This is a genomic window from Nocardia sp. IBHARD005, assembly GCF_052814245.1.
Genome location: NZ_CP199935.1, coordinates 1,378,070 through 1,491,577, shown reverse-complemented (window position 1 = coordinate 1,491,577; position 113,508 = coordinate 1,378,070). Strand labels below are relative to the sequence as shown.

The following is a 113,508-nucleotide window of genomic DNA, read 5'->3' as shown; positions in this document are numbered from 1 at the left end:
CACCGGATGGGTGATGACGGTCCCGACCACCGCCGCGTGTGCCTCGTACATCGTGCTCGTCCCCCGCTCGAATCCACCGTTGTTGCTCTGACCACCCAAGGATGACGTGGCGGACGGGGACGTGGGAGGCGCCGAGTGAATCTGTGGATGAATCGGGCGGTTGTGGATATCTGCCGTGTCAGAGCACGGGAAGCTCGGTGTTCGCCCCGCACAGGACCACAATCGGGCGTACGCCGGGCTCGGGCGTGTACACACCGCTCTGCACGGCGGCCAGCGCGGCGGCACCTTCGAGCTCGACCACCACGCGGAACTCACGCCAGAGGTATTCGCGGGCGGCGGCGACCGCGTCGTCGGCGACCGCGAGCGCGGGCATCTGGTGCCGCTGCGCGATATCGAACGCGATATCGCCCACCCGGGTCGCGCACAGCAGCTCGGTAGCGCGCGACGGCACGTCGATATCGACCGGCATGCCCGCCGCGAGCGCCGCGGAGAGCACCGGGATGTGCTCGGATTCGATTCCGACGATCTCCCTGCGCTTGCCCAGTGCCGCGCCGAGGCCCGCGATCAGCCCTCCACCACCGACCGCGGCCAGCACCGGTGGCCTGCCACGCACCTGTTCCTCCAGCTCGAGCCCGATGACACCCGCACCTGCCACCACGGCAGGCATGTCGTAGGCGTGCAGATGATCGGCCCCGCGCTCGGCGGCCAGGGTGGTGGCCCGACGTTGTGCCTCGGCGTAACTCGTTCCGTGCCACAGCACTTCGGCACCGTGCGCCCACATCGCGGCCACCTTGGTGTGCGGCGCGGATTCCGGCACGACGATCGTGCATTCCTTGCCCAGCTGGGCGGCGGCCAACGCGACCGCGATGCCCGCATTGCCCGCCGAGGCGACAACCACATGGTCGGCACCGCTGTCGGTGGTCAGCAGCGCGTTGAGGGCGCCACGCACCGTGAATGTGCCGCCGTGCTGCAGGAATTCCATTTTCAGCGATACCGGCACCGGCCCGTCCGGCCCGTCCACACTCGTATGGAACACCGGCGTCTTGCGCACCCGCCCGGCCAGCCGTCGCCGCGCCGCCCGCACATCGGTGCGCAGCACCCGCTCCGGTTCGGCTCGCTCGGTCGAATCGCTCGACGGCACACCGAATCCGCTCACCGGCGGACCTCGCCGTCACGACGCGCCAGCTCGGCGTACATCGCGTTGTAGGCGGTCAGGTCGGCGTCGTTGTCGCGATCGGCGGCCCGGTCGGTGCGCTTGGCCAGCTTGGTGTCACTGCGAGACCACTGGATCAGCAGGGCCAGCATCACCACTACCAGCGGAACCTCGCCGCTGGCCCAGGCGAAACTGCCGCCGTTGCGCTGATCGGCGAGCAGGTCGATGTTCCAGCCGAGGTCGAGGGTGCGATAGAACCAGTCACCGAGCACGGTCGTCATGCTCATCAGCGCGATACCGAAGAACGCGTGGAACGGCAGCGTGCCGAACACCATGCCGAGCTTGGTCAGCGGCGCCACCTCGCGCGGCTTGGGATCGATGCCGATCACCACCCAGTAGAACAGGTAGCCGCTGAGCAGGAAGTGCGTGTTCATCATCAGGTGGGCGGCGTGCGAGTCGACATAGGTGTCGAAGATGCCGCCCAGATACAGCGCGTAGAACCCGGCGACGAAGATCAGCGACGCCACCACGGGCTGGGTGAGGAACCGCGAGACCGGGTTGTGCACGGCCGCCAGAATCCACTCGCGCGGGCCCGGTACACCGCCGCGTCCGGCGGGCGTTAGCGCGCGCAACGCCAAGGTCACCGCGCCACCGAGGGCGAGCAGGATCGGTGCAAGCATCGACAACGCCATGTGTGCGCCCATGTGCACGCTGAACATCGCCGGTGCGTAGCGCCCGACCCCCGACGACGTGGCGAGCAACAGCACCAGGCAACCACTGCACCAGGCGATGGTGCGCCCGAGCGGCCAGGCATCGCCACGCTTGCGCAGCCGGCGGACACCGAGCAGGTAGAGCGCGGCGAGCACGATCGCCAAGGTTCCGAAGATCAGATCGAAGCGCCAGTCGAACAGCAGGCGGCTCACCGTCGGCGGGCCCGCGAGGTTGTAGCCCAGTTCCACTTCGACCGGCGTCGGCACCGCGGTCGGCGGCGGTGGCGGCGTGCGGCCGAGGCCGACGGCCAGCCCGATGGTCGCCGCGAAGATCAGCATCTCCACCCCGGCGAAGCGGATGAGCGCACCGCGGTCGCGCGGGTCGGTAGCCAGCGCGGGCAGCGAGGCCCGTCGCTGCAAGTAGCCGATGGCGCCCAGCACCAGCAGCGCGGCCGCTTTCGCGAGCACCAGCCTGCCGTACGTGGTGGTGAAGAGGTCCGAGACGGGCACCCGCACCCAGGCATTGACCACGCCGCTGAGGCCGATCACCACGATCGAGATGGTCGCGGCCACCGAGAACCGCCGGGCGGCGATATCGGTATTCGCCCCGCCGCGCATCGCGTGCGCCAGCACCGCGACCAGCCCGCCCACCCAGACCGAGGCCGACACCATGTGCAGGATCAGCGAATTGGTCGCCACGTCATGGGAGCCGCCGGAGGACGAATGCCCGGTCAGTGCCAGCGGCATCATGGTCACCAACGCGCCGACCAGCAGCACCGGCGTCCAGCCCCAGCGCAGCGCGCACCGGCAGCCGATCGCCACGATCAGCGCGAACAACACCGTTGTCCGCCAGGCGCCCGCCACCTCGACCTGTGTGATCACCGGCCACAACACCTCGGGTCGCCAAATGGCGCTCACCGGCTGACCGGTCGTATCCGACACCGTCAAGGGCACCAACAGGGCCGCACTCGCAGCCCACACCAGTGCGGCGTCCGAGGCCCGCCGCACCGCCCGGTACCCACCGACATCGAGCAGACCACCGTCACGCGGGGGCAGCAGAAACGCCGCGAACAACAGGGACCCGACAGTCACGGCCGCGGCCAGATCGGCCACCGCGCGCAGCGCGGGCAATCCATATGTTGTCAACGCCCCCGGATCGGGTATACCGAGCAAACTGAGCGCGTGCGCCGCCGACAATCCGACCACAATGGCCGCGACTACCGCGGCGATACACCCGGCCACGACGCTGAGCACACCGAACGACGCCGCCGGACCCGTTTCCGCCGGAGGTCCGCCGTCGACGGCGGGTCCACCGGAGGGGTCCTGCGATAACGACATGACAACGAGGGTAGTTCGACGTGCCCGGCCACGACCCGATGGGGCGCCACACCCGAGCCCCCGCTCGACGATCCGGTCAGTCGCTATACTTTTCGAGCTGGACAGCGTGGCCGACTTCGGCCAAGGTGGATGCGACTGCCTCCGTAGCTCAGTTGGATAGAGCAAGGGCCTTCTAATCCCTAGGTCGCAGGTTCGATTCCTGCCGGGGGCGCAAAAGGCCCCTGATCTGCACAAACAGCAGATCAGGGGCCTTCTTCATTCTCGGCACAATGCTCCAACAGATAGAAACTTTGCAGGTAGACTGCCTGCATGGGGCAGGATCTGGACGACATCGACGAGCTACTCGAGGACTTCACGAGCGAGCTGCGGCAGCAGAACAAGGCCAAAGGAACGATCGCCCTCTACGCCAGGGACGTCGGATACTTCCGTCAGTACCTGATCAGCGAGAACCTGCCGACGACGCTCGAATCCCTGACACGTCAGATAATCGGCGGGTACATCGACAACACGCTCAATCGCCTGAACAAGCGCACACAGAAGCCCCTGACGCCGGAATACGCGCACCGCCAGTACCGCAGCTTGCAGCAGTTCTGCAAGTACCTGACTCGCGAGGAGCTCCTCGAGGCCGACCCGTTCGCGAAGATGTCGCCTCCGATCGTTCCGGAGAAGAAGGTCCCGGTTCCGCCTCTTGACGCGTTGCGCAAGATGCTCGCTGATTGCGATGGCACGAGCTTCGACGATCGACGCGACTCGGCCATCATTCGGCTGATGGTCGACGCAGGCCCCCGCATCGGCGAGATCGCGCACCTCCACCTCGACGCGCTCGACTTCGCCGAAAACACCGTGATGGTGCTCGGCAAGGGACGCCGACCGCGCACCCTGCCTTTCAGCGACAAGACGCGCACCGCCCTTCGCCGGTACCTGCGGGTGCGGTCAAAGCACCCGTTCGCGGCAAACGACAATCCCGCCCTTTGGCTCGGACGCGCTGGACCGATGACCGCCTCCGGCATCCAACAGATGATCGAGCGGCGAGCCGCAGCTGCGGGCATCGACCACATCCACCCCCACCAGCTCCGCCACTTCTTCGCACACAACTGGCTCGCGAACGGCGGCCAGGAGCAAGACCTGATGATGCTCGCCGGTTGGCGGTCACGCCAGATGATCAGCCGGTACGGCGCGTCAGTGGCTGACGAACGAGCCCGGGACGCGCACCGTCGTGCCCGACTGGGCGACCAGCTCTAGATTGAGCTGGCCTCACGTGCGCGGCAGTACGCCAGCGTGGATAATCGAACGTATGTGCGAGTCTATTCGGCCTTATCTCCGGAATGGGCGCTGGACGGAACCTGCTCCCCGCTCCTGCCCGAACGGGCACCGACTCGGAGCAGGTCGGTCGCTCGTCAGTGTGATGCCGTGCCTCCGGATCGGCGGACACCATCGATCCCACACGTGCCTCGCTTGTAGCGCGACGATCTACAGTCCCCCAATTCACTCCGACTGCGAGCACGTCGGTTAGATCTGCGCAGTACAGATCGAACCAGTCGACTACCAGCAGTTTGAGCCATCGACAGTGGCGAGATATTCGCCGCGAATTGGTAGCCTTTTGCGCATCAGATTCGCACTGGCGAGTAGCCGTGGGTCAGATATTCGCTCACAAGTAGCGGCGTAAGTGCTGAAAAGTTGCGGAAGACCTGGCGGTCACCGATGTACGTTGACCCTTTTGGGCGGCCTGCCCCCGCGGCGAGCGGATGCCCTTTCGCGGCCCTGGCCGCGATCTCGATTCGTAGCGACGGCCGGTCTGTGTGGTGTTTGTCCCTCTCGGTGTGGCCTGATGGCGACTCGATCACTACGGCGGCGGGCGTCAAGGGTGGCCGTGGCCATCGGCGTAGCCGACGCCGTAGGCGCCCTTGATGCTCGTTGTCGTAGTGATAGCCATCAAGCAGGCCGCACCGCGAGGGACGGACACCACGCCCCCGCGAAGGACCGCGCGACCGACAGGTCGCGATACCCGCTCCCCGATCGAGCAGCGCGCCTGCCTGACCAAACCACTACGCGACCGCGCCACCACGTACCTACCGGCACACGCGCTACCGCACTCACACCAACCACGACAGCCGCGGCACTAGACCGCAGCCACGCCCACCTGACTTGACCACCGTCACCGACTCCCAAAGCAACCCACTCGCTAACCCTCCGATGCCCACCCAACCCAACCACTTCTTTTTCTCTCAACCACCACCTCACCCATCCCTACATATTCTTTTGATTTCTGATTGCTCCCCACCCCCACCCAGTTCGACATCTGATTGGACACGAAGTGGGTGATCAGATGTCGAACTGGGTGGGGGTGGGGAGTGAGCAGAAATCCCGCCCTTAAGCCCAGCTCACGGGATGGGTGAGGTGGTGGTTGACCTCGCGAAAAACCCGCACCCGTTTGTATGCTTGATTCGCTAGAAAGTCGCGCAGGATTCGCGTCGCGGATCTCCACCAAGATCGACTATCGATTGGCCGAGACCACGAGAGACTCGCCCTTCCTCGGCGTTTCAGCGTGAGTGCCGACGGCGGGCAGTTCAAGGGCGCTCCTGCGTCGCGTCGCCTGCGGCGATGGCCTACGGCCACCCTTGAGCAACCCACCGCCTGCACTCGTTTTGCCTTCGGAGGAAGGGCCAAGGGAACAGTTGGGGAAACAACCGAACTGCGGCAGATAGATCCTCGGAGGCAAGCGAGCGAAGCTCGTGCGGCAGCACCTCCCAAGCCGCACCGGCTGGAACGCGACGAAGCCCCCGACCCGAATCACGGGCCAGGGGCTCCTGGTGGTGCTGTGTGCCAGTCTACGCGGGCGCGGTGTAGCCGCCCATGTCGTAGACGCGGCCGTTGCCGCCCTCGGCGGGGCCGACGAACAGCAAGCCGTCGATGCGGCCACCGATCGCGACGCCGTTGGCGCGGGCTCGACGCAGGCCGGTCCGGATCGCGCGCTGGACGTCGCGGTCCATCGTGACCGCGCGCAGGCCGTCGTCCTGGTCGTCGTCGTGGGCGTCGGTCTCGATGATGAGCTGCGTGTCGATCACCGGGTCGCCGGACTGCGCGACCGTCGGCCGACGGTTGACCCAGTAGAGCGGCTGGCCCTGGCTGTTGTGGCGGTGGCGCCGGATCACGGCGATGATTTCGCCGCTGACGCCGTCGCCGGGCTTGACCTCGCGGCCGAACGGGTTACGTGCGCTGCCGGTCATCAGCTCGGCGTTGATCTGGTCCAGGTCGGTCAGTGCGTTCGTCATGATTTTCATCCTTCGGTTCGTGTGGTGTTGCGGGAAGCGAGAGGCAAGGCGGGGCAGGCTCCTCACCTGCCCCGCAGCGATCGGTCAGCGAACCAAGCTCAGTACCTCCCCGTTGTCGTCGTCGGCCTCGGCGGTGGCGATGATTTGCGCGACACGGGAGTGCGACAGACCAACCGCGGCGCCGATCGTGCGGGTGGATTCACCGGCTGCGCGGCGGCGCAGGATCTCGGTGTCGCGGTCGATCACCGGATCGGTTTCCGGTGCTGTGGCAACCGGTATCGCCGGGCTGTCCAGTGCTGTCTGGTCGGTGTCCAGGGCTGTCCACTCCGCGTCTACCGGTGTCGGATCGCTGTCCAGTCGGGGCGGGCCGAAGAATGCGGCAGCCTGCGGCGGTTCCGGTGCTCGTGGGACCTCGATCAGCGCGGTCAGGCCGTGCGTGGCGGCCAAACCGGCCAGCGGGGCGGCACCGGCGACTCCTGCCGCGACGGCAGCGGGCAGCAGCCGCCCGCCTGATTCCGCAGCATGGAGGCCATTTCCGACCACGGAGACCAGCTCGGCGGCGAACAGCTGGGCCCAGAAGAACACCTTGGTCCCGGTCGGGATCGCGATGCCCTGTTGCGCGCGGCGCTGCAGCGAAACCAGCGCCACAGCCGACTGGACAATGGCCCCGTCGACGAAAATCGGGCCGACCCACGCTAGACGCGGGTCGATTCCGGCCATGACGGCCAGATCCGACAGAGCTGCGAAGCTCCACGCGAACGCGCCCAGCGCGATCACGACTGTCATCGCCAGTGCGGTGCCCTCGGCCCAGTCGATCCCGCCGGTAGACGGGCGCTTGACGGCCCGTACAGCAGTAGACACGTTCATCGTTGGTGTCCTTCCTGATTCATCGACGCGGCCCACGGGCTCCACATCGGGGTGTGCACGAGTCGTTCCTGCTCCGAATGCAGGGCGTGTCCGGCGAGCTGGTCGAGGGCGTTGTCCAGGTCGCTGGCAAGCTCTCGGTTACGGTCTTCCAGATCGGCGCACCGCTGCTCGGCGGCAGCCAGCAGCGATTCCAGCTCCGCGGCACTGCGGCCCTGTCCGGGCTCGGCCTGCCGCTCCGGACGGCGCGGCAGCCGGATCACCTTGGCCAACGTCACCGCCTGGACTGGTTCGGCCGTCGCGGTTGCCGGCATCGTCTGTTCGACAGCCGCGGCGTTCACCGGTCGGCTCCTGCCCGCTCGTCCTGACGCTCCATCGCGGTGGCCAGCGCGTTGCCTTGGGCGGTGTAGCCCGCCAGGGCGCTGGTTCGTGCGGCGACACTCGCGCCGAAAGATGGCACCGGGATTGCCGGGGTATAGCGGGCGTAGTCGGCGGATAGAACCGGGACGCGTTCAATGGCCGGAGACTGCGACTCCGGCTCGGTATCGGCTGCGCGGTCCTGTCCGGAACGCTCGGCGGCCTGCTCACGCCGCACATCGGCGAGCGTGCGCTGTTGGGCACGGATTTCGTCGGCCCGCTCGTAGGGCAGCCGGGTCACGTAGTCAGAGGTGAGCAGGCCCCAGTCGTTTCGGCTGATGCCGTTGACGCCCAGCTCACGGGCCTGGTCCCAACTGCGGGCCTCCACCGGACCGAGCGTGTCGCCCAGCTGGGACCGCTTCGACTCTGCGGCCCCCGGATCGTCGCGGTAGTCCAGGTAGGTGCCCTGCAAGGTCACCCACTCGTCGAGCCAGCGATCCTCGGCATGATTGAGCCAGGTCCGTGACCATTCGTCCTGGTCCACGCTGTCGGCGGGGTCGTAGTCGTCCTCTGCGCGGCCGTGGCGTACCGCGGCCCAGTGGGTGAAGTCGTGGCGCATCAACTGCTCGGCGTCGGACTCGGTGGTGAACTTGTCGGCCTGGTCGTGGGCGGTAGTGTCAGTCATTGGTTCGTGCCTTTCGGAAACGTCTGTGGAATAGGTGGGTTCGTGGCCGGGCCAGGCGCCGTGGCCGGTCATCTCTCGTGCTTGCATGTGCGATGACCACCGGGTGTCGCTCATGCCGGGCGGCTGCAATCCGCCCGGCATGAACACCTCGTGCGCCTGCTTCATCGCGTCGGGAGCGTGGATCCAGGCGTCGTGGATCTCGGTGAGCTCGCGCCACTGCGGCCCGACTGCCGGATCGGTGCTCCACTGGGCCTCGATCGCGCGGGCCTGTGGCAGCAAGCTCGCGTCTTCGTCGAATCCGCGGTCGTAGTGGTCCATCGCGCGGGCGAAGTCGGCCCGCCACAACACCTCGGACTCGTCGGCCACCCGGTCGGCGTAGCGGGCGATGAACGGGTCGTCCACATCGTTGGCGATGTCCGCCGTTGTGCTGGCGCTCTCCGATTCCGGAGCCAGCCACGGGCCGTGTCCGGTCATTGCGCGGGCCTGTAGGAGGCTGCGCCACAGCTCATCCCGCATTCCGGACGGCTGGCGGCCGTTGGGCATCAAATACTCGTCGGCCGCGCGCTGCATTTGTTCGGGCTCGTAGATCCATGACTCCCGGATCTCGGCAAGATCGAACCAATGGCGCGCGACGTCCGGATCCGCTTCCCAACGCTCCTGCAGCGTGCGGGCCTGATCGCGCAGCACAGCGGAGTGACCAGGTTCGCTCGCCTCGTTTGCCAGCGCGTACAACTCCCAGGCGCGGTGAAAGTCAGCCCGCCACAACACTTCTGACTCGTCCGGAACACGCAACGCGTAGAAGTCGATCAGCGACTCCTCAAGGTCGTCGGCATTCATCGCGCCGCCTCGTCCCGCTCGGCGCTACGCGCAACCGCCGCAGCGACGGCGTTGCCCGGGGCGTGGTCGGCCAGTGCGCTGCGCCCCGCCGCATCGGCCTGACGCTCCGGACTACCGAAACGATCCTTGGTCGGGGTTCGCGCAGCCAGCGTCCGCACTGCCTCGTCGCGCTCACCACGGAACTTGTCCCGATCAGCGACGGCCTGATCCCGCTCGGCGGTCAACACCGAAAGCTGCCTGGTCAGCTCCGCATTGCGGTCGGTCAGCTCGCCGTTGTGCTCGATCGACAGGCTGTGGCGCTGCCGCAAGCTGTCGCGGTCGGCAGCCACCCGCGCGGCGGCGGTACGGGCTTCCTGGGCCGCCTGGTGTTGCACGCTCACCTGCTCGTTGAGCGCCCGGTTCTGGACGCTCGCGGGTGATCCGCTCATGCGGTACAGGCTGGTGCTGCCGGGGTATTCCCAGTCGACCTCGGCATCGTCGATATCGAGCTCGACCCTCTCGCCAGCACGCCACTCGGCGCATTCGATGGTGCGGTCCGCGTACTGGAGTGCACCCAGCTCATCGGTGCGCACGATGACGTTCTCTCTCCGCACCTCGCGGCCGGTGACCGGGTCGGTTCCGGCAATCGAGATCGCGGTGCGGTGACCGGCTCGCGCCGTACCCGACTCCATCTCGAATTCGTGCTCGCCACGCCACCACGAGACAGCCTGAGAAGTGAACATGTGGTCACCGTGAACCGACCGGACATTGCCGCCAGGGTCTTGCCCGTACCGCGGGGCGACGTGCACGCTCATCGAGTCAGTGGTTTCAGGCACTCGCGCCACCGCGGTCCCGGCGTGGACAAGCGCTGCGGTCTCGCTGGGGTGCCAGCTCACCGATGACGCCGCACCGGCGTACACATTGACCTCGTACTTCGAGTTCGCGACGACGTTGTCGCATTCGTAGGCGACCTGCCGCAGCGGCAGACCAGCCGCTCTGACCTCGCGGGCAGCCGCACGCACCTCACGGTCGAGACCGGCAGTCTTCACCGGATCAGTGGTGCCGACTCGGCGCAACTCCAGTTCCGCACCACGCAGCTGCTGGACCGCGTCCTGCTGTTCGGGGTTCATGTCCTCCCACGCCAACGGCGGGCGGGCATTGAGCCGGGCCTGCTCGCGATTGCGCTGAGCGGCCATCACGCGTTCGTTGGCCTCGCGGCGCTCCTGCACCCAGGTCTCCGACTGCACCGCAGCGACCCTGGCGTTGCGTGCCTGGTCGGCGTCCATAGGCTTGAACACCTCACCCACCGGGCGGTCCGGGCGCCGATCGACCTGCGACAACGCGATCGCGACCTGACCTCGCTGCTCGAACGGCAACGGCGAAGCGTGCGTGGCCGACTCGATCGCGTACCGGATACGGGTCAACCGCTCGTCATCGGCGCGAACCGCGGCGACCGGGTACGCCCGGTCACGGCGCCGATCGTTGGCCGCGACCACCTCGGCGTGGTAGTCGCCGACGCGTTTGGTGCTCCACGCCTGCGCCATGCGCTGTTCACCGACCTGCGTGCGCAGGGTGTCGACGAGCTCGCGGCGCTCCTTACGCGACAGCTTCGGCATCTTGGTCTTGCCCGGACGGCTGCGACGAGAAGCAATGAAAGCCCGTGCTGCGGCCATGATCTGGCCCATCGCGCGGCCGGTGTCACGGGTGATCTCGTCTTCGGTGGCCGGGCCGCCGTTGGCGTGGCCGCTGTTGTTGTCCGATGTCATGAACATTGCGAATCTCCTTGTGTGAGTGGGTAAACCAGGGATCAGAGGTCGGCAGAGATGTGGATGTCAGGCATCGGCGGCCACTCGCTGCGGTCGTGGATCATCTCGGTTGCCGCTGCCAGGCGTTTGCGGTCCAGCCGCGAGAGTTGCTTGTTGTTGGGCCACCAAGCTCGCTCTTGGTACTCGCTGGTGAGCGCGGTGAGCTGGTCGTTGTTGACCTGCACCGGCGCGTAGTCGGCCCGTCCGGAGTTGTACGACAGTTCCCGGGCCAACCGCAGCAGCCGTTTGCACTCGGTGATCTCGGCGAGCAGCTCCGAAACGGTGAAATCGGACAGGTCGGTGACTTCGCGATCGGTCACGGTGACCACCAGATCGGGGCGGAACTTCGCACGGTCTGCAGCTTTTGCTGACTTGGCGCGGGCTTTCTGCTCGGTTGCCTGGCGATCGAGTTCGGCCTGCAGCGCGTCGTACTCGACGCGGTCAGCCGGGCTCAACCGCAGCCGATGAACGTGGTCCTCGGCGCGAAGCACGGCGTCGGATTCCAGTACGGCGACGACAAGGGCAAGTACGCCGATTGAGGCGAGCACGGCGACGACGGCGGCCTCGGTGTTGGCTGTCATGGTCAGTTCTCCTTCTTGATGGGGTTGCGGTTGGTACGGCGGGTCTCGTAGCGGGCGCGACGCTGCGCCAGCGCCTCGATATGCCGGCGGATCCAGCTGCCTGTATCGGCGACGGCGTAGAACGCCATCTGGATCGACTCGTTGACGCCGGGGCGTCCTGCGCAGTGCCACCAGCCGAACGCGGCAATGGCCAGCACGTACAGCGACAGCGGACCGGGCAGCGGCAACACCGCCACCGCGGTGCCAGCAACGGCTGTGGCCGCTACTGCTGGTCCCCAAATACGCACTCCGTCACGGGCTTTGGTGGCGCGTGAGACGTGCGGGGCGATGGTGCGGCCGACGTGTCCGCCATCCGGAACGACCGGCACGAGCTGAGCGGCGAGCTTGTGCGCCGCGGTGCCCTGCATGTCGGCGGCAAGGCTGTCGAGCACGGACTGCTCGTGAGCCTTCGCGGCGGCGCTACGCCCGCCCAGCTCCTCGCCGTGCTCCTCGGGATCAGGTAGTGGATTCGGGATAGCCATGATGAATCTCCTTGCGGTCAGTGCTGTTTCAGGCCGGGCGGCGCTTGGACATGTCGATCACCGGTGCCAGATCAGCGGTGTCCGCTTCGGCGGTGTCGGTGAACCGGTCGAGCCCAGCCAGCGGACGCATCCGCTTCAGCTCGCCGTCATCGAGGGGCGACACGCGCCCCCAGCGGGCACGTCCACCGGAGACCTGGACGACGTCGCCCTTCTGCATGGCGCGCAACCTGTTCGGCGGGACAAGGAACTGGTCGGAGGACTGCACGTTGCCCTCGTCGCCCGCGGCGTTGCCGCCGATCAACTTGCGGCTGAGCTCGAATTTCGGGCGGGTGCCGTAGATCTTGGCCAGGGTCTCCGGGTCGGTTGACCGGCCCAGCAACGAACCACCCGATGCCGCGGAGACCAGTGCGGTGCGGTTGTCGTCGTCGTGGCCCAGGCCTTGCCAGGACTGCGCGATCCACCACGAGCCGATACCGGCCTTGCGCAGGCGTTCGACCCACTTGACTGCGCGGGTCTTGCCGTCAGATACCGCGGAGAACTCGTCGACGACGAGCAGGCTGGTGCGGCCGTGCTGCTTGTCGGCCAGCTGCTCGAACATCGTTCCCAGCGCACCGAACTGGCTACGCGCCCGGTCGGGGGTCTTCACACCTTCGAGCACGATGTAGATCAGGTCGAAGTCGGTCAGTTCCTTGTCACCGTCGAACGCGGTGCCCAGCGACCGGTACAGGTTCGCGAACTCGGCGCGAGCGGAGTTCATGACCGGCTGCTTGCCGTCGATGGTCGAGGCGATCTCCATGTCGATGCCCTGCACACCCGACCACGGAGTAACGCCGGCCTGTCCGCCCCACAGGGCCGAGAGCTTGTCGACGTCGAAGCGCGACAGGAATTCCAGCCACGACCGCGGTGGGTTCTCCCCCAGCGGCGTCGGCACGCCGTTGATCAGGTCGACCCGTGCCGGGGCGTCCACGATCAGGTGGATCAGGGTCTCGCGGATCTCGTGGAAGTACCGTTCGGTGTCGGTCGTCGGCGTCGAGCCGCCCGAGATCATCGCCGACAGGATCGACCGCAGGTCCTCCACGGTGGCGTTCCACATGCCCAGCGACACGTCGTCGGGGAAGATCCCGATCCGGTCGGCACGCACTCCCAACGCGGAGAACCACTTACGCATCCGCGCCGCGACCTTGCGCGACTCCGGACCACCGTTGCAGTCGACAACGACCACCAGCGGGCGACCGGGCCGATCGGCACGCCACCACTGCCGGTGACGGGTCCAGGTCGTCACAAACCAGGACACCAGCACACGCAGCATCAGCGTGGTCTTGCCCGATCCGGACGACGCGACCGAGGTCATGTGCTCAGCGACGTTGATCCACGGCAGGATCAGCCGGGTCTCGGTGCGCCCGAACAGCGTCCGGAGCAGGTTCTGCGGCGGCGCCTGGTCGGTCTGGGTCGACAACCGGCCGATGACCAGCTGCGGGCTCGCCCACCCCGATGTGAACGGCAGACGCCGGCGTGACAACCTCGCCGCGGCACGCTGCTCGCGCTGCGCTTGGGCCCACAACGCCCGCTCGGTGCGTGCCGGGGACTTCAACCCCACCGTGGCGAGCTGCACGCGGCGGTTGGCGTGTGCGACGGTCGCGGTGAACCACGCCATCGGCACCAACACCACAGCCATCCCGAGCAGACCGGCCGTGTACTGGCCGTCCATGAACTGCCGCGATGCCTCGGTCGCCATCGTGCCCGGCGCCAGCACATCCCACGCCCACAGCGCGGTTGCGCCCGGCATCGCGATCAGGCTGCCGATCAGCCAGTTCCGCAGCCGGGTCGGCTGCCATCCGAACATGGTCGCGGGAACCAGGATCATGATCGTCATCACCAGGATCGCCACCACGCACGCCGCCATCAGCAGCGCGCCATCGGCGACGCCGTCGAGCGAGATCTCACTGAGTTTGGGAATCCACCCGATCGGGTCGGAGTCCAGCCCGATCGGCGGCATCGTCGGGTCGACATTGATCTGCGGGGAGTTGGTCGGTGTCGCGGTCAGGACCGGCGTCGGCGCGTACGGCCCGCAGTCTGCCGGGGTGATCATCGGGGTGCAGCTCATTGCGACACCGCCTTTCCGTTCTCGGTTCGGTCTGTGACCTGGGGGCTTTTGTGATCAGCGGCTCCGCCCGCGATCACCCGGAGCCCGGGTCGCAGGTCGGGAGAGGACGTCTCGGCCTTCTGCTTGGCCAGGAATTCGTCCAGATCGAACAGCCGCATCAGCGGCCCGTTCGTGGTGTCCAGACCCTCCGCAGCTGTCCGGATCACCTTCTTGACTGGCTCGTCGCGACAGAAGTAGGCCAAGCCGACGCATTCGGCCGACTTCGCTACCCGGTGGGCCTGGAACACCGCACTACGCGCCGCGACAATGCTTTTCGCTGTCAGCTCGACTTCGACTGCCCACAAATCACCAGAAGCGGTGTAGTAGCGGCCGTCGTGAATGTGCTGCCGCGACTCGCCCTGCTTGGTCGGGCCGACCTCCCCACGCAGCAGACGCTCTGCGACCCAGCGGTCGAGGTCGGTGCCAGTGAGCGCCAACCGCAGCTGAAGGACAGCCTTCGTGTGCGCGGCCATCTTCGGCGTAGGCACCCAATAGCGCACCTGCCTGCCCAGCAGCGCCTCCGCCGACGATTTCGTGGGGAAGATCCAGGACGGTCCCGGCACCGGGCGCAGGCGCCGATCGCTGACCATTCCGGCGGCCGTCCACTTCGCCGTGATCCGGTAGGCACGGTTGACGCTCACGTCCAGCATGTCCGCGACTACATCCATTGGTGCGCCGTACATTTCGGCCAGGATCGTGAGGCCGGACATGTCCCGCGGTGAGAGTCGAAAGCTCATCGGTCCATCCCTTCTCGTTCGGCATTCCGGGCGAGCGCGTCGGCCAGTGCGCTGCCCGATGACGTGTAGTTGGCGAGCGCACTCGGCGGCGCACCCCATGCCGGACCGGGATCTCCGGTCGGCTCGTCGAACTCGGCGCGGTCTATCCCCCGGCGCTCTGCGGCGCGCAGCTGGCGCTCGCGGGTGGCCTTCGCCAGCGCGGCTCGCTGTGCCTCGGTCGGCTGACGCTTCGGCGCCGCTTTCGCCACGTCGAAAAGGTGCGCCACCAGCGGTTCTCTCCGGCTGCCACGTGATCGGGTGATCCGGCCCGCAATGTCTTGGCCGTTGGGGCGCAAACCCTCAGCAGCCAACTGGCGGCGGGTCCGCAAATGCTCTGGCGCGGTCCGCCATTCGTAGGTCGGGATTCCCTCGCTCATCGCGTCACCTGTGTGGGCTGAACACGCTGCACGTGCACGCAATCGGTGCGTTCCACCTCGTGGGCCCGGCAGATGTTCGGGGACTCGACGTAGGACTGCTGGTCAACCCAGGCAATCGAGCAGCCGACCATCCCGATCAGGACACATACGGCCAGCACGATCAGACGCAGAGCAGGCGGCAGGTGGTTCACCGGGGCGTAAACCGCACCGACACCGGCGAACTCCGGGCGAGACATCGACCCGAGCGCGCTACGGCCAACCGCGTTGTGGTCTTCACGCGGCGACCGGAACAGTCCGGCGCTCATCGCTCGACGCCGTCGCGCTCGGAGGTGCGTGCGACCGCATCGGCGATCGCATTGCCCGATCCGTGGCCGACCTGCTCGCTCACAGGCTGCGGGTACTCGCGAATCCTCATCGCGATGTCCCGAGCCGACGTCAACCAACTGGTCACACCCGGGGCGTAGTGGGCGGCGGCGTCAAGACGGTTCGTCGCGCCCTCGACGTTCACGCTCCCGTACTCGAGCGAGAGGTAGTCGACCTCAGGGTTCGGCTTGTTGTATCGCTCCGCGTACGGTTCCAACGCCCCATAGCGGGCATGCAATGCGACTATGCGGCGCTGCAGGATCTCCTGCGCGGCAATGACCGAGTCCAATTCGTCCAGCAGATCCTCGGGGTCGAAAGCCGGTTCGTCGATGCTCATCGCCGCACCCCCGCCCGCTTCGACGAACGCCAGAGCCACACAGCACCGACGACCATCAGGACGAATCCCAGGACGTCCGGCGCGATCAGGACCATGCACCCGACCGACAGCAGCGCTACGGCGGTCATGAACGTCTTTGCGCGCATTACCGCTCACCACCCTTGGCGTTCCTTGCCCGACGACGCCGCGACTGCGCCGATTTCAGTGCGAGCCGCGTGTAATGCGCCTTGCGGGCCTGATCGGCCCGGTAGGCGCGCTCCTCCGCGCTCAGCAACCCGTCAGGGTCGACCAGACGGTCAAACTTGCTCAGCATCGCCGCGCGTGCCTTCGCGGTTCGCTCGGCGCGATCGCCGGTTCGCGCCCACGACTCGTGCGCCGCGATCCGCGCCTGCAGGGTGCGCTCGGTCGGGGTGCTCATGCGACACCGCCAGTGGTCAGCTCTGCCGGACGAACCAGCGCCAGCAGTTCGGAACGCTCGACGCGGAGCAAACGACCGTTGATCCGGTACCCAGCGATATCGCCGGACGCGATCCAGTTCCGGATCGTCTTCGAGTCGACGTCGATCAGCCCGGCAGCCGTCTTCAGGCTGATCAGATTTCGCGACTCCGATACGGATTTATCCACGTTCCATCTCCTTGCAAAGTGGGAAAGTTCCTGTCTTTCACCACTTTTCGGGAATTTGGAAAACTACTTCACCGCATAGGTAGACGAACGTAGACGTCTGACGTAGATTTAAGACGTCCCTAGACGTCCCTTGGAGGAATCATGGCGAACGAACGACTTCGCGAGGCGCTCCTGCGCAACGGCCTCGACATTTCCGACGTCGCCGATCGTGTTGGCGTGGACTCGAAGACCGTCGAGCGCTGGATCACCAAGGGGCGCGCGCCGTATCCGCGCCATCGGCACGCTATCGCGGCGCTCGTTCGGGAGACCGAGAACTACCTGTGGCCGGACGCCGTGTCGTCAGAACGACGAGCGGAAGTCAGCAAGTCCGAGGTGATCACGGTATTTCCCCACCGCAACGACATCCCTTCGGACCTGTGGCGGCGGCTGCTGGCCTCCGCGACGGAGCGGCTGGACATCCTCGTGCTCGCAGGACTGTTCCTCGCGGAGGAGCCCGAGTTCACCAAGGCCGTCCGGAAACACACCCGCGAAGGATTGAAAGTGCGGATGATCTTCGGTCGGCCGACCGCACCCGAAGCCGACAAGCGCAGCGCCGAGGAACGCCTGGCGACAGGAACCGTTGGCGCACGAATCAACAACGCGCTGGCGTTGGTACGGCCCCTCGGCGATATCGACGGCGTCGAACTGCGCTATCACGACACAACCCTGTACAACTCGATCTTTCGATTCGACGACGAGATGATCGTCAACATGCACACCTACGGCCTCCCCGGCGCGCACAACCCGGCGATGCATATCCGCCAACTGCCCGCCGGCGACCTCTTCGATACGTACATGACTAGTTTTGAGCATGTGTGGGCCACGGCGACGGAGGACGACGGCAATGGGACGAACCGACTACTTCCATGACCCGGCAGCACCGCAGCCGAACGCCATCAAGGTGGCGGTCAGCGCGGTGGTGCTAGACGACTCGGGCCGAATATTGATGATCCGGCGAACAGACAACGATCGGTACGCGATTCCTGGTGGAGGCCTCGAAGCGGGCGAGACCGTCAGCGAGGCCGTTGCCCGTGAAGTCCTCGAGGAGACCGGAATCGAGGTGAGTGTCACCGACCTCGTTGGGGTCTTCTCCAACCCCGGGCACGTCATCGCATACGACGACGGCGAGGTCCGGCAGGAGTTCTCGATCTGCTTTCGTGCCAATCCGGTCGGGGGTTCGCTCCGCACCAGCTCGGAGTCGAAGGAAGTCCTATGGGTCACCCCGCAAGACATCTCGTCTCTGAACGTCCACCCGTCAATCGCTCTCCGAATCGAGCGTGGGCTCGAACAGACCGACGGCCCGTTCTTTACGTAGTGACCGGTCGCAACGACTCGGTTCGCGCTACCGCCCCCAGCAGTTCCGGCGCGGCCTCGGTCACAGACTTTGTGACGACATGGTCGGGTCCGTACCGCTCGCATACCTCCTCCAGCCGTCGACGAGCGTCCGTCGTTCCGCCTGTTGGCGTCGTGGTCATATCCGCCCACCACAGGGCGTCTCGCAGCGCGGTGCGCTCGTCCGGCCACTCCAGACGAACGTGGCGGTATCGAGCCTCTACGTGTGCGCAGGAGTGGTTAGCGACCAGCGCACACAACCGCGGCGGCGCGCCTTGCGCCGTGAGGAACTCCGCACCATCGACCGGATGGAACCCGGTAGCGGCAATCTGCGGCCCATATCCGACGTCGTGCAACCACGCCGCCGCGATAAGTAGTTCCGGGTCGTCAACCGCATCAGCGATCCGCTCCGCTTGGCGTGCGACGCCCTCGACGTGCTTCAGTCGCCGGGGCAACTCACAAAGCTGTTCGCGGGCGACCCGCTCGGCCCACGTGACCAGATCGTCAGTCATGCTTGTCACGGTATCGCCCCAGGAAGTCGTGTGCACAGGGCTCGAAATCGGGGTACCGCTGGCCACAGCGAGACAACAAAATGTGCACCTAGAAACTTTGCCCATTCGCTCCCCCATAGCCAGCCTTTACGCAGGTCAGCACAGCGTCAACGCCTCAGAAACTTCTAATACTGCAACGGCACTCGTGGGTCAATCGAGAGGGTGGCCTCGGCGGCGATAGTGAGACAGCCGGGCTTGATACTGGCGGCGGCGCCGCCATCTCGACCACAACCAGATGTGATCGGCCCTATGTTGCGGGGTCAGTACGAACGCGACCAACAGACGGCGGATCTCGGGTACCGTGAGAGCGATCATGTCCGCGTCGAGATCGCTGGTTCCCCCTTTGCAGCAAGGGTTTTCGACGCGGCCAACCACGCAAGGGCGAGCATCGACAAAGTGATGTGCGCATACCAGGCCCGCCAGCTGCGGACCTGGTAGTGATCGAGTCCTGCCTCACCCTTGGCCTGCTGGAATGCCTCTTCCACGTGCCAGCGTGATCCCGCGGTCCAGGCCAGATCGACCAACCTGGCGGTAGCGGGGCCGTAGCAGAGGTAGTAGGCGATCTCGTGCTCGCCTTTGCTGTTGGGCGTCAACGCCCGCCGTGCCAGCAGCCAGTGCCCGCGCCCGGTCTTCCAGGTGCCCTCGATCTGGCGTCGCGCCCAGTGGTATTCACGCGGCCCGTGCGCGCCGGCGCCGACCGAGAACCGCTGCCAGGTGCGGTCACCGAACTCCGCTACGAGGTCCTCGGCGCGCGCGAGCCGGTCGGCGCGGGTGCTCACCTGCTGGTCACGGCGGGTGGCCAGCACATAGAACACGTCGTGGTCCTCGCACCAGTCCCGCAAGTAGCCGGCTTGGCCGTAGGCTTCGTCGGCGGTGAACCAGGAGAACGGCACCTTCGCGGCCAGCGCGCGTTCGAGCATGAGGATCATCTGCCGGGGCTTGGTCGCGAACTCGACCTCGTCGGGAATCGCAGCGCCGCGACAGCGCTCCCGATCGGTGGTCCAGGACTCGGGCAGATACAGCTCCCGATCGATCAGGGCATGCCCGTGCCGCGACGCGTACGCCAAGAACACCCCGATCTGGCAGTTCTCCGTCCGACCGGCCGTGCCGGAGTACTGGCGTTGCACCCCGGCGGATTTGGTGCCCTTCTTCAGGAAACCGGTCTCGTCACCGGCGAGCACAGCATCGGGGTCGCCGAGGTGTTCGACCACATAGTCGCGCACGTCATCACGCACGGCCTCGACGTCCCAGTCGGCCTTGCGTAACAGCCGCTGCATCCCGTCCGGACAGCCCTCACCAGCACGTTCGGCCAACGTCCAGCCATTCTTGCGCTCCAGCCCGGCCAGCAGCCCCGACACGTATTCCCGCGCCCGCTCCCGCGGCTCCGACCGCGCGAACCGGCCACCGATCCGCGACATCAACGAATCCAACTCGGCCACAACACGATCCAACACCACGCACCAGATCTACCAGCAACGACTCACACAGATGCCGTTGCAGTACTAATCCCTAGGTCGCAGGTTCGATTCCTGCCGGGGGCGCAACCCTCCACCTGCATTTTCGCAGGTGGAGGGTTAGTTTTAGCGTCGCAGGTTCGATCCCTATTGGAACCGTGACTTCGTTCAACCCTTTCGCCGCAAACGCGCAGGTTGAACTACTTCCGGCCACGAACCGTCAGCACACACGAACCGGGAAACCGGGTCGACACGGGATTTCAGCACGGCTCTATATCGCCACGATCCTGCAGCCAACTCAACAGCGCGGCCACCGCCTTGGCCTGCGCAGCAGCGATACGTTCACCTTCCGCACCACCGACGTACCGAACATCGAAGGACGCCGTGATTCCGCCGCACACCGCGTCTATCGCCTGCACCACGCGATCCGATCCGACAACCGCCTGTTCATGGTCTCCACCCGCAGCGCCAGCCGAGCTCCGGCATGCCAGTACGTCCGACTCCGAAGTCACCGGCTCGGTGGGATCGACCTGTTTGTCGCCAGCCACGCCCCACATTCTCGACCCGTTCACACTCCAGCTCAGGCAGCCACGCGGGTGGAGGCCGTCCATGGACTCAGTCAGCGTCGGACTGGGCGGCAACCGAACGGTACCGGCGACAGCCCGCCATAAACGGTGCGCGTGGCAGATACGCAGGAGTACGCAGGCATCGTCTGCGGCACGCGGTGACGCAACCCACATAGTGGCAGACCATTGCCTCCCGTAGCCTCCCTGGCTATGAGCACTCCTGGGGGGAGCGGCGGAGCGTCGCTATCTGTTGTACCCACTGAAGTCCAAGCCGTCGGCCGCTACGTCTACGGCATCGCTGAAGCGCTGCGTACTGCCCTCGCTTCCGCCAACACTGAGGTCGACACCCTATTGGCTGGCGGCTGGCGCGGCGACCTAGCCACCTTGTTCAGCACCGGCTGGACCGAAACACACGACGGCGGCACCTCCATCATCACCGCGCTCACCGACATGGCCAACAAACTCGGCATTACCGCAGAGAACTATCAACAGCAAGACACCAACAACGCATACTCACTGAACATGTCCAGCCTCGATCTCCCGGGCCTGTGATGTCGGAATTCTCGGTCAACATGGACCAACTCGACCAGATCGTGGCCCGAATCGCCGGTCTCGCAGGCTACGTGGCCGACCACCTCGACGACATCGACGATCAGGTCGCGACCCTCAAAGGTGGCAGCTGGGAAGGCATCGCGGCCGACGCGTACCACATAGCCCACGCCCAATGGGTTACCGGCGCAAGAGAATTCGCCGATGGTCTGCGCGATATGAGCACTGCCGCCAAATCAGCCCATACCCGCTATGGCAATGCCGCCGACATCAACAAGAAGATGCTGGGAAGCGCCTAGTGACGTGGATCATCGACACCGGCATGTACTACGACGCCGGCAACAAATGCCACGCCCTGGCCAACGACCTCAGCCTTGCGCTAGGTCCACTCAACGCCGCGCTGCAACACCAGTGCGGCGGCATGGCCGGAAACCACGAATCATGCAATAACTGGATCACCACCTACGACAACCACGCCAACGAAATCGTTACTCTTGCCGCGACATTGGCGAACGCACTGCTTCGTTATGGCGACGTCTTGCAAGCGAATGGCTACAACTGGTGGCACTCCAACCGCACCGCAGCGAGCGGTTCGGAACCCACCAAACCCACCGCGTCCGAACCGCTCTACGACTCCGGCATGGCATTGCCGGTTAGCTCGCGCGGCGACAATGGTCCAGGGTTGGACGAGGGCGTAGTAGTCGGACTCCTGGAGCGAGTCGGACGAATCCCCAACGGTGACAAGGACAAACTCGGCATAGCCCGCGACGCGTGGAAAACCTTCGCCGAACACGCCACGGTCACCGGAGCCGCGACCAGAATCAGCGGGATCAAAGCCAAGTTCGATGACAACACCGACCCCAACATCATCGCTATCGACGAAAAGCTTGCCACCCTTGAACAGGCGGCGAAACTACTCGCAGATGCCGCCAAGGGCATGGTCACGCCGCTGACCGAACACAATGACGCGCTCTCGACCATGCGCGAGGACATCGGCAAGCAAGTCGCTGCCGCTGCGGTCGAGATCGGCGCAGCCATCGTGTTAACCGCGGTGATCGTCGGCGTCGCGGCTTTCCTGACCGCCGGCGTCGGTGCCGCAGCCGCCGGTGCGGGCGGGGCCGCTGTCACAATCGAGATCGTGGAATCCACGGCGGTGATCATCAAGAACACCGTCACAGTGAGCCGTATGGTTACGGCCGTCGGCGCGGTCATCGCCATCGGAGTGGCTGGCGGCGGCTTCACCGCCATCCCTGATCTCACCCAGGCTGGACTAAGTGCGGCGGTGGGTGCGATCGCAGGCATGGCGGTGTACATCGCAGCCGACGAGGCAGCCGACGACGAGCCGGTCTGGGACAGCACGGAGGAACGGGCACGGAACCCCGCGCAGGATAAAATCCTGACCGACAAAGATATTAGGGAACTAAAATCTCGCGGTCACGACCCACATGACGTAAAACCGGAGCCGCCGTCGCGATACGATCTTTACAAAGATGGAAAGGGAAACGTGTACATTAAGCCAAAAGGCGGAAAAGGACCAGGCGACCCGACGGGGATCAGATTGCAATGACATTTGAGAAGCTCGCCGGAGTAACAGTTTCTCTACGATTGACCGGTACTTTCGAGCCAGATGAGGTGACTGCAGCGCTGGGTCTTACGCCGTCCGATCAATGGCGGACCGGGCAACAGGGAGCCGCCCCCAAACTACGTAGAAGTTCCGATGGTTGGGTTCTTCGGCTACCGACCGGCGTCGGATCGGTTGGCGAGCAGATAGACCGGGCTGTACGACAGCTTGCGCAGGTCAGTCCGCAGTTGCGGAATATTCTCTCAGAGCAGGGGATGTCCGGCTGTCTGACCGTTGCGGTGGACGCCCCCGCGGGCTGTTGGCCTGAAATCACCTTGTCGGCTGCGACACTCGCGTTTCTAGCGCCTTCAGGACTTTCGCTGGATATCGATGTCATTTAGGAGCAATTAATGATCGATGAGCAAAATGACCAAACTCCGGTTATTCGTACTGAAGTAGTCGGAATTGGCGAACATGATGTCGATGAAACCAATTTCCGTCGGATCGACGTGAATTGGAGTCTGGAGGACGCGGTCGACGCGTTCCTCGACGAATTGAGTACTGCCAGGTCGGTGACGACGTCCTACGACTCCGGCGGTGAAATTTTGGTAGATGCCGCGTTAGCAGGCAGAAGCTTTCCTTCGATGTACTTCGATCGTCGGCTCCTGAACCGCCTTGCCTCAACCGGAATGTCGCTGCAGATCAAAACCGGGCCGCGCACAACAACATAGGCCATCGTGCGAATCCCCCTTACCTTGTCCGCGGGTCTGAGACCAGGCCCACGCTCGCCGGTCCCGGTATGACTACTTCCCCCAGTCGAACGCACGAACCGGGGTGGTGTCGTCGGGTATCGGTGGCGTCGACGGACCGCTAATGGGGACAGGGCCGCAATCGAGGTCCCTTCGTAACGTGGGGGGCCGGGCGTTGACGCCAGATCCGGCGACCGTTTCGACCAGCGTTTTCGAACCTGACGAGGAAACAGCAAGTGACACAGGCATACGCCGTGCTCTGCGGCATCGATGTCGGCAAAGGCGAGCACCACGCAGTCGGTCTCGATCCGAACGGCAAACGACTCTTCGACCAGGCGTTTCCCAACGACGAAGCCCGGTGATGTACCTCGGCGTCGGCGACCTTGTCGGCGAGCAGCCGCCGCGGCCACCGGATCGGTGGGATCGGCCTGTTTGTCGCCAGCCACGACCGACATCTGGACCAGTTCATGTTCCAGCCCAGGGCCGCCACGCGGGTGGAGGCCGTCCAATGCCCCAGTCAGAGTCGGGCCGAAAACATGGATCCAGACGAGCACCGTTCGGAACTCCTCGACGAGAGTGAGGGGCTCCAGGTCATGCCTTTGCAGGCGTATGCCATCCGCGCGGTCGTCCACCCTCATTTGTGGCCAACATTCGATCGACTACCTGGCAGCTGTGGAGAACCTCTGCGTGCACCTCGGAGGAGCGCCGTGGGAACATCGCCACCGAGTACGTGATCATGACTACCGTTGCCCGAGTTCACATCACATCTGTTATCCAGGCCGAATGCCACCGAATGTGTCGGATCGAGCCGGAACCCGTGTAAGTCTTGAGTATGGCGCACACCGACCCGATCTCGACTGTCCAGATGGAGGTTCTCACTTGGGTCGCCGCAGGGTGCTCTGACGGCGCGATGGTCGGCCACAGCTACAAGCACAGCGCGAGGGCCTTGGAGTGGCGTCGCCTACTTCGGGTGTCGACGAAGGGCGGCATCTGGCACGCAGAACTCACCGATGCGGGTCGCCACTATCTCGAACACGGTCAGTACCCGCAGGGACACTGGGACAGCAAACGCAAGGCGCGCGTACGTCGACCACCGGTCGTGCGCCAGGATCGCCCGCACAGGCGTCTGCGCGCCGATACCGACACTCCGGATCAGCGCAATGCCGGAAGCGTCGAGCACGATCCCGTGCCCGATACGAAGAACACCAATAGTTTCCGCTCACTTTCCACCACGCCCGCGACGAACGGACCCCGAGCAGCCGAAGAAAAGCGAAAGCCTCGACCACGACCACGACCAGTCGACAACTTCATCGCCGAAATTATCGAAGCCGGTGGAACACTGCTGGTCCAGCAAACGGCCGATAGCCCCAACTACCACAACCTGATCCGCTCTGCGCTGCGGTTCGGGAAGGTACCCCAGGGCAAGCTCCTCGTCACTGGGCAGGTTCACGAAACCAGAGAACAGGTCATCAAACTGATCGATGAGCCTGACCCGATCATCGTGCCAGCACGTCGCTCGTTGACCCATCCGGCGGCAATTCGCCTGCGCGATGACGAAAAGAGCCTGCTGATCACACCGTCGGTCCGTGTCTGGGCGCTCGGCCTACTCGACGTTCTCGCCACTGCACTCACGGCAAGAGGTGGCGTTGTCTCGGCGGTGCCCGGACACGATCCCCGTGGCAATTACCAGCGACGAAACACCGCACCGGAAGTGTTGAGGGTCAAGATCGGCCGACACGCTTTCGGAATCCAATTGGTCGAGCCGACCGAGAAGGTATCCCACGACGCGACGCCCACTGAACTTGCCCGCGCGGCAAGGGATTCCACGTACGCACTCGCCAAATACGATGTCGTTCCCAGTGGCCGGGTCACTCTGACGATCCTTCACGGCATTTCCTGCCTCGAATCCTCGTGGACCTACAGCGACGACGAGGACGTGGTCGACCTAGCCCGGATGGTATTGGAGTTGGAACTACGTGCCGCCGACGCCGAGGCGAAGCAGCTTGCTGACGAGAGCGCAGCGGCCGAACGCCGCCGCAGGTGGGAAACCGCTAGGGCAACAGCCGAATCAGCGTTCGCTGACGCCTATCGCGGCAAAGTCTTTCGGGAACAGGCCAAGCGTTGGCGCGGGCTCAACGAGCTTGACGAATACCTGGCAGCGATGCGATCCCACGTCGCCGCCATCGAGGATGACCACCACAGGCAAGACGCGGCACGCTGGCTCGAGTGGGCGTCGAACTACAGCAAGGAATTGAACCCACTACACAGCGAGCTTGGCATGCCGACCATTCCCAAGCCGAGTGCCGATGATCTGAAGCCCTATCTCAATGGTTGGAGCTACTACGGCCCAGACCACTCATCGCGGTGGTGATGGCCACGTCACCACCACCGCGGGGCACGAACCTTTACGTACCTGACCGGCATCTCCCATGGGGACTTCGGACGTTCGATCTCGGGCCGCACATTGGTCGGTGTGATCCGCTCAGTCTCATGCTCCCGCTCGATTACCTCGGCCAGGCTGTGGTTGTGGTCCTGCAATGCCTCAATCAGCCGCCGCACGATGCGCTCGAGCCGAAGCACCTCGGCTTCTGCGGCAGTGACCCGCTCGTAGACGCTCACCGCTCGGTGGCCGCACAACTGTCGTAATAGCTCGTGCAGTGGCCGCTCACGTTCGACGTACCACTTGTACTCCCACTCCGGACTCGATGTCCGCTCGCCCGACCCGTCATAGGCCTGAAACCGTCGCCCACTGATACACAGGTCACGCGCTTTCTCCTCAGCCTCCATCACCCAATCCAGAATCACTGCGGGGTGACGTAGACATGCCAACTCGGCGACTAGGAGCGAGCCTGCCGGTGACAGCACCCACGTGCCGTCGAGGTCGAATGCCGCTATGGAAGACGTGATTTCCTCGAGCGAGGTGCCAACTACCTTCTCGAAGCCGCCCCGGTCATAGACCTCGGTCACCTCCTTGACCTGGCGCCCGCAGCATATTGCGATCTCTTCCGGTATCAGGAGTTCGAAAACCAAGTCGATCGCCGACTCCTCAACCTCGCTGATATCGCCCTCGGCCGCGAGTCGACTCCAATTCCTCATGAATTCGTCGTACTGGCCCACAGTGCGCCAGTGGCCGTGGAGCCGACCCGAGGGTGTGTTCTCCCGCTGCCCGGACTTCTCGCCGTCGAGGAACTCGACCTCGACCCGAACGCTGCGCGGACGCTTGTCAATGGCCATGACCCGCACACGTTCCGACGATGCGAAGTCGTGCCGACGGTAGATCCATTCCTGACCTACGTCGGCCTGCATCGGCACGGCACGGCGGTCGTCGCTGGCTGACTGAGACGTCATGGCCGAAGGGTGACACACCGTTCGGGATCAGGTTGCCGGATTGATTAATCCACCAATCTGTCGCCGGTGGGGCCATCTTCACGCGGAGGGACATACGCCTCGCGCAGCCGCTAATCGGCATGTGCCACTACGAGACCCGCTCAGCCGCAGCGGTCAGAGACAAGAACTTCGCAGGTCTCGCGGTGGGTAGCCAGCCGTTCTCGGCGGTATCGGCGGACGGGAACCGGGGGGAACCAGACTATGGTCAATCCGCGCCAACACCTGTACACGCGGGGCCAACGACGCCGCTTGATTTTCTACGTTCCGCCTGCGGTGTCGTGGTCAGATGTCTGCTTCGGCGATGAATTGGGCAACTCGCTGTGAGAGTCGGATCTCGGTGTGGACACCCATGACCTGCGATTCGCGCGTTGCGTGCTCGACTACTTGCTTCATGGCCGCAGCAATGGTGTGGTCGTCAGTGTCGGCGAATAGCGCGCGCCGCATCGGTTCGGACCGGACAAACTCATCCAAAATCGGTTCAGTGCGGTCGCCGAAGAATCCGGCGAAGCTGGCGTAGTACTCGTAGCCGAGATGATCCGACGGCTGTGTGGCGATGATCAGGCACCACAGCATGTCGAACTGGCACAGTGAGTCCAACAGCTCGTCGGCCCGACCGACCTCGATTGAGGCGTCAGGACAGTCCGTTCGAAGTTCAGGGTGGTCGAGCATGTGGCTGCGGCACAACGCCAGCAGATTGCCTCCGGTACCGGGGCGGCCGTGGTCGTCAGCGCGCATCAGGCCGTTGCGGCTGGCTTGGACCTGGCCGTGGCGCAACCAGGTCAGGTACTTGTAGGACGTTTCCTGAAGTATCGGTCGTCGGACCAGCGAAGGTATCCACTCCCAGTGGGATTCGCGTACCAGGTTGCTGCCGATGATAAAGACGCGCACGAGCACCGCGAGTAGGTAGCGGTTCTTAACGTCGGGAGCCAGGTAGGCGTCACGCCCGCCCAATCCGCCGACGTTCGTGTATAGGCTAGCGAGGATGCCAATCGCCTGCTCGTAGACCTCGTCGTGACGAAAATCGTCCGCACTCAAAGCGATCAGACACAATTGGTCCAGGGCCTTCTCGCCTGAGGAACTGGGTGTAGGCCTCGCAGATCTCTGCACGACGGTGAGGAATCGACGGATGCAGGTCACTCCGGCTGCGCCGGCCTCGAAGTTCTGCCCAACCGCGGTCGACAGCGTCGCGAGGTCCATCTCCGGCTGCAGCGGGACGGTAACAGGTCCGCCGGAGCCCTGATTCCGGACGGCGTCGAGAATCTGCTGCAGCAGGCCGTTGGTGTACGCGGAGGCCTCCCGGGTTATGCGCTCGCGGTAGCGAACGAGCGCATCCTCCCACTGCGAATACGACATCGGTGTGTTCATCGAGCCCTGGCGGGTCAGGATCTGTCCCTCGTAGAACACCGGGTTCCGGTTCTGCCCATCCCGTTTGGGAAGCACGCCGTGCTTGCCCATCACCACCGGCAGGCCTGCGGTGTCGTCGGGGCGGATATGGATCACCGCGACGAGCCAGCCACTCACCTCGTGGACCGCACTGGTGATGTGGATCGGACCGTCGATATAGTCGCGCACCTTCTGTGTCAGCGTCGCTGAGTCGAACTGTCCCCGTGTGATCGGGTCGGCATCAGTGGCCAGGTCACCGTTGTCCTTGGCTCCGACGACGATGTAGCCCCCGCGTGGCAGATTCGCCATGGCTGCACAGTCTTTGGCCAGTTCGATCGAGTGCTTGCTGCCTCTCGACAGGTCCAGGTAGGACTTGTAATCGAGCTCGCGGTCCTCGGTGCCGTTCTGGAGTAGCTCTACTACCTTCTCGTAGTCGGTACGGCCATCCACCGTGATCAACGTTCCAAGCTCCTCGGTCGTTGTTGTCGTCTTGCGCGGCGATGCTGTCGTCACCACGGAATGCATCGGTGGATAGTCCCGCCGCGCTACGTCGCCGGAACGCAGAAGCCCCGGCCGGTGCCCCAACTGCGCCCAACACCGCCAGTAGGCGCTTCTCCCAGATCGGAGACTCTCGTTCCCTCCCACGTGTTCCAACATCGCCCAAGCTGAGAAGCACGGCATGGCGAGAATGCCGGCGAGTCCTAGTGCCAGGGCGGGCTGACCTCCCTGCCTTGGTGACTCAGTTCTTCAGCTGGATAAGGTCCATGTAACCGCTGCCACCGGGGTTCGATCGAGGCAGGGTGCGAGCAGGTTTCGGTCGCATCACAGCAGGTAAGCACGCCCACGCCCCGACAACTTGCGCCCCGTCAAGCGCCGTCTCATGTCAGGATCGCCTCGAGGCCGCTGGTCCTTCACCGCCACCGTGCGTGACACCGCCAGCCCGAAGGAGAGCAGAATGGAACCCCGCAGCGCAGCTGCCGTCGGCCGGGACTTCCCATATACCGCGAAGACGCTGTGCTATATCGAAGTAGCCAAGGACGGAGTGGTGTCCCACGGCGTTGATGCCGGCACTTACGAGCGGGCTCGCGGCGGAGAGTCCCGGCTATTCGCCGTATGGCCGGGCTCCTGGCGAAGCGACCTGTTCGTCATCGACGACCTAGCCGAGTATGCCCGCGCACATGGAACCTTTCACGACCAACAACGCACGGGGCTCGCTGACCACGAGCATGCCGTCCGCTGGACGCTGGACCCGAGCGAGAAGAAGCCAATGGGCAACTACATCACTGTCCGGGTCTATCTGGACTGCGGATGTGCGCTCAATGACCTCGACGCGTTCGCCAAGCAGATGCGCGCCCAGCAAGGATGGGACATCGCTACAACTGGCGGTTGGGGCGGGAGTACCACGTCAGGAACCTACATGCGCGTGCGCCGCAAGAGTTTGGGCTCCTGACCGGCCCTGTGCGCCGAGCATGAGCAGACGGTCCGGTACATGACATGACGTGACGTGACGAGTCGGTTCTGGTCGACGCCACAGGGCACTGATCAGGCAGAACAGCGCCATGCGGCAGGGTTAGGGCACGCCCGGCAAAGAGCCGATCCCGCCCCAAAGCGGGTTCGAATCCTGCCGTAGGCGCATCAAGGATGGGAATAGGCCCCTAGTCCGACAGACTGACCACCATCGTCAGATCCGATACGAACCCGCGATGACCAGGCGCTTTCCGGTTGCCCATGTTTTGCGTGCCCTGCCGGGGGCGCAAAGCGGCCCTGACCTGCATGAACATAGGTCAGGGCCGCCACGGTTTCCGAGCACAGCGAGCTACCGGCCAGGAACTCTCGCATCAGCTGGGACGACGTCACGGAAGTGTCCAGAACACTCTCGTCACCAGGTAGAAGAACATCGCGGCGAACGTCAGAAAACCCACCGACCAGGCGAGTCCGACCACGTCGGTGCGGGGATCGCGGCGTGGGCCCGGTCGCATCCAGAATCCCAGCGCACGGGTGACGACCGGCATCACCACCCAGGTCAGCAGGCTGACCGACAGGATGTTCCCGACCAGCAAACTGATCCACAGCTGCGCGCCCGGCCAGATCTCGGCGATGGCCACGGTGAGAATCACCACCGTCGGATACAGCCCTACCAGGACCGACAGTGCCGTCTTCCACGACGCGGGACCACCTTCCACGCCGGTTTCGCTCGGCGGAAACCACGACCCGTAGGGGTTGGCGATTCGGTGAACCTCGAAGTCCCTGAAGTCCGGCGCTTCGGCGAGCAGCGCCTTGCGCTGGGGCGATTCGAGCCAGCGGTCGAGATGCTCGGCCGAGGCGAAGGAATAGATGATCGTCCAGTCGTTCTGAACACCGGGAATCGGCCGATGCAGCCCGGACCCACGAAAGCCCCGAAATGTCCGCTCGGCCTCGGTCATGCGGTCCTGCCAGGCGATGAATTCCGTCTCACGTTCGGCCGCAACGGGGTGCGAAACGACGACGGTCACTACCTCGTCGTCCGGCTCATCGACCAGAACATGCTGCGTCGCAGGCCGCTCGAAGAGCCCGGTGCCGCTCGCGAGGAGTTCGTCTCGCGTCTCGCTGGCGAGCCAGCGCTTCAGGTCGACGATGTCGTCGAACCGATAAACGACCGACCAGTCGGATCGAGCGTCACCCGGTGGTGTCACCTCGGCGCCGAGGAACCCCGGGAACGTCGCCGCAGCGTCGTTCACCTGCGCCTGCCACCGCCGGAACTCGACCTCGCGGCCGACTAGAGGCTGTTGAGTGATGACCACCGTCGCCGGGGCGGGTCTCGGCGGCACAGCTTTCGAAGCCGACATGTCAGTACGGGTGCTTATCGGGTTTTTCGGCCCAGGTCTTGTACGCTTCGGCGCCAAGATCCCTGCGGAACTGTTCGATTCTCACGGACCGCTCGGGCAGCGGTCTTGTGAAGTCCTCGTATTGATACGCGTCGTCGAAGCCGATTTCGCTGGTGTCCGCCAGATCGCTCGCGAAATGCACGGCATCCAGTCGCGCCCAATAGATTGCGCTCATACACATGGGACAGGGAGCGCCGCTGATGAATATTTCCATCCCCATCAACATTTTCGCGCGTTCCGGCACCTTGTCGGCAGAACCCTCTGGTCGCGGGACCAATTCGAGCGTTGCCTCGTTCTGGTGCTCTTTGGAAATGCTCGGAGCCGCACCGTTGAGGACCTGGGTCGCCTTGCGGATGGTCTCTATCTCGGCGTGCGCGGTGGCGTCACCGGTGAGTAGCACCCGATTCTGTCCCCGCGCGACGATCACCCCGTCCTTCGCGATGACCGCGCCGAACGGTCCGCCCCAATCGTTGTCGACAGACTCTTTCGCCAGTCTGCATGCCTCTTCCATGAGTTGATCCGGTGTCATCGGAAATACACCTCGCAGTGTGGGTCGGACGTGCTTCATGGACACACGGAGTGTTCTCCCTGTGCCGCACCTGACAGCTTTTCGATGCCGTCGCGGCCACGACCACACGCGCAATTCGGCCTCCGCCGCCCATTGAATCTACCTCCGGCCCGACCCGTGCGGAATAGCGTGCGGAGTGGCCGCGACATTCCGATGACTCACCCTTGCCGGATGAGCCGCGCCCACTGCCGGCCTGTGAATCTGAGCATCATTCACAGACCAGGAGAATCCGATGAAACTCAGAACATCTGTGGAATCGCATCGATCGCGGTGGTGGGGCTGATGACCGCGGCGCGGGGTGCCGTCGCGACCCTCGAAGCGGTAGCGGTTCCGTTGCAGGGCAACGACACCGAGATCCAGATCACAACCTGCGCCGAGGATTCGAATGTCGTCACGGCCGAACCCCGCCGAGCCCTCGGTGACACCATCGCGGCCGCGCTCGAGGGTGAGGGCATCGACAAGTCGCGGATCACGGTGACGTCCGACGCGAATCCCGCCGACCCGGCGGTCGATGCCGACGAGGCCACGATCACGGTGGTCAACCAAGAGCGGGTTGCCCGCACCGTCGCACATACCCTGTGACCTGCGCTGATGTCGGTCACAGCGGTGCGATGCCGGGATGGTGGACGGAGCCGGGTAATCTTTCGCCCCATGTGGATCATCCTTGCCATCTCCGTGGTCAGCTCGGTCGCCATCGCGATCTTGTTCGCGACGGGCTTCCCCAAGGACTGAGCATGGCCCGATAGCCCCGCGTGCGGCGAGCATCAGCGATCCGAGCCGTTCTCGTCCTGATTCGTGGCGATCGGCCTAGAGTTGACTGATTGTGCGGGGCGATGTGGCGGGGGATGGAGGGCTTGCTTTCGCGGTGCGGCGTCGTCGCAAGCCTGGGGCTATCCGGGTGTACTGGACGCTGGCGCGGGCGGGATTCAAGCGGCAGGCGCAATACAAGCTGGCGATGTTCGCCGGGCTGTTCACCAACTGTGTGTTCGGGTTCGTTCGCGCGGCCGTGATGGTCGCGGCGGTGCGTTCCGCCGGTGATTTCGGCGGGTATGACGAGGGAACCATCGGCGCCTATGTGTGGTTGTCGCAGGCACTGCTGGGCGCCACCCAGTTCATGGGACCGCAGATCGACCTCGTCGACCGGATCAAGTCCGGTGACGTGGCGATCGATTTCCTGCGCCCGATCGACGTGCAACTCGGCTACCTGGCTACCGATATGGGTCGCGCCGCCTGCACGATCCTGCCGCGCGGAGTACCGAGCATCGCCATCGGCGCCGCCACCTTCGGCTTGTCGATGCCGAGCTCACCGGTGTCCTATCTGCTCGGTCTGATCAGTGTGCTGCTCGCGGTGGCGTTGTCGTTTCTGTGTCTGTTCGCGGTGGCGCTGATCGGGTTCTGGGTGGTCGAGATCCGCGGCATTCGGGTGCTGTATCAGATCGTCGGAACTTTTCTGGCCGGTCTCTTCGTCCCGGTGCACATGTTCCCCGACTGGCTGCGTGTCGTCGCCATGTCTACGCCGTTTCCCTCCATCCTGCAGGCCCCGATCGATACGCTGTCAGGGCGGGCCGCTGGGTCGGACGCCCTGATCATCGTTGCGGTACAAGGCTTCTGGGTGCTGGTGATCGGACTGCTCGGCAGGGTGTTGCTGCGAGCGGGACAACGCAGGCTGGAGGTACAGGGTGGCTGAACCGGATTCCGCGCGCATCCTGGCCGGGACCTGGTTCACTCCCTATCTCGCAGTATTGCGTTCGCGTGTGAAAGCACAGCAGGTGTACCGGCTTTCGTTCGCCACCGAGGTGTTCAGCGCCTTCCTGATCGGCCTGGTCGAGTTCGGCGAGGTGTGGGTGATCTTCCACAATGTCGGCACACTCGGCGGTCTCGATGTCGACGCGGCGCTGCTGCTGTTCGGGTTGTCCAACACCTCGTTCGCGCTGGCCCAGGTCGCGGTCGGACATCTGGATTCGCTGCCGTCGATGATCCGCATGGGCACCCTCGACGCCTATCACCTTCGCCCACAGCCGTTGCTGTCGCAGCTGGTGACCAGTGACATCTCGTTACGCCGACTCGCGCGGGCCGCGGTCGCGGTGATCGTGCTAGGGATCGGGCTGTGGCGCAACGATATCGACTGGGGCATCGCCGGAGTTACCTTGATCGTGATCACCCTGATCAGTGGAATCGCGCTGTTCTGTGGCCTTTTCGTATGCGCGGCCGGACTACAGTTCTTCCTGATCGACGGTGCCGAGCTCACCAACAGCTTCACCTACGGCGGTTCGTTCGCCGCGATGCAGCCGGCCTCGGTGTTCCCGACACCGCTGAAACTGTTGTTCGGGTTCGCGATTCCCGTCGCGTTCACGGCGTACGTGCCGACCATCGCACTACTCGGACTGCCGGGGCCAGCTCTGCTGCCCGCGTGGTCGGCGTGGCTCACACCACTCGCGGCGGCGTGGGTGTGGCTGCTCGCATCGGCGGCATGGCGGATCGGTACGAGGCACTATCAGGGAGGAGGGGGATAGATGTTGGACGAGCACGAGAACTCCGAACCGATCATCGACATCGATGACCTCACCCGGCAATTCACCGTCTACCGCAAGAACGGCAGCCGCTGGCGCCGACATCGCGACACCATCACCGCCGTCGACCGGATGAGTTTCCGGGTCGAACGCGGCGCTGCGGTCGGCTATATCGGTGCCAACGGCGCGGGCAAGTCGACGACCATCAAGATGCTCACCGGCATCCTGGTACCGACCACCGGCACTGTGCGCACCTGCGGCCTGGAGCCGGTGCGCCAGCGAAAGGAACTCGCCTCGCGCATCGGCGTCGTGTTCGGGCAGCGTTCGCAACTGTGGTGGGATCTGCCGCTGCACGAATCGTTTTCGATCCTGGCGGCGATCCATCGCCTCGACCCCGATATCGCCGACAAGCGGACGCACGAACTGGTGGAGCAGCTGGAAATGGCCGACACCCTCGACACCCCGGTGCGCCAGCTCTCGCTCGGTCAGCGTATGCGCGCGGAAGTTGCGGCCGCACTGTTGCATTCGCCCGAGCTGGTGATCCTGGACGAGCCGACGATCGGCCTCGACGTGCTGTCGAAGCAGCGATTACGTGAGTTCCTGCGCGCCGAACGCATCGAGCGGGGCACCACTCTGCTGCTCACCACCCACGATATGGGCGATATCGAACGGCTCTGCGATCGGGTGCTCGTCGTCGATTACGGCCGGCTGGTGTACGACGGTTCACTGACCGGGCTCGGCGCCACCGTCGGCGCGCGCCGGGTGCTGGTGGTCGACCTGGCCGCTCCCACCCCGGATCTCGACGATCTGCCGTGCGGAGCGCAATTGCTGTCCAGCGAGGCGGGCGGCATGCGCCAGCGCCTGGCCTTCGACGCCGAGAAGACCACCGCGGCGGCGTTACTCGCGGCGGTGTCGGACCGGGCGCAGGTGCGCGATCTGTCGATCGAGGAACCCGATATCGAGGACGTGGTCCGCCGGATCTACGAGTCGACCCGCTGAATTCAGCTCGACCCGTCCGGGGCTCCCGCGTACATGCTCACCTCGCCGCCCTCCCCGAGGAAGGCGTTGACCAGCATGATCCGCTGCGCGCGCAGTTCCTCGTCGTCGGGAGCTCCGGTGGTGATCGATATCTGCGGGATGGCGGCCCAGTTCACGACGTAGCGCTCGGGTGGGCCGTCGTCATCGGACAGGCGCGCGAGCCGGAACACCGACACCGCGCGACGTTCCATGAGTCCGCGCACGACATCGGCGATGCGCTCTGGCGATTCCAGTGCGAACAGGAACCCGAAGGTCAGCTCTGGGGAGGACACGTAGGCGGGCACAATTGTCGAGGTTAGTGCATTCGGCGCCGAAATGATTGCCAGAAATGTGCCACCGCGGTGACCGGGGAGTGCTCACGGGGAGACCTGGCCGTAATGGTGGATAACAATTTCCGCCGACCGCTGGGTTTGCACACCATACTATTGCGCGCCGCGGCCGGATCGCGCTTTCCTGAAAGGGTCCCGATTTTCCCCGGGCCGTCTTCTCCACCCGCAGCGTCGCGGACATTTGTCGACGTCCGGGCGGGGCTACGCCGGTGCCGGGGAGTGCACGCCCAAACCTCCTCCTCGGCTCTGGCGTATCCATGCACGCATGCGTTATCAGGGGCAGCCACCATGCCGATCGATCACGGCCATCGTCTGGATGCCGCACAACTGCCGACTCCCTCGGCACTGTTGCGGGCTTTTCTGGAAACCGACCACTCCGACCCGACGCGACACCGGGTGCTCGACGCCGCCAGCGGGCTCGCGAGCTGCCACGACCGTCGGCGCAGAGTCCTCGAGCAAGCACGCGACCCCGCCGCGTCGAGCAGCACAGGCGCGGCGTGCGGGCGCCTCGTCGACGACATCGACAACGACCGCAACACGCTGATCGCCCGCATCGACGACTGGGTCGCTACCCACGTCGCACACCGCGACGGCGCCTCGCTGCACACCGAGACCCTCGGCGCGGTGATCGACCGGATGGCCGCGAAATGGATTGCCGCCCAGCAGGCCATGGCCGGACCGGCACCAACGACGACGACACCACGGCAGCGGGAGGCTCGCACCCATCTGCAGTGGTGTCGTCTTGCCGAATTGACCGACGGCTACCGGGATCTGATCACCGATGTCACCGAACACCGCAGGCGGTTGCCGGTGTGGTGAACCTTCAGGCCTTGTCGCCCGGCTCGGCGAACACGCGCGCCGCACCGAGATCGTCATCGGCCGCAGCGTCGAGGTCGACCGTCTCGGTCTCGACGACCCGCTCCTTCGCGAACTCGGCCTCGGCCCGGTCCTGCGCCGCATCGCGACGAGCAGCAGCCGCGGCTTCTCTCATCTCGATCGCATCGGTGACGAACTCACCGATCTCCCGGGCAACCTCGGCGACGGTTCCGGTGATCAGGGTGGCGATCTTGCCGACCCGCTGGGCACCGGAGAACGTCAGTTCCTGGACCAGATCTTTATTGCTTTCGAATTTGCCGACCATTACACGCCCACTTCGGTTGCCTTCCGATTACGCATAACGATAACACCGGGCCCGGTCGCCCTCTTCACGAAACGATCGGGCACCGAGAGCAGGAAGATCTTGGCCCAGACCGAACCGATCTGCTTGGAGAAACGACCGGTGTTGTAGGGCAGGCCGTACTTCTCGGCCAGCGCCTTCACCTCGGGCGCGATCTCCGGGTACCGGTTCGCCGGGATATCGGGGAACAGGTGGTGCTCGATCTGGTGGGACAGGTTGCCCGACATGATGTGGAACAGTCGCGAGCCCTTGATGTTGGCCGAGCCGAGCATCTGACGCACGTACCACTCACCGCGCGTCTCGACCTCGGTCTCGTCCTTGGAGAACGTCTGTACACCCGACGGGAAGTGACCGCAGAAGATGATCGAGTAGGTCCACACGTTGCGCACCAGGTTGGCCGCGACGTTGCCTGCCAGGGTGTGCAGGAACAGCGGACCGGTCAGCGCCGGGAACATCACGTAGTCCTTGAGGACCTGCTTGCCCGCCTTCTTACCCTGCCCCTTGAGCAACGGCTTGAGGTCGGACCACTTGCGCTTGCCCTTGACGATGTTCTCGATCTCGAGGTCGTGGAGCATCACGCCCCACTCGAAGAACGTCATCAGCAGGAAGGCGTAGATCGGGTTGCCCAGGTAGTAGGGGTTCCACTTCTGCGCGGGGTCGATCCGCAGGATGCCGTAACCGATGTCGCGGTCCATGTCGACGATGTTGGTGTAGGTGTGGTGCATGTAGTTGTGCGAGTGCTTCCACTGGTCGGCCGGGCAGACCGTGTCCCAGTCGAATTCGCGGGAGTTGATGCCGCGCTCACGCATCCAGTCGTACTGGCCGTGCATGACGTTGTGGCCGATCTCCATGTTGTCGAGGATCTTCGACACCCCGAGCGCGGCGACACCGGCCAGCCAGAACGGCGGCAGGAAGCCCAGGTACATCAGACCGCGGCCGGCGATCTCGAAGCCACGCTGGGTCTTGATGATGTTGTAGATGTAGTCACGGTCGCGTTCGCCGAGGTCGTCGACGACGCGGGCGCGGATCGCGTCGAGCGCGGCGCCCAGCTCTTCGACCTGCTCCGGACTCAGGATGACCGGGCCGTCTTTGCCTTCGGTGAGGATCGTCATGGCTGTATCTCCCCTTGCAGTGGTCGGTGTGATCTAGAGGGCGATGTCGACGTCGCCGACAGGAGCGTTGATGCAGATCTGGATCTGCTTGTCGGGATCGGCGTTGAGCTCACCGGTACGGAGGTCGCGAGTGCAGCCGGAAAGCTTGGTCGCGGTGCAGGTGAAGCAGATCCCCATCCGGCAGCCGTGCAGCGGCGTCAGGCCCGCGGCTTCGGCCTGTTCTAGCAGCGATGCTCCGGTGTTGTCGGCGGCGACGTCGCTGTCGGAGAAGGTGATGGTGCCGGTGGCCTCGGACGGATCGGCCGGGATCGTGGTGAGCGTGAATTCCTCGCTGAGCACCCGATCTTCGAGGCCCTCAGCCGCGAAGATCGTCTGCACGGCCCGCATCAGCGGCGGCGGCCCGCAGACGAAGGTCTGCGCGTCGGCGAACCAGGGCGCGACCCGCTCGAGCTCGTCGTAGTCGAAGAATCCACTGCCGGTAGAGGTTTCACCGTCGATCACGGTGCCCGGCTCGACCGGGTAGCGGTATTCGACGCGGAAGTTGGCGCGGCGCTGCGCGATCGAGGACAGTTCGGCCCGATGCGGCACCATCTCGGGCTGACGGGCGTAGTGCAGGAAAGTGACCTGCCCGGTGTAACCCTCGGCGTCGAGGGTCCGCAGCATCGACAGTACCGGCGTGATGCCGCTGCCGCCGCTGACCAGCAGTACCTTGCCGGGCCGCTGCTCGGGTAGGTGGAACACACCGGAGGCGGGCGCCAGGTCGACGACCATGCCGGGCTTGGCGTTGGCGTGCAGGTAGTTCGACACCAGCCCGCCCGGGTGAGCCTTGACGGTGAGCTGCAGGAACCGGTCGCCTCGGCTCTCCGGGTCGATCGGCGAGTAGCAGCGGGTGTGGCGCACACCGTTGATCGAGACACCGATCTGCACGTACTGACCGGCGGCGTGGCCGCGCCACTGACGTGAGGCGCGCAGGGTGAGCGTCACCGAGCCGGGCACCGCGTGCGAGACGTGGGTGACCTCGGCGCGCAGCTCCCGCGCGGTGAGCCCAGGGCGGACGAGCTCCAGGTACCGGTCCAGCGGGTGCGGCGTGGTCAACGTCTGCACCAGATCGATCAGTCCCACCATGTCGTGTTGCCCCTTTTGCGCGGTACGGAGAAGTCGTCGACGTTCGCCCCGAATTTCAGTGCACGTCTGTACACTCACCAGTGTGCCCGATGACCCCGGGCCGCTGTCAACCGGCAATAATGTGAGGCGGACAACATAATGACGAAGGCCGCTATGGTGAACGGATGTATGCTCACCGATGTGACTGAGCAGGCGGGAACCCGCAACGAGCGCAAAGCGCATACCCGCGCGGCCCTCCTCGACGGCACCCTGACCTTGGCCTCGGAGCGCGGATTCGCGGCGTTGAGCCTGCGTGAGATCGCCCGTTCGGCCGGCATCGTGCCAACCGCCTTCTACCGCCACTTCGCCTCGCTCGACGACCTCGGCGCGACGATCGTCGACGAGGGCGTCACCGCACTGCGCTTGGCGTTGCGCGAGGTCAGGCGCAAGCCGGACGCCCATCTGGCCGATACGGTCCGCTTCGTCTTCGAGCAGGTGCGCCTCAGACGCGCACTGTTCGGTTTCCTCATTCGCGAGCGTCACGGTGGGCCTGCCCCGCTGCGTCAGGCGATCGCGATGGAGATGCAGCTGATCGTGCGCGAGATCGTCGCCGATCTGTCCCGCCTGCGTGCACTGGATTCATGGAGCACCACCGAGCTGGAGATCGCCGCGGATCTGCTCGTCACCACCGTTACCGACGGTATTGCCGCGTTCGTCGCGTCCACTCCCCGTGAGGAATCGGCGATCGTGGAACGCACCGTGATGCAGATGCGGCTGATCGCTTTGGGTATCGCGGGCTGGGCGCCGCCCGCCTCTCCGCGACTTTGAGCCAGACCTGGGCGCGGGGAGAGTTGCCGTGGGCGGCCAGACCATGGTTTCGGCTCGGTTAGCCCGTACCCGGTGAGTTACCCATGTACTTCCGAGATCAGTCGGCGACAGAAATCCAGAGTACAAGTGTTCACGATCAACGAACGCGCACTCTTCAGTGACACCTCATCACGCGAATTCACGCTGTGCGCGAGGGCGAACGCACCGGGAGTAGTACCAGCAGACCCACGGCCAGGACGACCAGCAGCCCGGCGATTCCGGCGCGATCACTGCCGAAGACCCACACGAACAGGCCGAACAGGGCGGGTGCGAGGAACGACACCGCCCGCCCAGTAGTGGTGTAGAGCCCGAAGAGCTGACCCTCCCGTCCCGGCGGTGCGAGCCGCGCCAGGAACGATCGCGCCGAGGCCTGTGCGGGACCGACGAACACGGTGAGCGCCAGCCCGAAGATCCAGAACATCGCCGAGCCCGACACCAACAGCAGCGCAACACCACAGGCGAGCATCCCGGCCAGCGACACCACGATCACCCGCTTGGGCCCGATCCGGTCGTCGAACCGTCCGGCCACCACCGCGGCTGCCCCCGCCACGACATTCGCGGCGATCCCGAACAGCAGCACATCGGCGTCGGCGAACCCGTACACCGTCACCGCGAGCACGCCGCCGAAGGTGAACACCCCCGCCAGACCGTCCCGGAACACCGCGCTGGCCAGCAGGAAATAGACCGTGTGCCGATCCTGACCCCACAGCACCCGCACATCGCGCCACAACACCCGGTAGGAACCGAGGAAGCCGACCTTCGCCGCGCCGGGGTCGGCACCGGTGCGTGGCATCTCCGGCACCGCGAACAGCACCGGCAGCGCGAACACGGTGAACCACAGCGCCGCGAGCACGATGACGAGCCGGACATTGAGGCCCTGATCGGTGGGCATCCCGAGCAGACCGCGGGTGTCACCGTCACCGGCGAGGAATCCCGCGTAGCAGATCAGCAGCAGCACGATGCCACCGAAATAGCCCATCGCCCAACCGAATCCGGAGACCCGGCCGACCGTGGCCGGGGTCGACACCTGCCGCATCATCGCGTTGTAGGGCACGCCGGCGAGCTCGAAGGTGGCCGAGGCGAACGCGAGCAGCGCCAGGCCGAGCCAGAGATCGTGGTAGTCGTCGCGGACGAAGAACATCAGCGACATCGCGCCGACCGTCAGCGCCGTCAAGGTTGCCAATGCCCGTTTCCGTGAGCCGACCGCGTCGAAGTACTGCCCGCAGACCGGCGCCGTCAGCGCGACGACCAGCCCTGCCCCCGCCAGCGCCCAACCCAGCCACGCACTCGCCGGCGTCGAGCCCGGCAGATCGTCGCCCACCTTGTCGGTGAGATACACCGAGAACACGAAGGTCAGCGTCACGGCCTGGAACGCCGACGACCCCCAGTCCCACAGCCCCCACGCCAGCACCTGCCCGCGCCCGGCCGCCTCGCCAACGGTTTCGGCCGCGTTCACCTCGGTCATAGGCCGAAGAGTAACGGCGATCAAACACTCCTGCCGCCCATAACGCGCACCCGTGTTTCCGCCGAAGAGTAGCGGCGATCAACCACCCCCGCCGCCCATAACGCGCGCACCGTCCAATGGCCCACGCTGTCTATGGACATCCGCGCCACAAATTCATATGAACCTGGTTGCATAGTACCCGGCGTTCTGGCTATCCTCGTGCCATGGCACTGGAGCACGCGCTACTGGTCTCGCTCACCGAGCGGGCCGGGTCGGGTTATGAGCTCGCACGCCGATTCGACAAGTCGATCGGCTACTTCTGGAGTGCCACCCACCAGCAGATATACCGGGTGCTCAAGCGGATGGAGACCTCTGGCTGGGTCACCGTGGAATCGGTGAACCAGCAGGGCAAGCCCGATAAGAAGGTGTACTCGGTAGCTCCGGCCGGTCGGACCGAGATCGCCCGCTGGCTCGCCGAGCCCACCGACGCCACCCCCGCCCGCGACGAACTGGGCGTGAAGATCCGCGCCGCCGCGTACGGCGACATCGATGCCATCTGCGCCGAGGTGGCGCGCCATCGCGCGCAGCACGCCCAGCGCCTCGACGAGTACCGCCTCAGCGAAAAGAAATTCTTCCCGGCGCCGGACCAGCTCTCCGGCACCGCCCTGCACCAGTATCTGGTGCTTCGCGCGGGCATCCGCGCGGAGTCCGGCTACCTCGAATGGTGCGACGAAGTACTGCAGGCCCTGCGACCGCGAAAAGGTGAAGACCGCCCATGACCGCTTATCCCCGTCTGTTCGAGCCACTCGACCTCGGCCACACCACTCTGCGCAACCGCGTGGTCATGGGCTCCATGCACACCGGTCTGGAAGACCGCGCCTGGGACACCAACAAGCTGGCCACCTACTTCGCCGAACGTGCCCGCGGCGGTGTCGGCCTGATCATCACCGGCGGCTACGCCCCCAACCGCACCGGTTGGCTGGCCCCGCTCGGCGGCAAGCTCACCACCAAGACCGAGGCGTACCGGCATCGCACGATCACCAAGGCGGTGCACGCCGAGGGCGGCAAGATCGCCATCCAGATCCTGCACGCAGGGCGCTATTCCTATATGCCGACCAGTGTTTCGGCGTCGGCGATCAAGTCGGCGATCAACCCGTTCAAGCCGCGGGCGCTGTCGTCGAAGGGCGTCGAGCGCACCATCGAAGATTACGCGCGCTGCGCGGGCCTGGCCGAGTTCGCCGGGTACGACGGCTGCGAGATCATGGGCGGCGAGGGCTATTTCCTCAACCAGTTCCTCGCCCCGCGGGTGAACAAGCGCACCGACAAGTGGGGTGGCACACCGGAGAACCGGCGTCGGCTCCCCGTCGAGATCGCCCGGCGCATCCGTGCCGAAGTGGGCCCCGATTTCATCATCGTGTTCCGGTTGTCGATGGCCGAACTGGTGGAGAAGGGGCAGACCTTCGACGAGATCGTCGCCCTGGCACAGGAATTGGAGGCCGTCGGCGTCGATATCCTCAATACCGATATCGGCTGGCACGAGGCACGGGTGCCCACCATCGTCACCTCGGTGCCGCGGGCGGCGTTCGTGGAGTTCACCGCGAAGATCGCGCGCAAGGTGAACATCCCGGTCTGCGCGTCGAACCGCATCAACATGCCCGAGATAGCCGAGGAGATCCTGACTCGCGGCGACGCGGCGCTGATCTCGCTGGCCCGCCCGCTGCTCGCCGACCCCGAATGGGCCAACAAGGCCATGGGCGACCGCGCCGACGAGATCAATACCTGCATCGCCTGCAACCAGGCCTGCCTCGACCACGCCTTCGGCAACAAGAAGGTGTCGTGCCTGGTCAACCCGCGGGCGGGCAGCGAAACCACCCTCAACCTGCTGCCGACTCGCCGTGCCAAGCGGGTTGCCGTCGTCGGTGCGGGTCCGGCCGGTCTGTCGGCCGCAGTGAGCCTGGCCGAGCGTGGCCATCACGTCGACCTGTTCGAGTCCGACGACAAGATCGGCGGCCAGTTCGACATCGCCCGCCGCATTCCCGGCAAGGAGGAGTTCGACGAGTCGATCCGCTACTTCCGCCGCAAGATCGACCTCACCGGCGTCACCCTGCACCTCGAAAAGCGGGTCAGCGCTGAGGAATTGATCGCGGGCAAGTACGACTCGGTGATCCTGGCGACCGGTGTGCGCCCGCGCATCCCCAACATCCCCGGTATCGACCACCCGATGGTGCTGTCCTACGCCGAACTGGTGAAGCAGGAGAAGCCGGTCGGCAAGAAGGTCGCGGTGATCGGCGCGGGCGGTATCGGTTACGACGTGAGCGAATACCTCACTGTCGAAGGACATCCCACGCTCAAGCTCGACGAGTGGAAAGAGGAATGGGGCGTCGATTCCGAGAACGAGCAGGTGCCCGGCCAACTCCGCAAGCCCAAGCCCTCCCCCGCCGCCCGCGATGTCGTGCTGCTGCAACGCAAGTCGACCCCGTTCGGCAAGGACCTCGGCAAGACCTCCGGCTGGGTGCACCGCGCGGCCCTCAAGGCCAAGGGTGTCGAGCAGGTCGGCGGCGTGAACTACGACCGCATCGACGACGCCGGGCTGCACATCAGCTTCGGTGAGAAGCACGAGAACCCGCGGGTGATCGAGGTCGACAATGTGATCGTCTGTGCCGGACAGGAATCCGTGCGCGAACTCGAAGAACCCCTGCGCGTCGCGGGCGTCGACCTGCACCTCATCGGCGGCGCCGACCTGGCCGCCGAGCTCGACGCCAAGCGCGCGATCGACCAGGGCACCCGCCTGGCCGCGCGCCTGTAGCCCCACCCGGGACCCGGTCGTCCGACGCGACGGACGACCGTCACACCGCCCCGCCCGCCGAACTCGCATCCGGCGCGCGGGGCGGTGTTCTTTACGGGTTCCGACTGAGCTCATCGGGCATGCCGGTGGTCCGCGCTCGACTGCGCACGGCTGTGCGGGACAAGCGCCCACCTGGAGCGAACAGGCAGGGGTGCGGTCAGGTGGCGGACACGTCGCGGAGCAGGTCGCACAGGTCGCGGCCGTCGGCGGTTTCGTACCAGCGTAGGTGGCCGAGAAGCCAGTCCTGATAGGCGATTTCGGCGTTGCGTTGGTCGTTGGCGATAGTGAGGAAATAGTCGATTTCGGAGAGTTCGTAGCCGATGTGGACCAGTGGGAGCAGGTCGGGAAGCAGGTTCTGCTCGGCGGTCGAGGGTGGTCGCACGGATCGATACCCCTGGATCAGTGCGGTGATCTGGTCCTCGCGAATATTCGCGGGACCGCCGTCACGCAGCGAAACCCAGTCGATCGCCGTGCGTTCGACGGCGGTGGCGAGGTCGAAGACAGCGGTCGTGCGGTCGGCCAGCCCGAAATCGATCACCGAGGTCACCGCGTGGTCTTTCCACAGCAGGTTGGTCCCGTGCCAGTCCCCGTGCGTCCACTGCGGTGCGACGCCGGTGAGGTCGGCCGTCAGCTCGGGAACCTCAGCGCGCCAGTCCCTTTCACCGAGAAGCCGGGCGACCGAGGGGCGGTGGGCGATATGCCATTCGAAGGCGGTGACCACGTCGCTGTGCATGGTCGCGAGCAATGGGCGGGCCGGGCGGGCCGGTGCATCGAAATCTGCTGCGGCGCGGTGCAATCGGGCCAGCATCGCGCCTGCCGCTCGCGCGTCGCCGATGTCGCGATAGGGCGTCCAGGAGAAGTCGGCGCGGTAGCGGTCGTGTCCGGAACCGACACGATGGACCTCGTAGATGAACCCGTCCGGTGCACCGTCGCCCACGGTGGCTCGCACTTCGGGCACCGGAATCCCGCGCTCGCGCAGATGCACCATGAACCGGTGCTCCTCGGCCAGCGCCACGCCATCGCGCAATCGCAGGGGCATTCGCTTCACGACGAGCCGCTCGCCATCGTCGGACCGCACACCCACCGTCGACGACAGCGGTCGCGCACCACGCCATTCGATCGAGGAGGGCGCCGACCCACTCCACGTCGCGGCAACAGCGCGAGCGATCTCGTCCTCGGTCAGCGCGGGCCATGTCGGTTCGGTCAGCGGTGCGTCACCCATCCCGAACACCTGCTCGTCAGCCACAGCACCACCCGGCCAGGATTCGCCGATCGACCCGCGGCGGCAGGTTCAGCGGCACTTGTTGCCCGGTGCGAGGCTGCGTCGAGTCAGTTGTCATTGCCTCACTCATGCTATTGCCGGGCTGTCGGTTTCCGGCGATTCACCGACGCAGCGCCCCGCCACCCCGTCGACGCGGGCATGGCCTGAGCCGATCCCCTAAGCTCCCCTCGTGAGCTTGCCCTCCCCCACTGCAGACAATCGTGCCGTCGTCACCGGCGCATCCTCCGGCATCGGCACCGCGCTGGCCGCCGAACTGGCCGGGCGCGGCTATTCGCTGATCCTGGTCGCACGCCGCGGTGAGATCCTCACCGAGCTGGCCCAGCGGCTGACCCTGGCCCATGGCATCACCGCCGAGGTCCGTGCGGTCGACCTGGCCGATCGCACCCAGCGGGCCAGCCTCGTCGACGAGCTCGCGGTCCGCGATATCGCTGTTCTCTGCAACAACGCCGGCATCGCGACCTTCGGCCCGGTCGCCGAGCTCGACTTCGCCTATGAGCGCATGCAGATGGAGCTCAACGCCACCGCCGTGCACGACCTGACCCTGGCCGTGCTGCCCGGCATGATCGAGCGCAAAGCGGGCGGAATCCTGATCAGCGGTTCGGCCGCGGGCAATATGCCGATCCCGAACAACGCGACCTATGCGGCGTCGAAGGCGTTCGCGAACACCTTCTCGGAGTCGCTGCGCGGCGAGCTCAAGGACAGCGGCGTGAATGTCACCCTGCTGGCCCCCGGCCCGGTCCGCACCGAAACCCCGGCCCCCGAGGACCAGTCGATCGTCGACAAGATGGTCCCGGATTTCCTCTGGGTGTCCTCCGAATACACCGCCAAGGTCTCCATCGACGCACTGGCCCGCAACAAGATGCGCATCGTCCCCGGCCTTATCAGCAAGGGCATGAGCGTTGCCGGGAACTACGGCCCCCGCGCGTTGACCGCCCCGGTCGCGGGCGCGTTCTACAAGAAGCTCGGCAGCTGAGCGCCGCCTGACGGGTTGGCATGTCAGCAACCCGTCAGGAACGACTCCCCGGATGTCACCCTGTATCGGGTGCTGGCCGTCACCGAGACCACCGAATCCGGGCAGCTCCTCGCCACCGACGGTGCGCCTGCCCACCGATCTGCGGCCGGGCGAGCCGTGCCGTGCACCGGCGCCTACCACCACGGGCTGGCCTCGACCTACGACACCGTCGGCAGGCCGCCGATCGTCGCCGTCGCCGACGGCCGCGCCACCCAGCTGTTGCGCCGCGAGACAACCGCCGAACTGCTGATGCGCGAAATTCTGGAATAAGCCGGGCTACCGGCGCCACCGGTCTGGTGGCGGCACCCGTCACGCGCCTAGTATCAGATGGGTCGGGGAAAATCAACCAACTCGACGACGGTGCGTTGTCCAGTGACGAGCGCACCGGAAGAGGTAGCCATGAAGACCAACAGAACACGCGAGGTCGGCCTGCGCCGACTGCTCATGAGCTTGGCGGTGGCCGGTATGGCGGTCACCTTTCCGGTGACAGTGGCGGCGCCCGCGACCGCCCTGCCCGCAGCCGCCCCAGACCAGGTACAGACCAGCCGCCCACGGTGCGACGACTGGAACTACCGGGACTACAACTACTGCGACCGCGACCGCGGGTATCGATGTGACAACGACTGGTACGGCCGCAACCAATGGAACGACCGTGACTGGAACCGCTGCGACCGCGGCCGCGGCGGGCAGAACTGGTTCCCCTGGGGCTGGTTCGGTAGCAGCTGACGCGAACCGACCTCCCGCTAGCGCCGCCGGGTGCCGAAGATGCTGCGACTGATCTCGCGGCCGGCGGCACTCGCCGCTGATCGCAGGAAGCTCTTCACCGCCGGATTCCTCATCATCCGCTCGGCCGCCGAGTCCTCTTCCCGCTGCGCCTGCGATCGGCCAGGCGCCTGCGTGGCTTCGGGCGCCGGCTCGGCGGCGGCCACCCTGGCCAGCAGCATCTCGTAGGCCGATTCCCGGTCGATGCTCTGCCCGTATTTGCCCTGCAGCGCACTCGACAGCGCCTTGGACTTGATCGCCTCGTCGCCGATGGTGTCCATCAGCGAGCGCGGTGGCGCGATCTTGGTCCAGGCGACCGGTGTGGGTGCGCCGGTTTCGGAGAGCACGGTGACGATCGCCTCGCCGGTACCGAGCGAGGTGAGCGCCTCTTCCAGGTCGTACACCGACGACTTCGGGTACGTGCGCACCGTCTTGGACAGCGCCTTCTGATCGTCGGGGGTGAAGGCGCGCAAGGCGTGCTGGACCCGGGCGCCGAGCTGGGAGAGCACCGGGTTGGGGATGTCGGTGGGCAGCTGGGTGCAGAAGAACACGCCGACGCCCTTGGACCGGATCAGCTTCACCGTCTGCTCGACCTGCTGCAGAAACGCCTTGGACGCCTCGGCGAACAGCAGATGCGCCTCGTCGAAGATGAACACGAGCTTGGGCTTGTCGACGTCACCCACCTCGGGCAACGTCTGGAACAGATCGGCCAGCACCCACATCAAGAACGTCGAGAACAGTGCGGGCCGCGCCGCCTGCTGACCGAGCTCGAACAGGGTGATCACACCCTGCCCGCCTGCCGTGCGGAGCAGATCGGCCGGGTCGAGTTCGGGTTCGCCGAAGAAGGTATCGCCGCCCTCGGCTTCCAGATTCACCAGTGACCGCAGGATCACCCCCGCTGTCTGCGAGGACACGCCACCGATGCCCTTGAGGTCTTGCTTGCCTTCGGGGCTGGTCAGGTGGGTGATAACCGCGCGCAGGTCCTTCAGATCCAGCAGGGCGAGGCCGCGCTGATCGGCCCAGTGGAAGATCAGGCCGAGCGTCGATTCCTGGGTGTCGTTGAGACCGAGCACCTTGCTGAGCAGGATCGGACCGAACGAGGTGATCGTCGCCCGGATCGGCACCCCGATACCGCCGGTGCCGAGCGAGACGAACTCGGTGGGGAACGAACTCGGCGCCCAGTCGGTCGCGCCGGTCTCCACCGCGCGCGCCCTGATCTTCTCGTTGTCTGCCCCCTGCTCGCTCAGGCCCGACAGGTCGCCCTTGACGTCGGCCATCACCACGGGAACGCCTGCGCGGGAAAGGTGTTCGGCGATGCCCTGCAGGGTCTTGGTCTTGCCGGTACCGGTCGCACCGGCGACGAGTCCGTGCCGGTTCATCATCGGCAGCGGAATACGCACGCGCGCACCGGGATCGGTCACACCGTCGACCATCACCGTGCCGAGTTCCAACGCAGGTCCGCTGAAGGCGTAGCCCTCGGCGATCTCCGCGGCCGCGCCGGAGGCCGCCGGCTTCGCGGCGGATGCTGTGCTCGCGGAATCGGATTCGCTGCCCGCGGCCGCCGGTTCCGTGCTCGCCGCCGCGGCCGCCTGCTCGGCGGCCTCCGCGGCCGCCATTGCCTCTGCGGCGACCCTGGCCGCGTCTTCGGCCGCCTTGCGTGCCGCTGCCGCCTTCTCCTGTGGGGTGGTCATTCGCGCGTCCTCCGTCTGCTCACTGGCACGTACGCAAGAAATGCTCGAAACGTCTGCGGTCAACTCCAGGCAAACTGTATCCGGGCACGTCACCTGGGCGGCAAACATCCGGGGATGTCGTCGGCAAACCCTGCCCGCCTCGCCCACGCGACACACCTGCCGACCGGGTTCGCGGCCCCACCGTTAGGGTGACTCCCGTGTCAGACAAACTCCTGGTCTGGATGGATTGCGAAATGACGGGGCTCCGTCTCGACAGCGACAAGCTGATCGAGATCGCCGCGCTCGTAACCGACAGCGACCTCAACATTCTCGGTGACGGTGTCGACATCGTCATCCACGCCGACGACGCCGCCCTGGCCTGCATGCCACCGGTCGTCGCCACCATGCACGCGAAATCCGGTCTGACCGAAGAGGTTCGGCGTTCCACCGTCACCCTCGAGCAGGCCCAGCAGCAGGTACTCGACTACATCCGCGAGTACGCGCCCACCGCGCGCACGGTGCCGCTGTGCGGCAACTCCATCGGCACCGATCGCGGCTTCATCGCCCGCGACATGCCCGAACTCGACGCGCACCTGCACTACCGGATGGTCGACGTGAGCTCGATCAAGGAACTGTGCCGCCGCTGGTACCCGCGCATCTACTTCGGTCAGCCGGAGAAGGGCCTTGCCCACCGCGCGCTGGCCGACATCAAGGAATCCATCCGCGAACTCGAGTACTACCGTCGCACCGCGTTCGTGCCGCTGCCCGGACCGACCACCACGGAGATCGCCGCCGCCGCGCAGGCCGCCACCGAGGCCGTGGATGTCACCGGTTCAAGCCCTCTACCAGCGGATTAGGGCCTGACACCAAAGTCACGCTAGTATCGACGGCGCCGGTGATTCACCGGTGATGGTGACCGTAGTTCAGTTGGTAGAGCACCAGGTTGTGATCCTGGATGTCGCGGGTTCGAGTCCCGTCGGTCACCCCGAAGAGAAGGCCCGGTCCCCAGGACCGGGCCTTCTCTGCTCTCCGCACCCGCGAAACGTCTTGCGCGCCAACTTCCCCGTCCAGGGCTGACCACCAACCGCGGCTAGCGGCCGACCTCGGCCGGACCTCCGTCGGCGACCGCGCGGCTCGCTCGATGCCTTCGGACGGCCGACCGGTTCGCGCAGGTCGGGCTGCAGAAGCGTTGTCTGCCGTTGCGCGAGGTGTCGGCGTACACCTGCGAGCACCCCGCTGCCGCGCAGGCACCGAGGCGGTCCATCCCCACCCCGGTCAAGTGCAACGCGGTGCCGACAGTGATCAGTGCGGCGATCTGACGGTCCGTTGCCACCCCGGGGTCACGGAAATGCAGATGCCAGCCGTCGCCGACATGGTCGGTCAAGCGGGGTGCCGACGCGTATTCGCCCAGCAACACGTTGAGCCGCGCCGCGCGCTCGGTACGGTCCGCGCATTCCACCACGCCCCGCCAGCGCTCCAGAAAGGCCGTCACCGACGCAAGATCCCCGTCGGACACCGGCGCGGCCAGTACCAAGCCCGCCGCCGCACAGCGCCGCGCCAACTCCGCGGCACTCGAACACGGATCGTTGAGCAGGCCGACGCCGAGCTGCACCGGCTCCCGTCCGTAATGGTTGTAATGCACAATGCCATTACATCAGACTCGAATCATGACCAGCCACCCCGCACACACCTGGCAGATCGAGTCGCGCCACCGGACCAGCGAAGGTCTCGTGGCCTATCAGCGCTGCCATTGCGGCGCCCGCAGAGTGCTCGTCGACCACCTGAGCGTCGCGTCCGAGATCCACCGCGACGAACCCGGCCTCGCCGCCACCGGATAACTCGCACCACCATGACGAACATCACGTTTGACCGCTACACTTTGGACCGCTGCCCAGATGTGGGGCAGATCTCGCCATAGCGTCAGCGCTCGACCGGAAAGACCCCTTGATGAAGCGTTCCACCGTTGTCGCCATCCTCGCGGCCGCCGCCGTGCTCGGCCCCGTCGCGGGCACCGCGGCAGCCTCGCCCGGCCTGCCTCTCACCGACTTCACGGCGCAGACCCCCCTCAGCGACTTCGGCCTGCCGAGCGATCAGCCCGAATCCGGTTCGGCGCAGAGCGGCTCCACCACCGGCCTGGAGACCACCGGCTCCTCCGGCACCGGCTCGGCCGGTCTGCCCAACCTCGACCGCCTGCTGTTCGGTGGACGCATCCTGTGCGGCGCCTTCGGCAGCGCGCTCGCTGTCGCGGGCGAGGCCATGATGGACTGCAGCCAGCTCCCCACACCGCTCTGAGACAGCCACAGACACCACGAACGGGCACCGGAAACTTCCGGTGCCCGTTCGTTGTTCGTGCGTTGCGCGACTACGGAGCGTCGGCGTTGCCCGCCTTCCATTCCGGCCACGCGATATTCCAGTCACCCAGCCCGTCGACACCGGACAGGGTGCCGCCGACCGTGTTCTTGATGACGGTGATGTCACCGCGCTTGGCGTTCTCGTACACCCAGCGCGCGTTCGCGGGACTCAGATTCAGGCAGCCGTGACTCGCGTTGGAGTAACCCTGCTGCCCGACCGACCACGGCGCCGAGTGGAAGAAGATGCCGCTGTAGGAGATTCGCGTCGCGTAGTCGACCGGCGTGCGGTACCCGTCGGCCGAGTTCACCGCCACACCGTAGGTCGAGGAATCCATCACGATCTTCTCGTGCCGGTCACTGACGATGTAGATGCCGTTGTCGGTGGGCGTGCTGTCCTTACCCATCGAGGTCGGCATGGTCATGATCACCTGACCGTTCTTCTCCACCGTCACCTGGTGGGTGTTGTCGTCGGCGGTGAAGATCACCGCGTCGCCGATGGTGAAGAACGAATGGAGGTTGTCCTGGCCGAACAGACCCTTGCCCAGGTCCTTGCCGTAGACGTTCACATCGACGGTCACCTTGGTGCCCGGTGCCCAGTAATGCTCTGGGCGCCACCGCACTTCGCGATTGTTCACCCAGTAGAAGGCACCCTCGACAGCAGGCTCGGTGGTGATCTTGATGGCCTCCTGCGCGGCCCGGCGGTCGGGGATGTTCTCATCGAACTGGATCGCCACCGGCTGACCGATGCCGACCACATCACCCTCGCCGGGCAGCAGGTACGGCTTGGTCTGGCTCTTCGGCGAGCTGGTGGTGAAACTCAGCGTCGAGGAGTTCGCGCCACCGAGCCCGATGGCCGAGGCCGTGAGCTGGTAGGTCTTGCCGTAGCCGAGCACCTCGGCGGTCGACCAGGAGCGGCCGTCCGCGGCCAGCTGGCCTGCCACCGTGGTGCCCTGCTGATTGGTCAGCTTGACGTCGGTGAACTTGCCGTCCTCGACCTGGAAGGCCATCGGCATGCCGGGCGAGACACCGACCTGCCCGTCCTTGATCGTCGAGACCAGCTTCGGCTTGATGAGCTCGGCGAGAGGGTTGCGATCGATCGCCACCTCCACGCCGGCACCCTCCGCCGCCGAACACGCCGACGCCCCGAGGGCGAACACCGCCAGCAGCACCACCGGAACGATCGTCCGTAGCGACCGAGGTCGCCCCCGCTTCTTACCCATGTCAACCCCGTTTCCGTACCGACGCGATTACAGTGCGCCGCAGATCCCACCGACCCGAATCGCTAGAGCCATCCGTGTAAACGGGGGGCGTTACGAACTCGACGTCTCGCCCATTCTGCCAGCTGGCCCAGCCGGTTCCAACGGGAAAGACCCCGCGACACGACCAAGTCACAATCGTTAGATACGCGCGAAGGCCGTTGACGTTAACAACGCCTAGTGTGCGGCATTGTTGCTGGTCAGCGCCCGATTTCACTTTCCGGCCCACCGCCTGCTAATGTTTGTTCCGCACCGGAGACGGGGCAAAGAACGAAAACACGCGCCATTAGCTCAATTGGCAGAGCAGCTGACTCTTAATCAGCGGGTTCGGGGTTCAAGTCCCTGATGGCGCACAACAGGAAGCCCCTGACCAGGTCAAACGGTCGGGGGCTTCTTTCGTTCCACCCGTCGAATCCGGCCGCCACCAAGAATTTCGATCGAAACCTGCTCACCCACAACCACTCTCGACTGGTAGCTCAGCCGGACTCCGCGAGCCGGGTGGCGTCGCATCGGGCGCGCATCATCACATCGGCGCGGGGTTGCGACAGGGCGTGCGGGTGATGCGCGCGGTTGACATCCATGAGGCCGTCGAGGGCGTCGCGGGCACGGGTGAGTTCGGCGATGTGCTCGGTCAGCCGGTCACGTTCCTGCGCCATCCGCTCGAAGGCGAGCTCCGAATTCTGCTCGCTGGGGGCATCCACACAGCGCAGCAGCTGGGAGATCGTGCGGCTGGACACCCCGGCCGCGTACAGCCGGCGCAGCAGCAGCACCCGGTCGACGTGGTCGAGGGTGTAATGCCGTTGGCCGCTGGGACTTCGAGTGCTGGTCAGCAGACCCTGTTCCTCGTAGTAGCGCAGCGACCGGACGCTGACTCCCGTGTGCGTGGACAATTCCCCGATCCGCACAGCTTCCTCCTCGTGATCTGCGACACAGACCATTGCCTCTCACATCCGTGTCAGCTTTTAGCGTAGGTCTATCGCCGGTAACCCGGCGAGTCGGACTACTTGGAGAAGCGACATGGCATCCCTATTCGAAAGCTCTCGGCTCGGTGACCTGGTACTGCCCAACCGCGTGGTGATGGCCCCGATGAGCAGGGTCCGCGCCGCCGCGGGCGGCCTGGCCACCCCATCGATGGCCAGTTACTACGCCCAGCGGGCGACCGCCGGCTTGATCGTGAGCGAGGGAACGCACCCGAACCCGGTGGGGCAATCCAATCCGGGCACCCCCGGACTGCACACCGACGAACAGGTCGCGGCGTGGCGGCAGGTGACCGATGCGGTGCACGTCAACGGTGGCCGCATCTTCGCCCAGCTCATGCACGGCGGACGGGTTTCCCACCCGGACACCACCGGACTGCAGCCGGTCGGCCCGTCCGCCGTGCCCGCTACCGGCGAAGTGTTCACCCCCACCGGACCACAGCCCGTGCCCGTTCCGCGCGCGCTGGACATCGCCGAGATCCCCGAACATGTCGAGGCCTACGCCGAGGCGGCGTGCCGGGCAATCGACGCCGGTTTCGACGGCGTCGAACTGCACGGTGCGAACGGGTATCTGATCTCGCAGTTCCTGTCCTCGAACGCGAACCTGCGCACCGACCGCTTCGGCGGTTCGATCCGCAACCGCATTCGGTTCGCCGTCGAGGCGGTCGCCGCCACCGTCGACGCGGTCGGTGCGGCCAGGACCGGCATCCGTCTGTCCCCGGGCGGGGAGTTCTGGGGTGTAGCGGAAACCGATGTCCCCGCGCTGTACAGCGAGTTGCTGACCGAACTCGCTCGCCTCGAACCGGCCTATATCCACCTGGAAGCGACCACCGACCACGAGGTGCTGCGGAAGTTGCGGCGGACCTGGCCGGGCACTCTCGTTATGAACCCGGTGCTGCCGATGGGACCGAAGCAGACCGGACTCGCCGAGGCCGAGCACTGGCTGGAACTGGGTGCCGACCTCATCAGTTTCGGTCGCGCCTTCCTCGCCAATCCGGATCTCGTCGAACGATTGCGCAACCACCTGCCACTGGCCCAGGTGGACGAATCGACCTACTACCAGGGCGGAGACAACGGCTACCTGACCTACCCCGCGCATCAGTACGCCGCATGAGCCAGTTCGAGTGACGGCGCACCACCGACCGCATCCCGGCAGTTGTCACAACTGCCGGGATGCGGTCTTTCTGCTGAGGGCCGCCTGCCAGGTAACGGTCACGGTCTCGTTATCGAACCGCCATGGAAATCCCGCGCTCGAGCGCTCAGGCCCCGATTCGGACTCCCTCGAGCTGCGCAAACCCCCGCAAAACCCGATTCGGGCAAACTTTTTTTGTGACGGCCAGCACGGTGATCGGAGTTCTAAACCTCCTGCATACATAACGATTCTGCAACTGCCCGGAAGGGAAACAAGATCGGCAGCGTTTTCCGTTCAAGTTTCGTTCACCTTGCGTTAACCCGTCGTGACCATTCTGTCATCAGGTCACAAACGGACCTGCGGTTTGGTTAGCCCGGAAGTATCCAACCTCCGATAGCACCGAACAGCGCGTGGTCTCCCCGCAGCCAGCTGTGGAGCACCGTGCGACGCCAGCGATGAACTGCCACTCCAGCGTTCGTCCCCCGACAGTGTCGCACCTTCCCCATACAGACAGAAACAACGCATCGCCTGACCGGCGTGTACTCCCGTGCGCGCTGCGCGATCCATCGCGCCCTCTCCAGGGCCTGCGTCGCCAGACAGAGATGAAGGAACAGAAAAGCCATGCTCATCAAAGACAAGCTCAGCACCGTTATCGGCCGTCGCTCGCGCCGTGAGGCGTTCACCGTGGCAGTCGCCGCGGTCGGTCTGGTCGCCGTAGCCGCGTCCTCCGCCGTCTCGTTCGCCGACGACAGCGTCCCCGAGCGTGCCGCCATCGTCGAGCAGGTGGAGAGCATCCCCGCTGCCGCCGCGCCTGCCATCCAGGCCATCCCTGCCCCGGCGCCCGCGCCGGAAGCCGCCCCCGCACCGGCTCCCGAGGCCGCTCCGGCCCCGATGCCCGAGCCCGCACCGGCTCCCCGCGCCTACGAGAACAACCTCGACGGCTGGATCCGTGAGGCGCTCGACATCATGGCCGCCAAGGGCATCCCCGGCAGCTACGAGGGCATCCACCGCAACATCATGCGTGAGTCGACCGGTAACCCCCAGGCGATCAACCTGTGGGACATCAACGCGATCAACGGCATCCCCTCCAAGGGCCTGCTCCAGGTGATCGACCCCACCTTCGCGGCCTACCACGTCGAGGGCACTCCCTTCGACGTGTGGAACCCGGTGTCCAACATCGTCGCGGCCTGCAACTACGCGGCCAACCGCTACGGCTCGATGGACAACGTCAACAGCGCGTACTGATACAACCGTCAGCAGACGGGTAACGCCCCCGCTCCGGTCATCGCCGACCGGAGCGGGGGCGTTTCGTCGTAGAATCGCCGTCGTGCCAGACAGCGCCGATCAGGCACCCGATCACGCGCATTCCGACGCGGCCACCGCCAGCCGCGTCGCCAAAGCCCGCCGCATGGCCGCCTACGCCTGGTCGCGCGAGATCCGCAGCGCCGAACTCCGCGCGCTGCCCGCGGCCACCCTGCGCAAGCTGGCCCGGGCCGCAGGCACCAACCCGCCGAGCACCGGCGAGACCTGGCAGGTGGTCGCCGACCTCCTCGACCAGAAGGACGCCTGGGCGGCCCGCAACCCCGAGCACGCCGCCGCGGTGCGCACACACGCCGACGAGAAACTGCTGTGGGTGAAGCCCCCGGTGAAGCCTTGGGCAGCGGAGTCCTAGCGATACCGGCTCAGCCGAGCAGCAGCCCGACGGCCAGCGCGAGCATGACCACCGCGATCAGCCAATCGAGGACACGCCACGCGATCGGGCGCGCGAAGAGCGGACCGAGCCGGCGAGCACCGTAGCCGAGGGCAATGAACCAGATGACGCTGGCGAGCATGGCGCCCGCGGCCAGGAACCAGCGATCCGGCCAGGCGTAGGTGCTGGCGAAGGAGCCGAGCAGGACCAGCGTGTCGAGATACACGTGCGGATTGAGCCAGGTCAGCGCCAGGCAGGTGAGCACGGACGCGCCGACGGCCACCGAGGCGCCCGCCGCTTCGGCGATCAAGGCCGACGAACCGAGGGCGCGCCGAGCCGCCAGCAACGCGTAGCCGACCAGGAAGGCCGCCCCCGCGTACCGGGCGACGGTCAGCACCGCCGGAAACGACTCGACGACCGTCCCGAACCCGGCCACTCCCGCGCCGATCAACACGATGTCGGATAACGCGCACACCGCGATCACCGGCAACACGTGCTGGCCACGCACCCCTTGGCGCAGCACGAACGCGTTCTGCGCGCCGATCGCCACGATGAGCGAGAGACCGAAGCCCAATCCGGAGAGGGCGGCCAGCGCCGCCGATGATGCCGTCACCCCTTCGACGGTAAGAGCGCGTCAATTTTCAGTCCAGCTAATGATTCTTCACAACCATTAGAGTTACTTATGTGGATCTCCAGCTGGACCAGTTGCGCGCACTCAACGCCGTGCTCACCGAGGGCACCTTCGACGCGGCCGCGCGCCGGCTCAACCTCACTCCGTCGGCGATCAGCCAGCGCATCAAGGCACTGGAGGAATCAGCCGGACGCGTGCTGGTGCAACGCTCGAAACCGGTGCGCCCCACCGAATCCGGGCTCGCGGTGCTGCGTTTGGCCAGGCAGGTGGAATTGCTCGCCGGCGACGCCGCGCGCGAACTCGGCGATGCCGACCGCCCCGCCGACCGGCCGATCCGCATCCCGATCGCCGTCAACGCCGACTCCCTCGAATCGTGGGTGATGCCCGCGCTCGCGAGCGTGCCCGCCGGGATCTCCTTCGACCTGCACCGCGAAGACGAGGAACACACCACCCGGTTGCTGCGCGACGGCACAGTGACGGCCGCGATCACCGCGACCGCGACGCCGGTACAGGGCTGCACCGTGACCCCGCTCGGCGCGATGCGCTATCGCCCGACGGCGACACCCCGATTCGTCCGCGCCTGGTTCCCCGACGGACCGACCCCGGCCGCCTATACCCACGCGCCCGTCGTGCACTTCGACCGCAAGGACGATCTGCAGTTGCGCCAGCTACGCCGCCGCACCCGTCGCCAGGTCGATCCGCCGGGTCATTACGTGCCGTCGTCGAGCGCGTTCGCCGATGCGGTGCGGCTCGGACTCGGCTGGGGCATGCTGCCCGACCTGCAAACCGGGAAAGACCGCACCGCAGGCACTTTGGTGAATATCGACGGCGACTCCCACATCGATGTCCCGCTGCACTGGCAGCAGTGGAAACTGCACTCCCCCGCCCTCACCGCCGTCGCCACCGCGATCGCCGCGGCCGCGGCCTCCGCGCTGACGACGCCGGACTAGCTACCGAACCGTCTCGTCGAGATCCGGAACCACGCTCAGCCCCCACTGATTGGCGCAGCCGGTACAAACCCACGTTCCGTTCATCTCCTTGTAGGTGTACTCGTAGTCGCAGGCGGGGCAGTTCGACGAATCGCGCATGAGGAGTTCCTTGTGAGTGGTGAATTATCGAGCAGCGGAGAGGAATTCGATCAGGATGCGATTGACCTCATCGGGCCGCTCCAGATACCCGTAGTGCCCACACCGCTCGATCTCGGTATAGGTGGCCGTCGGGATCGCCTCGGCGACCTCCCGGCAGAACTGGGGCGGCACCATTTGATCATCGGCGAACCCGACAACCAAGCTGGGCACCGAGATCCCGCGATAGGCCGCTCGCCGATCCTGCGACCGATCCATCCCCGCTTGCGCCCGAGTACCGGGAGTTCCCTTCCCCGAAGTGAATTCGAAGATATCGAGCCACTCCTGCGCCTTGGCCGGATCGGCCAGGGTGTGCGGCGACAGATTGATCATCGCCTTGACCGCGGCCGCGTACTCCGGCGGCAACTGGATCCCCTTGTCGAACAACGCCTGCTCCCCCTTGCTGAGGGTGCTCGTCACCGGATACGGACGCGCGGTGGCGGCGAACATCACGGCCTTGCCCAGCAGCTCCGGCCGAACCAGCGCGAGCTCGGCGACGATCCGCGACCCCATCGAGGTACCGACGACATGCGCAGGGGCACCGAGGTGCTCGATCAGCGCGGCGGTGTCACCGACCAGTTGCGCCATGGTGATCCCGGCGGCCGACTCCGACGACGGCGCGATCCCCCGATTGTCGACAGTCGCGACGGTGAACCCCGCCTTGATCAGAGCAGGCACCTGATAGGTGCGCCAGATACGTCCAGGACTCCCACTACCCATCACGAGCAGGACAAGCGGTCCCGAACCGGTGACGTCGTAGCTGAGCTGAATGCCGTTGAGCGAGGCGATGGGCATATCTCAACTTACCGCCACCACGGGGCCGAGTCGGCAGCGACGACAGCCACGCAACCGACTCAGCCCTTCGCGGCGAAATAGGCGGTGCGAACAGCGACCGTCGCGGGGGCTGGGAAGTCGGGTGCGCCGGAGCCGAGCGGACCGACCTTGACCAGCCAAGTGCTGGTGGAGGTGTCGATGGCCGTGCGGGCGGTGGACGACGCAAGGACGACATCACTGCCGCCATCGCAGGAATAAGCACCGACCAGACCGTCGGAGCGACCGCCCCAGGCACCGCCGACGCGGATGCGGCAGTGGCGGCCGTCGGCGAGTTCGAGTGCCCACGGTTCGGGCGATGCGGCCTTGCCGATGTCGGCGACCGGAGGGTTGACGGTATACAGGCGCAGCCCGCGCTGCCACGGGTCATTCGCACACAGCAGCGACGCCCTGTCGGGCGCCGCCCAGCACACATTGGCCGAGTCGGCCGAAGCACCGCATTCGTAGATGCCCGTCGTGGTGGCCGAGCGACTCGGCGACATGTGCGAGCAATCGAGGGTGCCGACCGGAGTCGGGCTGGTCACGGTGAAGCCGTTGGCCGGTTGACCTGCGGCGTCGACGGCGACCAGGGAGACGACCTCGGTCGCGACCGGTGGCCGGGGCGCGGTGGTGCCGGGCATACTGCTCGGAGCGCCCGCACCGGTCGGGCGAGGGCCGGGCGTCGTCGGAGCGATGATGACCGGCGGCGACCGATCCGGCACGATCGTCGGACCGCCTGCGCCGGGCTGTTCGGTGTCGGGTACCCCAGAACCCCACGAGCCACCGCGAGCGGTCGACGTCACCGGTTGCGCGGAGCCGTCTTCCGTCGAGCATCCCACGACCGGCATCGCGCACAGCATGCCCACTGAAACGATGAACCCGGCTGCCTTCATGCCACCACCCCTGCGTGCGAAGTTCGAGCTCTGTCTACTGCGCATCGGGCCGTGTGCCTGAATCGTTAACCGGCCGAATCGCTTCGGGCCTCGCCTGCCGCTGTCACCTTCGCCGCCAGTGAGCGGATCGCCGCGCTTTCCGCATCGGTCATCCGGTCGATGAACAACTCCCGCACCAATTCGACGTGCTCTGGCGCGGCCTCGCGCAGCACCTGGTGTCCGGCTTCGGTCAGCGAGACGACGATTCCGCGCGCGTCGTCCTCGGCGGGCACTCGGGCGACGAGTCCGCGCGTGGCCATCCGGGCCAGGTGCTTGGACAACCGGGACTTGTCCCAGCAGACCTTGGCGGCGAGCTCCTTGGCCCGCAGGCATCCTTCGGGTGCCGCCGACAGCGGAACCAACAGCTCGTAGTCGGCCATCGACAGTCCGTGTTCGGCCAGGCCCGCGGCCAGCACGGCGTCTAGTCGCTGGCGCATCAGGATGTAGGACTGCCAGGTCTGCTGCTCTTCTTCGGACAACCATCGGGGCACGGGAATGATCCTAGGGCGTAGTTGGTTGACATGGAAACCAACTACGTAGCACCCAGGAGGCAACCCCATGCCAGCTATCACCGTCGACGACATCATGGTGCTGCCCCGGCTGCCCCGCCCCGATGTCACCGAGACCCAGCGTCCGGTGCGCCAGATCGTCACCGCCGCGCGCCAGCGGGAAGGCGCCGGATTCGAGGTGACCCGGCCGTTCCCCAGCGTCGACCTGCGCTCGGCCGACCCGTTCATCCTGCTCGACCAGATGGGCCCGGTGGCCTACGAGCCGTATGCGGCCAAGGGCGCGCCATGGCATCCACACCGCGGCTTCGAAACCGTCACGTACATGCTCGACGGCACCATGGTCCACCACGATTCCCAAGGTGGTGGCGGTGTGATCGGCGAGGGCGACACACAGTGGATGACCGCGGGCTCGGGCATGCTGCACGACGAACTGCCCGAGGAGCAGCTCGTGATCTCCGGCGGCACGTTCCACGGAATCCAGCTGTGGGTGAACCTGCCGCGATCCAACAAGTTCGCCACCCCGCGCTACCAGGACCTGCGCGCGAGTGAACTGACCCTGGTCAGCTCGCACGACGGCGGCGCGCTCGTGCGCGTCATCGCCGGTGAGATCGCCGGATTCGCGGGCCCCGGTTCCACCTACACCCCGATCGCCTACGCCCACGCCTCGCTCGTGCCCGGCGCTCAGCTGGAAACACCATGGCCGAAGGACTTCACCGCGATGGCCTATGTGCTGTCGGGCAGCGGCACGGCCGGCGTCGATCGCAGGCCGATCAGCGCCGGGCAGCTGGTGGTCTTCGGCAAGGGCGACGCCATCACCCTGACCGCCGACCTCACCCAGCGCAGCACCACCGGCGATCTCGAGGTACTGCTGCTCGGCGGAACCCCGTTGCGCGAACCGGTGATTCAATACGGGCCGTTCGTGATGAACACTCGCCAGGAAATCATCGACGCGATGGAGGATTTCAATGCGGGCCGAATGGGCACCATCCCGGCCGAACACCTGACCGGACGCAGGCTGGGCGAATAACCGACCATGATTCGCGGCGAATCCCCCTCCTCGTGCGGTTGACAATCGGTCGCCCCGTCATCAAGGTGGACGGGGCCTACCGGCCAACATCGTGGCCGTGACCACACCCGAACCGCAGCAGACATAGAGGAATTCATGAACGTTCGCCGGCTCACCGTCAGCCTTGCCGCCGTAGGGCTCGCCCTGATCGCCGCACCCGTCGCCCACGCCAACCCGTTCGCGGGCTCGGCGGGCACCGGTTCGTCGAGCTTCGACTCCATTCTCGGAGCCACCGGCTCGGCCAATCTGGTCCAGTCCGGTTCCGCCGGTGGGGCTTTCCGCAGCTGCGACGATGCGATGGCCGCGGGCCGCGCGCCGCTGTTCCGTGGTGAGGCGGGCTACTCGCCGCACCTCGATCCCGATGGCGACGGCCTGGCCTGCCCCACGCAGTAAAAGCACAAAAAACACCCGATGTGGCTCGTTGGCACATCGGGTGTTTTTGTTGTCCGGCCGGCTGATTCAGCGGCGGAAGATCTTGATCAGGAACAGGCCCGCCACGAGGGCGCCCGCTCCGATCAGCGTGTATTTGACCTTCGGCTCGTTCAGCTTGGCGACCACCATATTTTTGGTGTCGTCCGCGATCCGTTGCGGATCGGCGCGCACCGCCAGTTCGTCGAGCGTGGTCGCCAACCGGGTACGCGCGATCTCGATCTCGCGTTCGATCCGGTCGGTGTCGTCCTTGGCCACCGTCACCTCCAGGTAAATGTCTGCTGCTCGGCACCGAGTCTATCCATGCCCTCGACCGGCCCGGTCGGTTACCGTGCGGTGGTGACCGACAACCATCGCCTCTCCCCCGGAGACACCGCCCCCGAATTCACGCTGCCCGACGCCGACGGCAACGACGTGTCGCTGTCGGACTACCGCGGCCGCAAGGTGATCGTCTATTTCTACCCGGCCGCCAGCACCCCCGGCTGCACCAAGCAGGCATGCGATTTCCGCGACAACCTGGCCGAGCTCGGTGGCGCCGGCCTCGAGGTCATCGGCATCTCGCCCGACAAGCCGGCCAAGCTGGCCAAGTTCCGCGACAACGAGGGCCTGACCTTCCCGTTGCTCGCCGACCCCGAGCGCGAGGTGCTCAAAGAATGGGGCGCGTTCGGCGAGAAGATGATGTACGGCAAGACCGTGACGGGCGTGATCCGCTCGACCTTCGTGGTCGACGAGAAGGGCAAGATCGAGGTTGCCCAGTACAACGTCCGAGCCACCGGCCACGTCGCTAAGTTGCGCCGCGATCTGGCGGTGTAGTCAGTCGCCGAACGTGGCGATGAACACCTCGTAACCGTCGAGCAGTCGGGCCAGGCCGAATGCGAAATCGGCCTGCTCCCACTCGATATCGCTGTCGTCGAACGCGGCGGAGGAGAGCGCGGCCGACACCGAGGGGAAGCGCTGTGGGTCGAGCACCCTGGCCATCACCGAGGGGAAGTCGGCGCCCTCTTCCTCCTGCAGGTCCCGCAGGAACCGATGTTTGCCCACCACGAACATCGACATGTTCATGACCAGCTGGAGCTTGACCGGCTCCGGCACCGCCGCCTCGGCGAGCACGCCCAACGCCGTCTCGAGCCACGCCATATTGTTCGGTCCCATCGGCGGCCGGCTCAGCGGGATGTCCATCCACCAGGGATGACGACCCAGCCGCGCGAACTCGGCTCGCGCCCACTGCTCCAGCCCGGACCGCCATGGCGTCTGCGGCGCGATGACGGGTGGCGCGCCGACAACCCGGTCCATCAGCAGGTCGACCAGCGTGTTCTTGCTGTCGACATAGCGATACAGCGTCATCGCGGTGAAGCCGAGCTGCTTGGCGACCCGGTTCATCGACAGCGCCGCGAAGCCCTCCGCATCGGCCACTTCGGTGGCGGCGTCGAGGATCTGATCGAGGGTGAGCGCCCGCTTCGGGCCGCGGCAGCTCGATCCGGCACCTTCGCAAAACCTTCGGCTCCCACGTCGTCCTGGACGACCTCGACCTCGACATCAGCGCGGGCACCGTCTTCGCCCTCCTCGGCCCCAACGGCGCGGGCAAGACCACGCTGGTCCGCATCTTGGCGACCCTGAGCCGACCCGACCGCGGCGATGTCACGGTTTTCGAGCACGATCTGCTGCAAGCCCCCGATACGATCCGGCGGCTGATCGGCGTCACCGGCCAGAACGCCTCCGTCGACGGCGTGCTCACCGGCACCGAGAACCTGCGGCTCACCGGCAGGTTGCTGCACCTCGGCAAGGCCGAAACCGTGCGTCGCGGCGCCGAACTCCTGAGGCGCTTCGATCTGGTCGACGCCGCCGACAAGCCGGTCGGCTCCTACTCCGGCGGCATGCGCCGCAGACTCGACCTCGCGATGAGCCTGATGGGCAAGCCGCGCATCGTCTTCCTCGACGAGCCGACCACCGGCCTCGACCCGCGCAGCCGGCGCGACCTGTGGGCCGCCATCAGGGAACTGTCCGCCGAGGGGACAACCATCCTGCTCACCACGCAGTACATGGAGGAGGCCGACCAGCTCGCCGACCGGATCGCCGTGCTCGATGACGGACGCGTCGTCGCCGACGGCACACCGGAAGAACTCAAACGCCTGGTGCCGGGCGGCCATATCCGATTCCGCTTCGCCGACCGCGCACTACTCGAGGCCGCCGCGCGAGCACTCGACAGCAGCTCCGGTGGACATGCCGACCCCGAACAGCTGACCCTGCAGGTGCCGTCGGACGGCAGTGCCATCGAGATCAAACAGCTGCTCGACCGATTCGCCGAGCTCGACATCGCGATCGACCAGCTCACGTGCACACCCCCGACCTCGACGATGTCTTCTTCGCACTGACCGGACGAACCGAGGTCGCCGCATGAGCGCCACCCGCACACTCCAGGATTCGGCCACCATGCTGGATCGCAATATCCGCCACACCCTGCGCAGTCCCGACACGATGATCATGACGATCGCCCTGCCGGTGATGATCCTGCTGATGTTCGTCTACGTGTTCGGCGGCGCGATGGATGTGGGCGCAGGCGACTACATCGACTATGTCGTGCCCGGAATCATCCTGCTGTGCGCGGGTTTCGGCGCCTCGACCACCGCGGTCGGGCTGTCCACGGATGTGGCCGAGGGCATCATCGACCGGTTCCGCACCATGGCCATCGCCCGCTCGGCGGTGCTCACCGGGCATGTCGCCGAGAGTGTGATCCGCAATCTGATCACCTCGGCGATCGTCATCGGGGTGGCGGTGCTGCTCGGCTTCCGGCCGACCACCGATCCGCTGCGCTGGCTCGGTGTGTTCGGTGTGCTCGCGATGTTCGTGTTCGCGCTGTCGTGGTTGGCCGCCGCGCTGGGCCTGCTCGCGCGAAACCCGGAGGCGGCCAATGGTTTCACGTTCGTGTTCATGTTCCTGCCGTACGTGAGCTCTGCTTTCGTCCCGACCTCGTCGATGCCGGTATGGCTGCACCGGTTCGCGGAGAATCAGCCGGTGACGCCGGTGATCGAGACGACGCGCGGATTGTTGATGGGCACGCCGATCGGCGACAGCGGGTTGCTCGCGGTGCTGTGGTGCGCGGGTATCGCGCTGGTCGGGTACCTCGCGGCGGGAGTTCTGTTCCGGCGTCGCACCAGCCTCTGAAACCAGTGCGGGGGCAGCGCACACGCGCTGCCCCCGCACTGCGGGAACTGTCAGTCGGCGGATGCCGTGTACGGGCCCCCCGGCGTAATAGCCTGCGCAGGCTGCATGCTGAGCGGGATGCCGGTTCCCGGCAACGTCGGTGCCGCGGCGGGGATCTGCGGCACCGAAGGCGCGACAGGTTCGAGCGGCAGCGGATCCTCCTGTGGTGCATCACCGTACAGCTGGGTCGGGTAGCCGAGCGGGAACTCGCCCGGGTTGACCAGTTGCGGATTGGGCGACACCGTCTCGTACGGCGAGGTGGTGGACTCCTCGGCCGGGCTCACCTGCACACCGCTACCGGAACCCACCCCGCCGCTCGACCCGGTCTCCGCCGAGGCGGCTTCGTGTGTCTGGGGGGCTTGCGGAATCATCGGCGCCGACGCGACGCCGGGCTCCGACGACACGGCGGTGTTGTCGACCGCCGGCGGCCCGCTGTTCATCACCGCGTACGAACCACCCGCGACGAGCCCGCCCGCGAGCACACTGGCTGCCGCGGCGACCATCGCGGTCCCCCGCTTTGACCGCGAGCCGGTCGAGATCGGCACGACGATGGTGTCGCCGAGCGCGACCAGCGCGGCACCGGCGGCGGGCGCGAACGGCGCCAGCCGACAGGGCAGCACCGGCACCCCGAATCCGGCGACCGCGTCGCGCACCGCGGGCGCGTCCGACGAGGAACCGACCAGCACCACCGCGCCGGGCTTCACCGACGCGGCCTCGAACTGGTCCCACGCCGCGGATACGCCGGTGCGCAGCGCGTCAGGCGTTGGTGCGCCGGTCTGCGAGTAGGCGGCGAGCACGCGATGGCGACCGGGGTCGATCAGCGTCATCGCCTGGTAGCCGGGCACAGCCTCGTAGACGAGCAGATTCTCGAACTCGTCGAGCCAGGTCATCGCGCCGGCGACGAACAGATGCGCCGACTTCGCCGAAACCAGCGAGGCCGTACCCCATTCGGTCTCCGCCAGCCGGGTGACGATCGCGCGCCGCTCATTCGCGTCGCGGTAACTTACTGCCACCCCGGCGATCTCGTGCACGTCATCGAGTTCGGCGGCTATCGCGTCGAGTGCGGTGTGTACCGCCGCCGCCACTTCGGCCTTACCGTCGCCGTTGGCACGGACGGTGCGCCGCAGCAGCATCCGATCCGTGAGAGTGACGCCCGATTCGGCGAACGCCACCGCGTGCACGGCTCCTCGCTCGGTGCTGACGCCGAGGGTTACCACAGATCCTGCTGCCACAAGTCTTGCCTTCCCCTATGCGAAACGGTGCGGGACGGGACCACACAGGGTCCGTCACTTCGCGGTAGGTCTGGTGCGGCGTGAGCTGGCTAGCCGCGAATAAGCGTGCAGATAGACGCACACTTATCTGATGATTCGTCACCGGTCAGGGCATGGATGGGTCGGGATTTCAGCCAGTTGTTGACACGCTGTCGGTAGAGGCGTGTCGCGGATCTGTGTATACCGCTAGCCTGGATGGGTGGAAGTACACGCGCAGGCCCGGTCACCGCAGAGCCGTCCGGACCCTGCGCTGGAATTGCAGGACGACCCGCAGGAGTTGATGCCGCGCAAGCGGCCGACGCAGGAGCGCAGCAAGCGCAAATTCGACGCCCTGCTGGCGTCTTCGCGCGAGCTGCTGGTCGAGGTGGGGTTCGAATCGTTCACCTGTGAAGAGGTCGCGCAGCGCGCCGAGGTGCCGATCGGCACCCTGTACCAGTTCTTCGCCAACAAGTACGTGATCGTCTGCGAGCTCAATCGGCAAGACCTGGTTGCGGTTTCCCGCGAGCTGGCCGACTTCCACGGTGAAGTACCTTCGCTGGACTGGTTGCGGCACATGAATCAGTTCGTCGACCACATGGCGAACCTGTGGACCACCGACCCGTCACGGCGCGAAGTGTGGCTGGCGATGCAGTCGACCCCGTCCACGCGGGCCACGGGCGCGCTGCACGAGAAGGAATTCGCCGCGGTCGTCTCGCAGATGCTGCGGCCGCTGACCCCGCGCACACCGCGCGCCCGGCGCACGATGATGGCCGAGGTGCTGGTGCACGTCGTGTATTCGATGCTGAATTTCTCGGTGCAGGAAGATCAATCGAACACCGATGCCGTCGCCGAACTCAAGCGGCTGATGGTGGCGTATCTGCTCGTCGCGGAAAAAGAATCGCGGCAATCCCGCCCCGCGGATTCTGCCGACGGCTGAGAGCGCCGCTGGTCGGCAACCGGGCCAACGGTAGGTCACTCGCCGGGTTCTGGATGTACCCGGCGAGTGACCCGTGTTCTCGCGAGATCAGTTGTCGCGCTGGCTGGTGCCTACTCGTCCTTCGATCAGGTCGGCCAGTTCACCGGGATCTTCCAGCACCACCATCGCCGCGGCGGTGTCGCCGTCGTGGGTCAGCGACAGGTGCACGCGCACTCGCGGCAGGAATTCCGCGGCGAGGCCGTGCAGTTTGATGCTCGGCCTGCCCCAGGCATCGTTGACGACTTCGATCAGCGGATACGGGTTGTCGCCGATCTGTGGGCTGCGGGCGAAGCGAGACGATGCCCAGGCTTTGAGCACCGCCTCCTTCGCGGCCCAGCGTGCGGCGAAGCTGCGGGCCGGGTCGGTTTGCTTGCTCTGGCAGTAGCGACGTTCACCAGCGGTGAATGTCTCCCTGAGCATGGTCGACCCGGGCCGTTGCAGCTGTTCGGCGAACTCGGAGATGGTCACCAAGTCCAAGCCGATACCGAGAATCGTCACGAAGCGCCAGCCTACGACGCTTCGGTCGGCTGCGGAGCGATTTGCCCGGTGCCGCAACCCCATCCGTTCGCGCTGTAGACGCCGTCGCTGTCCAGGCGGGCCTGCGGCGAGAGCAGCATGTCGGCCTCGAGCTGACGAATCTGCTTGGCCGGCGTGCCGTCGGCGCCGAGGCGACGGTCGGCAGGCTTCTCGTACAGTGCCGAGCCGCCGCACATGGCCTCGGCGAACCGCTGCCTGCCCGCGAGCTGACGCGTCTGCGCCCGCTCCTGGTATTCGGCCCGCGCGGCCGGTTCGATCGCGGCCAGGAACGCCTGCGGATGGACCACCGCGAGCAGACCGGACACGTGACCGAAGCCGAGCGAGGTCACCAGACCCGCCTTCAGCGCGAACTTCTCGCCGAAGCGCAGCGGCTCGCGCGCCCACACCAGGTGCGGGTAGCCCGCCATCTTCTCGTCGACACAGTCCAGGCTCCGGTTCGGCGGCACCACACCGTTTTCCAGCACCTGGCACAGGCCGATGAGCTGGAACGCCGCCGCGCCGCCCTTCGCATGGCCGGTGAGGCTCTTCTGCGAGACCACGAACAGCGGTGCGCCGTCGGTGCGACCCAGCGCGCCCGCGAGCCGCTCGTGCAGCTCCGACTCGTTGGGATCGTTGGCCGCGGTGGAGGTGTCGTGCTTGGAGATCACCGCGATGTCATCGGGGGTCACGCCGAGCTTGCGCAGTTCGGCCGCCAGTCGCGACTCGCGCCCACCTCGCCCCGCCCCCAGCGCGCCGAGACCCGGCGCCGGGATGGAGGTGTGCACACCATCGGCGAAGGACTGGGCGAAGGCGATGACGCCGAGCACCGGCAGACCCATCTGCACGGCCACGTCACCGCGGGCCAGCAGCACGGTGCCGCCACCCTGCGACTCCACGAACCCGCCGCGGCGACGGTCGTTGGCGCGGGAGAAGTAGCGGTCGCTGATTCCCTTGGCACGCATGCTCGCCGAGTCGGCGGTGGCCGACATGTCACCGAAGCCGACGATGCCTTCGATACCCAGATCGTCGAAACCACCGGCGACCACGACCTCGGCCTTACCGAGCCGGATCTTGTCGACGCCTTCCTCGACCGACACCGCCGCCGTGGCGCAGGCCGCGACCGGGTGCACCATGGCGCCGTAGCTGCCCACGTAGGACTGCACGACGTGCGCGAGGGCGACGTTGGGCAGCGCCTCCTGCAGGATGTCGTTCGGGCGCGGTTCGCCGAGCAGGTTGTCGACGTAGAGCGAGCGCATCGAGGACATGCCGCCCATGCCGGTGCCCTGGGTGTTGGCCACCAGGCTCGGGTGCACCCAGCTCATCAGCTCGTCGGGGCTGAAGCCCGCGCCGACGAACGCGTCGACGGTGCAGACGATGTTCCACAGCGCGACCCGGTCGATCGAGGCGGCCATGTCGGCCGAGACGCCCCAGATGGTGGGGTCCCAGCCGGTCGGGATCTGGCCACCGACCACCCGCGACAGCTTCGCCTTGCGCGGCACCCGGATCTCGGTGCCCGCCTGACGAGTCACGGTCCAGTCGCCCGAACCTTCGACCGGGCTGATCACCGTGTGCTCGGGATCGGCGGTGTGGAAGGTGCGCGCCTCCGCCTCGTTCGCGACGGTGAACGACAGGTCCTGATCGAGGAACACCGAGGTGAGCAGCGGGGCGGCGTTGTCGAGCATGGCGCCGTCGTCTTCGTAGCGGCGCACACCGCAGCGTTCGACGACGGTGTCGTGGTAGCGCTGCGCGACTTCGGCTTCGGGCACGAAGTCACCGGATTCGGTGTCGTACCAGCCGGGCTTTGGTTCGTTCTCCCAGCGGATCAGACCGGTGGTCCAGGCCAGTTCGAGCACGCCGGCGGCCGAGAGCTTGTCTTCGACCTCCATCTCGAAACGGGTGCGCGCGGAGCCGTACGGGCCGAGCTCACCCGCACCGACGATGACGACCATGTCGCTGAGATCCGCGGTGACCTGACCCCAATCCGGCACCGGCAGTGCCGAACTCAGGGTGGGCGGTGCGGGCAGCGCGGCGATCGTCGCGGCGGTCGCGGCCTGTTCGATCGGCTCGGCCGCGACCTCCTGCGCCTGCTTGGCGAGCGCGGGCAGGTCGAGCTTGGCGCGCGCCAGACCACCGGTGAGGTCGATCTGCTGCGGGCCGGTGATGGTCACCTGACGAGCACGCGAGGTGCACCACTTGAGCAGTTCGTCGGCCATCTCGGTGGTCGACCAGGTGTGCACGCCCGCCTTCTCCACGGCCTCGACCATCGGGTCGTTGTGGCCCATCAGCCCGGTGCCGCGCACCCAGCCGATCAGCGCGTGCACCAGCGTCACCCGTGCGGCCCAGGACTTCTCGGCCTTCCACTTCAAGACCACCGCGTCGAGCGCGGCCTTGGATTCGCCGTAGGCGCCGTCGCCGCCGAAGAGGCCGCGGTTGGGCGAACCCGGCAGCACCACATGCAGTTTCGCGTCGACGTCATGGTCGGCACCGAGAGCGGACAGGCCACCGATCAGGCGTTCCACCGACCACAGCAGCACGCGCATTTCCATTTCGGCGCGGGCGCCGGCGTCGGCGAGGTCACCGGCGACGCGCGGTGCCGCGAACGGCAGCAGCATCGTCGGGGTCATCGCGTCCTTGACCTTGATCTTGGCGCCGCCCGCGTTGTCGACCTGTTCGGTGCCGACCCACTCGATCAGCGCGTCGAGGTCCTGGTAGGAGGCCATATTGGCCGGGACCACCCACAGCGCCGCACCGTGGCGGGCGTTGTCGCGGTAGAGCGAGCGGTAGAACCGCAACCGCTCGTCGTTGAGCCCGGAGGTGGTGACCACCACGGTCGCGCCGCCGGCAAGGAGCTTGCCGGTCACCGCTGCCGCGATGGAACCCTTGCTGGCGCCGGTGATCACGGCGAGGTCGTCGGACCACAGACCCGGCTCGGTGGTGTCGAGCGCGGTCTTCGCGATCTGCGCGTACACCCCGGCCAGCACCGAACGGGCTTCGTGCATGGCCCGCTGCCGCCACCAGTTCGCCTGGGCGGCAACCGCGTCACCGGCACCGGCGAAACCGTCGATCGACTGCTGCGCGGTGGTGGCGTCGTCGCCGAGCCACATCTTCGCGAGGTCTTCGCGGGCGGTGGCCCATCGGTCGTCGATGAGAACGGCCTTGCGGGCATCGAACGCGGGGGCGACCAAACGCGGCCAGTCCGAACCCAATTCGGCCGACACGAGGTCGACGAGCGTGTCAGGCGTCGCTTCGGGAGCGCTTACCTTCTCGCTGAGGCCGAGCTGTTCGAGCACCACCCGGGCCGCGGTGGCGAGCACGCCGTCGCGACCGGTGATCTGCTCGGTGAACTCACCGAGCGCCGCCGCGTCGACGGTGCCGCCTGCCGCGCCACCCGCCGAGGGCATCGAGACCGCGACACCGCGTCGTGCGGCCACCGCCTGCACGGCCGCGTCGATGGCCGCGTCTACCGATGCCGCGTCGCTGAGCGCACCGGCGGCGAGACCGCCGAGGTCGCCGCCGCGCACGCTGGCACCTTCACGGGTGCCGAGCGAGACCTCGGCAGTGACGTGGCTGGCCCAGCCGTCGCCGAGTTCCCAGACCTTCTTGACCCGGTCGGCGATGGCGGCGGGCCGCTTGCCCGACGGGCCGAAGACCTTGCGCAGGTGGTCGCCGATGGCATCGGTGAGCACGGTGCCGAAGGGCTTGTAGGTGCGGGCCAGGCGTTCGACGGTGGCGGCCAGTGCGCCCATGTCGGCGTCGGCGGCACCGTCGATGGCACCGAGGGAGAGTTCGGCACCGAGGTCGACGAGCAGCTGGTTACGCCGTGAGGAGACACCGTCGCAGAGGCCCTCGATGGTGTCGACCGGGCCGATCTGGTCCAGGCGCAGCTTGGTCCACAGCGCGATGAGCACGCGGGTGGCGTCGGCGGCGCTGAAGGCGATGTCGTCGGGGCGCGGGCCGCCGGTCGCCACCGGAGCGGCGGCGGCGACGGGGGCCGCCGCGGCCGTGGTTTCGACCGGGGTCTCGTCGATGTCGTCGACCGGCACCGGATCGGTGTCGGTGGAGTAGACGACGGCCGCGTCACGCTCGACATTGACGACCTCCACGGTCGCCCCGCCGAACGCGGGCAGCTTCAGCGTCTGCGAGGCCAGGTTCGCCACGGTCGGGGTGGCGCCGAGGCCGATCTCGACGAACCGTTCGACACCGAGACCACCGTGCGCGGTGTCGGTGAACAGCAGGTCCTGGGTCTCGATCCAGCGCACCGGGCTGGCGAACTGCCACGCCAGCAGCTCGATCAGCACCACGCGGCACAGCTCGGCATCGCGCTGCGCCCAGTTGCCGAAATCGGCCAGCACGGCCACGAGGGGCTCCGACGGCACGAGTTCGGCGATCTCGGCGAGGAACGCGCGATCGAGAGAGAACGGACGGGGCACCAGGTTCGGAATGTAGCGTCCGACCAGGACTTCCGGGTGCACTTCGGCGGGCAGCAGCTGCTCGAGCTTGTGCCGGAACTCCGGCACACCGTCGCGCAGCACCGAGGAGTGGAACGGCACGTCGATGCCGGGCACCAGGATGAAGGCCCGCTTGCCACCGAATTCGGCACGGCGGCGGTCGATTTCGGTCTCGAGTGCCTCGAGCCCGGCGACCGTGCCCGCGATGGCGTACTGGGAGCCGCGCAGGTTCAGGTTCACCACCTCGAGGAATTCACCGGTCGCCGCGCCGATGCTGTTGACGAAGTCGATCACCTCGGTATCGGGCAGCCCGATCTGCGACGGGCGGATGGCGGCCATCCGATAGTCGCTGCGGCCCTGCGCGTCACGCGGTACCAGTTCGTGCATGGCCGAGCCGCGCTGGAACACCACCTCGAGCACGGCCTCCAGGGGCAGCACACCGGCGACGGCGGCGAGGGCGTTGTACTCACCGACCGAGTGACCGGCCAGCATCGCGCCTTCGACGAACGCGCCCGCTTCGCGCAGCTCGGCGACCTGGGCCACGCCGAGGGTGGCCATGGCGACCTGGGTGAACTGGGTCAGGTGCAGCACGCCGTCCGGGTGCCGGTGTTCGACACCACGCGCCTTGAGGTAGGTCGGGTTGTCGCGCACCACCGCCAGGATCGAGAAACCGAGGGCTTCGCGGGTGTGCGCGTCGGCACGCTCCCACACCCGCTTGGCCGCCTTCGAGCGGGTCAGCGCGTCCAGGCCCATCCCCTTGCGCTGGATGCCCTGGCCCGGGAAGGCGTACACGGTCTTCGGGGCGGCGGTGCGCCCGGTCGCGGTCATGACCAGGTCACCGTCGACGCGGCAGGAGACCTCGACGATCTCGGCGCCCGCGTCCACCGCGATCCGCTCCACCCGCACGTCCACGGTCGCGCCGGGGCGCACCATGCCGAGGAACCGGGTGGTCCATGCCGTGAGAGTGCGTGCGGGAACGGACTTTTCGGGATCCACCGCGACCACCGCGTGCTGGGCGGCGGCCGAGAGCCACATGCCGTGCACGATCGGGCTGCCCAGGCCGGCCAGCTTGGCGGCGGCATCGGAGGTGTGGATCGGGTTGTGGTCGCCGGAGACGGCGGCGAAGGCGTGCATGGCGCGCGGGGCGGCCATGCTGACATCGCGGCGACGGCGGCGCGGGGTGTCGGTGGCGTCGCCGGAGACCGCACCGGCCGCGCGCGGCGGATCGGTGAGCTCGCCCGCGCCGTTGCGGCCGCGGATGGCGAACCGTTCGACGAGGCGGGCCAGCGGGGTGGCGTCGAGTCCCTGGTCGAGGATCAGCCCGACGTGCACCTCGACCTCGACCACGCGGCCCATGTCGGTGTCGACCACCGCACCGCCCTCGGCACGGACGACGAGAATGCTGGTCTCCGAAGGCAATTCGTCGAGCAGGTCGATCTGATGGTCCAGGTGGACCAGGTCGAGCATGCCCTCGATGACGGAACCACCCACCGGGGTGCGCGCCGCGCCGAGTACCGCGAACACCGCGGGCCAGCAGGCACCGACCAGCACGTCGGGGGCGGTGCGCCCGAGGGTGCTGAGGGTGTCGGGCAGGCCCGAGCCGGTGACCCCGGCATGGTCGGCGATCAGATCCGGCATCCACGCCAGATTGAGGTGTGCCACACCGGCTTTCACCTCGGGCAGCGACTTCCCGGCGGCCACGCCGAGCAGTGCCGACATCGCGGTTTCGGCATCGGCCTCGGTGATCACCGGCGCGCCACCGGAATACACGCTCGCGGGCACGGTGACGCGGATCCGGACGTTGTCGCCGGCGAGCGGCACCGTCAGCTCCACATAGCTGAATTCTGCTTCGGGACCGGTGGTTTCGGTCAGGGTGGCGCCGGTGCCCTGATGCACCGCACTCCCCGCCTCGATGGTCCACTCGGAGATCTCGCCGAGGCGGTGCACCGGGTTGACGGTGGTGCGCCCGGCCCACTGCACGTCGGGGGCGGCGAGCACGGTGTCGATCGGACCCGCGACGACACCCGCGGCGCGACGCGCATCCACTGCCTCCGGCACGACACCGTCCCTGACCAGGCTGAACGCGGTGTCCTGTTCGAACCGGTCGAGCAGCTCGCCCACCGGCTCGTCCACGCGGGTGATACCGGCGACGGCGACGGTGCCGGGGATGACGCACACCTGATCGGCCGAGTAGCGCCGATCATGGGCCTGCCACAGCGAATCCGAGCGCCACCAGCGCCGCACATCGGCGTCGACGACAGGCACGAAGTTCACCGGTTTGCCCGGCGTCTTGCACAGCGAGACGAAGAACGGCACGTCGGCCGGGTGCAGCACGGTGTCGGCGACGGTCGGGTACTGCTTCTTCAGCGCGCACAGCGCCTGCACCGGGTGCTCGAAGGCTTCGTCGCCGGCGAACAAGGTTTCGATCTCGCCGCTGTCGGCCGCGTTGAGCCGGGATTCGGTGCGGCGCATCATCTCCGCGAACCGGTCGCGCCAGCTGATGTCGAGCCAGTCCGAGCGGGTGGCGTCGCGGATCGCGTCACCGATATCGCTGCCGCAATCGAACGAGATCGGCACGTCACTCGTAACAGCAAGGGAGACATAGCGTTCCAGCCACTGCTGGTAGGTCATGGTGGCGATGTCGCCGAAGTAGGGCTTGGCGGTGGCGTCGAGCGCCGCGATGATCTCGGCGCGGCGGCTCGCCACAGCGTCGGCATCGCCGGCGACCTCGTCGAGCAGGCGGCCGGTGCGCGAGGCGGCATTGTCGATCTCGTGGATATCGGCGCCCAATTGGCTTCGCCCGGATGCCATTCCGCCATTCGCGGTACCCGCACCGACCCAGTCGGGGGTGCCGGGAGTGTCGACGAGCAGCTGCTTCACCTCGGGCGAGGTGGTCGCTTCGAGGGTGGCCATGGCCGCGGTGCCGACGAGCACACCGTCGAGCGGCATCAGCGGGTAGCCGTAGCCGGTGGACCAGGTGCCGGTGAGGTAGTCGGTGGCGCGCTCGGGGGTGCCGATGCCGCCGCCGACGCAGATCACCACGTTGGCGTGGCCGCGCAGCTGGGCGTAGGTGGCCAGCAGCAGGTCGTCGAGGTCTTCCCAGGAGTGGTGCCCGCCTGCCTTGCCGCCTTCGATGTGCATGATCACCGGGTAGTCCGGGACCGCGTCGGCGATGCGCAGGACGGCCTTGATCTGGGCGACGGTGCCCGGCTTGAACGCGACGTGGCTGATGCCCGCCTCGGACAGCTCACCGATCAGCGCGACGGCTTCGTCGAGTTCGGGGATGCCCGCGGTGACGATCACGCCGTCGATCGGCGCACCCGCCGCCCGCGCCTTCTGCACCAGCCGCTTGCCGCCCAGCTGCAACTTCCACAGGTAGGGATCGAGGAACAGCGAGTTGAACTGCACCGCGCGACCCGGCTGCAGCAGCTGACGCAGCTCGGTCATCCGGTCGGCGAAGATCTGCTCGGTCACCTGTCCGCCACCGGCCAGCTCGGCCCAGTGCCCCGCATTGGCCGCGGCCGCAACGATTTTCGCGTCGACGGTGGTCGGGGTCATGCCCGCCAGCAGGATCGGCGAGCGGCCGGTGAGCTTGGTGAACGCAGTCTCCACGACGATGCGGCCGTTGGGCAAGCACACCGGTTTCGGCGCGAACGCCGACCACGGCGTCGACGGCTCCGGCGCGGCACCCGGGGTGAGCAGGCTGCGCTGACCGGCGCGGGTGGCGGCGGCGATCACGCCGACGCCGGTGCCCTTGAGCGCGCCGCCGGTCACCCGCGAGAGCAGGTCGCCGGGGCCCAGATCGAGGATCCACTGTGCGCCCGCGTCGACCACGGCATCGACGGTGGCGACCCAGTCGATCGGGTCGACGAGCACCTGCTGGGTCAGGGCGGCGGCGAGGTCGGCGTCGATCTCACACTGGCGAGCCCAGCCCGCGACCAGTTCGACGGTCTCGGCCAGCGCCGGGTGGTGGAAGGCGACGTCGACGGAGATGTCCTCGAACACGGGCGCGAAGACCGCGCCACCGCGGGCCTTGCTCTCGCGCTCACGGGTCTGCTCGTCGTGCAGCTGCGCGCAACGCGTGCGCACCCGATCGAGCTGCGCGGGCGCACCCGAGAGCACGACGCGCCTGCGTCCGTTGCGGATCGACACGACCGCGGCGATCGCGGGGTCGACTCCTTCCGCCACCTCGGTGACGATCGCCCGCAGCTGTTCGGGATCCACGTTAGATACCGCGACCATCGGCGAGCGCTCGCCCACCGGCATCAGTCCCCGCCTGCGCGCGACGAGCCCGGCGGCCGCACCGACGAGCTGGGCGATGGCCAGCAGCTCCGCGTCACGTGTGCCGCCCGCTTCGACCGCGGCGGCGGCGAACAGCCCCTGCGAATGTCCGACGATCGCGACGGGCGCGTGCTCGGCCGGGTCGAGGCCCTGCAACCGCAACGCCCTGGTCGCGGCGAGCTGGGCCAGCAGCACACCCGGCATGGAAACGGCCACCGAGCGCAGCACCGAGTCCGCGGGTGCCGAGGAGGGCTCCTCCGGCTCGTCGAGCTCGCTCTCGAGCACCCAGCCCATCGGATCGAAACCACCGGGGCGCACCACCAGCAACTGCGTCGCAACCGGGTCGATCAGCGCGGACGCGTCATTGACCAGCGCGGTCAGCTCGGGCTCCAGCGCGCTGTCGCGCCCGATCTCCTCGAGCTCGCGCAGCCACTGCGCACCCTGTCCACCGAACGCCAACGCGTATCCCGCCCCGTTGCGCAGCTGCTCGAGCAGCGCCGCGCGGGCACCTCTCGCCGGGCCACGACCATTCGTCTTCGTGGTCGCTTCCGTGCCGATTTCGGTGCTCTCGTTGATCGTCAAGACGCTCGACTTCCTTCTCCTGGCGTGTCGCCCACCGACGGCACGCACACGTTTCCGGCAGCCCCTCGGGCCTGTTGAGAGCCACAATCGCACAAAATCATGAGGAAAGCCTCACGTTTCCGGCCCAGCCAATGGCTACCGCCCAGTATTTTCAGACGTCCGTACCACAATCATCTGAAACATGACGCAGCCTCATGTTTGAACACGCAGGTCCAGCCTGTTACCGGGGTTCTCAAACATGAGTGCCCCTCACATTGAGGTTTACCGAATCGTTATAATCCCAGGTAGTGTTACCCACGAGTACGCCACGCCGCCCCAACGCTTCGCGCAGCCCGATTCGCCCGGTAGAGTTTGGACGGTCGTACACATCCAAGCGCGAGTGGCGAAATTGGCAGACGCGCCAGATTTAGGTTCTGGTGTCCACGGACGTAGGGGTTCAAGTCCCCTCTCGCGCACCACTCGAACACGTATTCGTGGCAAATTTGCCGGAAGTGCGTGTTCGAACACCCTTCGAACACCTCTCGGGCACGCACACGTCCCAGATTTGCTGCAGATGCGTGTTCGAGCACCCTCGAACACGCACTTCTCGCAGTTGGTTCATGGAGGGAGGTGCTCGTCATGCTGATCGCGCCGATCGTCCCGCCCCCAACGCCGCTGGACGAACTCATCGAGCACATGCGGGGCACAGCCGACACAGTCTCGGCCCGCACCGGCAACGACATGGCCTAGGCATGTGCGCGGTCGGCGCCGCTTGGCGTATCCACGACCGAGCAATACTCGACGCACTCGGCTGGCCCCCGGCAACCCGTCTCGGCATCCGCGGCGTCGACGACGGCGTCCGGCTCGTCGCCTGGGCCGAGCACGGCATCGCCGAAGTCAACACCAACCGCTACTTCCGTGTCCCGTTCCGGCAACGACGCCGAGCCGAACTGCACATCGGCGACAAGGTCCTACTCGTCGCGCACCTCACCCCCGACCACCTCGCGATCTACCCGCCCCGCGCACTCCACGCGTTCTTCGGCAACCACCGACGACTGCTGGAGGCATAACCAATGCCCCCGACACACCACCCGACGGCCGATCCGGCCGCGATCGAGGCGACCCGAGTCCTGCTGTGCCAGATCGGAATTACGCCCTCCGACCTGATGGCAACGATTCCGGAATATCCCACCTTCGCCCACGCCATCTCGCAACTTCGACCCACCCTCACTCTGGGCACCTACCGTGCGCACCTCGACAGACTCGAAAACACTTGGCCCAAGCAACAACTCGACGAGGTGTCCGTCGCCGACCTCGACCGGCAAGCCCGCGACGTGCAAGCGAGCAGCAGAATCAACCGCAGCAGCCGAGACGGCTCCGGCGCACGAGAACATTTCGTCAACGCCGTCCGCTGCCTCTACCGCTACGCCGAGAACAACAACTGGATCCAGCCCCACCGAAACCCGGCCCGCCAGTTGACGATCCCCACCCGACAACCCTCACACCGGCACGCGATCCCCTCGCCGCGGCTGGCCGAGATCTGCCAAGTCGCCGCCGTCACCGGAAACGACCGCGAACCCGACAGCCTCACCTTGCGACTCCACATCGAAACCGCCTGCCGCCGCGAAGGTGCCCTCCGACTACGCCCCGACGACCTCGACACCGAGCTGTGCCTCGTCCTGCTCCGAAAGAAGGGCGGCCGCGATCGGTGGCAACCGATCTCGAGCAAATGCCACATCCGGCCATTCGGCTGTGGACGCCGACACAGAGGACCGGGGCATTCCCCGGAGTCTGATCGACCGCCGGTTACTTTCGAAGTCCCCGCAGCCGACAACCGCGCAGTACCCGAATTGCATCTCTCAGCAGCTCGTGGTCCGCCGATCGCGCTGCTGAGACCGCGAGACGTTCGTGCGCACCGACGCGGATGTGAGCCTGCGCGGTGCCGGTGCATTGCCGTGAGAGCATGCCCGTCGACGGATTCCAGGCTATCGGCCTGCCGAGGTCAGTGGCTACTCGCTATGCTCGAAACAGCAACTGCGACGAGGGGGATCGTGAGCGAAGCGCCACCGAACTGGTATCCGGACCCGCATGACAACGGCTTTCTGCGGTACTGGGACGGCATCGCCTGGACTGGTGACCGGGTACCGAACGACGCAGTCGCGCAAGATCAGTCCGATGCCATCGGTGCATCGAAGGTGCCGCTGCTCGGTGCTCGTGGCTTCGCGAAGAAGCAGTCGCAGGAACTGGCCGACGCACTCACCGAGATCCAGAGGCTACGAGGGCAACTCGAGCAGACTGGTGGCCTCGAGTTAGCCGAACTCCAGCGACTACGCGACCAGTTCGCCGCCCAGGTCACCGATCAGCAGGCATTGCTGGATACAGTGCTCGCTCAGCTGACCGAGGCTCGGGCCGAAGTGATCAGTACTCGCGACGAGCATGTCCTCCAGGAAATCGGGATCTACGACTACCGTCATCCCCTGACGGATTCGGTCGCCTACCGAGACGCACTCGCACGCCTACAGGGTGAAATCAAGGCCATGGCTCGGCGTGACGGCGGCGCGATCGAGGCACAGAAGGCTTGGGTGGTCGAGGGGTCGGCTGCACAGGGCCGCAAGATGATCCGCGAATACTCGAAGCTGATGCTGCGCGCCTACAACGCCGAAGCCGACAATCTCGTGCGCAGTCTCAAGCCCTACAAGTTACCCACCGCACTCGATCGACTCGACAAGATCGCCCTCACCCTTGAACAATTCGGCGCGACCATGTCGCTGCGCGTAGCACCCGCCTATCACCAATTCCGCCGCCGCGAACTGGAACTCACCGCCGACCATCTCGAACTGCTCGCACGCCAGAAAGAGTACGAACGAGAGGAGCGTGACCGCCTCCGTGAAGAACGTCGCGCACACGAAGAACTCGCGCGCGAGCAGACCAGACTCGAACAGCAGCAACAACGACATCGCGATGCCCTGGCCGCGCTCGAAGCCGCTGGCACGATGAATCCGGAGGCGTCCGGCGCGCTGCAGGCGAAGCTGGCCGAACTCGACCTGGCGATCGCCAGCATCAGGAACCGGGCGGGCAATCTTCGCGCCGGACACATCTACGTCATCTCCAACATCGGCGCGTTCGGTGCAGGTGTGGTCCAGATCGGGTTGACCCGCCGGTTCGATCCGTGGGAACGGATCCGAGACCTCAGCAACGCGTCGGTGCCCTTCGGCTACGACGTCCACACATTGTTCTTCGACAACGACGCCGCCGGAATCGAAGACGAGCTGCACAGCCGACTCGAGCACAAGCGAGTCAACAAGGTCAACCGGCGTCGAGAGTTCTTCTACGCCAACCCCGCTGAAGTCCGCGAGCACCTCCGGGAACTGACCACACAACTGTTGGAGTTCACCGAGCTGCCCGAAGCCGTCCAATACCGCCAAAGCCATCCCGCCGTGAGCGATAGCACCCCGAATTGACACAGGAGGACGATCACACCATGTCGAATCCACAGAGCCAGTTGATGATTCACACTGACGGCAGCGCTGACGACCTGTTCCGGCTGAAGGAATGGCTCAATGGCACCGATGAGCTGCGCGGCAGAGTAACGCTGCCCACCAGCCGGATTCGCCCCGGCGAGATGGGCGGGCTCACCGACGTCCTCGTCGTTGCGGTCGGCGCCGGCGGAATCGCGCCCGTACTCATCCAGTCCCTGACCGGATGGCTCACCGCCCGCCGATCCGACATCACGCTCACGCTCAAAACCGGTGAGCACACCGAAATAACCGTTGACCTCAAAAGGATCAAGCAACCGGAGGTCACCAAAACCCTGCAGTCCATGCTGGAAAGGTTCGATAACCGGCAATGACACCGGCAGCGAATCGTGACGGCTGGCGTGCGGTCCTCATCGGAGTGAGCCGCTACATCGATACCGAATTCACCGGCATTCCGGCCGCCACCACCAACATCATAGATCTCGCCAGGCTCCTGACCGCGCCGACCGGCGGCGCGCTCGCTGCCGAGCACTGCATCGCACTCCCCGATCCCGACGTCGCGACGCAAGTAGGCAAAGCGATCGCCGCCGCCGCGGACGGGGCCGATGATGTCCTGCTCGTGTACTACACCGGGCACGGTGTGGTGGATCGGTACGGTCGGCTGTACCTGACGCTGCCCGGCACCGACCACCACCACCCCGAGTGGGGTTCGGTGCCGTTTTCGACGCTGCGCGATGAACTCTTGGAAAGCCGAGCGGGCACTCGGATCCTGATCCTGGACTGCTGCTTCTCGGGCCGCGCCTTCGAAGCTATGACATCGGCCGCCGCCGCCGTCGATGGCCAAATCGATGTCAAAGGCACCTACACCATTGCGTCCTCGGCCAGGGATGTGTCCTCGATAGCCCCCGAAGGCGAGCGGCACACCGCCTTCACCGGAGCCTTGCTGCACGCTGCCACCGAGATCGGCCTCACCCTCGATCAGCTCTATCGACGGGTCGAGCAGATCCTGCACCACGGCGGCCACCCCCGGCCACAACGACGCAGCGTCGCCGGCGCCGGAGATCTACGCCTGTTCACCGCACCCGATCATCGAGTTGCCCCCGTCGACGAGCCGGTCATGGCAGACGTCGACAATGCGACCCTGTTCTTCAACGGTGGACGCTGCGCCGACCGAAACGATCTCCCCAAGGCGGAGGGACTGTGGCGACGCGCCGCAACCCAGGGGCACACCGGCGCGATGAACAATCTCGCCAACTCACTGTTGGACCGAAACGAGGCCCGCGACGCATACGACTGGTACAGCAAGGCCGCCGAACTCGGCAACGCCGACGCCATGACCAATCTGGCACAACTGCTCTACACACTGAAGCACCGTGATGACGCCGAGCGTTGGTGCCGCCTGGCGGCCTCGACCGACCACACCGACGCCATGTACAACCTCGCCGTGATGCTGGACAAATCTCTCCGGTTCGACGAAGCCCTCCTCTGGTATCAGAAAGCCGCGAACGCTGGTCACACCGACGCGATGCACAACCTCGCGATCCGGCTCCGCCATCGCGGACAAATCTCCGAGGCAGCCGCCTGGTGGCGCAACGCCGGACACAAACACCCACAACGCACCAGCGACAAGCCACGCGGTCTCAGTTCCCCAGCACGATCACGGTGAGCGAGAGACCAACACAATCGCCGGAACCAGACGACGCGGAACACCGAACTTGTCACGGTCGCAGCAGTGCAGGCCCGTGGGCGTTCGCCCCGCCGCCCACGCTACGGTGGAGCGACGATCGGCCAGTAGGAGTGTCAGGTGCACCGCACGTCGGAGCAGAGCGAACCATCCGGATCGGTCCATCCACATTGGATCACGGTTCAAACCACCCGGACAGTGCTGGTCGTCGTTCACACCATCACCGCATGGAATCGCCTGTCGGATATTCTTCCCACTTTCGATTCCGACCGTCGCGTCCAGCTCGTATTCACTTTTCCCGACGTATCGAATGTCACCGGTGACGTGGAGCGACAACTCGGCTCATCCGGCGCAAAGATAATTACGTGGGACCGCGCCTTGACGGACAAATTCGACCTTGCGATTTCAGTGCACCACAGTGGAGATCTGCACAAGATTTCTGCACCACTCGCAATAATGTCACACGGAATGGGCTATAGTAAGATAGCTCGGGAATCGGGAATCGGGAATCGGGAATCGGGAATCGGGAATCGGGAATCGGGAATCGGGAATCGGGAATCGGGAATCGGGAACGTCTACGGCCTCGGTCGCGAATGGCTGGTCCGGGATGGTTCCGTCCCCGCAGCGGTCGTCCTCTCCCACGTCAATGATCGGCAGCGTCTTACGCTCACAGCTCCCGAAGCTCTACCCAATGCGGTAGTTGCCGGCGACCCTTGTTATGACCGCATGCAAGCCAGCTCGCATTACCGGCATGCCTATCGCGCAGCCCTTGGCGCACGAGCAGACACCACCGTTGTTACGGTGTCGTCGACGTGGGGCCCAGGTTCACTACTGGGGCAGCACCCCGACCTGATCAATGACTTGCTCAGCGAGCTCACGCTCGACAACAACATTCTTGCTGCGGTCGTTCATCCGAACGTCTGGTTCGCCCACGGCCCACTACAGCTGCGCACGTGGCTGGCCGATGCTGTTCGGTCCGGGCTCCGCCTCATCCCTCCGATCAGGGGATGGCAGCAGACTGTCCTGGCGTCCGACGTCATGGTCGGCGACCACGGCGCGGTCACCAGTTATGCAGCTGCCCAAGGGATTCCCACCCTCCTCGCAGCGTTCCCCCACGAGGAGGTCGCCACCGGCTCGGCACCGGACATACTCGGCGACCTGGCACCGACCTTGCATCCCCTGCTACCGCTACCCGGCCAAATCGCGCAAGCGATCACCACCCACGACAGCACCCGCATGCAGGCGGTGACGTCGCTGGCTACCTCCCGACCAGGCGCCTGCCTCGACACGCTGCGATCGACATTCTATGAGCTGCTGAACCTCTCGGAGCCCGACCACCCTGCTCCGGAGTTCCCTTATGCCGCAGCAGATCTCATGCCCGAAACCCAGCCTTTACAGGCATGCTGGGTCGCATGCGAACCGGAACCGAACAGATCCTCCACATCGTCGGTCCGCATCCGTCGATGGCCCGCCGATGTCACACCGCGGCGAAATCGGGGCCACCGCACAACGGATGCCTGTCTGGTGGTGCACGAAGATCACCCTCGGCGGGACCTCAATCGCAATGCTGACATCATCGTGGTGTCGAAACGTCCCGATATCGATTCCGATGAACTGCTGCGCCGAACGCTGCAGCACCGTCCATCGTGCTCGGTCGCGGTAGTCGAGGTCGGTCCCGGACGGCTACGCTTGCGCCACCGTGTCGGCGGGCTTTCGGAGGCAATATCGCCGAACCCGGTCCGCGGGCCGATGCCGACCGCGGGCATCGCGGCTACGGCACACACCATGGCGAAAAACAGCCGGGCCGCTGGCCGCGAACTGACAATGCTGATCGGCGATCAGCGAATCTCCTTCGCCCTCAAAGACATCGACTCCGAACCCAGCTGACCTCGAATCCCCCCTCAGCTGCGCGACGTCGCGAACGGGCGTCAGATACAGTGAGGCCATCGACGCTGGTCCCGGGGGAAGGCAGGTCAGTGAGCGCGAGCGCGACACCACCGTGGGCGAACCCGTTCATTCCCAGACAGCCGGTCATGGACGACATGGCGGCACATGTCCACCAATGCCGAACACACGGTCTCCCCGCCCTGATGTATGTCTTCGGTCTCGAAGGACTCGGTGTTTCCTGCCTGGTGACCCAGTTCTGGAGGGAACACCCAGAGCTGATCGAAGGTCAGATCATTTGGCTCGGCGGGCGCCGTTCCGACGGCACCATGGTGCCGCTCGGCGAATTGCTCACGAGGGCACTTCGACAGCTCGGAATTTCGGCGGCCGATCAAGGAGCGACCGAAGCGGAGAAGACCGACAGTCTCCATCGTGTGTGGCGTGACAAGAGATTTGTTCTCGTCGTCGACGACATCGCCAGCTGGGCTCAGATCCTGTCCTTCATCCCGGTCGATGTACCGGGCGCGATCATCATCGCGACCAGTCCTTTTCGACAGCGCGAACTCGAACAACGGGGATTTGCCGACTTCACCCCTGACCTTCTTCCGGACGAAGCCGCACGAACCTTGTTCGTAGACGGGCTGAAGGATACCGCCGAAGAGCTCGAACCAGCGATAATCGATGAACTGACCGATTTCTGTGGCGGCCTTCCACTTTTGATAAAAGTACTGTCCGCCCAGATCTACCGGCGGGCATACATGGCACAACATCTGCTGGCGCAGTTGCAGAATTCGGAGCTCCGTCTGCCCGAACTCGATGCCGAAAGGCGGATACAGAAATTCCTCGACACCGCCTACAGCAACCTCGACGAGGCCGATAAAGACGCCTTCCGTCTCCTCGGCCTCCTACCTGCGGAGCACATCGGTCTCGACGCCGCTGCCGCTGTGCTCGACGCTGCCGAGTCCGGTGCCGCCTACATCAGGCTCGAGAAATTGTCCGAGTTGAGCCTGATGACCAGTCGCGACTCGAAGCAACCCCGGTATGCCTTTCACCCGGCAGTCCACGACGACGCCCGAGACCGGGCTATGGCCACTATCTCGCCAGCAGTCCGGGACCAGGCTGTCATCACATGGGTCACCTGGTACCTACGTGAAACTTTGGCCCGGGCCAGAGCGATCTCGGACCGATGGTGGGTGTCCCCCGTCGCAAATCTACTGACCGAACTCTATGACGGTCGGGTTCCCCGATTCACCCGTTCCCAGGCCTTGGAATGGCTCGAGCTCGAAGGCCTCAACGCGATTGCGGCAGTCCGTGCGGCCCACCGTGCCCAACTACACCACCTCGTGTGGCCGTTTTGCGTGGCACTGTGGAAATACCTTCACTTGCACGGACTCTACGACGCGTGGATCGACATCCATCTGCTCGGCCTCGCCTCGGCCAGGGCCGTAGGATCTGAGCTCGGCGTGATGCAGCTGACTTCCCAGCTCGGCGCTGTCTACTTAGAACTTCGAGAATTCGACGCCGCACGCCAGCAGTTCATCGAATCGCTGGCCATCGCACGAGCCCAGAACCATGTACTCGGTGAACAGAGCGCGCTGGAGTGGCTCGGCAAGATCGCCGCCGCTGAAGGGCAATTCGCGGTTGCCCTCGCCTTCTACCAGCAGTCGTGGAACGTGATCGCGAACGCCACCGACGAGCAGATCAGCCCCACCGAACGAGCACGCGCCTTCGCCATTTTGTGGTTGCAGCGTGCCCGCGCCGAACTCGGCTCAGGAAATCCCGACCGCGCGCTCGCCGCCGCCGAACAAGCAGTCACCGCGTTCGAACCACATCCCACCGAGACCGACAACAGGGCCAAGGCGCACCTGATTCTCGGTCGTGCCCACCTCGCCCTCGGCAACGCACACACCGCGATCAGCGTGTTCGAAACAGCCTTTACACTCTTCGACGAGGAGAGGGTCGAAAAACAGAAGGCAGCCAGCAACCACCTCATCGGCGACGCGTACCGCACAGCGGGTGACCCCACCGCCGCGATCGAGCACTATCGTCTCGCGTTGGACTACTACCAGCGGGTCGGTAGCACCGCAGCCACTACTGTGGCTCGCTCGATCGCCGAGCTGAACGGCTGAGCGACACGCCTAACTCTGTCTCGCGCCATCGCAGTGGAATCTCGAACGCCTGGTGCAGAACTCTGATCCCATGCAGCCAACCCGTATACCCGGATGTGCAGACTGGCCGCCGCAGCACAGCCAAGGCTCGGTCGAGGTGACGGTCTACGGGGAGAGATGAGACTGACTGCTGGATTTGCCAATCTGCGCCTGCGACACAATACAAGTCGCCAGCGTGCTCCTGATTGTCGCCGAGGACCAGACCACGTCCGGTCGGCCGCGATCGAAGCGGCGCCCGACCAGATCGGGTGGGAACGCCGCCGCTGATGGCGCTCACTGAACTTCCCCACTGACGCTCACCGAAATTCCCCATTTGCCCGTGTGGCTCCGCCGTGAAGGGCGGGCCTCCTCCGATGCTGGTGGTTACCACACCTGACCAGCACTTTCATTCGGAGGAGGCCCGCTTTTCCATGTTGACACGTGAGGAAGATGTGGAAATCAGCGCCCTACGAGCACGAGGCTGGACGATCTCCCAGATCGCCCGCCATACCGGCCGTGACCGCAAAACCATTCGCGCCTATCTGGCCGGGGAACGCACCCCCGGCGTGCGGAAAAGGCACCTACCCGATCCGTTCGAACCGTTCCTGGACTACGTCACCGCCCGCCTGGAAGAAGACCCACACCTGTGGGCACAGACCTTGATGGACGAACTCGAACCACTGGGGTTCGCACTGTCGTATCAGTCGCTGACCCGCAACATCCGCACCCGGGCACTACGCCCGGTCTGCCAAGCATGCCGGACCGCGACCGAACGCCCCAACGCGGTCATCCCACACCTACCCGGCAGCGAAACCCAGTGGGACTGGGTCGATTTGCCCAACCCACCCTCGTCGTGGGGGTGGGGCGCTAACGCGCACCTGCTGGTCGGTTCGCTGGCCCATTCGGGCCGTTGGCGCGGCTATCTGGCACCCTCGACCGATCAACCCCACCTGATCGAGGGCCTGGACCGCGTCGCCCGCGCCTTGGGTGGGCTGACCGGATCGTGGCGGTTCGACCGCATGTCCACGGTCTGCCACCCCGCCAGCGGGCAAGTCACCGCCTCGTTCGCCGCCGTCGCGAAGTACTACACGGTGGTCCCCGCGATCTGCCCACCCCGACGCGGGAACCGCAAAGGCGTCGTGGAGAAGGCCAACCACACTGCCGCGCAACGATGGTGGCGCACCTTGGCCGACGAGGTCACCGTCGAGCAAGCCCAAGTATCTCTCGGCAAATTCTGTTCGCTGCGCACCGACACCCGACTACGCGCCACCGCTGAGGGGCGCGCCAGCGTCGCGACTGTCGCTGCGCGAGAACCGTTGCGGCCCATGCCGACCGAGCCCTATCCAGCGATGGTTGCCGAGCCCCGGGTCGCGTCGCGTCAAGCGATGATCTCTTGGCGCGGCAACCGCTACTCGGTGCCACCGGAGTTTGCCAGCGCGACGGTGATCGTGGCACAACCTTTGCGCGGCAAGATCATCGATATCGCAACGACCGACGGGATCGTGATCGCCCGCCACGAACGCGCCACCGACGGACTCGGCGCGACGGTGCGCGACCACGGACACGTCGTCGCGCTCGACACCGCCGCGATGGCCGCGGCCAACTCCGGCCGACCTCACCGCCGCAAAGAACGCATCCCACCCGGGACAGCCGCCCGCGCGGCCGCCGCGGCGCTACGCGCTGCCGTCGACCCCGCGACAGCACAGGCCTCCCTCTCGGCTGCGGATGATCCCGCGGCCACCGTCATCGATCTGGGCGCCTACGAGCGCGCCGCCACCACCAGGAGCCGAAAATGACTGCCTCCGAACCGAAAAAGACTCGCCGCCGCGTCACGGCCGCGGTCGGCGCGGACGAGACCGCGACTCGCTACCAACAACTGCGGTCGCATCTGGCTACGCTCAAACTTCACGCTGCCGCCGAAGCATTGCCAGCGGTTCTCGAGCATGCCAGCGCCGAACAGCTTTCCCCGACAGCGACATTGGAGAAGCTGTTACGGATCGAGGTCGACGACACCGAAGCCCGCCGCCTGACCGGGCGGCTGCGGTTCGCTAACCTGCCGACCCCGGCGTCGTTGGAGAACTTCGATATCGATGCCGCGTCCGGGATCGATCGGCCGCTGCTCGACGAGCTCGCTACCTGCGGTTACCTCGAAACCGCGACGAACGTGTTGCTCATCGGCACCCCGGGCACCGGCAAGACACATCTAGCGACCGGGCTGGCCCGCGCGGCCGCGCACGCCGGCTACCGCACCTACTTCACCACCGCCGCGGACCTGGCCGCTCGCTGCCACCGCGCCGCGATCGAGGGCCGCTGGGCCACCACGATGCGTTACTACGCTGGCCCGACTCTGCTGGTGATCGATGAACTGGGATATCTGCCCTTGCCCGCGGAAGCGGCATCGGCGTTGTTTCAGGTTGTCTCGCAACGGTATTTGAAAACCTCGATCGTGATCACCACGAACCGGGGTGTCGGATCATGGGGTGAAATCCTCGGCGATAACACCGTCGCGGCGGCCCTATTGGATCGGTTGCTGCATCGATCGATGGTGATCAATCTCGACGGGGATTCCTACCGGCTCCGCGACCACCAGGCCACCGCGGAGAACCTCCGCCGAACGACGACCGGGAACCGGCAACCTCTATAATCGACACCGCTCACGGGTGGGGAATCTCGGCGAGCACAGGCGGGGAAATTCGGCGAGCGCCGTCACCGCCGGATCAACGACCGTGGTGGTCTTGAACGTGCGTGGACTGATCCCCTCGATCCCGAGATCGACCATGACCGCGGCGACGGTGTTGACCGAGACCGCTTCCCTTTCATCGCGGAGATCGGCGGTGATCCGCGGCGACCCGTAAGTCCCCTTCGACGCGCGATGGCGGGCGAGGATCTTCACCTCCAGGTCGCGCTGTCGCTGGACCCGCGGCGAGGCACCGATGCTGCACGCACCCGCAGATGCTGGTAGTAGCCCGAGGTCGATACCCCGAGCAGCTCGGAGCAGGTTCTCGTGGACATCGAGTTCGCGGGCGATGTCGCGGACGAGGCATGGTGAACATCCTTCCAGGGACCGATGGTCCCGCTATCTCGGATGTCCACTACTTCAGGGGAACCTCAGGAGGGACGACTGATCCTTATCCGCGAGACAGCGGACGGGTCGGTGTGATGACCGGGCGTGGTGCCTGATGCCTGCCTTGACGTGGCGGTATCGAATTCAGGTGATGATGATGGCGTCGCCTTCAACCGCGACTGTGCGTTCGGGCAGCGGTTTTTGGGCGGGACCCGCGGCGACAGATCCGTCGGTGAGGCGGAATTTGCTGCCATGGCAGAGACATTTCACGACGTCGCCCTCGATGTCGGTGACCGCGCACCCTTGATGGGTGCAGACCGCCGAGAACGCCCGGTACATCCCCTCACCGGGGTGGGTGACCAGGATCCGGTGCTCGGAAAATACTGTGGCGCTACCGATTTCGATCTCGGTGCGCGATACGCGCACCGGCTGACCGTCGGACTCGGAGGCCTGCCCGGTCGCGCAGCCGGTGACCGCGACCGCGCACAACGTGCACGCACCAGCCAGAGCGGTGCGGCGAGAAACCGGGGTGGCGAGGGGGCTGGTGGCGGTCATCCGGCCACCAATAGTCCGGTCGCCCACATGGTCACCAGTCCGGCGCCGATCCCGGCGAGGGTGCGGGCGCTGATCGTGGTGGTGCCTGGTTCGCGCACGCTGGGGGTGATCTGGACGATCACCTGGACGATCGCGCCGACACCGACCCCGAGCAGCAACGCCGAGACTTCAGGATTGTTCGCGCTCGCGCCGATCACCGCACCCAGGATCGCCGGTGCGCCCGCGACCAGCCCCAATCCCGCCAGCGCTGCCAGCGATGGGCGGCGTTCGGTCAGGGGGGCGACAACGGCCAAGCCCTCGGTGGTGTTCTGGATGGTGAAACCGATGACGAGGAACGTGCCGAGGGCGAGTTCGCCGATGGCGTAGGCGGATCCGATGGCCAGGCCTTCGCCGAGATTGTGCAGACCGATGCCGATCGCGATCATCAACGCCAACCGGATGCCGCTCGCCGTACCTTGCTCGGCCGCGGCGTGGCGGCGACCGCGCAGCCATTGGTCGATCGCGGTGAGCGTCAGGAATGCCAGGATCGCGCCGAGGACGACCAGCGAGGCGCCACCGAACGCGGCACCGGAGGTGTCGGCGATCTCGAAACCCTCACTGGTGCCTTCCCACGCCAGGAACACCAGCAGCCCGATGGTGAACCCGAGCAGCACCCGCACGGTGGCGGTGCCGACCGAGCGCAGGAACGGCAGGAACAGCATCCCGAGCACCACCGGGATGATGCCGACGTAGGTGCCGAGCAAGGCCATCAACCCGAAGAACGAGGCACCGGCCTGTGGGGTTTCGACCGCGGCGGCGATGTCGTGTTCGATGACCAGCCCGGTAGAGGTCAGCAGCGAAACCTTGTACGGCTGCCCGTTCTGCCACGGATAGTCGAGCACCAGGTGCGCCGAGGAGAGTCGGCCGATCGGTTCGGTCGGTCCGGTGAAGTCGACATAGGCGTCGTTGACGAAAACCTGCGCGACCGCGACCGGGTCGGGCCCGGTGTTGCGCAGATTCAGCTCGATCGAGCCGGGTTCGAGGACTACCTTTTCGACGCCCACTTCCTCGACGGGCGGTCCGGCACGGTCGGGCAGACTCGCTCCACCGAGTAGAGCGATCCCGATCAGCGCCAGAACCAGCAGGATCAGGGTGGCCAGGCCCAACAGCCAGGGCCGACGTTGTGTGGGTGTGGGGGCGCTCATCAGTCGGTCACCTCGAAGAACCCCATCCACCCGAGTTCGGCGAATTCTGTTTTGTGGGCATGGAACATGTACTTGCCCGGGTGCGGGAATCGCATCTCGCAGATTCCGCGTTGACCTTGGCCTTGCACGATGGTGTCGGTGAACTCCGAGGACTGCAGCCGAGTTCCGGTCGGGTAGTAGTCGAAGAAGTTGCCGTGGACGTGGAAGCTGTTGATCGGGTCGTACTCGAGCACATTGACCAGGTAGATGCGAACCAGTTCGTTGCGTTTCACGCGCACCGGTTCGTGCATGTAGTGGAAGGGGATCCCGTTGACCGCGTAGAGCTGGTTGCCTTCACCGTCGAAAGTGGTGTTGTAGCCGTGCATCACCATCACCATCTCGTCCGCGGGCGGACGCGGTGCGGGTGGGTCGACGATGAATGTGCCGTACATGCCGCGGGCGATGTGCTCGGCCAGCGGTCCTACGTGGCAGTGGAACAAGTGCAGCCCGAACGGTGTCGCGTCGAACTCATATGTCGTGGATTCGCCTGGCTGGATTATCCCGGCGCCGAGGCCGGCGATGCCGTCCATCTCGGCGGGGTGGATGCCGTGGAAGTGCAGCGTGTGCGGGTGCTCGGAGCCGTTGCGGAAATGCACTCGCAGCAACTCGCCTTCGCGGCAGCGCAGGGTCGGGCCGGGGATGCGGGCGTTGAGCGTCCATGCCGAGAAGGTGACACCGGGGGCGACTTCGATGTCTTCGTCGCTGGCGAAGACCTCCCACTCACGCAGGGTCCGTCCATCGGGCAGGCGCGTGGTGGTGCCGTAGTCGAAGTCGCGCAGGACCTGGGTGGGGTTGAACCCGTTGGCGGTGTGGTCGACGGTCTGGCCGATACGGAAGGTGGGGCCGTCGGCTCCGCCACCATGGGCACCGCTGTGACCAGCGGGTGTTTGGGCTTTGGCCGGGGACGCGTCCAGCAGGCTGCGGCCCGCCAGCGCTAATCCGGCGGTGCTCGCCAGTGCACCGCCCAACAGAAAACGGCGGCTCGGATCACTCATATTGCAAATAGTTTGGCATACCGAACTATTTGATTCAATACGCCAAACAATATTGGAGAATCGGCCCGGCACCCCGGTTGCCAGCGGCGGCGATCACGTCTCGGTGCGAACCTCAGTTCATCGGCAGCGTCGGGGCGCCGCGCTGCGCGAGCATGTCACGCAGGGTCTGCGATTCGGCAGTCTGTGCGTTGTCGATCTGTTCGGCCAGTGCGGCGACGGCGGGGATCGTCGCGGTGTCGCGCGCCACACGCGCCATTGTCACACCGCCTTCGTGGTGACGGAGCAACAGTTGCAGATACCGGGTGTCGAAATCGGTTCCGCGGATTCTGCGCAAATCGGCGAGTTCTTCGGTCGTTGCCATCCCTGGCATGCGCATCGGCCGCTGCTCCGGCATCTGATGCGCCGCTGCCGGTGTATGCGCATCCGGCGCGCTCATCCAACGCATCGGCTGCTCGGAGGACACCGGCTGGTCCCACAGCATCAACCAGCCGCGCATCATCCCCAGCTGGCTCTGCTGGGTTGTCAGGACGTCGAAGGCCAATGTCCGCACTGCGGGGTCGACCGCTTGTGTCAACGCCGTCGCCGACATCTCGACCGCTTGGTTGTGGTGGGTACCCATGTCCTGGGCGAATCCCACATCGACGACATCGATCGCTGTCTCCGACGGGTCCGCCAGCACCATCGCGCGCACCCAGAATCCGGCGAGCAGGCCCACGATCAGTGTGACTGCTGCCACCGCGACCACGATCGAGGTGAACCGCGATCGCCCGGGTAACGCCGCGACGGGTTGGGGCTCAGCGGTCATCGCGGGCCGCCGGCGGGCTTGGTGGATGCACTGCCGGCCGGGGTGATCTGCACGGCGTCCGGTCCCGGTGGGGCCGGGTCGAACGGGGGCGGCGCGTCGGGGTCGAATCCGGCCCCGGTGGTGGCGCAGCTGGCTCCTGGCTCGGGGTGGGTGTTGGGGTTTTGCCGCAAGGCATTGACGAAGCGCGTGATGCGGGGGTCGTCGACGGTGTCGAGTTTGAGCTGGCGACCCCACGACTGAAGCGCGACAGGCGAATCCAGATTCGGATAGGGCGACATCAGCATGTAGGGCTTGCCGGCTACCTCGGCGCGCAAGGCGGAAAGCGCCTCGGCGTCGAGACGATCCGGGTTATAGGTGATCCAGACAGCGCCGTGTTCGAGCGAATGGACGGCGTTCTCGCTGCGGATCGGGTTCGTGTACACCTCGCCGGTGCAGGTTGCCCAGCTCTGGTCGTGCGGGCCGCCGAACGGCGGGGACTGGTCGTAGGCGACACGCTGGGTTGCCCGCACATGACTACCGGCCGGATATTCCTGCTTGGTGACTCCGTCGATGCGTTCGGAGGGGTCCGGCTGGCTGGTTCCGGGAACGTAGCGTTGGGCCTCGGCGTATTCGCGGTACTTGGGGACGTAGTGCACGGCGAGTCCGGCGGTCAACGCGACGATGGCCGCGGCTGCCCCGATCACTGTCCACGGTGTCTGCTTGCGAGCGAGCTTTTCGGCCGCCGCCTTCCTCACGCCGCGGGAGCCGCGTTTCCGGTTGGCCGCCGGAGGTCTGGATGTGCTCATTCGGTGGTCCTTTGTGCTGTCGAGCCGACCGGGATGGAGTGGCAGGCCCGTGTATCAGCGGGGGCAGGGTGGAGGGTCTCGAGGAAGGCGTTGTAGGCGTCCAGTTCGGCGTCGCCGGCTATGTCGGCGCGATGGTCGGCGACGGCGTTCTCGCGCATTTCGTCGCGACGCCAGCGGATCGCGAAGACGATGACCACGACAAGCGCGACCGGTTCGCCGTAGGACCATGCGAGGGCGCCCGCCAGGTACTGGTCGCGCATCGCGTCGATGCCCCAGTTCGTCGGCGGATCAGCGAACAGCTCCACGATCGGAGTGGTCCCCATCATCAGGATGACGCCGAAGAACACGTGTAGAGGCATCTCGACGAACAGGTCGAAGAATCGCCCGAGGTTTGTCTGGCGGAGGGGAAGTGGACCGATCGACAAGATGGGCACGACGAATAGCAGGCCGCTGAGCAGGAAGAACAGTTCGAACATTTGGTGACCGGCGACTGTGGACCCGACGGTGTCGAAGACCGGCGTCAGATAGATCCCGTAGTAGCTGAACAAGAAAAGCGGGATGGTGAACCCGGGGTGCAGCAGCACTCGCGCGGTGCGGCTACGTAACCCACTCAGCGCCATGATGAGGACAGCCCGGCCGAAGCCGTGGTGCGGTGTCGCGCGCAGCAACATCAGCCCGGGGCAGCCCCACACCAACAGCGGGGGAATCGTCATCGACAGCGTCAGGTGCTGGAACATCCAGACGCTGAACAGCTGGTATCCGTAGCCTTCGATGCCCAAGCCGGTAGTTCCCGCCAGCAGCAGGCACCCGCCGAGGAAGCACGCGGTGCGCCACCATGGCCATGGTCGCCGCAGTCGGCGCAGCCGCAGGAGGCCGGCCAGGTAGAGCACGGCGGCCGCGACCGCCAGCACTGGGAGAACAGGAAACGGCTGGGGATTCCATGCCAGCATCGAACCGATCGACGGTGCCGAATCGGGCAGGTGGATCGACGTGGCGAGCATGTCGTCGATCTCAGTGCCGTGATCGCTTGCCGACACGTAACGTCACGACCACGCCACCCACGACCAGCGCGAGAAGGACCCCGATCAGCGGCCATGGGATTTCACTCGACGCCGGTGCAGTAGCCGATGATTCGCTCGCTCCGGCATTCACAGTCGATTGCGTATCTGCCGGTACCGCGGTCGATGATGCCGGGACGGCGGTGTAGGTGAAGTCGTAGGAGCCGGTGATGGGATGTCCGTCTTCGGAGACCACCCGGTAAGCGACCGTGTACTGCTGCGGCGGCATCGTCGGGCTCACGGCGACACCCACCGTCTTGCCCTCGACCTTCGATACTTGGGCGGCCCAGCTCGTGCCGCTGCTGTCGGTCACGCCGACGGTGGCGAATGCGGCCCCGATCTGCTGATTGAACGTCAATTCGATCATTGTCAGTGGCGAGTCGACGCGCGCTCCCGCGGCGGGTATCGAGCTGTCGAGCTGGCTGTGCGCGCTCGCCGGGCCGAGCGGCAGCACCACCGCCAATGCTGCCAGCACTGCGACAACGACGGTTCGTCCAACCATTCCCGGCCTCCCGAGTACGCGTTCCGCGGAGGCAGTCGTCGCCGCGCGGCGCGGTCGATGACCCGGCGCCGAAAACTATGCTACATAGTTGTTGGTTGGCGTCCGGCATCAGGACACGAGCAGGCACGCTGCTGCGGCACAAGCCAGGATGCCGGTCGGCGGGGCTGTGGCGGCCAACACCAGATACAGGCTCATCGCCCGCCACCGCGATGATCGCCGCGGCGGGGTCGAGGGCTCCAATCGCCGCAGGCGTTGCTGCAGGACCTGACCGCCCAGCGAGAGCGTGGCGGATGGCTCGCCGGTCGTGGCCGCGACAGCGCAGAGAGCTGAACGGATCGTCGCGGGGCTGGTGGCGGCTGCGGCGGAGTCGTCGGCGGCGAATTCGGCCAGAGCGGCCACTGCCTTCGGCGCGCCGGCGAACAGCGGGATCCAGGGCAGCGCCGCTGCCAGAACTTCACAGCCTCGAATCAGGCGATGGTGGCCGCCACGCAGGTGCGCGTACTCGTGTGCGAGTACCGCCCGTCGCTGGCTGTCGTTGAGCTTGCGCGCCAATCCTTCGGTGGCGACGACCATTCCGGGTCGGCCGTCGACGCTGTAAGCCATCGGCTTCGGGTGGTCGAGCCACATCACCGGCACCTCCTCGGTGCCAGGGCGAGCGACCACACTGACCACATCGCGATGGTAGGCGCGCACCCGCGCTCCGGCCCGAGCGTGTCGACGCGCGCTCGTCGCGACCCGAATGACCAGGCCCGCGACCACCATCAGGCCGGTGGCAGTCAACAGATCGGTCACCCAGCTCGGCACCGCGTGGACCACCTGGGTCAAACATCGCGAGGCAGCTTCGGCCAGGCCGACACCTGGCGCATGCCCTGGCCACACTCCCGCGATCACCGCGACCGCGCCCCGCCCGAGCACCGCGGCGAGGCAGGCCTGCCAGCATCCGAGGGCGGCGCGGGGATTCATCGACGGCGTGATGCGGTGCAGCAAGGCCGGTGCGGCGAGGGCCAAGATCGCGGCAGCCCACATCGCTCCCAACGCGATGATCATTTCCTCGACCGCTTCGCCGGACGGGTGCGCCCCCGATGGAACGCTTCGGATTCGGACTCGGTCACGATGGAAGCCAGGTGGAGCAGCACGGACTCGGGGTCATTGCTGGAGTCCATGATTCCGCGCACGACCTCGGCGGTCGCTTCGGCACGGGAGCGCGTCGGCCGGTATAGATATGCCCGCCGGTGCATGACGCGCACCACCCACTCCTTCTCGTGGAGGTGCGTGAGCACAGTCAGGATGGTGGTGTAGGCGTAGGGGTCGGGCAGGCGCTCGAGGATGTCACGCACCGTCAGCGCTTCGGAGGTGTTCCACAGCACGTCCATCACTCGGGCTTCCAGAGTGCCCAATCCGTTCATCGTCCTGCCTCTCTCTGTGCGTCCCGACTGCGGCCAGGTCGACCGGGCAGCAATCGTGCAGACACCCACCGATCAACTATCGCTGATCAGCGATGCGCTGTGCACACCGACCAGTAGGATCCAGCCCACTTCTTCGGCGAGCTAAGTACTATGCGACATAGTTGTTTCTGAGAAGTGACTTAGAGTTAGCTGGTTTGTGACGTGGGTTACAACTGCTGCAACGAACCGGGTTCTAGGGTTTCGATCGTGTCGCTTCCCCTCATCAGGTAAGGCACATGCCCGACGGTGCGATGGCTCCCCCGGCAGGGACCCATCCGCCGTCGGGCCTTCGAGGAGCCCTGCCTGCGATGTTCCGCGCAGCTCCTACCTTCGACCGCCGACGGCACACCGTCATCGGCCACTAGACCGACTCCGGTGGAGGAAACACTCATGTCCCAGGCCGAGGCGCACGAGCGCACGGGCGATCCACACGTTTCACAGTCACCACTGACCGATCGGCTCCGTGGCGTTCTGCGCCATGATCTGCCCGCATCGGTCGTGGTGTTCCTGGTGGCGCTGCCGCTGTCGCTGGGTATCGCCATCGCCTCCGACGCCCCGATCATGGCCGGTCTGATCGCCGCGGTCATCGGTGGCATCGTCGCGGGCGCGGTCGGTGGCTCGCCGCTGCTGGCCAGCGGCCCAGCGGCCGGACTGACCGTCGTTGTGGCCGAACTGGTCGCCAAATTCGGTTGGCAGGTCACCTGTGCGATCACCGTCGCCGCCGGCGTGCTGCAAATCCTGTTCGGACTGAGCCGGGTCGCCCGGGCCGCGTTGGCGATATCCCCCGTCGTCGTGCATGCCATGCTCGCCGGCATCGGCATCACCATCGCGATCCAGCAGTTGCAAGTTCTGCTGGGCGGGACATCGCGAAGCTCGGTGTGGCAGAACCTGACTCAGTTACCAGCCCAGCTGACGCGTCTGCACTGGGGAGACCTGGTGATCGGGCTCATCGTCATCGTGACGTTGCTGTCGTGGAAGAAGGTGCCCGGCGCACTGGGGCGCGTTCCTGGCGCACTGGTCGCGGTGGTCGCGGCGACTGTCGTGTCGTTGGTGGCGCCACTGGGTGTCGAGCGCATCGTGATGGACGGATCCCTGTTCGACGCGATCGCACTGCCGTCGCTGCCCGAAGGCAAGTGGCTGGCCGTCGCTACCGGCGTCTTGACCGTGGCACTGATCGCGAGCGTGGAAAGCTTGCTCTCGGCGGTAGCGGTGGACAAAATGCACTCCGGTACGCGGACCGATCTGAACCGCGAACTCATCGGCCAGGGCACGGCGAATATCGCCTCGGGCATGCTCGGCGGTCTGCCGATCACCGGTGTCATCGTTCGCAGCGCGACCAATGTCGCGGCGGGCGCGAAGTCCAAGGCATCGACGATCCTGCACGGCGTCTGGATTCTGTTGTTCTCGGTTCTCCTGGCCGGCATCGTGCAGCAAATCCCCAAAGCCGCACTGGCAGGACTGTTGATCGTCATCGGCGTCCAGCTGGTCAAGGTGGCCCACATCCGGCTCGCGCATCGCACCGGTGACCTGTGGGTCTACCTGATCACCGTGGCCGGAGTGATGTTCCTCAACCTGCTCGAAGGTGTGCTGATCGGGCTGGTCGTGGCGATCGCCCTCGTCGTCTGGCGCGCGGCGCGGGCGGACATTCATGCCGAACCGGTCGGCGAACCAGGCTCGCGGCGCTGGCGCGTCGTGATCGAAGGAACATGCACCTTCCTGTCGCTGCCGAAGCTGTCGGGCGTGCTGGATTCGGTTCCCGAAGGCGCTGATGTGACCGTCGAGCTGACTGTCGACTTCATCGACCATGCCGCGACGGATGTGCTGCACGAATGGGAACGCCGCCACCGCGAAGCCGGCGGGACCGTGCTCATCGACGAACTCGGCTCCGACGCGCTCTCGGCGACCACCCAGGGTCCGCCGCAGCGCGGATCCTCAGCACAAGCGCGCGGTTTGGAGCCCTGGAAAGCCTGGCAGGACACGGACACCGCCGCCGAAGCCCAGCTGCGCTCGGGTCCGCTGCGCCCGATGCTCGATGGAATCTCGCGCTACACCCGCCGCCACGCCCCGATGGTTCGCACGCACCTCAACGAACTGCGCGACGGGCAAGCACCGAGATCGCTGTTCTTGACCTGTGCCGACTCGCGAGTGGTTCCCAATGTCATCACCCACAGTGGTCCCGGTGACCTGTTCACCGTCCGTAACGTCGGTAACCTGATTCCCGCCGAGAACGCCGATACCTCCGTCGAGGCCGCGCTGGCGTTCGCGGTCGAGGAATTGGCTGTCTCCTCGATCATCATCTGCGGGCACTCCGGATGTGGCGCGATGGGCGCCTTGCTCAACGATGCCCCGGTGTCGACGAGCATCCGCGAGTGGCTCGACCACGCCCGGCCCAGCTTGCACGCCTATGTCGCCGGGCATCCGGTCGCGGCGGCGGCCGCGGCGGCCGGATTCGATACCCGCGACCAGTTGAGCATCGTCAATGTCGCGATCCAGGTCGAGACGGCCCGTCAGCATCCTCTCGTGGCGATCGCGGCGGCCACCGGGGCGGTGCATATCGCAGGGCTGTTCTTCGACATCGCTACCGCCACCGTGTGGCACGTCGGGACAGACACAGTCACCGAACACCACGACGAACTCCTCCCCGACGCCGTGCGCGTCTGATCGGCCGCCCGGCTCGACCTGACTCGCAGCCTCATCGAGCCTGCGAGTCAGGTCCCGCCATTTCCTCTATACATGCACACATGCGCATGTTATTGTCTGTTTGTCGGGTAGAGACGTCCGGACGGTGAAGCCACCGCGGCAACAAGGAGGTTCGACAGTGGGCGCAGGACACAGTCACGGATCGAGCAATCCAACTCAGGGCAGCGCCTCGAGTCGGTACACAACCCGCCTGGCGATAGCGATCGGCCTTGGCCTGGTCACCTTCGTCGCCCAGGTCACGGTCGGACTTTCGACCTCGTCGCTGGCACTGCTGTCGGATTCGGCGCACGTGTTCACCGACGTATTCGGAGTGACGATGGCACTGGTTGCGGTCCTGATCGCACGCTATGCCATCATCGGCGGCGCCCGCTCGTTCGGGATGTATCGGGCGGAAGTTTTCGCCGCGCTGTTCAACGCCATCCTGCTGTTCGGCGTGGCCGGCTGGGTTCTCTACGAAGCCGTCGGGCGCCTCTCGGACCCACCGGAGGTTCCTGGCCTGCCCGTGGCGCTCGTCGCCGTCGTCGGCTTGGCGATGAACGTGATCAGCATGCTGATCCTGCGCGAAGGCGCCAAGGAAAGCCTCAACATGCGCGGGGCGTATCTGGAAGTCATGGCCGACATGCTCGGCTCGCTCGGCGTGCTGGCCAGCGGCCTGATCACCATTTTCTTCGGCTGGCGCTACGCCGACCCCGCGATCGGTGTCGCCATCGGACTGTTCGTCCTGCCACGCGCCTACCATCTGGGCCGCCAGGCCTTGCGGATCCTGTTCCAGCATGCCCCCGCCGACCTGGACCTCGGGCGGATCGAACGCTCACTGCGCGGACTCGACGGCGTCGAAGCGGTCCACGACCTGCACGTGTGGACTCTTACCCCGGGCATGGAAGTCGCCTCCGTGCACCTGGTAACCGACCCTGACGCCGACACCGACGCGGTGTTGGGCGCAGCCCAACACCTGTTGGCCCAGACCTATCACCTCGAACATGCCACCGTGCAGATCGAACCCGGGCACGACAGCGAGCTATGCCGCAAAACAACCTGGTAGAAGCTGCGCCACAAGACTTCTCGACAACAGTACGACCCCTACCTGATCCGCGTCCACGGGGACGATTACCGCTCCTACCTCGCCACCACCGGGGATCGGCCGGGTCACCACCTGAGCAAATCCGCTCGCGGAATGAGCTACCCCGGCCGCGCCGACGCGCCGGCCGGGGTACGGGTCATTTCAGGGCATCATCCAAGGCGGCGGCAAGATCACGGGAATCACCTACGGTGATCTTCTTGCCATCGACGAAGAAGCTCGGCGTTCCCCCGACTCCCAGCGCCAGGCCCTCGTCGAAGTCCGACCGTACGCGCGCTGCGGTAGCCGGGTCGGTGTAGGCCGCGTCGAATGCGGCCATGTCCAAGCCGATTTCGACGGCCAGACCCCGAAACACCGCATCCTGGGCCACTCGTTTCTCGCCCCATTCGGCCTGGGTTTCGAACAGCCGCTGATACATCTGCTCGAACCGGCCCTGCCCGGCGGCAGCTTCGGCGGCGCGAGCGGCCCGTCCCGAATTGACGTGTGAGGGAATCGGGAAGTAGCGGACCACGAAACTCACGCGGTCGCCGTACTCGGTGCGCAACTGCTCCATCGCCGGATACATCGCCCGGCACGCTTCGCACTCGAAATCCAGGAACTCCACCAACGTCACCCGTGCGCCCGCCGGGTCGGACAGGCGATGACTGCCCGGGCGCACCACCATCGCCTGCCCGACTGCGGTCGCCCCGCCCGGCGCGGGAGCCGATGCGGGAGCCGATACGACGCGGTCGTCGTTGCGGGCCGCGGCCAGCACCACCGCGCCGACGACGATGGCCAGCACCGCCGCCACCGTGGTCACGATCCGGACGCGGCGCGACGCCGAACGGGCGGTCACCAGAACCAACTCCGGGCAAACAGGACATATCGGGAGGCTTCGATCATGGTCGCCATGCTAGCCGCACGGGCATGATCCACTATTCCATGAATACAGATTTCGATGTACCGTCGATGGCATGGAGACCGTCCTGCACACCGACGCGCTGGCCCGCTTCGGGCATGCCCTGTCCGACACCACCCGCACCCGCGTCCTCCTCGAACTGCGAGACGGCCCTGCCTACCCGGCGGACCTGGCCGACACGATCGGGGTTTCCCGCCAGATCCTGTCCAACCACCTGGCCTGCCTGCGCGGATGCGGCTTGGTCGTCGCTGTTGCGGAAGGTCGGCGCTCCCGCTACGAACTCGCCGACGCGCGGATCGCCGCCGCGTTGGGCGACCTGCTCGGGCTGGTGCTCGCGGTCGACCCGGCCTGCTGCCCCGCGCCCGACACCGAGGGGTGTTGCTGATGGCCTCCCTCGGCCTGCCCGCGCTGCCCACACCGATTCCGGCCGAGCTGGACCCGGCGCGTAAGGCGTTGCTGGCGAGACGAATTCAGTGGTTTGTCGCTGCGACCATCACCTACAACGTGATCGAGGCGATCATCGCACTCACCGAAGGCGCGCGGGTGTCCTCGACCGCGCTGATCGGATTCGGCCTGGACTCGGTGATCGAGGTGTCCTCCGCCGCCGCCGTCGCCTGGCAGTTCGCGGGGCGTGATCCGGAGAAACGGGAGAAGATCGCGCTGCGCATCATCGCGTTCTCCTTCTTCGCCCTCGCCACCTATGTCACCGCCGGCTCCCTGCGCGCTCTGCTCGGTGCCGGCCAGGCCGAGCACTCGACGATCGGTATCGGCTTGGCCGCGGTCAGCCTGGTCGTCATGCCTGCCCTGTCCGCAGCTCAGCGCCGCGCCGGACGCGAACTCGGATCCGCTTCGGCCGTGGCCGATTCCAAGCAGACCCTGTTGTGCACCTACCTCTCGGCGGTCCTGCTGGCCGGGTTGTTGCTCAACAGCTTGTTCGGCTGGTCGTGGGCCGACCCGATCGCCGCGCTGGTGATCGCGGTGATCGCTGTCAAGGAAGGCCGCAACGCCTGGAAGGGCCAGACCTGCTGTCCGACTCCGCCGATCGGCCTTACCGCACCCGCGGCGGCCGGCGACTGCGGTGACGGCTGCTGCGCTGCCGAGAAGGACCACTGACCGGCCCATCGACTATCCCGGGTTCTGCCTGGTTTCCAGCGTTTGAGTGATCGGCACGTGGGGTCCAGTGACCAGTAACGTGAAGAGTCACGCTGACGCAGTCAGTGCTCCTGCCGGGCTTGCGGCGGTGTGCTCCCGATTCGGGTCGAACCCGGCGTTTCTGCTGGTTGGCGGTGATTTCCCACGCAATGATGATGATCATGAACCGAGCCCGCACAACTGCGTTCGCTGGGGTCCTAGCCGCCAGCGCGTTCATACTCCCTGCCGCCAACACCACCGCTGTCGCGGCGCCTCCCGCCTGCGGAACGACTCTGGACAGCTGGGTCGGCCCCGAGAGCACCGTCACCTACAGCGGAGAGGTCACGCACAAGTTCCAGGGGGCTGAGGCCCGACTGACATACACCCTCGAGCTCACTCGCACCGCTGCGACCGAGGGAACCGGGCTCCTGACGGGGGCCGCACTACAAACCCGCGTCAATTCCCGCGGTGAAATCTACCCTGAGAACGGACAGATCCGGCCTCCCCGGTCGGGAGCGAACATCGCCATCGCGATCGGGAAGCCCGGTGAGAAGGGGTTCAAGGTCACTAGCCTCTCCCAGCCCACGTGTGACGACTCGGGGCAGGTCGTGAAGGCATTGGAACGGTCCCCTTTCGAAGACGGCTGGGTGAACCGGGTGTCGTAGTGACGAGTTGCCGGGGCTCGTGTAGCCCGGTCGGGCGGGCACAGAATCCGCTCCTCGCGATTCTCCGGCACACCCTTTCCACCCATCGACGCCGGCGCTCCCATCCCGATCGCTTCGCCGCGGTGTTCGTCCTCGGCACCGCGATCACCGCGGCGGTCGCCGCCAACGAAGGAACCCGAGGAGGAAAGTCTGAATATTGCTGTATCCAAACTGTCGGATCGCGACTACATTCGGGTGAGCGCGTCCACCGCGCGAAGCAGACCGGCAGAGGCAGAGATCGGGGAATCCGTGGCGAGAATCATGCCGTCAGCAGGTCGCTACGGGGGCCTGACGGCCGACGAGCGGCGCGCCGAGCGCAGGGATCGGCTGTGCGAGACCGCGCTGGAGACCTTCGGCGCGGGCGCCGGATATCGGCACACCCGCCTGGTGGATCTGTGCCGCGCCACCGGCCTGTCCACCAGGCAGTTCTACCAGGAATACGACACGCTCGAAGACCTCCTGATCGAGCTGTACCTGCACATCGACGACATGGTCGAACAGCAGGTACTCGGCGAGGCAGGCCGCACGAAGGACCAACCGCTGATCGACCGATCGGCGGCGATGATCCACGCCTATCTGGCCCCGTTCGTCGATGATCGGCGCCGCGCCAAGATCGCCTTCGTCGAGGTGGTCGGAGTCAGCGATCGCCTCGACACCCGGCGGGCGCGGTGCCGGTCACGTCGGCTGGACCTGCTGTGCGATCTGTTCGACGACTTCGCCGCCCGCGGGGAGATCGCGCCGCGCGACTTCCGGCCCACCGCCGCCGCCTTCGCCGGCGCGCTCAGCGGCCAGATGCACGACTGGTCGATGGGGTGGGTGGACGCCACCACCGACGAGTTCGCTGAATCCATGCTGCGCATGCTGCTGGGAATTCTCGGCGCGGCCGGCAAGGAGGCCGCGCCATCGCGGCCCGGGTCCGAGATCACGCCACCGGTGCGCCGCCGGCCACGCAATCGCCGCGCGACCATTCTGCAAGCAGCCACCAGCGCCTTTGCCGAGAACGGCTATCACCGCACGTCCATGGCCGATATCGCCTCGGCGGTCGGCATCACCCACGCCGCGCTGTATCGGCATTTCCGCACCAAGCAGGACCTCCTCGGATCCTGTCTGCGCGAAAGCCTCGACTTGATCATCGACCGGGTCGGCGGCACGCGAGAAAGCGGTGCGGCGCTGGCCGAACTGGTCCGGGTCGCGTTGGAGATCCGGGGCCTCACCCGACTGTGGCAGCTCGAGTTCCGCAGCCTGACCGAGGCCGACCGGGTCGGCGTCCTGAGCCGCGGGGTTCGCCTGACCATGCTCATCCGGCAGGCCATCCGGGCCCGCCGACCCGACCTGAACACCGCGGATCACGAAGCGCTCAGCTGGATCGTGCTGTCGGCGGTGACGAGCACGTCCAACCACCGCACCCCCCTGCCCGCGGACCGGTTCGCCCAGGTACTCGGCAGTGTCATGGATGCCGTCATCGATATCCGCTTCGGCGGTGGCGAAGCGCTCCCCCTGCTCGACCGCGCCGGTGCCGACGAAGCGAGAATCCAGTCCGCGCACGACCCGCGCGGGGAACAGATGATCATCGCCGCCGCCCGGTTGTTCAGCGAACGCGGTTTCGGCGCGGTGAGTATCGAGGACATCGGCGCCGCGGTCGGCGTCAGCGGTCCCGCGCTGTATCACCATTTCGCCGGCAAGACCCACCTGCTCACCGAGATCATGGACCGCAACAGCCAGTGGGTCGAGATCTTCACCCAGCGCGCTCGTACCGAAGCCAGGGACCCCCAGGCATCGCTACGCCTGGCGTTGCGGTACTACATTCGATTCGCCATCGACCAGACCGACGTGGTCAGTACGGCTTTCAGCGAGATCGGGCACCTCCCCGACGACGCGGCGGCCCGGTATCGCCAGATCCACCGTGAGGGCAGTATCGGCTGGGCCCGTCTGTTGCAGACCATCCGCCCCGAGCTGTCGATGGCCACCGCGCGGGTGCTGATCCACACCATCACCACCGTGCTCACCGATACGGTTCTCAACCCGCGACTCGCCCGCCGCGCCGACCTGCCCGACCTGCTGTTCGCCCTCGGCGAGCAGATCGCCCTTGCCGAAATACCACCAGAACTTTGTGATGAGTGACTTGCAGAATTGACAGCAGCAATCGAGCCAGCTCACGAGCTATAAATGCCCTTCACAACCCCTTATCGGCGCGTTACTTAGGTTGCACGAGTGGATCTGCTGCGACATCATGGCTCCGCGGCATCATGTCGTGCTTCCCGTCGAGAGGTGAGGGCCGTGGGCCACTACAAGAGCAACGTTCGCGATCTGCTGTTCAACCTGTTCGAGGTGTTCGGCCTCGACGCCGTTCTCGATGCGGGCGCCTTCGGCGACCTCGACGGCGAGACGGTGCGGACGATGCTGACCGAGGCGGCGCGGCTGGCCGAAGGCCCGGTCGCCGATTCCTTCGCCGAAACCGACCGCACCCCACCGGTATTCACCCCGCAGACCCACTCCGTCCAGCTGCCCGAACCGTTCAAGAAGTCGGTGCGGGCCTGGCAGGACGCAGGCTGGTGGCGCGTAGCCAAGAGCGAGCAGGTCGGTGGCGTGCCCGCGCCGTCGATGCTCGGCTGGGCGATCAGCGAGCTGCTACTCGGCGCCCAGCCCGCCGCCTACCTGTACCTGACCGGCCCGGGGATGGCCGATATCCTCACCCGCATCGGCACCGAGCAGCAGCAGCGCTGGGCCACCCACATGATCGAGCGCAACTGGGGCGCGACCATGGTGCTCACCGAACCCGACGCCGGATCCGATGTCGGCGCGGGCCGCACCAAGGCCATCGAACAGGAAGACGGTTCCTGGCATATCGAAGGCGTCAAGCGATTCATCACCTCCGCCGACTCCGACGACCTGTTCGAGAACATCGTCCACGTCGTGCTGGCCCGCCCCGAGGGCGCTCGACCGGGCACCAAGGGGCTGAGTCTGTTCATCGTCCCGAAGTTCCACTTCGATGATCACAGCGGCGAGCCCGGCGAGCGCAACGGTGTCCTGGTCACCAATGTCGAGCACAAGATGGGTTTGAAGGCCTCGGCGACCTGCGAACTGACCTTCGGCGGCGACGGCGGGCCCGCGGTCGGCTACCTCGTCGGCGAGATCCACCACGGCATCGCGCAGATGTTCGAGGTGATCGAGGAAGCGCGAATGATGGTGGGTACCAAGGCCATCGCCACGTTGTCCACCGGCTATCTCAATGCCCTCGAGTACGCGAAATCCCGGATTCAGGGCACCGATCTGGCGCAGGGTGCGGACCAGGCGGCGCCGAAGGTGAGCATCATCCACCACGCCGACGTCCGCCGGTCGCTGATGATGCAGAAGGCTTACACCGAGGGCCTGCGCTCGATCTACCTCTACACCGCGGGCCATCAGGACCCGTCGGTCGCTCGCCACCTCTCCGGCGCCGACGAGAACATCGCCGCCCGCGTCAACGATCTGCTGCTGCCGATCGTCAAGGGCGTCGGCTCCGAACGCGCCTACCAGTTGCTCACCGAATCGCTGCAAACCTTCGGCGGGTCCGGGTTCCTGCAGGACTACCCGATCGAGCAGTACATCCGCGACGCCAAGATCGACTCCCTCTACGAGGGCACCACCGCCATCCAGGCCCAGGATTTCTTCTTCCGCAAGATCGCCCGCGACCGCGGTGTCGCGCTGACCCACCTGCTCGACCGGGTCCGCGCCACCGCCCACTCCAACGCCGACGGTGGACGGCTCAAGACCGAGAAGATCCTGCTCGCCCATGCACTCGAGGATGTGCAGGAGATCGCGGGCGACCTCACCACACACCTGCTGGCCGCGGCCGAACAGCCGTCCGAGCTCTACCGGATCGGCCTCAACGCGGTCCGGTTCCTGCTCGTCGCCGGCGACCTGCTGGTGGCGTGGCGACTGCTCGTCGCCGCCGAAATCGCCTTGGCCGCACTCGATTCCGACGAGACAACCGACGCCGCCTTCTATCGAGGCAAGATCATCGTCGCGTCGTTCTTCGCGACCACCGTGCTGCCGCACCTGACCGCGGAGCGGGCCGTCATCTCCGGCACCGACCTCGCGGTGATGGACCTCGACGAAGCGGGGTTCTGATGCAGCGTGGGCGCAGCTCAGTTCACCTGCCCCCTACTATTTCGCGCACGATCGCCCGGGCCGCCGCTCGACCTTCCGGCGCGGGCACGAGCGGGTAGACGTGAATGGCGTCCTGGCAGACCGTCATGGTCAGATCGGCGCCTTCGGCGTCGGCGCGGCGCCGGAGCCGAACGGCATCGGGGTACAGGATGTCGCGGGTGCCGAACCACAGTGATATCGGTGCGAGGTCACGCAGTTCACCGTTGATCGGGCTCAATCGAGGATCTGTCAGGTCCGACCCCGCGGCCCAGACGAGTCCGGCCCTGCGCACGCCCGCGCCGACCAACCACGGGTCACGTCGCTGCACAGCGGCGGCGCCGGGATCGGTCAGGCCCAGGTCCAGCCAGGGAGCGATGAGGACGATCCGCCGCGGCTGGGGCAGCGGACTGCCGAGCAGCGACTGCGCGAAGCCGAGCGCGAGACCACCGCCCGCGGAATCGCCTGCGACCGTGATGGCGTCGAATCGGTCGAGCAGCTGCCGGTACACGGTCGTCACCAGGTCGTAGGCCTGGTGCCAATGATGGTGGGGCGCTAGGCCGTACAGCGGAACTTCGACGTGAACGCCCGCGTCCGCGAGCTGGCCGATCAGGCGCCAGTGCTGCGACACGATCTGCTGAAAGTATCCGCCGCCGTGCAGATACACCACCGCGGTCGTGGCCTTTTCGGCGCGTGGCGCCACTGTCCAGCAGTCGAAACCGTCGATCGTGCGCATGCTGACCTGGTGGCGGGCGCGCAGCCGGGCCGGTGGCCGTCCAGCCCACGGCCGGCGTCGCATCGCACGGTCGACGGACTCCGCCGTCAGGTAAGTCCGCCGTCTCGTCGCGCGGACGAACACCGCGGCCGCGCGCATCATCAAGCTCACTGTCGGCTATCTCTCCAGTAGTCGGGATCGGGCATCAGGCGAGGCAGTTGTTCGGAGCCGGGACACGGCCTCGGAACACCGCCGACCAGCAGGCAATTGGGAATCGACTGTCATCACTTTAACGGCGTAGGCGCCCCAATGGTCAAATATCGGGATGGCAGACACTTCTTCGACGCCAGGGCGCCCCTACGCGGGCGAGAGCCACACCGACCGAGCCGCGCGACGCTCCGAGCAGCTGCTCGATGCCGGGTTCGAGCTGTTCGGGACCGTGGGCTACCGCGCGACGACGGTGCGTGCGCTGTGTCGCGAAGCGAAGGTCACCGACCGCTACTTCTACAAATCGTTCGCCAACAGCGAGGACCTGATCGCCGCCGTCTATCGACGGTGCATCGACCGCCTCCAGGACGCGGTCCTCGACGGTTTGCGTGCGGCACCGTCGACCGACCCGGACGCCCTGATCACCGCGGGGCTCGATGCGTTCTTCGCCGCGGTCGAGGATCCGCGGCTGGCCAGGATCGTCTGGCTGGAGGTGCTCGGCGCAAGTCCACGCCTGGACGAGCTGTACATCGCCACCCTGAGCACCTTCCTCGACATCATCCCGGCCACCGTTCTCGATGCCTTCGAACAGCAGGGCCTGGACCGCGAACACACCCAACTCGTCGCGATCGCGCTGGTCGGCGCGATCAATACGACGGGTATGGCATGGTTCCTGCGCGGCTACGACACCCCGCGATCGGCCATCGTCGCCGCGGCGAAACGCGTGATCACCGGCTGATCGGGTCCGCTACTGCTCCTGACGCCGCTGGAAGGCGGCGGTGAACAGCGACGCGCAGGTAGCGGTGAGTTCGTCGGGATCGTGGTTCCTGCCCTCCATCAACCAATACACGAGCAGGTGGTTGACGCCGCCGACGAGCGCGACCGCGGTGAGGTGATGACGTTGCGGTGTCAGCTCGGTATCCAGCGCCGACCACACGCTCATCACGATGTCGGCGAATTCGCGCAGGACGCCGTGTCGCCGTTGCTCCATGGCCGGCGAGACGCCGACGACCTCGACGAGCACTACGCGGGCCCGTCGCGGGTCGGCGGTGAGGTATCCGATGAAGCCGGACAGGCCGCTGCGGGCGATCGCGGCGATATCCGTCGAACCGGCCTCGGTGGTCTCGGCGATCGCGGCCAGGGTCGCCGCCCGCATGTCGCTCACGATGCCGTCGTAGAGCGCGGCCAGGCATTCCTCGCGGTCACCGAAGGACTCGTAGAAATAGCGCTCGGTGAGGCCCGCCTGCTGGCAGAGCCGTTTGACGGAAGTCCCCTGATATCCGTCGGTGCCGTACAGCTCCAGGGCGGCGTCGAGCAGCGCGATGCGTCGCTGCCGGGTGCGCTCCACCGGCGCGAGGCCGTTGTATCGCCGCCTGACTGGCACTTCGGTCATGACACTCCTTCTACTCCCGTATCAGGGTACCCAGCTCCATTTTGACATGCTATCGTGTCAAAAAAGCCGAACAGGAGACCCATGCGCACTCGATCCGGGCAGCCGGTAGTACTGAAAGGCCAGGTCGTGGCCGTGACCGGCGCCGCGAAGGGCATCGGCCGCGAGATCGCCCGCGCACTGGCATCGGCGGGCGCCCGCGTCGCCATCGGTGACCTCGACGCCGACGAGGTGCGCGCGACGGCGACGGCGCTCAACGGCGAGGTCGCCGGATTGCCGACCGGTGCCGTCGAAGCGTTCGACCTCGACGTGACCGACACCGCGTCCTTCGAAGCGTTCCTCGCAGGCATCGAGTCCCACTGGGGGCCGATCGATGTCCTGGTGAACAACGCCGGGGTGATGTGGGTCGGCGGTTTCGACGCCGAACCCGAGAACGCGACCCGACGGCAGCTCGAGGTCAACCTGCACGGTGTGATCAGAGGCGTCAAACTCGCCGCCCCGGCCATGCGAACCCGGGGACGCGGTCACATCGTCACCATCGCCTCGGCCGCGTCGAAGCTCTCCCCCGCGGGCGAATCCACTTACGCGGCAACCAAACACGGCGTATACGGCTACCTCAAAGGTGTGCGCGCCGAGCTCGCGGGCGCCGGCGTCCAGATGTCGATCATCATGCCGGGCGTGGTGGACACCGAGCTGGCGGCGGGCACCGCGACCGGCGCCGCGAAACTGCTGCGGCCCACCGACGTCGCCGCCGCGGTCGTGTCGGTGATCGAGCGCCCGCGCTTCGAGGTCACCTTGCCCGCCTATGTCGGCCCGCTCGCCCGCTGGGCCGAGGTCCTGCCGCAGCGTGCGCGCGACTTCCTGTACCGCGCGATGCTGCCCGACCAGGTGGCCGCGGTCGCGGGCACCTCCACCCGCGAGACCTACGAATCACACCTTCTCAGCGACGAGAGCCCCACCCGAGGAGAATCATGACCCCCGCAGCCCCTTCGCCCCTCGATACCGTGCGTCCCATTCCGGAATTCGATGGTGTGCACCAGATCTGGCCACGTGGTGACCGCCTGGCCGCGGTGCGCGGCGCCGCCGAGCGGTACCGCACGCGATTCCTGTCCCAGGGCCAGGTCCGCGCGATCAAGAGCTTCGACATCGCGGCAGCGCCGTATCCGGCGCGATTCGCCTTCCAGGGGTACTCGGTCAACCTCAACCCGATGATCTCGATCATCAACCGGATGTTCGTGATCCAATTCGAAGGATTCGACGGCAAGCTCAAGACGCTCGTGTGGGAACCCACCGTGGCGGCGGGCTCGGCGGAGGCGCCCTTCTACGGCAAGCTCCAGAAGCTCTCGCGCAGTCTGCGAGCGGAGAAGCTGTTCGTCACCTACTACAACGACCCCGACAGCGTGCTCCCCCGGCTGGGACTGCGCAACTCCGACGTCGACTACCTCAGCTTCGACCACCTCCATGTGCAGGACGTGCGCATGATCATGGGTTCCGGCACCCCGATCGAGGGTGAGACCGAACCTCGAAAGCCGCTGTTCCCCCACGCGAAACTGCTGGTGCACCGCAAGGAGCTCGGCACGTTCGAGTCCATGCACCCGATGCAGTGGGCGTGGTACGTCGAGCACGGGATGGACGGCGTGCCCGCCGACCGGCTCGAGGTCTTCGACGGCGATGTCGAACTGGGCGTCGGCGTGAGCCTGCTGTGGACACCCGGTCACACCGACGGCAATCACTCGCTGGTCGTCAACACCCCCGACGGTGTGTGGGTGTCCTCGGAGAACGGGATGGCCGCCGACAGCTGGCAGCCCGAGTTGTCGAAGATCCCCGGCGTCAAGCAGCAGGCCGACTTCTACGGCCGCGAGGTGGTGCTCAACAGCAACACCCTCGAGGATTCCCTCGACCAGTACGACTCGATGGTCAAGGAGAAGACCTTGGCTTCGCCGTCGCCCAAGGACCCGAGATGGCTCCAGATCATCCCGTCGTCGGAATGCGCGCCGTGGAAGCGGCAGTGGCCGGTGGTTCCCACCCACAGCCACGGCGGACTCGACTACGGCACCATCGTCGTACCCGATCGGTCAGGCGAACTGTGACAACCGATCTGCATTTCCACCGCACAGCCAGCCGACGCGCGACGCTGCTGTATGTGCTGGCCCGGGTGATCCTCAAACCGTTCTATCGAATCTGGCCGCTCAACGATCCGGGCCTGCGGGCACTTCGGCTCATCGATATGGCGCTCGGCCTGCTGCCGTACACGAAAACGGTGAGCCTCGAGCGCTCGAGCCTGGGCGGGGTGGTGGTGGAGACCAGCACCGGGCCGACCACCGCCACCGACGCGCTCACCGATGCCAGTGTGCTGTACCTGCACGGCGGTGGTTTCGTGTTCTGCGGCTTGGCCACTCATCGCCGCGTGTGTGGCAGCCTCGCGCTGTCGCTCGGGGTGCCGGTGCATTCGGTGGACTATCGCCAGCTTCCCCAGGCCGGGGTCGGCACCTCGGTTCGCGACGCCTACGACGCCTACCGCGCACTGCTCGATGTCGCGCCCAACCCGGACAAGGTGATCCTGATCGGCGACTCGGCAGGCGGATTCCTCGCAGCCAAGATCTGCGAACTCGCGCACCGCGACGGAATCACCATGCCCGCGGCCTTCGTCGGCTATTCACCGCAGCTGACTCTCGACCTCGACCGCATCGACCCGGCGCTGCTGCGCGGTGACGCCTACCAGCCGATCAGCGCGGTGCGGCGCGCCGCGAAGCGCTGGTCGAGCGGCCCAGTCCTGCTGGAAGGGACAGCCTCGCCCGCCGACGACATCGCGCCGACCGCCTTCCCGCCGACCTTGCTCACCGGCGTGGAACGCGAACTGCTCGAGCCCGACATCCGAACCCTGACCGCCAGACTGTCGAGCGCGGACCGGACCATCGAAACCCATATCTGGCGCCGGGGCGTGCACGCCTTCCCCGTCCTCGACACACTCCTGCCCGAAAGCCGGCACGCACTGCGCCTGACCGGAGCTTTCCTGCGCCGCGTTCTCACACCCGAAGCCGACAACGAGCCCGACCGACTCAGCATGCACGGCTGACAGGTAGGCAGAATGCGGGCAGCGGACTGAGGCATCCGGCCGGGAGTTCACGCTCCGCGGCCGGATGTCTCGTAGGTCAGACCAGTTCGGGAACGCGCAGGTGGGCGAAGCCGAGCCGGAACTCCGCTACCTCGAGAACCTCGGCTTCCATGGTGCGGGTCGCCGCGGCCCGCAGTCGATCGACCTGTTCGCGGCTGTTGTCGAGCTCCTCTCGGCTCGCCCAGACGGTCGATCCAACGCCTCGCCCGGTTTCCCGGTCGACGAACAGGCTGGCGCTGCGGAATCCTTCGATCTTCTCGAGCTCCGGCAGCAGGCTGGACTTGAACGTCTGGATCGCCAGGTCGACTCCGGACGGGTCGACTTGGACCCAGGTACACCGGGTACAGGCACTCGCACCGGCCAGATGATCGCGGTGCATGACCGCGACTTCCCATTCCTCGATATTCTCGACCGTGCCGTTGAGTGCCTCGGCCAGACCATCGCGCAGAGATCGGACGCGCATTCTGCTGTCGTGCAGCGCGGCCTCGGATTCCCACGCGGTGGTGGCGATGCATCGGCCTGTCGCCCTGTCCACCATCAGCGACATGCCTACCCACCCGTCGAGCTCGGGCATATTCGGCATCACCGCATTGTGGAGGTATGCGATACCGCGGTCGATCGAGGACCGCTGAGCCGCAAATGTGCTGGAACGTGCGTACACGGGGCCACCTCCTACTTCAGGAAGGGCAGCGCCCCGGTGGGCGCCACCGGACACATCTACTGTCCTCCGATGCGGGGATCCACACAATGCGATGGACGCATCTCGAACACCGATAATTTCGCCATATTTATTGGCGCGAAAGTA

The 113,508-nt window shown here is 66.2% G+C and carries 109 protein-coding genes, 4 tRNA genes and 3 pseudogenes (1 of these 116 running past the window's edge); 57 read left to right on the top strand and 59 right to left on the bottom strand.

The genetic code is table 11. From position 1 onward, the window contains the following. The 3 genes from ACTWPB_RS06875 to ACTWPB_RS06865 all read right to left on the bottom strand — a co-directional run. Positions 1–51, bottom strand: the beginning of a protein-coding gene (locus tag ACTWPB_RS06875) for a single-stranded DNA-binding protein (RefSeq protein WP_446224845.1). The gene continues 516 nt to the left of window position 1, outside the view; the window shows 51 of its 567 coding nt (coding positions 1–51); the start codon lies at positions 49–51; its stop codon lies off the left edge, out of view. A gap of 127 nt (positions 52–178) precedes the next feature. Next, a complete protein-coding gene (locus tag ACTWPB_RS06870) occupies positions 179–1,156 on the bottom strand; it encodes a serine/threonine dehydratase (protein WP_446224844.1) in 978 nt (325 codons plus the stop codon). Further along, positions 1,153–3,201 carry a cytochrome c oxidase assembly protein gene (locus ACTWPB_RS06865; RefSeq protein ID WP_446224843.1) on the bottom strand — a complete coding sequence of 683 codons (2,049 nt, stop codon included), beginning with the start codon at positions 3,199–3,201 and terminating at the stop codon, positions 1,153–1,155. The genes ACTWPB_RS06870 and ACTWPB_RS06865 overlap by 4 nt, the downstream gene beginning before the upstream one ends. 137 nt (positions 3,202–3,338) lie before the next feature. On the opposite strand from ACTWPB_RS06865, the gene ACTWPB_RS06860 reads away from it, so the two are divergent. Beyond that, positions 3,339–3,412 (top strand) — tRNA-Arg (locus ACTWPB_RS06860). A gap of 98 nt (positions 3,413–3,510) precedes the next feature. Next, entirely contained in the window at positions 3,511–4,443 is a 933-nt protein-coding gene (locus ACTWPB_RS06855; RefSeq protein ID WP_446224842.1) for a tyrosine-type recombinase/integrase, read from the top strand. Positions 4,444–6,029: 1,586 nt separating this feature from the next. Here the strand turns inward: ACTWPB_RS06855 and ACTWPB_RS06850 are convergent. The 15 genes from ACTWPB_RS06850 to ACTWPB_RS06780 form a co-directional block, all read right to left on the bottom strand. Then, positions 6,030–6,473, bottom strand: coding sequence for a hypothetical protein (locus ACTWPB_RS06850; RefSeq protein WP_446224841.1), 444 nt, complete (start codon positions 6,471–6,473; stop codon positions 6,030–6,032). Between the two features lie 84 nt (positions 6,474–6,557). Then, positions 6,558–7,340: a DUF2637 domain-containing protein gene (locus ACTWPB_RS06845; protein WP_446224840.1), complete on the bottom strand. Its 783-nt coding sequence runs from the start codon at positions 7,338–7,340 to the stop codon at positions 6,558–6,560. After that, positions 7,337–7,678, bottom strand: a complete 342-nt coding sequence (locus ACTWPB_RS06840) for a hypothetical protein (RefSeq protein ID WP_446224839.1) — start codon at positions 7,676–7,678, stop codon at positions 7,337–7,339. Before ACTWPB_RS06840 ends, ACTWPB_RS06845 begins: the two co-directional genes overlap by 4 nt. Then, the gene (locus ACTWPB_RS06835; RefSeq protein WP_446224838.1) at positions 7,675–9,216 is read right to left on the bottom strand and encodes a hypothetical protein; all 1,542 of its coding nucleotides are present in this window, start codon (positions 9,214–9,216) and stop codon (positions 7,675–7,677) included. The genes ACTWPB_RS06840 and ACTWPB_RS06835 overlap by 4 nt, the downstream gene beginning before the upstream one ends. Next, positions 9,213–10,967, bottom strand: a complete 1,755-nt coding sequence (locus ACTWPB_RS06830) for a hypothetical protein (protein ID WP_446224837.1) — start codon at positions 10,965–10,967, stop codon at positions 9,213–9,215. Before ACTWPB_RS06830 ends, ACTWPB_RS06835 begins: the two co-directional genes overlap by 4 nt. A gap of 35 nt (positions 10,968–11,002) precedes the next feature. Then, positions 11,003–11,581 carry a hypothetical protein gene (locus ACTWPB_RS06825; protein ID WP_446224836.1) on the bottom strand — a complete coding sequence of 193 codons (579 nt, stop codon included), beginning with the start codon at positions 11,579–11,581 and terminating at the stop codon, positions 11,003–11,005. A gap of 2 nt (positions 11,582–11,583) precedes the next feature. Further along, positions 11,584–12,102 (bottom strand): hypothetical protein, encoded by a 519-nt coding sequence (locus ACTWPB_RS06820; protein WP_446224835.1) that lies wholly within the window; start codon positions 12,100–12,102, stop codon positions 11,584–11,586. A 28-nt stretch (positions 12,103–12,130) separates the two neighbouring features. Continuing rightward, positions 12,131–14,206, bottom strand: coding sequence for an AAA family ATPase (locus ACTWPB_RS06815; protein WP_446224834.1), 2,076 nt, complete (start codon positions 14,204–14,206; stop codon positions 12,131–12,133). Further along, entirely contained in the window at positions 14,203–14,982 is a 780-nt protein-coding gene (locus ACTWPB_RS06810; RefSeq protein WP_446224833.1) for a hypothetical protein, read from the bottom strand. The genes ACTWPB_RS06815 and ACTWPB_RS06810 overlap by 4 nt, the downstream gene beginning before the upstream one ends. Next, on the bottom strand, positions 14,979–15,398 hold the full coding sequence (locus ACTWPB_RS06805; protein WP_446224832.1) for an RRQRL motif-containing zinc-binding protein: 420 nt from the start codon (positions 15,396–15,398) through the stop codon (positions 14,979–14,981). The genes ACTWPB_RS06810 and ACTWPB_RS06805 overlap by 4 nt, the downstream gene beginning before the upstream one ends. After that, positions 15,395–15,703, bottom strand: a complete 309-nt coding sequence (locus tag ACTWPB_RS06800) for a hypothetical protein (protein ID WP_446224831.1) — start codon at positions 15,701–15,703, stop codon at positions 15,395–15,397. Before ACTWPB_RS06800 ends, ACTWPB_RS06805 begins: the two co-directional genes overlap by 4 nt. Next, complete coding sequence (locus ACTWPB_RS06795) at positions 15,700–16,098, bottom strand: hypothetical protein (RefSeq protein ID WP_446224830.1); 399 nt, start codon at positions 16,096–16,098, stop codon at positions 15,700–15,702. The genes ACTWPB_RS06800 and ACTWPB_RS06795 overlap by 4 nt, the downstream gene beginning before the upstream one ends. Next, positions 16,095–16,244 (bottom strand): hypothetical protein, encoded by a 150-nt coding sequence (locus ACTWPB_RS06790; protein ID WP_357373104.1) that lies wholly within the window; start codon positions 16,242–16,244, stop codon positions 16,095–16,097. Before ACTWPB_RS06790 ends, ACTWPB_RS06795 begins: the two co-directional genes overlap by 4 nt. Beyond that, positions 16,244–16,516: a hypothetical protein gene (locus ACTWPB_RS06785; protein ID WP_446224829.1), complete on the bottom strand. Its 273-nt coding sequence runs from the start codon at positions 16,514–16,516 to the stop codon at positions 16,244–16,246. Before ACTWPB_RS06785 ends, ACTWPB_RS06790 begins: the two co-directional genes overlap by 1 nt. Further along, positions 16,513–16,722, bottom strand: a complete 210-nt coding sequence (locus ACTWPB_RS06780) for a helix-turn-helix domain-containing protein (RefSeq protein WP_446224828.1) — start codon at positions 16,720–16,722, stop codon at positions 16,513–16,515. Before ACTWPB_RS06780 ends, ACTWPB_RS06785 begins: the two co-directional genes overlap by 4 nt. Positions 16,723–16,863: 141 nt before the next feature. Here ACTWPB_RS06780 and ACTWPB_RS06775 point away from each other — a divergent pair, with 141 nt between their 5' ends. Next, positions 16,864–17,631 carry a helix-turn-helix domain-containing protein gene (locus tag ACTWPB_RS06775; protein WP_446224827.1) on the top strand — a complete coding sequence of 256 codons (768 nt, stop codon included), beginning with the start codon at positions 16,864–16,866 and terminating at the stop codon, positions 17,629–17,631. Next, the gene (locus ACTWPB_RS06770) at positions 17,606–18,076 is read left to right on the top strand and encodes an NUDIX hydrolase (RefSeq protein ID WP_446224826.1); all 471 of its coding nucleotides are present in this window, start codon (positions 17,606–17,608) and stop codon (positions 18,074–18,076) included. Before ACTWPB_RS06775 ends, ACTWPB_RS06770 begins: the two co-directional genes overlap by 26 nt. Here ACTWPB_RS06770 and ACTWPB_RS06765 read toward each other — a convergent pair. From ACTWPB_RS06765 to ACTWPB_RS06755, 3 genes are all read right to left on the bottom strand, one after another. Further along, positions 18,069–18,605, bottom strand: coding sequence for an HD domain-containing protein (locus ACTWPB_RS06765; protein ID WP_446224825.1), 537 nt, complete (start codon positions 18,603–18,605; stop codon positions 18,069–18,071). The genes ACTWPB_RS06770 and ACTWPB_RS06765 overlap by 8 nt on opposite strands. Positions 18,606–18,955: 350 nt before the next feature. Next, positions 18,956–20,101 (bottom strand): IS701 family transposase, encoded by a 1,146-nt coding sequence (locus ACTWPB_RS06760; RefSeq protein ID WP_446221242.1) that lies wholly within the window; start codon positions 20,099–20,101, stop codon positions 18,956–18,958. Between the two features lie 257 nt (positions 20,102–20,358). Continuing rightward, complete coding sequence (locus tag ACTWPB_RS06755) at positions 20,359–20,646, bottom strand: hypothetical protein (RefSeq protein WP_446224824.1); 288 nt, start codon at positions 20,644–20,646, stop codon at positions 20,359–20,361. A 228-nt stretch (positions 20,647–20,874) separates the two neighbouring features. Between ACTWPB_RS06755 and ACTWPB_RS06750 the strand changes: the two genes are divergently transcribed. The 7 genes and pseudogenes from ACTWPB_RS06750 to ACTWPB_RS06720 all read left to right on the top strand — a co-directional run bounded on the left by ACTWPB_RS06750 (position 20,875) and on the right by ACTWPB_RS06720 (position 25,894). After that, positions 20,875–21,216 (top strand): WXG100 family type VII secretion target, encoded by a 342-nt coding sequence (locus ACTWPB_RS06750; RefSeq protein WP_446224823.1) that lies wholly within the window; start codon positions 20,875–20,877, stop codon positions 21,214–21,216. A gap of 20 nt (positions 21,217–21,236) precedes the next feature. Continuing rightward, entirely contained in the window at positions 21,237–21,512 is a 276-nt protein-coding gene (locus ACTWPB_RS06745; protein WP_446224822.1) for a WXG100 family type VII secretion target, read from the top strand. Beyond that, positions 21,512–22,780: a polymorphic toxin type 33 domain-containing protein gene (locus ACTWPB_RS06740; protein WP_446224821.1), complete on the top strand. Its 1,269-nt coding sequence runs from the start codon at positions 21,512–21,514 to the stop codon at positions 22,778–22,780. The genes ACTWPB_RS06745 and ACTWPB_RS06740 overlap by 1 nt, the downstream gene beginning before the upstream one ends. After that, positions 22,777–23,175, top strand: coding sequence for a DUF4279 domain-containing protein (locus ACTWPB_RS06735; RefSeq protein ID WP_446224820.1), 399 nt, complete (start codon positions 22,777–22,779; stop codon positions 23,173–23,175). The genes ACTWPB_RS06740 and ACTWPB_RS06735 overlap by 4 nt, the downstream gene beginning before the upstream one ends. Before the next feature lie 9 nt (positions 23,176–23,184). Further along, positions 23,185–23,505, top strand: a complete 321-nt coding sequence (locus ACTWPB_RS06730) for a hypothetical protein (RefSeq protein ID WP_446224819.1) — start codon at positions 23,185–23,187, stop codon at positions 23,503–23,505. Between the two features lie 254 nt (positions 23,506–23,759). After that, a pseudogene (locus ACTWPB_RS06725) lies at positions 23,760–23,882 on the top strand (IS110 family transposase); the annotation flags it as partial. A 473-nt stretch (positions 23,883–24,355) separates the two neighbouring features. After that, positions 24,356–25,894 (top strand): hypothetical protein, encoded by a 1,539-nt coding sequence (locus ACTWPB_RS06720; protein ID WP_446224818.1) that lies wholly within the window; start codon positions 24,356–24,358, stop codon positions 25,892–25,894. Between the two features lie 8 nt (positions 25,895–25,902). Here the strand turns inward: ACTWPB_RS06720 and ACTWPB_RS06715 are convergent, their stop codons facing one another. After that, positions 25,903–26,871, bottom strand: coding sequence for a hypothetical protein (locus ACTWPB_RS06715; protein WP_446224817.1), 969 nt, complete (start codon positions 26,869–26,871; stop codon positions 25,903–25,905). A 321-nt stretch (positions 26,872–27,192) separates the two neighbouring features. Then, positions 27,193–28,818 carry an AlbA family DNA-binding domain-containing protein gene (locus ACTWPB_RS06710; RefSeq protein WP_446224816.1) on the bottom strand — a complete coding sequence of 542 codons (1,626 nt, stop codon included), beginning with the start codon at positions 28,816–28,818 and terminating at the stop codon, positions 27,193–27,195. Between the two features lie 430 nt (positions 28,819–29,248). On the opposite strand from ACTWPB_RS06710, the gene ACTWPB_RS06705 reads away from it, so the two are divergent. Continuing rightward, entirely contained in the window at positions 29,249–29,743 is a 495-nt protein-coding gene (locus ACTWPB_RS06705) for a hypothetical protein (RefSeq protein ID WP_446224815.1), read from the top strand. 403 nt (positions 29,744–30,146) lie between these two features. Here the strand turns inward: ACTWPB_RS06705 and ACTWPB_RS06700 are convergent, their stop codons facing one another. Then, positions 30,147–31,118 (bottom strand): antibiotic biosynthesis monooxygenase, encoded by a 972-nt coding sequence (locus tag ACTWPB_RS06700; RefSeq protein ID WP_446224814.1) that lies wholly within the window; start codon positions 31,116–31,118, stop codon positions 30,147–30,149. Position 31,119: 1 nt separating this feature from the next. Next, entirely contained in the window at positions 31,120–31,686 is a 567-nt protein-coding gene (locus tag ACTWPB_RS06695) for a nucleoside deaminase (protein ID WP_446224813.1), read from the bottom strand. Positions 31,687–32,007: 321 nt separating this feature from the next. Between ACTWPB_RS06695 and ACTWPB_RS06690 the strand changes: the two genes are divergently transcribed. The 4 genes from ACTWPB_RS06690 to ACTWPB_RS06675 all read left to right on the top strand — a co-directional run bounded on the left by ACTWPB_RS06690 (position 32,008) and on the right by ACTWPB_RS06675 (position 35,234). Next, entirely contained in the window at positions 32,008–32,307 is a 300-nt protein-coding gene (locus tag ACTWPB_RS06690; protein ID WP_446224812.1) for a hypothetical protein, read from the top strand. Positions 32,308–32,623: 316 nt separating this feature from the next. Continuing rightward, complete coding sequence (locus ACTWPB_RS06685) at positions 32,624–33,412, top strand: ABC transporter permease (RefSeq protein ID WP_378918275.1); 789 nt, start codon at positions 32,624–32,626, stop codon at positions 33,410–33,412. Then, positions 33,405–34,238, top strand: coding sequence for an ABC transporter permease (locus tag ACTWPB_RS06680; RefSeq protein WP_446224811.1), 834 nt, complete (start codon positions 33,405–33,407; stop codon positions 34,236–34,238). The genes ACTWPB_RS06685 and ACTWPB_RS06680 overlap by 8 nt, the downstream gene beginning before the upstream one ends. Continuing rightward, complete coding sequence (locus tag ACTWPB_RS06675) at positions 34,239–35,234, top strand: ABC transporter ATP-binding protein (RefSeq protein WP_446224810.1); 996 nt, start codon at positions 34,239–34,241, stop codon at positions 35,232–35,234. A gap of 2 nt (positions 35,235–35,236) precedes the next feature. On the opposite strand, the gene ACTWPB_RS06670 is transcribed toward ACTWPB_RS06675, so the two are convergent. After that, positions 35,237–35,557 carry a hypothetical protein gene (locus ACTWPB_RS06670; protein WP_446224809.1) on the bottom strand — a complete coding sequence of 107 codons (321 nt, stop codon included), beginning with the start codon at positions 35,555–35,557 and terminating at the stop codon, positions 35,237–35,239. 333 nt (positions 35,558–35,890) lie between these two features. On the opposite strand from ACTWPB_RS06670, the gene ACTWPB_RS06665 reads away from it, so the two are divergent. Continuing rightward, positions 35,891–36,421 (top strand): DUF4254 domain-containing protein, encoded by a 531-nt coding sequence (locus ACTWPB_RS06665; RefSeq protein WP_446224808.1) that lies wholly within the window; start codon positions 35,891–35,893, stop codon positions 36,419–36,421. Between the two features lie 4 nt (positions 36,422–36,425). On the opposite strand, the gene ACTWPB_RS06660 is transcribed toward ACTWPB_RS06665, so the two are convergent. Genes ACTWPB_RS06660 through ACTWPB_RS06650 form a run of 3 tightly spaced genes read right to left on the bottom strand, consistent with a single transcriptional unit; the run spans position 36,426 to position 39,016 of the window. Beyond that, complete coding sequence (locus tag ACTWPB_RS06660) at positions 36,426–36,743, bottom strand: hypothetical protein (RefSeq protein WP_446224807.1); 318 nt, start codon at positions 36,741–36,743, stop codon at positions 36,426–36,428. Beyond that, on the bottom strand, positions 36,743–37,891 hold the full coding sequence (locus ACTWPB_RS06655) for a fatty acid desaturase family protein (protein WP_446224806.1): 1,149 nt from the start codon (positions 37,889–37,891) through the stop codon (positions 36,743–36,745). Before ACTWPB_RS06655 ends, ACTWPB_RS06660 begins: the two co-directional genes overlap by 1 nt. A gap of 33 nt (positions 37,892–37,924) precedes the next feature. Continuing rightward, complete coding sequence (locus tag ACTWPB_RS06650) at positions 37,925–39,016, bottom strand: ferredoxin reductase (protein ID WP_446224805.1); 1,092 nt, start codon at positions 39,014–39,016, stop codon at positions 37,925–37,927. Positions 39,017–39,169: 153 nt separating this feature from the next. Here ACTWPB_RS06650 and ACTWPB_RS06645 point away from each other — a divergent pair, with 153 nt between their 5' ends. After that, the gene (locus ACTWPB_RS06645; RefSeq protein WP_446226253.1) at positions 39,170–39,823 is read left to right on the top strand and encodes a TetR family transcriptional regulator; all 654 of its coding nucleotides are present in this window, start codon (positions 39,170–39,172) and stop codon (positions 39,821–39,823) included. A 178-nt stretch (positions 39,824–40,001) separates the two neighbouring features. Here the strand turns inward: ACTWPB_RS06645 and ACTWPB_RS06640 are convergent, their stop codons facing one another. Further along, positions 40,002–41,327, bottom strand: coding sequence for an MFS transporter (locus tag ACTWPB_RS06640; protein WP_446224804.1), 1,326 nt, complete (start codon positions 41,325–41,327; stop codon positions 40,002–40,004). Positions 41,328–41,530: 203 nt separating this feature from the next. On the opposite strand from ACTWPB_RS06640, the gene ACTWPB_RS06635 reads away from it, so the two are divergent. Then, complete coding sequence (locus ACTWPB_RS06635; RefSeq protein ID WP_446224803.1) at positions 41,531–42,085, top strand: PadR family transcriptional regulator; 555 nt, start codon at positions 41,531–41,533, stop codon at positions 42,083–42,085. Beyond that, entirely contained in the window at positions 42,082–44,112 is a 2,031-nt protein-coding gene (locus ACTWPB_RS06630) for an FAD-dependent oxidoreductase (RefSeq protein WP_446224802.1), read from the top strand. Before ACTWPB_RS06635 ends, ACTWPB_RS06630 begins: the two co-directional genes overlap by 4 nt. A 196-nt stretch (positions 44,113–44,308) precedes the next feature. Here ACTWPB_RS06630 and ACTWPB_RS06625 read toward each other — a convergent pair whose 3' ends face one another. After that, positions 44,309–45,397, bottom strand: coding sequence for a phosphotransferase enzyme family protein (locus tag ACTWPB_RS06625; RefSeq protein ID WP_446224801.1), 1,089 nt, complete (start codon positions 45,395–45,397; stop codon positions 44,309–44,311). A 205-nt stretch (positions 45,398–45,602) separates the two neighbouring features. Between ACTWPB_RS06625 and cmrA the strand changes: the two genes are divergently transcribed. The 3 genes and pseudogenes from cmrA (at position 45,603) to ACTWPB_RS06610 (ending at position 47,171) form a co-directional block, all read left to right on the top strand. Beyond that, positions 45,603–46,406: a mycolate reductase gene (gene cmrA, locus ACTWPB_RS06620; protein WP_446224800.1), complete on the top strand. Its 804-nt coding sequence runs from the start codon at positions 45,603–45,605 to the stop codon at positions 46,404–46,406. A 90-nt stretch (positions 46,407–46,496) separates the two neighbouring features. Next, a pseudogene (locus ACTWPB_RS06615) lies at positions 46,497–46,715 on the top strand (diaminopimelate decarboxylase); the annotation flags it as partial. 129 nt (positions 46,716–46,844) lie between these two features. After that, on the top strand, positions 46,845–47,171 hold the full coding sequence (locus tag ACTWPB_RS06610) for a hypothetical protein (protein WP_446224799.1): 327 nt from the start codon (positions 46,845–46,847) through the stop codon (positions 47,169–47,171). 17 nt (positions 47,172–47,188) lie between these two features. Here ACTWPB_RS06610 and ACTWPB_RS06605 read toward each other — a convergent pair whose 3' ends face one another. Next, a complete protein-coding gene (locus ACTWPB_RS06605) occupies positions 47,189–48,898 on the bottom strand; it encodes a helicase HerA-like domain-containing protein (protein ID WP_446224798.1) in 1,710 nt (569 codons plus the stop codon). 197 nt (positions 48,899–49,095) lie between these two features. Here ACTWPB_RS06605 and orn point away from each other — a divergent pair, with 197 nt between their 5' ends. Both orn and ACTWPB_RS06595 read left to right on the top strand, forming a co-directional pair. After that, positions 49,096–49,734 (top strand): oligoribonuclease, encoded by a 639-nt coding sequence (orn, locus tag ACTWPB_RS06600; RefSeq protein WP_101464057.1) that lies wholly within the window; start codon positions 49,096–49,098, stop codon positions 49,732–49,734. A gap of 55 nt (positions 49,735–49,789) precedes the next feature. Next, positions 49,790–49,862 (top strand) — tRNA-His (locus tag ACTWPB_RS06595). Positions 49,863–49,967: 105 nt separating this feature from the next. On the opposite strand, the gene ACTWPB_RS06590 is transcribed toward ACTWPB_RS06595, so the two are convergent. Continuing rightward, a complete protein-coding gene (locus tag ACTWPB_RS06590; protein ID WP_446224797.1) occupies positions 49,968–50,519 on the bottom strand; it encodes a CGNR zinc finger domain-containing protein in 552 nt (183 codons plus the stop codon). Positions 50,520–50,544: 25 nt separating this feature from the next. On the opposite strand from ACTWPB_RS06590, the gene ACTWPB_RS06585 reads away from it, so the two are divergent. Both ACTWPB_RS06585 and ACTWPB_RS06580 read left to right on the top strand, forming a co-directional pair. Continuing rightward, positions 50,545–50,715, top strand: coding sequence for a hypothetical protein (locus ACTWPB_RS06585; RefSeq protein ID WP_446224796.1), 171 nt, complete (start codon positions 50,545–50,547; stop codon positions 50,713–50,715). 109 nt (positions 50,716–50,824) lie between these two features. Then, positions 50,825–51,169, top strand: coding sequence for a hypothetical protein (locus ACTWPB_RS06580; protein ID WP_446224795.1), 345 nt, complete (start codon positions 50,825–50,827; stop codon positions 51,167–51,169). Between the two features lie 70 nt (positions 51,170–51,239). Here ACTWPB_RS06580 and ACTWPB_RS06575 read toward each other — a convergent pair whose 3' ends face one another. Beyond that, positions 51,240–52,448 carry a L,D-transpeptidase gene (locus ACTWPB_RS06575; protein WP_446224794.1) on the bottom strand — a complete coding sequence of 403 codons (1,209 nt, stop codon included), beginning with the start codon at positions 52,446–52,448 and terminating at the stop codon, positions 51,240–51,242. Between the two features lie 316 nt (positions 52,449–52,764). Between ACTWPB_RS06575 and ACTWPB_RS06570 the strand changes: the two genes are divergently transcribed. Beyond that, positions 52,765–52,837, top strand: a tRNA-Lys gene (locus ACTWPB_RS06570). Between the two features lie 123 nt (positions 52,838–52,960). On the opposite strand, the gene ACTWPB_RS06565 is transcribed toward ACTWPB_RS06570, so the two are convergent. Then, the gene (locus ACTWPB_RS06565) at positions 52,961–53,389 is read right to left on the bottom strand and encodes a MerR family transcriptional regulator (RefSeq protein WP_446224793.1); all 429 of its coding nucleotides are present in this window, start codon (positions 53,387–53,389) and stop codon (positions 52,961–52,963) included. A 112-nt stretch (positions 53,390–53,501) separates the two neighbouring features. Here ACTWPB_RS06565 and ACTWPB_RS06560 point away from each other — a divergent pair, with 112 nt between their 5' ends. The 3 genes from ACTWPB_RS06560 (at position 53,502) to ACTWPB_RS06550 (ending at position 56,265) form a co-directional block, all read left to right on the top strand. Next, on the top strand, positions 53,502–54,575 hold the full coding sequence (locus ACTWPB_RS06560; protein WP_446224792.1) for an alkene reductase: 1,074 nt from the start codon (positions 53,502–53,504) through the stop codon (positions 54,573–54,575). Between the two features lie 639 nt (positions 54,576–55,214). Then, positions 55,215–55,838 (top strand): transglycosylase SLT domain-containing protein, encoded by a 624-nt coding sequence (locus tag ACTWPB_RS06555; RefSeq protein WP_446224791.1) that lies wholly within the window; start codon positions 55,215–55,217, stop codon positions 55,836–55,838. Between the two features lie 82 nt (positions 55,839–55,920). Beyond that, complete coding sequence (locus ACTWPB_RS06550; protein WP_446224790.1) at positions 55,921–56,265, top strand: hypothetical protein; 345 nt, start codon at positions 55,921–55,923, stop codon at positions 56,263–56,265. Positions 56,266–56,275: 10 nt separating this feature from the next. On the opposite strand, the gene ACTWPB_RS06545 is transcribed toward ACTWPB_RS06550, so the two are convergent. Next, on the bottom strand, positions 56,276–56,896 hold the full coding sequence (locus ACTWPB_RS06545) for a LysE/ArgO family amino acid transporter (RefSeq protein WP_446224789.1): 621 nt from the start codon (positions 56,894–56,896) through the stop codon (positions 56,276–56,278). A gap of 71 nt (positions 56,897–56,967) precedes the next feature. On the opposite strand from ACTWPB_RS06545, the gene ACTWPB_RS06540 reads away from it, so the two are divergent. Further along, on the top strand, positions 56,968–57,864 hold the full coding sequence (locus tag ACTWPB_RS06540) for a LysR family transcriptional regulator ArgP (RefSeq protein ID WP_446224788.1): 897 nt from the start codon (positions 56,968–56,970) through the stop codon (positions 57,862–57,864). Here the strand turns inward: ACTWPB_RS06540 and ACTWPB_RS06535 are convergent, their stop codons facing one another. The 4 genes from ACTWPB_RS06535 to ACTWPB_RS06520 all read right to left on the bottom strand — a co-directional run bounded on the left by ACTWPB_RS06535 (position 57,865) and on the right by ACTWPB_RS06520 (position 60,271). Further along, positions 57,865–58,002 carry a hypothetical protein gene (locus ACTWPB_RS06535; RefSeq protein WP_446224787.1) on the bottom strand — a complete coding sequence of 46 codons (138 nt, stop codon included), beginning with the start codon at positions 58,000–58,002 and terminating at the stop codon, positions 57,865–57,867. A gap of 24 nt (positions 58,003–58,026) precedes the next feature. Then, entirely contained in the window at positions 58,027–58,833 is an 807-nt protein-coding gene (locus ACTWPB_RS06530) for an alpha/beta fold hydrolase (RefSeq protein ID WP_446224786.1), read from the bottom strand. 59 nt (positions 58,834–58,892) lie between these two features. Then, positions 58,893–59,741, bottom strand: a complete 849-nt coding sequence (locus tag ACTWPB_RS06525) for a hypothetical protein (protein ID WP_446224785.1) — start codon at positions 59,739–59,741, stop codon at positions 58,893–58,895. Positions 59,742–59,806: 65 nt separating this feature from the next. Beyond that, positions 59,807–60,271, bottom strand: coding sequence for a MarR family winged helix-turn-helix transcriptional regulator (locus ACTWPB_RS06520; protein ID WP_446224784.1), 465 nt, complete (start codon positions 60,269–60,271; stop codon positions 59,807–59,809). Positions 60,272–60,338: 67 nt separating this feature from the next. Here ACTWPB_RS06520 and ACTWPB_RS06515 point away from each other — a divergent pair, with 67 nt between their 5' ends. Together ACTWPB_RS06515 and ACTWPB_RS06510 are read left to right on the top strand one after the other, a co-directional pair. Continuing rightward, a complete protein-coding gene (locus ACTWPB_RS06515; protein ID WP_446224783.1) occupies positions 60,339–61,316 on the top strand; it encodes a pirin family protein in 978 nt (325 codons plus the stop codon). A gap of 135 nt (positions 61,317–61,451) precedes the next feature. Next, positions 61,452–61,748: an excalibur calcium-binding domain-containing protein gene (locus tag ACTWPB_RS06510; RefSeq protein ID WP_101464065.1), complete on the top strand. Its 297-nt coding sequence runs from the start codon at positions 61,452–61,454 to the stop codon at positions 61,746–61,748. Between the two features lie 66 nt (positions 61,749–61,814). On the opposite strand, the gene ACTWPB_RS06505 is transcribed toward ACTWPB_RS06510, so the two are convergent. Then, positions 61,815–62,048 carry a DUF3618 domain-containing protein gene (locus ACTWPB_RS06505; protein ID WP_446224782.1) on the bottom strand — a complete coding sequence of 78 codons (234 nt, stop codon included), beginning with the start codon at positions 62,046–62,048 and terminating at the stop codon, positions 61,815–61,817. Positions 62,049–62,123: 75 nt separating this feature from the next. On the opposite strand from ACTWPB_RS06505, the gene bcp reads away from it, so the two are divergent. Continuing rightward, complete coding sequence (gene bcp, locus ACTWPB_RS06500) at positions 62,124–62,597, top strand: thioredoxin-dependent thiol peroxidase (RefSeq protein ID WP_446224781.1); 474 nt, start codon at positions 62,124–62,126, stop codon at positions 62,595–62,597. On the opposite strand, the gene ACTWPB_RS06495 is transcribed toward bcp, so the two are convergent. Further along, entirely contained in the window at positions 62,598–63,218 is a 621-nt protein-coding gene (locus tag ACTWPB_RS06495) for a TetR/AcrR family transcriptional regulator (protein WP_446226252.1), read from the bottom strand. Positions 63,219–63,259: 41 nt separating this feature from the next. Between ACTWPB_RS06495 and ACTWPB_RS06490 the strand changes: the two are divergent. Both ACTWPB_RS06490 and ACTWPB_RS06485 read left to right on the top strand, forming a co-directional pair. After that, a pseudogene (locus ACTWPB_RS06490) lies at positions 63,260–64,182 on the top strand (ATP-binding cassette domain-containing protein). Beyond that, positions 64,179–64,946, top strand: coding sequence for an ABC transporter permease (locus tag ACTWPB_RS06485; RefSeq protein ID WP_446224780.1), 768 nt, complete (start codon positions 64,179–64,181; stop codon positions 64,944–64,946). The pseudogene ACTWPB_RS06490 and the gene ACTWPB_RS06485 overlap by 4 nt, the downstream one beginning before the upstream one ends. A gap of 50 nt (positions 64,947–64,996) precedes the next feature. Here ACTWPB_RS06485 and ACTWPB_RS06480 read toward each other — a convergent pair whose 3' ends face one another. After that, a complete protein-coding gene (locus tag ACTWPB_RS06480; protein WP_446224779.1) occupies positions 64,997–66,217 on the bottom strand; it encodes a hypothetical protein in 1,221 nt (406 codons plus the stop codon). 319 nt (positions 66,218–66,536) lie between these two features. Between ACTWPB_RS06480 and ACTWPB_RS06475 the strand changes: the two genes are divergently transcribed. Then, positions 66,537–67,172: a TetR family transcriptional regulator gene (locus ACTWPB_RS06475; RefSeq protein WP_446226251.1), complete on the top strand. Its 636-nt coding sequence runs from the start codon at positions 66,537–66,539 to the stop codon at positions 67,170–67,172. Positions 67,173–67,259: 87 nt separating this feature from the next. Here ACTWPB_RS06475 and acpS read toward each other — a convergent pair whose 3' ends face one another. Together acpS and ACTWPB_RS06465 are read right to left on the bottom strand one after the other, a co-directional pair. Next, positions 67,260–67,709 carry a holo-ACP synthase AcpS gene (gene acpS / locus ACTWPB_RS06470; protein WP_446224778.1) on the bottom strand — a complete coding sequence of 150 codons (450 nt, stop codon included), beginning with the start codon at positions 67,707–67,709 and terminating at the stop codon, positions 67,260–67,262. Between the two features lie 11 nt (positions 67,710–67,720). Next, positions 67,721–77,038 carry a fatty acid synthase subunit beta domain-containing protein gene (locus ACTWPB_RS06465; RefSeq protein WP_446224777.1) on the bottom strand — a complete coding sequence of 3,106 codons (9,318 nt, stop codon included), beginning with the start codon at positions 77,036–77,038 and terminating at the stop codon, positions 67,721–67,723. 373 nt (positions 77,039–77,411) lie between these two features. Here ACTWPB_RS06465 and ACTWPB_RS06460 point away from each other — a divergent pair. The 9 genes from ACTWPB_RS06460 to istB all read left to right on the top strand — a co-directional run bounded on the left by ACTWPB_RS06460 (position 77,412) and on the right by istB (position 88,852). Then, a tRNA-Leu gene (locus ACTWPB_RS06460) sits at positions 77,412–77,496 on the top strand. Between the two features lie 273 nt (positions 77,497–77,769). Next, entirely contained in the window at positions 77,770–78,087 is a 318-nt protein-coding gene (locus ACTWPB_RS06455; RefSeq protein WP_446224776.1) for a hypothetical protein, read from the top strand. 981 nt (positions 78,088–79,068) lie between these two features. Continuing rightward, positions 79,069–80,478, top strand: coding sequence for a DUF4041 domain-containing protein (locus tag ACTWPB_RS06450; RefSeq protein ID WP_446224775.1), 1,410 nt, complete (start codon positions 79,069–79,071; stop codon positions 80,476–80,478). A 20-nt stretch (positions 80,479–80,498) separates the two neighbouring features. After that, positions 80,499–80,867, top strand: a complete 369-nt coding sequence (locus tag ACTWPB_RS06445) for an effector-associated constant component EACC1 (protein ID WP_446224774.1) — start codon at positions 80,499–80,501, stop codon at positions 80,865–80,867. Continuing rightward, positions 80,864–82,159, top strand: a complete 1,296-nt coding sequence (locus ACTWPB_RS06440; protein WP_446224773.1) for a caspase, EACC1-associated type — start codon at positions 80,864–80,866, stop codon at positions 82,157–82,159. Before ACTWPB_RS06445 ends, ACTWPB_RS06440 begins: the two co-directional genes overlap by 4 nt. A gap of 138 nt (positions 82,160–82,297) precedes the next feature. Further along, entirely contained in the window at positions 82,298–84,064 is a 1,767-nt protein-coding gene (locus ACTWPB_RS06435) for a hypothetical protein (protein WP_446224772.1), read from the top strand. 146 nt (positions 84,065–84,210) lie between these two features. Continuing rightward, positions 84,211–86,190 (top strand): tetratricopeptide repeat protein, encoded by a 1,980-nt coding sequence (locus tag ACTWPB_RS06430; RefSeq protein WP_446224771.1) that lies wholly within the window; start codon positions 84,211–84,213, stop codon positions 86,188–86,190. Positions 86,191–86,639: 449 nt separating this feature from the next. After that, the gene (locus ACTWPB_RS06425) at positions 86,640–88,004 is read left to right on the top strand and encodes a Mu transposase domain-containing protein (protein WP_446222570.1); all 1,365 of its coding nucleotides are present in this window, start codon (positions 86,640–86,642) and stop codon (positions 88,002–88,004) included. After that, positions 88,001–88,852 (top strand): IS21-like element helper ATPase IstB, encoded by an 852-nt coding sequence (gene istB / locus ACTWPB_RS06420; protein WP_446222571.1) that lies wholly within the window; start codon positions 88,001–88,003, stop codon positions 88,850–88,852. Before ACTWPB_RS06425 ends, istB begins: the two co-directional genes overlap by 4 nt. Here istB and ACTWPB_RS06415 read toward each other — a convergent pair. From ACTWPB_RS06415 to ACTWPB_RS06370, 10 genes are all read right to left on the bottom strand, one after another. Continuing rightward, complete coding sequence (locus ACTWPB_RS06415) at positions 88,847–89,107, bottom strand: IS3 family transposase (RefSeq protein WP_446226250.1); 261 nt, start codon at positions 89,105–89,107, stop codon at positions 88,847–88,849. The two genes, istB and ACTWPB_RS06415, sit on opposite strands and share 6 nt — an antisense overlap. Positions 89,108–89,416: 309 nt before the next feature. Further along, positions 89,417–89,827: a Rieske (2Fe-2S) protein gene (locus tag ACTWPB_RS06410; RefSeq protein WP_446224770.1), complete on the bottom strand. Its 411-nt coding sequence runs from the start codon at positions 89,825–89,827 to the stop codon at positions 89,417–89,419. Next, a complete protein-coding gene (locus ACTWPB_RS06405; protein WP_446224769.1) occupies positions 89,824–91,011 on the bottom strand; it encodes a ZIP family metal transporter in 1,188 nt (395 codons plus the stop codon). Before ACTWPB_RS06405 ends, ACTWPB_RS06410 begins: the two co-directional genes overlap by 4 nt. Further along, positions 91,011–92,045 carry a multicopper oxidase domain-containing protein gene (locus ACTWPB_RS06400; RefSeq protein WP_446224768.1) on the bottom strand — a complete coding sequence of 345 codons (1,035 nt, stop codon included), beginning with the start codon at positions 92,043–92,045 and terminating at the stop codon, positions 91,011–91,013. The genes ACTWPB_RS06405 and ACTWPB_RS06400 overlap by 1 nt, the downstream gene beginning before the upstream one ends. Before the next feature lie 112 nt (positions 92,046–92,157). Then, on the bottom strand, positions 92,158–92,781 hold the full coding sequence (locus tag ACTWPB_RS06395) for a DUF305 domain-containing protein (protein ID WP_446224767.1): 624 nt from the start codon (positions 92,779–92,781) through the stop codon (positions 92,158–92,160). A 65-nt stretch (positions 92,782–92,846) separates the two neighbouring features. Beyond that, entirely contained in the window at positions 92,847–93,635 is a 789-nt protein-coding gene (locus ACTWPB_RS06390) for a DUF3105 domain-containing protein (RefSeq protein WP_446224766.1), read from the bottom strand. Beyond that, positions 93,632–94,636: a cytochrome c oxidase assembly protein gene (locus ACTWPB_RS06385; protein ID WP_446224765.1), complete on the bottom strand. Its 1,005-nt coding sequence runs from the start codon at positions 94,634–94,636 to the stop codon at positions 93,632–93,634. Before ACTWPB_RS06385 ends, ACTWPB_RS06390 begins: the two co-directional genes overlap by 4 nt. 10 nt (positions 94,637–94,646) lie before the next feature. Next, entirely contained in the window at positions 94,647–95,195 is a 549-nt protein-coding gene (locus tag ACTWPB_RS06380; RefSeq protein ID WP_446224764.1) for a copper resistance CopC family protein, read from the bottom strand. 108 nt (positions 95,196–95,303) lie between these two features. Continuing rightward, complete coding sequence (locus ACTWPB_RS06375) at positions 95,304–96,242, bottom strand: M56 family metallopeptidase (protein WP_446224763.1); 939 nt, start codon at positions 96,240–96,242, stop codon at positions 95,304–95,306. After that, positions 96,239–96,601 (bottom strand): BlaI/MecI/CopY family transcriptional regulator, encoded by a 363-nt coding sequence (locus ACTWPB_RS06370; RefSeq protein WP_446224762.1) that lies wholly within the window; start codon positions 96,599–96,601, stop codon positions 96,239–96,241. The genes ACTWPB_RS06375 and ACTWPB_RS06370 overlap by 4 nt, the downstream gene beginning before the upstream one ends. A gap of 429 nt (positions 96,602–97,030) precedes the next feature. On the opposite strand from ACTWPB_RS06370, the gene ACTWPB_RS06365 reads away from it, so the two are divergent. Together ACTWPB_RS06365 and ACTWPB_RS06360 are read left to right on the top strand one after the other, a co-directional pair. Next, positions 97,031–99,301 (top strand): SulP family inorganic anion transporter, encoded by a 2,271-nt coding sequence (locus tag ACTWPB_RS06365; protein WP_446224761.1) that lies wholly within the window; start codon positions 97,031–97,033, stop codon positions 99,299–99,301. A gap of 157 nt (positions 99,302–99,458) precedes the next feature. Beyond that, complete coding sequence (locus tag ACTWPB_RS06360; RefSeq protein ID WP_446224760.1) at positions 99,459–100,382, top strand: cation diffusion facilitator family transporter; 924 nt, start codon at positions 99,459–99,461, stop codon at positions 100,380–100,382. A 175-nt stretch (positions 100,383–100,557) separates the two neighbouring features. Here ACTWPB_RS06360 and ACTWPB_RS06355 read toward each other — a convergent pair whose 3' ends face one another. Next, positions 100,558–101,253, bottom strand: coding sequence for a DsbA family protein (locus ACTWPB_RS06355; RefSeq protein ID WP_446224759.1), 696 nt, complete (start codon positions 101,251–101,253; stop codon positions 100,558–100,560). A gap of 118 nt (positions 101,254–101,371) precedes the next feature. Here ACTWPB_RS06355 and ACTWPB_RS06350 point away from each other — a divergent pair, with 118 nt between their 5' ends. The 4 genes from ACTWPB_RS06350 to ACTWPB_RS06335 all read left to right on the top strand — a co-directional run bounded on the left by ACTWPB_RS06350 (position 101,372) and on the right by ACTWPB_RS06335 (position 107,261). Then, on the top strand, positions 101,372–101,701 hold the full coding sequence (locus ACTWPB_RS06350) for an ArsR/SmtB family transcription factor (RefSeq protein WP_446224758.1): 330 nt from the start codon (positions 101,372–101,374) through the stop codon (positions 101,699–101,701). Continuing rightward, the gene (locus ACTWPB_RS06345; RefSeq protein WP_446224757.1) at positions 101,701–102,429 is read left to right on the top strand and encodes a cation transporter; all 729 of its coding nucleotides are present in this window, start codon (positions 101,701–101,703) and stop codon (positions 102,427–102,429) included. The genes ACTWPB_RS06350 and ACTWPB_RS06345 overlap by 1 nt, the downstream gene beginning before the upstream one ends. Before the next feature lie 983 nt (positions 102,430–103,412). Then, on the top strand, positions 103,413–105,272 hold the full coding sequence (locus tag ACTWPB_RS06340) for a TetR/AcrR family transcriptional regulator (RefSeq protein WP_446224756.1): 1,860 nt from the start codon (positions 103,413–103,415) through the stop codon (positions 105,270–105,272). A gap of 156 nt (positions 105,273–105,428) precedes the next feature. Continuing rightward, positions 105,429–107,261, top strand: a complete 1,833-nt coding sequence (locus ACTWPB_RS06335) for an acyl-CoA dehydrogenase (protein ID WP_446224755.1) — start codon at positions 105,429–105,431, stop codon at positions 107,259–107,261. A 22-nt stretch (positions 107,262–107,283) separates the two neighbouring features. On the opposite strand, the gene ACTWPB_RS06330 is transcribed toward ACTWPB_RS06335, so the two are convergent. Next, positions 107,284–108,153: an alpha/beta hydrolase fold domain-containing protein gene (locus ACTWPB_RS06330; RefSeq protein WP_446224754.1), complete on the bottom strand. Its 870-nt coding sequence runs from the start codon at positions 108,151–108,153 to the stop codon at positions 107,284–107,286. A 163-nt stretch (positions 108,154–108,316) separates the two neighbouring features. Between ACTWPB_RS06330 and ACTWPB_RS06325 the strand changes: the two genes are divergently transcribed. Beyond that, positions 108,317–108,937, top strand: coding sequence for a TetR/AcrR family transcriptional regulator (locus tag ACTWPB_RS06325; RefSeq protein ID WP_446224753.1), 621 nt, complete (start codon positions 108,317–108,319; stop codon positions 108,935–108,937). Positions 108,938–108,946: 9 nt separating this feature from the next. On the opposite strand, the gene ACTWPB_RS06320 is transcribed toward ACTWPB_RS06325, so the two are convergent. Continuing rightward, entirely contained in the window at positions 108,947–109,591 is a 645-nt protein-coding gene (locus tag ACTWPB_RS06320; protein WP_446224752.1) for a TetR/AcrR family transcriptional regulator, read from the bottom strand. An 81-nt stretch (positions 109,592–109,672) separates the two neighbouring features. On the opposite strand from ACTWPB_RS06320, the gene ACTWPB_RS06315 reads away from it, so the two are divergent. From ACTWPB_RS06315 to ACTWPB_RS06305, 3 genes are read left to right on the top strand one after another with little or no spacing between them, the layout of a single operon-like run. Further along, entirely contained in the window at positions 109,673–110,563 is an 891-nt protein-coding gene (locus tag ACTWPB_RS06315) for an SDR family oxidoreductase (protein WP_446224751.1), read from the top strand. After that, positions 110,560–111,678, top strand: coding sequence for a hypothetical protein (locus ACTWPB_RS06310; protein WP_446224750.1), 1,119 nt, complete (start codon positions 110,560–110,562; stop codon positions 111,676–111,678). The genes ACTWPB_RS06315 and ACTWPB_RS06310 overlap by 4 nt, the downstream gene beginning before the upstream one ends. Further along, complete coding sequence (locus ACTWPB_RS06305; RefSeq protein WP_446224749.1) at positions 111,675–112,664, top strand: alpha/beta hydrolase; 990 nt, start codon at positions 111,675–111,677, stop codon at positions 112,662–112,664. Before ACTWPB_RS06310 ends, ACTWPB_RS06305 begins: the two co-directional genes overlap by 4 nt. 76 nt (positions 112,665–112,740) lie before the next feature. Here the strand turns inward: ACTWPB_RS06305 and ACTWPB_RS06300 are convergent, their stop codons facing one another. After that, positions 112,741–113,286, bottom strand: coding sequence for a hypothetical protein (locus ACTWPB_RS06300; protein WP_446224748.1), 546 nt, complete (start codon positions 113,284–113,286; stop codon positions 112,741–112,743). Between the last annotated feature and the right edge of the window lie 222 nt (positions 113,287–113,508).

Coding starts and splice junctions, on each gene's coding strand:
- ACTWPB_RS06865 (WP_446224843.1), bottom strand. CDS start 3,201: ATGTCGTTATCGCAGGACCCCTCCGGTGGACCCGCCGTCGACGGCGGA.
- ACTWPB_RS06855 (WP_446224842.1), top strand. CDS start 3,511: ATGGGGCAGGATCTGGACGACATCGACGAGCTACTCGAGGACTTCACG.
- ACTWPB_RS06850 (WP_446224841.1), bottom strand. CDS start 6,473: ATGACGAACGCACTGACCGACCTGGACCAGATCAACGCCGAGCTGATG.
- ACTWPB_RS06845 (WP_446224840.1), bottom strand. CDS start 7,340: ATGAACGTGTCTACTGCTGTACGGGCCGTCAAGCGCCCGTCTACCGGC.
- ACTWPB_RS06835 (WP_446224838.1), bottom strand. CDS start 9,216: ATGAATGCCGACGACCTTGAGGAGTCGCTGATCGACTTCTACGCGTTG.
- ACTWPB_RS06830 (WP_446224837.1), bottom strand. CDS start 10,967: ATGTTCATGACATCGGACAACAACAGCGGCCACGCCAACGGCGGCCCG.
- ACTWPB_RS06825 (WP_446224836.1), bottom strand. CDS start 11,581: ATGACAGCCAACACCGAGGCCGCCGTCGTCGCCGTGCTCGCCTCAATC.
- ACTWPB_RS06820 (WP_446224835.1), bottom strand. CDS start 12,102: ATGGCTATCCCGAATCCACTACCTGATCCCGAGGAGCACGGCGAGGAG.
- ACTWPB_RS06815 (WP_446224834.1), bottom strand. CDS start 14,206: ATGAGCTGCACCCCGATGATCACCCCGGCAGACTGCGGGCCGTACGCG.
- ACTWPB_RS06810 (WP_446224833.1), bottom strand. CDS start 14,982: ATGAGCTTTCGACTCTCACCGCGGGACATGTCCGGCCTCACGATCCTG.
- ACTWPB_RS06805 (WP_446224832.1), bottom strand. CDS start 15,398: ATGAGCGAGGGAATCCCGACCTACGAATGGCGGACCGCGCCAGAGCAT.
- ACTWPB_RS06800 (WP_446224831.1), bottom strand. CDS start 15,703: ATGAGCGCCGGACTGTTCCGGTCGCCGCGTGAAGACCACAACGCGGTT.
- ACTWPB_RS06795 (WP_446224830.1), bottom strand. CDS start 16,098: ATGAGCATCGACGAACCGGCTTTCGACCCCGAGGATCTGCTGGACGAA.
- ACTWPB_RS06790 (WP_357373104.1), bottom strand. CDS start 16,244: ATGCGCGCAAAGACGTTCATGACCGCCGTAGCGCTGCTGTCGGTCGGG.
- ACTWPB_RS06785 (WP_446224829.1), bottom strand. CDS start 16,516: ATGAGCACCCCGACCGAGCGCACCCTGCAGGCGCGGATCGCGGCGCAC.
- ACTWPB_RS06775 (WP_446224827.1), top strand. CDS start 16,864: ATGGCGAACGAACGACTTCGCGAGGCGCTCCTGCGCAACGGCCTCGAC.
- ACTWPB_RS06770 (WP_446224826.1), top strand. CDS start 17,606: ATGGGACGAACCGACTACTTCCATGACCCGGCAGCACCGCAGCCGAAC.
- ACTWPB_RS06765 (WP_446224825.1), bottom strand. CDS start 18,605: ATGACTGACGATCTGGTCACGTGGGCCGAGCGGGTCGCCCGCGAACAG.
- ACTWPB_RS06750 (WP_446224823.1), top strand. CDS start 20,875: ATGAGCACTCCTGGGGGGAGCGGCGGAGCGTCGCTATCTGTTGTACCC.
- ACTWPB_RS06745 (WP_446224822.1), top strand. CDS start 21,237: ATGGACCAACTCGACCAGATCGTGGCCCGAATCGCCGGTCTCGCAGGC.
- ACTWPB_RS06735 (WP_446224820.1), top strand. CDS start 22,777: ATGACATTTGAGAAGCTCGCCGGAGTAACAGTTTCTCTACGATTGACC.
- ACTWPB_RS06730 (WP_446224819.1), top strand. CDS start 23,185: ATGATCGATGAGCAAAATGACCAAACTCCGGTTATTCGTACTGAAGTA.
- ACTWPB_RS06720 (WP_446224818.1), top strand. CDS start 24,356: ATGGCGCACACCGACCCGATCTCGACTGTCCAGATGGAGGTTCTCACT.
- ACTWPB_RS06715 (WP_446224817.1), bottom strand. CDS start 26,871: ATGACGTCTCAGTCAGCCAGCGACGACCGCCGTGCCGTGCCGATGCAG.
- ACTWPB_RS06710 (WP_446224816.1), bottom strand. CDS start 28,818: ATGCATTCCGTGGTGACGACAGCATCGCCGCGCAAGACGACAACAACG.
- ACTWPB_RS06705 (WP_446224815.1), top strand. CDS start 29,249: ATGGAACCCCGCAGCGCAGCTGCCGTCGGCCGGGACTTCCCATATACC.
- ACTWPB_RS06700 (WP_446224814.1), bottom strand. CDS start 31,118: ATGTCGGCTTCGAAAGCTGTGCCGCCGAGACCCGCCCCGGCGACGGTG.
- ACTWPB_RS06695 (WP_446224813.1), bottom strand. CDS start 31,686: ATGACACCGGATCAACTCATGGAAGAGGCATGCAGACTGGCGAAAGAG.
- ACTWPB_RS06690 (WP_446224812.1), top strand. CDS start 32,008: ATGACCGCGGCGCGGGGTGCCGTCGCGACCCTCGAAGCGGTAGCGGTT.
- ACTWPB_RS06675 (WP_446224810.1), top strand. CDS start 34,239: ATGTTGGACGAGCACGAGAACTCCGAACCGATCATCGACATCGATGAC.
- ACTWPB_RS06665 (WP_446224808.1), top strand. CDS start 35,891: ATGCCGATCGATCACGGCCATCGTCTGGATGCCGCACAACTGCCGACT.
- ACTWPB_RS06660 (WP_446224807.1), bottom strand. CDS start 36,743: ATGGTCGGCAAATTCGAAAGCAATAAAGATCTGGTCCAGGAACTGACG.
- ACTWPB_RS06655 (WP_446224806.1), bottom strand. CDS start 37,891: ATGACGATCCTCACCGAAGGCAAAGACGGCCCGGTCATCCTGAGTCCG.
- ACTWPB_RS06650 (WP_446224805.1), bottom strand. CDS start 39,016: ATGGTGGGACTGATCGATCTGGTGCAGACGTTGACCACGCCGCACCCG.
- ACTWPB_RS06645 (WP_446226253.1), top strand. CDS start 39,170: ATGGTGAACGGATGTATGCTCACCGATGTGACTGAGCAGGCGGGAACC.
- ACTWPB_RS06640 (WP_446224804.1), bottom strand. CDS start 41,327: ATGACCGAGGTGAACGCGGCCGAAACCGTTGGCGAGGCGGCCGGGCGC.
- ACTWPB_RS06635 (WP_446224803.1), top strand. CDS start 41,531: ATGGCACTGGAGCACGCGCTACTGGTCTCGCTCACCGAGCGGGCCGGG.
- ACTWPB_RS06630 (WP_446224802.1), top strand. CDS start 42,082: ATGACCGCTTATCCCCGTCTGTTCGAGCCACTCGACCTCGGCCACACC.
- ACTWPB_RS06610 (WP_446224799.1), top strand. CDS start 46,845: ATGAAGACCAACAGAACACGCGAGGTCGGCCTGCGCCGACTGCTCATG.
- ACTWPB_RS06605 (WP_446224798.1), bottom strand. CDS start 48,898: ATGACCACCCCACAGGAGAAGGCGGCAGCGGCACGCAAGGCGGCCGAA.
- ACTWPB_RS06585 (WP_446224796.1), top strand. CDS start 50,545: ATGACCAGCCACCCCGCACACACCTGGCAGATCGAGTCGCGCCACCGG.
- ACTWPB_RS06580 (WP_446224795.1), top strand. CDS start 50,825: ATGAAGCGTTCCACCGTTGTCGCCATCCTCGCGGCCGCCGCCGTGCTC.
- ACTWPB_RS06575 (WP_446224794.1), bottom strand. CDS start 52,448: ATGGGTAAGAAGCGGGGGCGACCTCGGTCGCTACGGACGATCGTTCCG.
- ACTWPB_RS06560 (WP_446224792.1), top strand. CDS start 53,502: ATGGCATCCCTATTCGAAAGCTCTCGGCTCGGTGACCTGGTACTGCCC.
- ACTWPB_RS06555 (WP_446224791.1), top strand. CDS start 55,215: ATGCTCATCAAAGACAAGCTCAGCACCGTTATCGGCCGTCGCTCGCGC.
- ACTWPB_RS06535 (WP_446224787.1), bottom strand. CDS start 58,002: ATGCGCGATTCGTCGAACTGCCCCGCCTGCGACTACGAGTACACCTAC.
- ACTWPB_RS06530 (WP_446224786.1), bottom strand. CDS start 58,833: ATGCCCATCGCCTCGCTCAACGGCATTCAGCTCAGCTACGACGTCACC.
- ACTWPB_RS06525 (WP_446224785.1), bottom strand. CDS start 59,741: ATGAAGGCAGCCGGGTTCATCGTTTCAGTGGGCATGCTGTGCGCGATG.
- ACTWPB_RS06515 (WP_446224783.1), top strand. CDS start 60,339: ATGCCAGCTATCACCGTCGACGACATCATGGTGCTGCCCCGGCTGCCC.
- ACTWPB_RS06510 (WP_101464065.1), top strand. CDS start 61,452: ATGAACGTTCGCCGGCTCACCGTCAGCCTTGCCGCCGTAGGGCTCGCC.
- ACTWPB_RS06485 (WP_446224780.1), top strand. CDS start 64,179: ATGAGCGCCACCCGCACACTCCAGGATTCGGCCACCATGCTGGATCGC.
- ACTWPB_RS06475 (WP_446226251.1), top strand. CDS start 66,537: ATGCCGCGCAAGCGGCCGACGCAGGAGCGCAGCAAGCGCAAATTCGAC.
- ACTWPB_RS06455 (WP_446224776.1), top strand. CDS start 77,770: ATGTGCGCGGTCGGCGCCGCTTGGCGTATCCACGACCGAGCAATACTC.
- ACTWPB_RS06445 (WP_446224774.1), top strand. CDS start 80,499: ATGTCGAATCCACAGAGCCAGTTGATGATTCACACTGACGGCAGCGCT.
- ACTWPB_RS06440 (WP_446224773.1), top strand. CDS start 80,864: ATGACACCGGCAGCGAATCGTGACGGCTGGCGTGCGGTCCTCATCGGA.
- ACTWPB_RS06430 (WP_446224771.1), top strand. CDS start 84,211: ATGGACGACATGGCGGCACATGTCCACCAATGCCGAACACACGGTCTC.
- ACTWPB_RS06425 (WP_446222570.1), top strand. CDS start 86,640: ATGTTGACACGTGAGGAAGATGTGGAAATCAGCGCCCTACGAGCACGA.
- istB (WP_446222571.1), top strand. CDS start 88,001: ATGACTGCCTCCGAACCGAAAAAGACTCGCCGCCGCGTCACGGCCGCG.
- ACTWPB_RS06410 (WP_446224770.1), bottom strand. CDS start 89,827: ATGACCGCCACCAGCCCCCTCGCCACCCCGGTTTCTCGCCGCACCGCT.
- ACTWPB_RS06405 (WP_446224769.1), bottom strand. CDS start 91,011: ATGAGCGCCCCCACACCCACACAACGTCGGCCCTGGCTGTTGGGCCTG.
- ACTWPB_RS06400 (WP_446224768.1), bottom strand. CDS start 92,045: ATGAGTGATCCGAGCCGCCGTTTTCTGTTGGGCGGTGCACTGGCGAGC.
- ACTWPB_RS06390 (WP_446224766.1), bottom strand. CDS start 93,635: ATGAGCACATCCAGACCTCCGGCGGCCAACCGGAAACGCGGCTCCCGC.
- ACTWPB_RS06385 (WP_446224765.1), bottom strand. CDS start 94,636: ATGCTCGCCACGTCGATCCACCTGCCCGATTCGGCACCGTCGATCGGT.
- ACTWPB_RS06380 (WP_446224764.1), bottom strand. CDS start 95,195: ATGGTTGGACGAACCGTCGTTGTCGCAGTGCTGGCAGCATTGGCGGTG.
- ACTWPB_RS06375 (WP_446224763.1), bottom strand. CDS start 96,242: ATGATCATCGCGTTGGGAGCGATGTGGGCTGCCGCGATCTTGGCCCTC.
- ACTWPB_RS06370 (WP_446224762.1), bottom strand. CDS start 96,601: ATGAACGGATTGGGCACTCTGGAAGCCCGAGTGATGGACGTGCTGTGG.
- ACTWPB_RS06365 (WP_446224761.1), top strand. CDS start 97,031: ATGTCCCAGGCCGAGGCGCACGAGCGCACGGGCGATCCACACGTTTCA.
- ACTWPB_RS06350 (WP_446224758.1), top strand. CDS start 101,372: ATGGAGACCGTCCTGCACACCGACGCGCTGGCCCGCTTCGGGCATGCC.
- ACTWPB_RS06345 (WP_446224757.1), top strand. CDS start 101,701: ATGGCCTCCCTCGGCCTGCCCGCGCTGCCCACACCGATTCCGGCCGAG.
- ACTWPB_RS06340 (WP_446224756.1), top strand. CDS start 103,413: ATGCCGTCAGCAGGTCGCTACGGGGGCCTGACGGCCGACGAGCGGCGC.
- ACTWPB_RS06330 (WP_446224754.1), bottom strand. CDS start 108,153: ATGATGCGCGCGGCCGCGGTGTTCGTCCGCGCGACGAGACGGCGGACT.
- ACTWPB_RS06325 (WP_446224753.1), top strand. CDS start 108,317: ATGGCAGACACTTCTTCGACGCCAGGGCGCCCCTACGCGGGCGAGAGC.
- ACTWPB_RS06320 (WP_446224752.1), bottom strand. CDS start 109,591: ATGACCGAAGTGCCAGTCAGGCGGCGATACAACGGCCTCGCGCCGGTG.
- ACTWPB_RS06315 (WP_446224751.1), top strand. CDS start 109,673: ATGCGCACTCGATCCGGGCAGCCGGTAGTACTGAAAGGCCAGGTCGTG.
- ACTWPB_RS06310 (WP_446224750.1), top strand. CDS start 110,560: ATGACCCCCGCAGCCCCTTCGCCCCTCGATACCGTGCGTCCCATTCCG.
- ACTWPB_RS06300 (WP_446224748.1), bottom strand. CDS start 113,286: ATGCCGAATATGCCCGAGCTCGACGGGTGGGTAGGCATGTCGCTGATG.